Here is a 113,634-nt window from a genome sequence, read left to right on the forward strand (position 1 = left end):
CGAGGTGCTCGAGCACCAGGAAGACGATCGGGCGACGTTGGCGTCGTGGGCGCGCTGGGTGCGGCCGGGTGGCCACCTCATTCTCAGTGTCCCGGCGCATCCCCATCGTTTCGGGGCCGCCGACCGGGATGTGGGCCATTTTCGCCGATACACCCGCGCCGGCCTGCAAGCCCTCCTGATGTCGGTTGGCCTGACCGCGTCAAAGGTCGTCATCTACGGATTCCCACTGGGGTACGGGCTCGAGTGGGGACGAAACACAATCGCAGCGCGGCGAGCGACGAAGGTGCCCACGACAGCCGAGCAACGCACCGCCGCCAGTGGACGACGGCTGCAGCCGCACGACGGGTTGGCGCCGGTGATCTGGCTGGCGACCCTCCCGTTTCTGTTCATGCAGCGTCCCTTCGGCTCGAGCGAACTCGGCACCGGTTTCGTGGTGTGCGCTCAGGCGCCGGCGACGGGGCGCTGACCGGGCGGCTACGGGCGCGCCTGACGCTTCGCGTGATACCTTGCGAAGCGCTCCGCGGTCAGGCGGCGTTCCCTGGCCTTGCGAACGCTCAGCGGAACGAGCCGGTTCCACGCATAGCGGGCGACGAGCGGAGGCAGGCACTGCAGCGCGGAGAGCGCTCGCTTGAGCGCGTTCGGCTCGTAACTCAGCAGGTAGTTGGAACGCGTGTGCCGCTCGACGCGCATGCCTCGCCTGAACGCGAATAGCAGGACGTCGAGCGTTCCCGTTCTGCGTTGACGATCGCCGAACCACGCGATCTCGGTCAGGAATGTCGTGTGGCCAGACTCGATGTGCTTGGTCGCGCCCTTGAGCACCCGAAGCTCGGCGCCCTCGACGTCGATCTTGACCAGGGTCGGCACGCCCGGCCGATAGTAGTCGTCCAGCGTGACGAGCGGCACTGCCGTGGGCCGGTAGTCATCCGACCTCTCGGGAACGGCGAACAGGCCCCCCGAGATCTGCGATCCGGTGACGTAGAACGACGCTGATTCGGCTTGCCTGCGGTCGGCCTCATCGCTGGCCGCGGCGTGGACGCAAGCGATCGCGTTGGTGGACGTGCCCGACCACTGCTGGACGTTGTCCTTCAAGAGCGCGAAGCGGCTCGGATCGGCCTCGATGGCCACGATGGCCGCGTCCTGAATCAGCCGATTGACATGGAATGTGTAAACGCCGTGCGAGGCTCCCACATCAATGAACAACCTGGTCGAGTGCAGCAGCGACCGAAGCCGGGTGAACTCCCGCTGGTCATAGGCGTCCTCGCTGAAATAGGTCCACGCCAAATACTCCTCGTGTTCCTTCATCGCCTTCTCACTCATCAGAAGCCCCGGTAGAGCCGCCCGGTTGGCGGCGGATATGGAGGAACGCCACGTGCGCTGCTGGTGCGGAGCATCACGTCCTGGGCGACCTCTGATCGAAACGACACCACCCCGGCGCCGAGTTCCACCGTCGCACCAGGCTGGTGAAGCGCGTTGCCGACGGCGACGGGAGCGCGGCTATGGAGCTGATAAAGCCCCGCAATGAGTACCTCCCACGTAACCTCGCTACCAGGCTGAAGGTGCATGGCGGTACCCGCGACATGAATCGGTCCCCAGTACGGCACGAAGTGCGCGCGAAGCACGGCCGCGTCCTCGCCGAGCAGCACGTCGGTGCGCCCGCGACCGACCAGGGAGGGATCTGCCAGGGCAGCCGAGAGCGCAGGCACGTTCACCAACAGGAACTTCGGTCCGCGCGCCCGCAACAGGCTGGCGAACACCGGCCGGCCCTCTTCCCGATAGCGCTCGATTCCCCAGCTGCTCATGAAGAACCCGACCCTGGGAAATGACGCGATCATGCCATTGCGGTCGATGTAGGGAACGGGTTCGGGAAAGATCTCATGCACCGCACCAACGACCGCACGCTGTGCGGCGGTGTCGTCCCGCGGGGCTGTGGCAACGAAGGACCGCACGGACACCGCGAGTGCGAGCGTTGCGGCGATCGTGACGGCGACGCTGCGGTAGCCACTCATCCACCGACTACGTGCCAGTTGGTCGAAAGTCCAGGCGCACAGGACGAGCGCCGGGGCCATGACCACGACGTAGAAGTATGGAAAGGCGTTCCGATAGACGACCACCGAGAGCAGCGGCACCACCAGGACGAGCAGAGCCATGGACTCGGGTACTTGTCGTCGGGTCAGGATCCGAACAGCGAGCAGGACCACGGCGGAAGTCAGCGCCGTCCACTGGACCAGGTTGGCGATGACGGTCTCCCGGAACTCCCAGTACCTCGGGAACAGGACATCGGGTCGAATCGCCCGGCCCGCGGTCGATTGGAGAGAGGTGACCGCCGCCGATACGCTGGCGTTGACGACGCCTGACTGGTGCCAGAGGTACAGCCCTACGGCGGTTGCGACCGTCGCGCCCACGAAGAGCGCCGCCTCGCGACGGGCGTCAGCGCCGCGCCAGTCCCGCGAGTGATGGGTGAGCAGGACGAGGGCGAAGACCGGCAGGAACAACGCACTCTTGATGGTAACGAGCAGAGCGACGCCGACGAGGACGGCGGCGGCGCCGGCCGCCATCATCCGCCGAGCCTCGCTCTGCACGAGGACGAGTGCGGTCATGAGCAAGAATACGCTCAAGCCGTCGGTTCTGAACGAGGTGCCGTGGGCCAGGACGTTCGAGTAACCAGCGTAGCAAAGGACGGCGAAGAGCGCCCCGTTGACCGAGGCGACCCGGCGCCCGAGGGTGTAGACGCAGGTGCAGGTCCCGACGAGAAGGATCAGGTAGGCGGCGCGCGCGGCGACGACCTGGTCGACTTCGTGCGCCGCAATGCCGGTGAGCCAGCCGAACAAGTGCACGTGGAAGCTTTGACGGGTCGCCGACAGCGTGCCGCGCGCGTGGTCGTGGACAAACGAGAGAAACCAGAACTCGTCCCAGTTCACGTTCTGGTGCGGCAGCAGATAGGCGTGGGCCCCCAGCACCAGTCCGAGGGTGGCCACGATCAGGGCCCGGGTGGCGTGGTTACCGGTCATCCGCCGACGCGCCGCGCTCCGCGTCGAGTCGCGTCGCGCGTTCGAGTTCGCGCACTTTCTGAAGCGTGATCTCGATCAGCTGCCGGTTGAAGTTGATCAAGTCCGCCACCAGGCCAATGAGCAGCGTCACGCTGCCCAGGATCACCAGCACACCGCCGAGCACGAGCGACTGAATGTGTCCTCGCCCACTGCCATCCAGCCAGAAGTAGAGGAAGCGAAGAATGGGGATCGCGCCAATCGCAAACAGCACCGCACCGATCGACAGGAAGGTGGCGAGCGGCTTGTACATCGCGTACATGCGCACCATCGTGGCCAGGGAGCGCGCGATGAAATGCGGTATTCCCTTGAACAGCCGCGAGGGCCGCGTCGGCGCATTCGTGCGGACCGGGACCGAGGTGATCGCCAGGTTCTTGCGGCCCGCCTGGATCAGCATCTCGATCGTGTAGCTGAACGGCGACACGATATTGAGGTGCAGTGCGGCATGGGCCGAGATGGCCCGGAAGCCGCTCACGGTGTCGGGCACGTCGGTGCCCGACAGCGCCCGCACGACCTGGCTGCCCAGGTGCTGGAGCCGGCGCTTGAGTGGTGAGAAGTGGCCGACATCCTGGGTCCGCCGATCGCCGACCACGATGTCCGCCGTGCCATCCAGGATCGGTCGAATGAGGCGGGCGATGTCCTGGGCGTCGTACTGATTGTCGCCGTCGGTGTTGACAATGATGTCTGCGCCGAGCGACAGGCAGGCATCGATGCCGGTGCGGAACGCCCGCGCCAGCCCCTTGTTGTTCGTGTGCCTGACGATGTGGTCGACGCCGAGTTGCTGCGCGACCCCGACGGTGTTGTCGCTCGAACCGTCATCGATGACGAGAATCTCGACGCGATCCACGCCGTCGATATGGCGGGGAATGCCGCGGATGACCGCCGGGAGGGTGCCTTCCTCGTTGTAGCAGGGTACCTGAACGATCAACCTGACCGGCCGGCGCGGCGCCGGCGCGGTTGGGACCTGGCGCGAGTCAGGGCTGGTCCCGGCAGGTCGTTCGCGTTCTATCACGGCATTTCACTTATCGAACTGTGCGTCGCCCCCCATTAGCTGCTGCACATGACTGCACACGGACCCGTTCCGCGATCACAGCCTTTGACGCCGCGTGGCGCAGCGACTACTGTCGCCGGATGCGATCACTCTCCCTGCTGCTTTTCACACTGGCACTGGTCTCCGGCCAGCTGGCGGCTCAACCAGGCAACCTCCAGTCACTGCTCGAGACGGAACTGGCGGGGATCCCGGCGACCACCGGGGTCTACGTCAAGCACCTGGCGACGGGCGAGGCGGCGGGGGTCCGCGCGGATCAGGACTTCTCCACCGCCAGCGTGATCAAGGTGACCTTCATGGTGCGGGCCTACCAGATGGCCGATCGCAAGCAGCTCGATCTCGACCAACGCGTGACGCTGACCCGGGCGCACCTGCGCCATGGCACCGGCGTGTTCCAGTACCAGGACGCCGGTCTGCAGCCGACGCTGCGCGACGCCATCACCCAGATGATCATCACGAGCGACAACACGGCAACCGACCTCGTGTTGATGAAGATCGGCGGACCGGCCGCGGTCACCAAATGGCTGGCCGACACCGGCTACCCGCGGCTGGCTGCCTACGGGCGCCCGCACGACTACCGGCGCGACCTGCTGGCGATGCTCGACCCGGCCTTTGCGCGCCTGACGGCGGAGGAGACCTCGGGCTTGATGTACGCCTCGGACCGCAACCCGCTGTTTGGCCGCTACGGCGACCTGTTCACGGGACCGCGCGCCAAGTGGGTCGAGACGGTTCGTGCCCCCGCGAATCGGCAGCGGCTGGCACGGGAGCGCGAAGAGCGGACGTCCACGGATCGCAAGTTCTGGCTCGGCAGCATGACACCGCAGGAGACGGCGCGACTGCTCGAGAGCATCGAGCGCGGCACCGCCGCTTCACGCGAGAGCTGCGATGCCATGCTGCTCGCCTTGCGGCGGCAGCAGCTGGGGACCCGCCGGCTCCCGCATTTCCTGGACGTCCCAGTGGCGCACAAGACCGGCGACGGCGGCACGATCGCCAACGACGTGGGCATTGTCTACGCGCGGTCGGGGCCGGTCGTGGTGGCGTTCTTCGCGAACAGCGTGACCGGCTCGTACGCCGAGGCCGAGGATCGGATCGGCCGGCTGGCGCAGAAACTGGTCGACTACTTCGATCGGCGCTAGGGAATGCCGGGCGGCTACGCGCCCGCGGGGGTGGCCTGGCTGTTCAGCACCATGGCCAGCAAGGCGTAGTAGCCGCAGATGCCGATGGCGTCGAGCACGCCCTGCTCGCTGACGGCCTGGACGGCGCGGACGCGGACCGCCGCGGGCGGCTTGGTACGGTCGTGAATGGCTCGGCAGAGGTCATAAAGGGCGGTCTCGTCCTCGGCGAGGCCTTCCGGCCGCCTGCCGAGCGCCAGGGCGTCGAGCACGCCTTGCGGCACGCCCGCCTCGAGCGCGATCGGCGCGTGCAGGTCCCATTCGTATTGTTGCTGCCAGTGGGCGGCCGTGATCAGGATGACCAACTCGCTGAGGCGCGGCGGCAGGGCGCTGCGGTAGCGCAAGTACTCGCCCATGGCGCTGGCCCGGGTCAGCAGCTCGGGACTTCCGAGCAGGGTCACGAACGGACCGAACAGGTCGGTCCCCCGCAGCCGCCGGAACTCCTCGACCGCCTGCCGTTGCGCGGGTGTCACGCCGACGGCACGCCGTTCTTCAGCAGGTCTTCCATCGCCGCGGTAAAGGTGTCGATCTCCTCGAGCGGGGTGTAGATGTTCGGCGTCACGCGCACGCCGTTGTACTCGGGCCGGGAGATCGCCGCGGTGATGATGCGGTACTTGCCCCACAGGAAGTCGTAGATCTTCGCGGCGGGCACGTCCTTCACGCCGACGCAGGCCACTCCGTACACCTGGTCGAGGTCGGTGTGCATGATGATGCGAGGGTTGGTCTTGAGCTTGTTCGCCCAGCGCAAGGTCAGGTAGCGGAGGCGCGCGCCGACCCGTTCGGTGCCGATCGCCTGGTGGAACGCCAGCGCCTCGTTGATGGCCGCCTTGGTCGCCGCCGGCGAGGTGCCGATCTCCTCGAACTTGCGGATGTCGTTCTCGTTGCGCTCGGGCGCAGCCTGCAGCGGCCAGGTCTTCGCAATGCGATCCCGGCGGACGTAGAGGAAGCCGGTGCCGGTCGGCGCCAGCAGCCACTTGTGCAGGCTGGTGCCGTAGTAGTCCATCTCGAGGTCGCGCAGCTTGAACGGGAAGTGCGCCACCGCGTGGGCGCCGTCGACGATGGTGATGATGCCGCGGGCGCGCGCCATGCGCGCGATGTTCTGCACCGGGAAGATCTGGCCGGTCAGGTTGGTGATGTGGCAGAAGTGCAGCACCCTGGTGCGCGGCGTGATCGCGCCCTCGAGCATCGCGTACAGGCTCTCCCCCGTGGTCGGCACCGGGAAATTCACCTTCTTGATCGTGATCTTCTCGCGCCGCGCCCGCTGGTCCCATGTCGTCAGCATGCGGCCGTAGTCCTGTTCGGTAGTGAGGACCTCGTCGCCCGGCATCAGGTCCAGGCCGTTCTGCGCGATCTGCAGCGACTCGCTGGAGTTGCGCGTGATCGCCATCTCTTCAGGATCGCAGCCGAACTCCGCGGCCAGCCGGCGGCGCACCACCTCGATGTTCCGCTCGATCAGCCCACGGTGATAGACCGGCGCCTGGTTCGAGTAATCGAGGTACCGCTTGTAGGCCTCGTGCACGACGGTCGGGCTCGGGCAGCTGTTGCCGTTGTTCAGGTTGATCAGCGAGCGGTCCAGGGTGAACGCGTTCTGGATGTCGCGCCAATACCCTTCATCCGCGGCCACATCGTCGGGCGTCCGGTTGCCAAGCGCGCGAGACGCCTGTGCCACCAATTCGATGCTGTTGGAGCCAAGCGTCACGGCGGCAGCGCCGGCGGCGCCTGACAGGCGAAGAAAAGAGCGGCGGTCGGTCTTCATGGCGGGATTATAGCGGGTGCACGCACGGCCCAGCGCAACTTCGCCGACGAAGCCCGGCGATTGGCGAAGGTTTCCTCCTTTGTCGAACGCACGACCTCGCCGGCGATCCCGGCGTAGACCCCCGAGCGGTGACCGGCCTGGAAGGCCTTCTTGACGCGGCGATCTTCGCCGGAGTGGAAGGTGAGGATCGCGACCCGGCCGCCGGGGGCCAGGCACTGCGGCAGCGTCGCCAGCAGCGCGTCGAGCGCCGCGAACTCGTCGTTCACGGCAATGCGCAGCGCCTGCAGGGTCCGGCGGACCGACATTTTGACCTCGGCCTTCGACAGGTCCGGCAGCGCGTCGTGGAGCCCCAGCCGAACCAGGCGCGTGAGGGCATGCGTGGTGGCGGGGAGTTCTTGTTTCAGGATGCCGGCGATCACAGGCGCCTGCGGCTCGTCGGCATTGGTCGCGAGCAGGGCCGCGAGGTCGCCTTCGTTCAATCGCGCGATCAACTGCGCGGCCGTCTCGCCGCGAGATGGATCCATTCGCATGTCGAGCGGCCCGACACTCCTGAAACTGAAGCCTCGCTCGCCGCTGTCGTGCTGCATGGACGACACGCCAAGGTCCAACAGGATCACGTTCGCGGCGGCGACGCCGTGCGTTGCGAGCACCGCCGGCAGTTCCGAAAAGTTGGCGTGGTGGGCGACGAACGCGTCGACGCCGTACCCGGCCGCTCGAATGCGAGCCTCGGCACGTGGCAGCTCAATTGGGTCGACGTCGATGCCAATCAGCCGGCCGGCCGGCTGCACTCGTCCCAGGATCGCCAGCGCGTGTCCCCCGCCGCCGAGCGTGCAGTCGACCGCCACCTCGCCGGGGGCCGGTCCGAGGTGCCGTAAGACCTCGGCGACCATGATCGGCCGGTGGGGGGTCGGTGGCGTGATCATCGCCCTCGCGCGGGCTAGTGACAGACGTTGAGGCCGCGATCGAGCACGCTGCCCCTCGGGTCCATGAACTCCCACTCGTAGAGTGCCGGCTCCAGCTTGAGCCGCAGCAGGCCGTGCGATGAGATCAGCCGCTCTGAATGCTGCGCCGCCCGCGCGCGCGCGTACTCCGGGGCGCCGCCGGTGCCGGCAATGAACAGCCGGATGCCGCGGGCCGGATCGGATCGGCCACTGGCGTCCTGCGGCGCGTGCCGTTCGTACAGGTGATCGTGGCCCGCCACCACGACGTCGACGCCCTGCTCGTGCATCACACTCCAGAGGTCGCGCAATTGCGGATTCGGGCCGTTCGGTCCTGAACTGTCGAAGGGATAGTGCATCACCGCCATGGTGCACCGCGCCGGGTTGGCCACCAGTTCCGCGCGAACCCATTCGAGCTGCGGCGAGTTGCGACCAACCGGGATCTGCGAATTGAGCATCAACACCCGCCACGTCGACGAGCGCACTGAGTAATAGCCGCGGCGAACCGGGCCGGCGCGATCGGCGAAATACGTGAAGTAGCCATCCGCGCCCGCGGTCTGGTAGTCGTGATTACCGGGCGCCGCCCAGAAGCGCGAGCGGAAGCGGCCGAAGTCAGGATCGAAGCAGCGCTGGAACTCGTTTAGCGTGCCATCGGGATAGGCGAGGTCCCCGGCCAGGAAAATGTCGCCGCCGAGCGTGGCCATCAGCCGCGACAACAGGGGCATGGCGGGCGCGCCGCACCAGCCGGTATCGCCGACGACGTTGACCCAATTGGTGACAGGCGTCGCGGGCACAGTCGGCGTGGTCGGGACGGCCGGTGACTCGTTGACGGGAACCTCGATCGGGGTGTTGGGAGCGCCGGCCACCGGCGTGACCGCCGTGGGCGAAGCGGGTGTGCCGGCCGATCCGCCACACGCACCAATAGCGATGGCGCACCCCAGGAAAAGGGTGAGCCCGAAGGTCCGGGGCGTGGAGGGCCTCATCGTGATGTTTGACCTCAGACGGGGAAAACCCCGCCCTCCGTCCGTCTTACACATTGTGTCCCGTGTGTAAACACATCGCAACACTCGTCGTCCTCGCGATTCTGGCGGTCTCGCCGGCACAGGCTCAATCCGCCGACGAGCTTTTTGCCAGCGAAACCATCCAGCGGGTCGATCTGTTGCTGCATTCGGCCGACTGGGCCAAGCTCAAGGCCGACTTCAGCACCAACACGTATTACCCGGCCGACCTCGCGTGGAACGGCCAGACCGTGCGCAACGCCGGCATCCGCTCGCGCGGCCGCGGCTCTCGCAGCGGCACCAAGCCGGGGCTGCGCGTCGACTTCGACCGCTACGCGAGTGGCCAGACGTTCCTGGGCCTGAAGTCGTTCATCCTCGACAACCTGACGCAGGACCCATCGGGCATTCACGAGACGGTCGCCGCCGCCTTCTACGCGCGGCTCGGAGTTCCGGTGTCGCGCGAGATTCACACGCGCCTTTACGTCAACAACCAGTACGTCGGCGTCTACGCGATCGTCGAGTCGGTCGACAAGGACATGCTGGCGCGGATCTACGGCTCGATCGACGGCAACGTGCAGAACGACGGCTACTTGTTCGAGTTCAAGTACCAGGAGGACTGGCGGTTCAGCTATCCCGGCAGCAGCCTTGAACCCTACAAGTTGCTGTTCGATGCAAAAACCAACGAGACCAAGAGTGATGAGGACAAGTACCGCGCCATCGAAACCCTGGTGCGGCTGACCAACGAGACGCCGCCGGACCGAATCACGGATGCGATTGGCGGGTTGCTCGACATTCCGGCCTTCATCCGGTTTGTCGCCGGCCAGAGCTTTCTCGCCGAAACCGACGGGTTTGTGGGCGCCTACGGCATCAACAATTTCTATCTCTATCGTCTCGAAGACCAGAACGTGCATGCGCTGATTTCGTGGGACTCCGATCACACGTTCTGGGGCGCGGAGTTCTCGCTCGATCTGGCGTGGGCGGGCAACACGCTGATCGACAAGCTGATGGCGGTGCCCGAGTACCAGGCCCTTTACCTGAGCGAGGTGACGCGCGCCGTCGAGCTCGCCGAGGCCGACGGATGGCTCGACACCGAAATCATCAGACAAGTGCAGCGCATCGACGCGGCCATGAGGGAAGACCCTGCGAAGCCCTGGTCGAACGCCACCTACGAGGGGTCGGCCGGTGTGATGCTGAGCTTTGCGCGGGCGCGCCTGACGTTCGTGAAGTGCGAGCTCGAGCGAGGAGCCGGCAACAGCAGTTGCCGGACGCAATGATGCGGAGGGGTCAGACCCCTCCGCATTCATGTCTATCCGGCTAAAGCCGGATTCTACTTAGAGACGGTGACGACGACGTCCTTGGGCGTGTTGAGCGCGCCGTCTGACGCCAGGCAACGAATCGTGTAGGTGCCGGGGTCCTCGAAGGTCACCGACACGGTGTACTTGCCATCGGGCGGAATGGCCGGCGCCATCCAGCGCGGCGCCCACGGCGAGTTGGCACCGGCGCGCGTGTCTTCCCACACCTTGGCCTGTCGCGGCGTGAATGTCACTCGACCCGCGCCACGATACACGAAGCACGAGTGTCGCAGTCCGGTCTGGCTGCCGACGGTGATGGCGGTCGGCGGGCGCTGCGTCGCCGGGTCAAAGGCGACGGTGCCGCGCGGCGTTGGCGCCGGCGGCGTGCCGTTAGTGGCGCGGGCGCGGGCCTGGGCGATCAGGCGTGCCTCGCGCGAGTCGGGGCCGAAACGCGGCGCGGGCACGCCGTCATCCTGGGCAATGGCGACGAGCGTGAGGGGCTGGCCGACCTGGGCGCGGCGATCGCCGCCGTCCATCGACAGGGTGGGCGGCTGGTTGGCGCGAATCTCGGGGCTGCTGATGCCGGCGCCGATCGCGCCCTGCTCCGAGGCCTGGACCAGGTTATCGACCAGCGAGTCCTCGCGCAGGGTGCCGTACGCGCGCTCGGTCTTGCCCTTGGTGGTCAGCGTCCAGATCAGTTCTTTCTTACCCCAGTCGGCCGGCACGCGCACCTTGAAGACAAAGCGGTTACGCCGCGGCAGGAAACGCGTGGGCTGGCCCTGGTCAGGGACGCCGGGCGAGAAGCCGTTCTCCGGGCCCACCGGCACGTTCACTTCCTCTTCCCAGTTCCGGTTCATGTAACCAAACATCATGCTGAACGAGCCGTCGTCGTTCTTCTCCCAGCCTTCGAAGGCGGGCGACACGGTCTGCCCGCTCGAGTACGAGAGGCTCTGGGAACTGGCGGTCTGACAAGCGAGGACAATCGTGGCGGCGCCAAGAAGGAGGCGCGCGCTTCGTGAGCGAATCATTGGAGATCCCTACTACTGCTGCGCCGTCGGCTTGGCCGGCGGCGGAATCACGTTGCACAGCGGACAGCCGATGATCACGTCCGGCCGGTTGGGGCCGAGCTTGCGGCGCCGTTCGGCCATTTCTTCCTGGAACTGCTCGTCGGTCAGCGGCACCGACTGGCCGAGGTCGATGAACATGTTCGCGATCGAGCGGTTGCCCGAGCCCTGCCAGTTGCGGGGGTCGGGGATGTTCTTGTTGTTCGGCGTGTTGTCCATGTAGCCGATGATGTGCAGGATGGTGCCGCGCGGCAGCAGCGGCGCGTGGTCATCGTCGTATTCGTACTGGCGGACCCAGTTGTGGTCGTAGCCGGCGCAGGTCAGCGTCTGGATGTTGATGCCCCAGATGGCTTCGAGGCACATGCGCTGGCCGGGCGCGTGCAGGTGCGGTTCGAAGGTCGCGATCTTGGTCGGCTGCTGCAGCACCATGTAGGCGTGGAGTTGCTGGTTGGCTTCGTTCGGCTTGATGTCGATGTCGAGGCCGTTGCCGAGGCTGCGCAACGTGCTGCGGCGCGCCGGCTTGTAGCCCTTGGGGTGGAACTTGAAGCCGAACAGCAGCTTCGACTTCACGTCGGCGCCGCCGGCGTGCAGGTGGGCGGACTGGTAAATGATGCTGGAGTTGGCCTTCAGCAGGCGGCCGGCGTTGGGCTCGAACACGTCGGCGTTGCGGCCGACCTCGTGGACCGGCCAGCCGACCGCGCCCTCGCCGATCGACGCATCAATCGGATCGCCGTCGCCGGTGAGTTCGGCGGTCGCCCAAATCAGGTGGTGCCACACGTAACGCTGGCCTACGGTATCGCGGCCCGACGCGTCTTTGGCAAAGTCGTTGACCTCGCGGATTTCCACCGACGCGACGTAACGGTCTTCGGTCAGCGGGATCTTGGTCGGCTCGAACTCACCCCACCAGTCGGGCGTGTTGGCCTTGACGGTGATTTCGGGGCTCTCGACAATCAGGTCGGGTTCGCCGGCGTGCCACGAGGCGCCGTCGGGGAACGAGATGGGCGGCGGCATGTCGGCCGGGTTGCCCCGCGGGGCGCCGGTGTCGGCCCACTTGGCGACCTTGGCAATTTCCTCATCGCTCAGTGAAGGGTCGTGCTTGTAGTGCTGAATGCCGATGTTCTTCTCGATGTACCACGGCGGCATCACGCCGGCCTTGTCGCGCAAGCCGGTGCGCTGCTTCATCGACCGGGCCCAGGGCCGCGCTTCCTCGTAGGTGATGAGCGACATGGGCGCCACCTGGCCGGGCCGGTGGCAGTTCTGACAGCTGCGCTGCAGGATGGGCGCGATGTCCTTGGTGAAGGTCACCTCGGGTGCCGGCGCCGCCTGCTCGGCCCTCACGGCAAGAGGCGTCACGACGCCTGCGATCGCCGCTCCGAAGAGCAGGGTGCCAAGGGTCAGGCTCCAGCCAGCTTTCGTTCCAACCGCCATCTCGTACTCTCCTTCAAGTGAGTCCCAGGGTCGATTCCGAGGTCTCCGATTGTATCCCTTCGGGCCGTCCCCGACTACACCCCACCCATCTGGCAGGGAATCCTAGCGCCGTTCGTCATGCTTCGGATACGATTGGCCTTTTCCAAGGCGGACTCTTCAAGGCGGACCTGTGCATCCTGATCTCCAAGACGCGATTACCTTCCACGAGGCCATCCTTGCGGAAGGCGGCAAGGCCCTCGTCGGTTACCAGCAGCCCAAGATCCTGGCCAACCTCGTCTTGTTGTCGGAGATTCCGACGACCTACGACAAGAAGGAGCAGCGCCAGGTCAACTCGGGCAACCTGCTCTTGCGAGGCGTGCCGGGCGTCGGCAAGACGTTCTTCGGCGTCATCCTGGCGGCGATCAGCAATGCCAAGTTCGCCCGCATCCAGGGCCGCGCCGACCTGCAGCCGACCGAAGTGGTCGGCTTCCAGATGATCAATCCGGCCACCGGCGAGCTGACCACCGAAATGGGCCCGCTGGCCGAGGCCGAGGTCATCCTGCTGGATGAAATCAACCGCATCCCGCTGAAGTCGCAAAGCGCCTTCCTCGAAGGCCTCCAGGACCGCACCGTCACGGTGGGTAAGACGACGTACGAGCTGCCGGCGTTCAACTTCGCCATTGCCACCATGAACCCGGTGGAGCTTGGCCAGGGCACCTTCCCGCTGTCGGAAGCCGCCACCGATCGCTTCGCGATCATGGTGAACATCGGCTACCTGCCGCCCGAGGAAGAGCGCAAGCTGGTGCACTTCGACTTCAAGCAGGTGCGCCTCAACCCGCTGATGCGCAAGGAACGCATCATCGAGCTGCGCGCCGCGATCACCGAGCACGTCTACCTGCACGAACGGCTCGGCGACTACATCCAGCGGCTGGTCGCCAACACCCGTCCCTATAACGCCGACACCGACTGGCTGAAGCACTCGCCGTCGGAGCTGGTCGAAAGCGGCGTCGACCTCGGCGCCTCGCCGCGCGCGATCATCGTGTGGGGCCGCCTCGCCAAGGTGTGGGCGCTGCTCGTCCGGCGTCGCGACGAGGTCTACCCGGAAGACATCCAGGACCTGGCGACGTACGTGCTGGGGCATCGGCTCTGGCTGGGCCCGCACGCCGCGAGCCATGGCTTGACCACCGATGCGGTGATCAAGGATGTGATCGAGAAGACGCCGATCCCATGAGCACCCTTCGACTCGTATGCGACCGGCTTCGCCGGCCGCACCCTCGCTCAGGGTTGTTCACTCGTCCCCCAGGAAAGGCCCTGTGAGGACTCGCGAACAGGAGGTCGAGCCGCTCATCAACCTGTCGGAGATTACCGAGGTCGAGCTGCTCATCCTCAAGCGGATGCGCGAGTTCACGATCGGCGAACACTCCAGCATGTTCCATGGCACGGGGTTCGACTTCGTCGGGCTGCGCGACTGGCAGGCGGGCGATCGCTTCGAGGCGATCGACTGGGCGCAGTCGTCGCTCACCAACTTCAGCCCGCTGATCGTCCGCGAGTTTGAGCAGCCCACCACCTCGGGGGTGATCCTCGTCGCCGACCGCTCGGCCTCGACCCGCTGCGGCGCCGACCCGTCCGCCAAAGGCGATCGCCGCGGCCTGCAGATCGCCACGCTGATTGCGCGCTCGATCGCCACCATCGGCATGTCGGCGGTGTTCTTCCAGGACTCGATCGGGTTGGTGACGTTCGACGAGGGCCTTCACACCCTGGGCGCCGTGCGCCCGCGAATTGGCAAAGGCCAGGTGATTCACTGCCTCGAGGCCTACCAGGATGGCCACGGCCTGCAGGACCTGAAGAACTCGGGAAGCCTCAGCGCGACCCTCACCGGCTTCTCGCGCAAGACCTCGATGATGCCGGTGATCTCCGACTTTCTGTTCGACGACGCGCCGGCGTTCTTGACGGAATTGTCGCAGGTGGACAACGTCCACGACGTGTTCATCATGATGGTTGACGCATCGTTCGCCTTTGAGCTGCCGCGCGTCTCGGCCGGCTGGGTCGAAGTCTACGACGTCGAAACGGGCAATACTCGCATGATGTCGCGCCGCGAGCTCGGCCGGCAGAGCGAGCGGATCAAGCTGTGGCAGGACGACATCACCCGCCAGGCCAAGGCCCTGGACCTCGATGTCATTCGCCTCGGCGCCGACCAGGTGAAGTTCGACGTGGCACTGATTGAATGGGTAGCTGAGCGGCGGCTGCGCCGCCGGAAGTAGCAAGTGAGAAGTCACAAGTGAGATGTAGCCTCCGGCTTTAGCCGGAGCTCAGAGACGACATGAACAAACACATTCTTCGCGCGGCCCTGTTGCTCCTGGTTTCGGTCCCGGCGTTTGCCCAAACCGGTACCGACCTCGTCGAGGTCGAACCCATCAAGTGCTGGTGGCGGACTTCCACGAGCGCGGTGCGCACCGGCGAGTTCTTCGACCTGCGGCTGACCTGCGCGGTGGTCGAGACCGAGGCCGCCCGGGTGGTGCCCGACCTGTCGAAGCTCGACCCGACCGTCGTGCAGCTGCCGCCGTTTGAAGTCACGGGTGGTACGCACGCCGGCGATTTGGTCACGATCGGCAAGCGCTTCATTCAGTACGACTACCGCATGCGGCTGATCGCCGAAGACGCTTTCGGCGCCGACGTCGCGATTCCGCCCCTCGAGGTGACCTACACCATCGAGAGCAAGGTGACCGGCGGCGAGTCGGTGATGGGGCGCGAACAAAGCTACGCCCTGCCGCGCGCCTCGGTAAAGCTGATCTCGGTGGTGCCGGACGACACCTCGGACATCCGCGAGGCGCCGGCGGCGGCGTTCTCGGACATTGAGGCCCGCAGCTCGCGCGCCGACCTGTTCCAGACCGCCGCCACGGTGCTGTTCGCGCTGGCCGGCGTCATGCTGGCGGTGATCCTGATTGGCATGCTGCGTAGCAAGACCAAGACCACCACCGCGACCCGCGCGCACCTGGCGCCGCGGGCGATTCTGCGCCACGTCGCTGGCGAACTGGGCGAGGTGCAGCGGGCGGGCCGCGGCGGCTGGACGCCAGAGCTGGCCGGCCGCGCGCTGTCGGCGGCGCGCATTTCCGGCAGCTACGCCTCGGGACGCGCCGTGGGCCAGCGCCCCGTGCTAGCCAATGACCCGCTCGTCGACGGCGCGCTCCTGGTCGGTCGCGGCATGGGCCGCACGCCGATGTACGTGTCAGGTTCGGTAACCGCGGAATCGGCAACCGACTCGTCGCTGGTTGACGCGCTCAAGACAATGACGATCGCGCGCTACGGCCGCGATGGCCAGAAGGTCGACATGGACGACGCGGTCAGCACGGCGATTCGCATCACGAAGCAGCAGCAGTCGGCACACTCGCTGATCTCAGAATGGTCGGGCAACTTCGTCCGCTCGCTGGTCGACATGCGTAAGAAGGTCTGGGCGTAGCAGCACCCTTAGGCACCCCAGGCACCTTAGGCACTTTAGGCACCAGAGAATGCAAGTCTTTCGAGACATCTCCCAACTCGTTCAGGCTACATGGGCCGAGTGGGGAGACCTGTATCTCGAGCGGCTGATCTTCTCAGAGAGCTCGACGGCGCGCCAAGTGGTGCTGGCCATGATTGGCCTCGCCGCGGTGTTCATGGTGATCCGGTCGTTTGGCAGCCGCAATCCCGGCAAGAGCCGCATGGCGCTGCCGGCGATTGTCACCAGCCCGGGCTGGTCGCGCGCGTCACTGTCGCGGCACGGGGCACTGATCCTGGCGCTGGCCGGCCTGCCCTTCTTCATCCTGGCGCTCGCCGATCCGCGCACGACGCTCACCCGTTCGGAAACCACCTACCCGGGCCGCCGCATCAGCCTGCTGATCGACGCGTCGTCCAGCATGCTGTCGGCGCTGCCGTCCACCACGCTGGCCAAGGGCGCGCCCAATAACGCCGCATTCTTCACCACCGTCGGCGCGGCCCGCTACTTCATCGAGCGCCGCATGGCCGGCAAGTACCGCGACCTCATGGCGCTGGTCGAGTTCGGCGACGATGCGTATGTCATTACGCCGTTCACGACCGACTACGAGAACATCCTGTTGAGCACGGCGCTAATCGGCGACTGGAACGAGTTCATGGCGTTCCCCGATCAGGGCACGGTCGTGGCGCGGGCGGTCGAGCAAAGCGTGGGGCTGTTCAACGCCTTCGATTTCCTCGACGCCTCCGGCAACCTGATGGTGATCTTCACCGACGGCGCCGACGCCGACGTACTGGAGAACGGCAAGACCGTGGACGACGTGCTGGGCGAAGCGACCCGGGCGAAGATCCCGGTGTACCTGATCAAGATCGGCGGCAACATCCAGAACAAGCGGAGCGTCGCCGACGAACTCTGGATTGGCGCGGTCAAGCGGACCGGCGGGCAGTTCTTCTCCGGCGGCGACGAGGCGACGATTATCCAGGCCATCCAGGCGATCGATCGCGCGTCGGCCGGCACCATCGAGATGAAGCAGTACAGCACCGAGCGGCCGCGCTACGCGCCGTTTGCGCTGACCGCGCTCGCCTTCTGGTGCGCGGCGCTGCTGTTGCGGTTCACGATTCCGGCGTTTCAGACGTTTCCGTAGCTTGACGGGAGTCGGGAGTCGGCAGTCGGGAGTCAGAACGTAGAGGCGGGTCTTGAGACCCGCCTAGAGTAGGGAGCAAAGCAATGAGATCGTCTTCATGGTTCGGTCAGGCCCTGATCGTCATCGTCCTCGTCGCCGCGGGCGCCATCCTGTGGCGCACGGCGGAATCGGAGCAGCGCCTGGCCGCGGCCGAGCGTGACCTGGTGACGCTGCGCTACCAGGAGGCGGCCGACCTGGCACAGGGCCCCGGCCGGATTGCCCGCCTGCTGCCCGGCAGCGACCGTCTGACCGCCTCCGCCAACGCGCTCGACACCTCGGCGGCGTACTGGCAGGGGGACTACGACGCCGTGGCGACCAATGTGGACGCCAAGTTGATGGCGGCCAACGCGGCCTATCGCAAGTTGCGCCAGGAGGGCGGCACCTGGCAGACCGTGGTCGGGCGGCTCGACAACGTGGTGAAGAGCTACGCCGAGATCCTCCGGGAGCAGCCCGACAACGCCGAGGCCGCATTCAACTACGAGTACGCCGCGCGCCTGCGCGCGGTGCTCACGGCCCGCAAGCAGCCGGTCGCGCCGTTCGATGCGACCGCCACGCTCACGCTGCACGGCGTCGAGGGCGCCCCGCCCGAAGCGTCGGACATGAAGAAATTCAAGATGATTGTCCCGATGCGTCCCGACGAACGGCTCGAGGCCGAAAAAGCGGGCAAAGGCACGACTAAGGTGCGAAAGGGCTGAGCGGATTTTGCGTTCTGGCACCTGGTGATTTGGTGATTTCGCTCGCAGATTTGGTGAGTTACTGAATGAAGTTCGGCGCGCCCGGATTCTTGCCGCTGCTGGCGATTCCCGCCCTGCTGCTCATCCTGTGGGTGTGGCAGGTCTGGCGGCGACGTGCCGATGTGCACGCGTTCATGCGGCATCGGCAGGTGCCGGTCGAAGAGCGCGTGCCGTTCTTTGGCGAGCTGCTGTTCTGGTTGTGCCTGCTGCTGGCGGCGATCGCCGGCACCCTCGCCCTGGCCAAGCCGCAGGCGGTGACCTCGCTCGTGCGCAACGCCGGCGTCGACCTGGTGATCCTGCAGGACGGTTCGGCGTCGATGCACGTCCAGGACGTCAAGGGCAACCGCTGGCAGCGGTCGATGCGCTTTCTCCGCACCCTGGGCGAGTCGCTGCGCTGGGACAACGACCGCGTGGCGATGGCGCTGTTCGCGCACATGGCGACGCCGCAGATTCGCCTCACCAAGGATCCCAACACCTACTTCTTCTTTCTCGATCATCTCGAGGACACCTCGCCGTTCCGGCTTGAAGACGACGGCACATGGGACACCAACATCGAGCGCGGCATCTATTGGGGCCTGCGGCTGATCGAGAAGGACGAGGAGATACGCCGTGAGTCGGGTCTCGACGACAAGCTCGGCGCGAACACCAATCCGAAGGCGTTCCTGCTGATCTCTGACGGCCAGTCGTGGAGCGGCGAGGTCGCCAAGTCGTTGGCGATGGCGCTGGAGCGCGGCGTGCCGTTGAACGTGGTCGGGGTCGGGACCACCGCGGGCGGGTTGATTCCGGATCCCAAGCGGCAGCCCAACCAGCCGCTGATCCGGTCCACGCTCAATCGCGCGGAGCTCACCCGCATTGCCACCGCGGGCGGCGGCCGCTACTTCGAGATCGATCGCGACAGCGACCGTGACATTGCCAACGCCGTGATCGAGCAGACGCGCCGGCGCGCCGGCACCACCGGGGTGCAGGAAGGCGTGCAGGAGTTGTACTGGAACTTCCTGTTCGGCGCCGCAGTGCTGATCGCCCTGGGCGTGCTGTTCCTGCGCGACCGAATGGCGCTGGCGCTGCAGCTGACCGCGGCGGCCGCGGTGTTCGTGTTCGTCTCGTCGGTGTTCTGATGTGGCGTCCGGCTTTCTTGTCCCGCCGTAGCCTTGGCGGAGGTGGAAGCCGGACCTACACGTGCGGAAACTTCGGGTTCCACGCCACTTCCCACAAGAACCCGTCGGGATCCGAGAAGTAGCCGGAGTAGCCGCCCCAGAAGGTGTGGTGGCCGGGCTTCACCAGCTTGCCGCCACCCTGGGCGGCGTAGCTCAGCAGCGAATCCACTTCTTCAATCGACCGCACGTTGTGGGCAAGCGCGAAGCCCGGAAATCCCGACCCGGCCGCCGGCACGCCGGCGTCCGCCGCGAGCGCCTCGCGCGGGTAAAGCGACAGCCATGTCTTCCCCATTTCGAAGAACGCGACGGTGGGCGGCGTCGGCTTCTGCGGCAGGCCGAGCACGTCGCGATAGAAACGAGAGGCGCGCTCGAGGTCGCTCACGCCGAGGGTGATGAACGAGACGCGTGGTTCCATCTGGGTAGACTAGCCTGACCGCATCCGGTTGAACAGGAGGCGAAGAGTTCAGGAGGCTATCTTGCCGCATCCTGACGGCCCTATCAGCGCGACTGCCCTGAGGAGCGGCGAGGGCTCAAGCCCTCGCCCTCAAAACGCGCTAGAAGTTCAGCTTCAACCCGATGCGCGCCAGCCGCGGCGGGACGATGCTCAACGGACGGTCGAACGCCGTGCCCGAACTCCACTGCAGGTTCTGCGCCGGGTTCTCGTTGGCCAGGTTGTAAAGATCGAAGAATACCGAGATATCGCGGCCGCTGAACCGGTGCGTTTTCTCGACGCGCAGGTCAACGATCGAAATGGGGTCCTGGCGTCGCGTGCCCAGTGGCTCGGCGAGGAATCGAACGCTGCCGTAGCTGAGGGTCGAGGCAAAGGTGCGACCGAACGGGATGCCCTGCTGGTAGCGGAACATTGGCGAGAACGAGACGTCCCACCACGGCGAGTTCCAGGTGCCGCTGACCTTGACCGTCTGCCGGGTGTAGACGAACCGGCCGTTCTCGGTGTTGATCTCGTCGTTGGGATTCCTGACCAGTGCGTTGCCGCGGATGGCGTTGCCCTGGATGGTGGCGGCCTGGTCGAAGCTCTTGGTCCAGCCGTACGAGGCCAGCAGGCTCCAGCGGTTGCTCATGCGCTTGGTGCCGGTGATCTCGAAGGTGTGATAGTCCGAGTCGCCGCGCTCGACGTTGATGGTCCGGTTGATCGGCGTCAAGCCGCGGAACTGTGGCGCCAAATCCATGGCCGCGATCGGCGCACCGTCGTCCGCCGTGCCGACGCGTCCGTCCGGGCCTGGATCGGGCACCGACACCGGCACGGTGAAGGCTTCATACGGGATAGCGATGTTGTAGCGCCCGTACTGATCGCGCTGCCCGCGCCAAACGTAACCGGCACGGACGCCGAAATTCGCCATCAGCTCGCGTTCCACGAACGTCGCGAACTCCTTTGTCTGGCTGTTTTTCAGGTTCGGGTCGAGCGACTCGGTGGCCGCGCCACCGCGCGTCGAGCTTGGCACGGCGGCCTCTTCACCCGGCTGCCACCGGTTGTCGTTGTTCAAATCGGTCCAGCGATGGCGCCGCCACCACGCCGAGGCGTTCGGGCTAATGTTGAAGACGAGATCGGCGCCCGGGTTCCACCAGTAGGTGCCGTAGTTGGCCTTGAGCACGGTGCGGCCGTCACCCAGGAGGTCGTAGGTCATGCCAAGGCGCGGGGCCGGGTTCTTCCACGAAAAATAGCTGTCGACCGCCGCGAATGTCTGGGCAGTTGGGTTGAACCGGCTGGCGGGATGTTCCTGCTCGGGCGAGTAGGCGCGGTACGCGTCGATGCGCGCGCCGAGGTTGAGCGTGAGCTTGTCGCCGACGCGCCAGGTGTCGTGGATGAACGCGCCGTAGGTCCGCAACCCGCCGATCGATTCACCCGGCTGGAACAGGATGACGTCCAGCTTCGCGCCGTTCTGCAGGACGTGGAGAATGTCGTCTTCGAAGCCGTCGATGAAGACGTCCTTGACGCTCTCGTCGAAGATCTCGCCGCCGATCTTGAAGTTGTGGTCGCCGGCCATGTTCTTGAAATAGCTCAGGGTGCCGAGGACCTGATCGCGGCGGCGCTCGCGGGCCCAGTTGCGGTTGCGGCCGGTGATGATGTTGTTGCCGATGTCTTCATAGCGCAGGCCGGTGCCGTTGACGCCGTTGGTCCAGTCGTAGCCGTACTGGCCGCCGCGGATCTCGGCGAACGCGTTGTCGCTGAGCACGCTGTTCCACTCCGCCTTGTGGACCCACGCCCAGAAATTCTGGCTCCACGTCGTCGATTCGGTCGAGTTGATGCCGGTGTCGACGCCGAGCAGCCACGAATCGAAGCGCTGCGGCTGCTTCTTCTGCGATGGCTGCGTGTAGGCGATCAGCTTGTTGTTGGTCGACAGGTTGTAGGTGACCTTGCCGCTGTAGTTGTTCAGGATCGTGGTTTGCGGCTTGACCGGGAAATTCACGTAGCTGGCCTTGATGTCCTGGTGCCGGTAGGAACCGTACCACCACAGGCGGTCCTTGATCAGGTAGCCACCAAAACCGGCGTTCATGTCCTGGTAGCTGTTGAGACGATTGACGTCCTCGGGGGCGAGGTTGCCGCCGCCACGCAGGCCGCGCGCAATCTGATCGGCGTCGATGTTGAAGGCCTGCCACTTCTCGGGCGAGTAACCGCCGTAGAACGTGCCGCGGAACTGGTTGCCGCCGGACTTGCTGATGAACTGCGACTGCACACCGGGGGTGGACGCTTCGGCGGAGTGCGCCGCGGTGTTGATCTGCACTTCCTCCATGCCGCCGATGTCAGGGTAATTGCCGAAAGCGCCGGTGGCTTCGGTCGCGTTCAGGCCCTCGAAGATCACGCGGACCTGGCCGCTGGTGCCGTACACCACGAAGCCCTGCTGCGTGCCGTTGGTGCTGCCGCCCACGTCGATGCGCGACATCTGCACCGCCGGTGAACCGGCCAGCAGCGAGAAGTAGTCGCGCGACGTCGGCAACGCCGAGAGTGCCTTGGCGTCGAACGAGTTGCCGATCTGCGTGGCCGAGGTGTCGACCACCGGCGACTGGCCGGTCACGGTGACCGACTCCTCGAGCGAGGCCACCGTCAGTGCGCCATTCACGGTGGCCGTGAATCCCAGGCTGACTCGGATGCCTTCGTTACGGACGATCGAGAAGCCGGCCAGCTCGAAGACGATCACGTATTCACCGGGCGTGACCGCGGTGAAGCGATACGCGCCGTCGGCGTCGGTGACCGCGGTGCGAACGCCCATCTGCGATGGGCTGGTCAGCGTGACGGTCACACCCGGCATCAGCGCGTCTGATGCGTCCGTGACCCGTCCGTTGATGGCGCCGGTTCCTGAGGTGACAGCTTGAGCGAACGTGAGGGAGGCCGAGACCAGGAGCAACGACACGGCAAGCGAAAACGTGCGACGCATGGGTACCCTCCGGGAAATGAGGCTACGACCGATGGACGAACGGCGAGAGCGACCTGACGACGAGTGAGAAAGTGCCGTATCGTATGCCGAAATCCCGGCGCCGTAACATTGTTTTTCCGCGGACCGCGACACGGCCGACCGCAATGCAGCTTTCAGCCCTTGTGCGCGCAGCAACACCAGCGAGCGGCGCTCAACGCGTGAGCCGTTGGAGCCGCCGCCGCGCTTCCGCCAGCCGCCCGAGCAGCACCGGCGTTGGCGTGTCGCCGTACGCCTGCCGGACGCGCTGCTCGGCGATGTCGAGTGCGGTGAGCAGCTCTTTCCCGGCGCGGGCCGCGGCATCTGGATCGGTGCTGCCGCGCGAGCCGATCCAGAGCGGCGCGGTGTGTGCGAACGGATAGCTGTCCATGCCGGGCCACTCCATCCCGCCGCCGTGGACGCGCGCGGCAATCCAGCCGCCTGCCGGTACGGTGACGCTGCCGCGGTGAGCGATCGTGCCCGCCTGCGCGATGCCGGCGCCCGTCCATACGACCTCGCCGTTGACGAGGACCTCGGCCCGCTCGAACGGCAGGGCGGACGCGACCGACAGCTCGAACCGGGCGTCGCCGATCTGCTTTAGCACATCACCGGGCCCGGCGCTCGCGACGGTGAACCGGATGAGCGGCCCATTGGTCACGAAGCTCCGACCGGCGCGCAGCCCGTCGAGATACCGGTCCATCGTCAACCCACCCGGCACGTGTACGTAGACGCGCGTCGTGCCGATCGCCATCGTGCGAAAGAAGTCCACCATCGCGTCGGTGCCGGCCGAGGGCGTCACCGTCGCGCCGACGCTCAGCAGGCGATACCAGGCGTCGGCCGTGCCCAGTTCGTCGCTCCAGAGACACGCCAGCTCGATCGTGTCCACGTCGCCCAGGACCGCGTCCGAGACGAGTTCCAGCGGAATGCCCCGCGGTGCGTCTCCCCCGAACGGGTCTCGGCTCGATACCGGATGCACGTATGAATTCACGCCCCCCTGCTCGCGGGTGTGACGCAGTGCCGAGACGTTCGACCGATCGTCGCGGCCGTAGACGGGGTAGTTCGGACCCCAGTACCACGGCCAGAAGAGCGCCTTCACGCCAATGTGCCCGGTGTGGCCGAGGAAGTGCGAGCGGACCTCCTGTCCGAACTGGATGAGGGGCGGTTCGGCGCGCGTCCACGCGAAGTAGTTCTCGTCGATCCGACGGGTGTGCAGGTTGGCCGAGAGCGGCGTCGCGACGTCGAGGTCCTCCCCGCGCATCATGGGCACAAGCACCTCAGGCGACAGGCGGACCGGCCCACCGTAGTTCAGGTGGAAGTGATGATCGCCGGAATACCAGCCCTCCATCGACGGGCCGCCGAGCGGCGTGAACTCGAGGACCATACCCGATGGCACGTCTGGCGCCGCACGTCCCTCCTGGCGTGCCGGCCGGTACTCGAACCCGTGCGTCGCCACTGCACGATAGGAGCCCACGGGGATTTCGAATTCCAGCGTCCCGGGCGAATGGCTGAAGATCAACCCCGACTGGCCGTCGAGCCACACCTGTCGCCCGGAGGGAAACGCCGGGTGGCCGTCGCGGTCGACGATGTGGACGCGCGCGGGCACTTGGTCGCCTCCCGCGACCTGAGTGCGGACGATGACGCGGGTGGTGGGCTCGCCCCAATCCCAGGACAAAGGCGTGACCGCGCGTGGAATGCCGCCACCGTTGTCGATTCGCCAGAGGCCGAAGACACCACTGGCATCGGCTCGCGCGAACAGGATGCTGCCGTCAGGGCCCCAGGCCGGCATGATCGCGAAGGCGCCGCCGGAGGTGATCGCGGTCATGGGGCCGCCGCCCACGTCCATAAGCTGAAGCGCCCAGTCGGTGCCCGACAACACCGGCAGCGGCACGGCGAGGCGCCGTCCGTCCGGTGACACCGCGGGCCGCGCAAGCGACGCCACCGCGGCGATCGCCAGCACGCGGCGTGTCCCCGTCGGATCGATCACCGCGACTTCGTCGCCGCTGCCGCGCTTCGAGATGTGCATGACGCTGCCGTCAGCGAGCGGCTGAGGACGAAGATCCAGTCCGAGGGCGTTGGTGATGCGCGACGGTGCGCGCGTCGCGAGATCCATTCGATAGAGCTCGAGGTCCCCGGTCTCGGCCGACGCATAGTAGAGCGCCCCGCCGTCAGGCGAGTACGCGGGATCCAGTGCCGCCGCAGGACCGTCCACCAGGACGGTCTCGACGCCCGTAGCGAGGTGTACTTCGAGGATGTCGGTGGTGCGCGTATCGTCGCGGACGAACGCGATGCGCCCTCCACCGGGATGCCACGCCGGCCGCGAGTCGAGGCCCGCGCCCCTCGTCATCCGCCTCGCTGTCCCACCCTCAGCGCCCATGGTCCAGATCCACCCGCGCGCCGAGAAGGCAATGGTGCGCCCGTCGGGCGACACCGCGGGATAGGTGGGGCCAACGGAGTAAGTGGGAAAGTCGTAGCCCTCGACGTAGACGTGGTGCCCTTGACCGATCCGCTGGTATCGGTTGGTCCACTGAGCCGAGAGGGGCAGGGTCAGCACGACAAGCGCGAGGGTGACCAGGAGTCGGCGCATTGGGGAAGCTTAATCGACCTGCCGACCGTCGAGCACGGGACCCGCGGGCCGGCAGGAGGCGGCAAGCGGACAGGCCGCCGACGGAGCGCACGATTACGGCGTCAGCCGCCCGCCCTCATACCCCGGGCCGCGGACGACGCGGCCGGGCGTGGCGCCGGTGTGTTCGCCAGCACGCAGCACCGGCGTCCCGTTGACCAGCACGTGCACGACCCCGGTGGCGTACTGGTGCGGGCGCTCGAACGTCGCATGATCCTGGATGCGTGCGGGATCGAACACGACGACATCCGCGAAGTACCCCTCGGCGAGCCGCCCGCGCTCCTTGATCGACAGATGTTCCGCCGGCATCGTCGTCATTCGGCGGATGGCCTCTTCGAGCGGCACCAGCTCCTCGTCGCGCACGTAGCGTCCGAGCCAGCGCGCGAAGTTACCGTAGGCGCGCGGGTGCGGGTTCGACCGCAGGAACACGCCTTCTGGCGCCATCGACCCCGAGTCCGAACCGAAGCTCACCCACGGCAGTCGCAGCTTCTTGCGCAGGTTGTCCTCGGACATCAGGAAGTACACCGCTTCGACGCGGCTCCCGTCTTCGATGACCAGATTGATCGCCGTTTCCTCCGGCGACGTACCGCGGGCCTTTGCGACCTGCGCCAGCGTCTGTCCGGTCAGCGGCTTCAACGCCTCCGTCTTGAAGCCTGACAGCAGGATGCCCTCGGGGCCGGCGCCGACGAAGAAGTTCTCCCACTCGGTCGTTGGCGTCGTCATCTCTGTCATGACGCGTGCGCGAGTGGCGGGATCCCTCAGCCGCGAAACCCAGCGGTCGTGGCCGCCCTCCTGCACCCACGGCGGCATCGTCGCGTTGAGCCCGGTTGCACCGGCAGGATAGGTGTAGACGTCGGCGGTGATGCGCAGCCCCTCGCGGCGTGCCGCCTCGATCCGGGCGATGGCCGCGTCGGTCTTGTCCCAGTTCTCCCGCCCCGCGGCCTTCAGGTGATAAATCTCTGCGGGCACGCCGGCGTCGCGCGCGATCTGAATCAACTCGTCGATTGCCTCGAGCAGGCGCGAGCCCTCACTGCGCATGTGCGAGATGTACATCCCGCCGGACTCGCCGGCGGCGCGCGCCAGCGCGACGAGCTCTGGCGTCTTCGCGTAAAACGCGGGCGCGTAGATGAGCGACGAGCCGACGCCAAGCGCGCCCTCGCGCATCGCCCGGCGGACCAGCTCCTTCATCCGCTCGAGCTCCTCTGCCGTCGGATCGCGATCCTCGTAGCCGATCTCATGGATGCGCAGCGTGGTCGCGCCGACAAACGACGCGACGTTGGTGGATACGCCCTTGCGGATCAGCCCGTCGAGATACTCGCCGAGCGTTGTCCAGTCGATTGGAAACTTGAGGTCGCCCTGGCCGGCGAGCTGCTCGGTCTTCATCCGCTCGTTGAGCGGCCCCATCGACCAGCCTTCGCCGAAGACTTCGAGCGTCACGCCCTGGCGGACGTTGCCTTGCGACCGCCCGTCCACGAGCAGCGGCTCGTCCGCCCAGCTGAGCATGTTGATGAAGCCGGGGGCGACGACCAGCCCCGTCGCGTCGAGCGTCTCGCGCGCCGTGGCGTCGGCCAGCGGCCCGATGGCGACGACGCGGTCGCCGCGGATGGCGAGGGATGCGTCCACTCCCGGCGCGCCCGTGCCGTCGATGACACGGCCGTTGCGGATGAGGATGTCGTACTGCGGCTCGGGCGTGGCACACGCCGCCAGGGCCAGGATTGCGATTGCGGAGCAGAGGAGGCTGAGCAGGCGGGACACGGCGGGAATTATGTGCCGCCTCCGGCGACAAGGTCAAAACAGGTAACCGCCACGTTCAGAACCCGTGGCCGGTCTCCTGACCTCTTTATCTCCTGTTCACGCGCCTACACGTTGAACTTGAACAGCGTTAGGCACCGGTGGCGTTCTCGCCTGGGGGCTTGACAATCTACTAATCGACTAGTACTAATATTGACGTAGACGACTGAGGGGAGGTTTCATGGCGGCGCCGCATCCTACTGAAGGCGAACTGGCGATCCTGCGCGTGCTCTGGAGCCGCAAAGGACCGACGACCGTTCGCGAAGTGCACGACGAGTTGCGTCGCACCAAGGACACCGCCTACACCACGGTGTTGAAGATGCTGACGATCATGTCCGACAAGGGCCTGGTACGACGCGATGAATCCGAACGCACCCACACGTACGTCCCGGTACATGCCGAGCGGGTGGTGCAGACATCTCTCTTGAAGGACCTGATGCGTCGCGCGTTTTCTGGCTCGGCCTTGAAGCTGGTGCAGCGCGCGCTCGATGACGACACCGCCAGCGCCGAAGAGCTCGACGCCATCTCGAAGCTGATCGCACAAGCCAAGGCCAAGCGGAAGCGCTGATGGACATGCTGTGGAACGTGCAGTTCGGATTCGCGCCGGCACTGGCCCAGGCGCTGCTGCATTCGCTGTGGCAGGGAGCGCTGTTGGCGGCGATGGCGGGGCTCGCACTGAAGTTGCTGGGCCGCCACGGTGCGGCATTGCGCCACTCGGCCGGGATGGCGTTCCTGCTGGCGATGATTGCGGTTCCCACATTGACCTTCTCGCGTTTCTGGTCGCAGCCCTCCGCCGAAGTGAACGCCGGAATACTGCCAGCGATGACGGCACCCGCGATCGGCGTCACGCCGGGCGTGTTCGTGCAGCAATCCAGCGGATTGGCCGCGGCACTGAGCCTGCTGTGGCTGCTTGGCGTGGCGGTGATGCTGCTGCGGCACTTGGGCGGTTGGCGCCTGATTGGCGCGTTGGAGCGCCGCCCGTTCCACCCCTTGCCGCCGGAATGGCAGCAGCGGGTGGACGCGCTGCAGCGGGCACTGCGGATTTCGCGCACGGTAGTCGTGCGCCTTGCCGACGATGTCGGGTCGCCCTTCACCGCGCGTGTCCTTCGGCCGGTGATCTGGTTGCCGCTGTCGTTGTTGACCCGGCTACCGCATGAGCAAGTCGAGGCGCTGCTCGCGCATGAGTTGGCACACATCCGTCGCCTGGACTGGCTCTGGAATGGCTTGCAGTGCGTGGCCGAATCCCTGTTGTTCTTCCACCCGTGCGCGTGGTGGTTGAGCCGGCGCATCCGGCAGGAACGCGAACACGCTTGTGATGATCTGGCGGTCGCGGCCGGCGGGGACGCCATCGCCTTGGCGGAGGCGCTGGCCGATCTCGAGCGCCACCGCTCTTTCGTCCCCCACTTGTTGCTCGCAGCCCAAGGAGGCTCACTCATGAATCGCATCAGCCGTCTTCTGTCCCGTCCGCCAACTCGCAGGAGTTGGTGGGTGCCGCTCGGCCTTGTTGTTGTGTTGGCTTCTGGCTTCGCGATCGCCACATGGCTGGATCCTTCCAAGCACCAACTGCCTCTACTGCGCATCGAATCGTCCACCGAAGGCACCCTGCGTCCCGGCGATTACCGCGAAATCACGGCCCGCGGCCTCGACAAGCAGCGCTACTACCGCGCCAGCGTCGACGCACGCGGCCGCATTGCCGAGGTCTACAAGGAGGATGGCACGCCGCAGGTGATCGACCCGGCGGTGCGCTCGTGGATCGATGAAGTGGCGCGCCTGAGCGTTCCGGCACCTCCGCCGCCGCCACCACCGCCATCGCCAACCGAGGCAGGTGGTCCGTCAGCACCACCCGCACCGCCAGTGCCACCCCCGCCCCCCTCGGTCGCGGACTCGGCCGACTTCAAGGCGATACTCCGCCTGGTCGCTGCGAGTTCGTCAGTGGGCAAGAGGATCGGCAACCCGATTGCAGTGATGCCGGACTCCATCGACGGTGAAATGCGCCTATCCGGCAATAACGACGAACACGGCAATGCGAGTCTTTCGTTCATGCTCAGTGGCCCCCATGGCCTGGCGCAGATCGTCGTGTTCGCAACGCGTGCGCATGGGACCTGGGCCATCACCACCTTGGATGTGCAGCCACTGGCCGGCTGAGGTTTTTTGCGTTTATGTACTAACCAACTAGTAGACGCCCGCGCGACTTGTCGCTTTTGAATAGGTGATTCCCGTGATCAAGACCCGGTTTCCTGCTACTAACCTCTGGACCTGCGTGCTGGCTTGCTCGCTGGCACTTTCCGCCGATTCGCTTGCAGTAGCGGCACAAGAAAGCAACCCGGTCCACGCGAATTCCGTACAGCAATTCCTGTTTTCGGCGGATACATCTGCGGGAGTCCAAGCGGAGTTCGCCAACATGGGCGTGCTTCTCACTGATGCGCTGGCAGCGCCAGCGCAGGGCCGAACAGTCTGGGTCACCGGGACCGGTCCGAGCGGGTTTCCCGCGCCTTACCGGATCGACCATGTCGGTGGTCGTTTTCATGTCTATGCCGAGCGACGCCGACCCCAGCATCCCGTCGCGCCGTTCCCGTACGTGAGCCAGGAGGTCAGGTTCAAGACGCCCGATCCCGGGGTGGCGCCGGTGGGCACGCTCACCTACCCGAAATCGAGCGGCTCTTTTCCGGCCGTCGTGCTGGTCGCCGGAACCGGAGCTCACAATCGCGATGCCGGCATGTCACTGCACAAGACGCTGCTGGTGCTGGCCGATCACCTGACCCGACAGGGGTTCGCGGTGTTGCGCTATGACAAGCGCGGGGTCGGCCTGACGGGAGGTGAGCGCCATCCAGGCCCCACCACCGATGACTACGCCGCCGATGCCTTGGCCGCGGTGCGGTTCCTGAAAATGCAACCGAACATCGACCCTCGGCGAATCGGAATCGCCGGCCACAGTGAAGGCGGCATCATCGCTGCCATGGTCGCGGCCGAAGCGCCGGAGGACGTGGGATTCATCGTGATGCTTGCGGGAACCGGTCTGCCCGGCCAGGAGAACCAGAGCCTGCAGGGTGCCGCATTCGCGCGTGCCGACGGAGTGCCGGAAGCGCTGATCCTCCTCAACCAGAAGCTGGAGCGGGGACAGCTCGAGATCGCGGCCAGCAAGCTGGGGCGTCAGGAAGCGCTGGATGCGATGCGCACGGCGACAAGAGTACTGCCGGCGGAGGACAAGGAAACACTGGAAATTCCGGCCGAAGGACTTCCTGCCGAGGCGTTCGAGGCTCTGCTTTCGCCATGGTTTCGTCGCTTCCTGGCGCTGGACCCGCGCTCGTACCTTGAAAAGGTGAAATGCCCGGTCCTTGCGATTGTGGGCGAGAAAGACCTGCAGGTGCCGCCTGCCGAAAATCTTCAGGGGATCGAGCGGGCGCTCGAGCGTGGCGCCAACCGACGCGCAACCGTGCGTCAACTCGCGGGTGTCAACCACAACCTCCAGACCGCCAGAACGGGCAAGTTGAGCGAGTACTTCCTGATCGAGGAAACCGTCGCCCCGTCAGTGCTGGAATTGCTGTCGAGCTGGATGAAGGACGTGACGCACCACAAAGACTGAGGGATCCGGGCCGAGGTCGCCTTCGGTTGTACCTACCGGTGTATGAGCACGACCGTTCGCGAACTGGCGCTCGCCGGTGTACGCACCCGATTCCCGAATGCCGGCGCTCGAGAGCAGTTCTTGAAACTAGCGGTGGTGACGTTGGGGCTTGAGTTGGCGAGAGCAGTCTACTCGGAGATCGCTTCCCTGGATCCGCTCTAACCGGTTGGTCTCCTGACCTCTTGATCTCCTGTTCAAGCGCTTACACGTTGAACTTGAACAGCAGCACATCGCCGTCCTTGACGATGTAGTCCTTGCCTTCCATCCGGTAGAGGCCTTTGTCGCGCGCCGCGGCGACTGAACCGCACGCGACGAGGTCGGCATAGGCGACGGTTTCGGCCTTGATGAATCCCGGTTCGAAGTCGGAGTGCAACGCCATCACGACCGACTTCCGGCAGAACCTCGACGCGGCCTCCGCAGGGAGTCGTGGGATATGTTCGGGAAGACGGGGACGCAAAGGGGCAGGCGGTCCAGATCAACCACCGGTCACACGGTTCGGCCTGGTGCCGCATTCGACGCATCCTGGTTGGCGCGGCCTGCAGCCGGGGCTATAATCCGCGGCACGGAGGGATTCGTGAGGATGAGTCACGTCGCCTTGCTGGTGCTCCTGTCGGCGGCCGTTGCTGACGCACATCACAATTTCCGGTCTGAGTTCGACATCAACGCCCCGTTCACGGTCGCGGGCACGGTCACGAAAGTTGAGTGGACCAACCCTCACACCTGGTTTTATCTCGACGTCAAAGACGAGAAAGGAGCGGTCGTCAATTGGGCGATGGAGATGGGCAGCCCCAACGCGCTGATGCGTGCCGGGTGGAAGCGAACCTCCCTGAACGCCGGCGACGTTGTCAGCGTCGACGGATATCGGGAGTGGGATCGGAAACACACCGGCAACGCGCGGAGCGTGATTCTCACCAAGACCGGCCAGCGATTGTTCGCGGCATCGAGCAGCGGCAAGTAATGGCCCGCCTCGCACACGTCATCGTGGCAGTCTTGCTGCTAGCGGCCGCGGCGCAGGCGCAGTGGCTCGGCTACCCAGCGAAGCACCTGCCGCGCAATGCCGACGGCACTGCGAACCTCTCGGCCCCGGCACCACGGACCGCGGATGGCAAGATTGATCTGTCCGGGGTGTGGGAAGCCGCCAAGGGCGACGATCCGCCCGGTGGCATCGAAGCCGTCGGCTCGCCACGGTATCTCATTAACGTAATGCGCGACTTCAAGGGTGGCGCGCCGTTTCAACCATGGGCCGCCGAGATTTTCCGGCAGCGGCAAGCGAACAAGCTGCGCGACAACCCGAGGATTCGTTGCCTGCCGACTGGCGTGCCGGGCTTGGTCGCGTACACCCACCCGTACAAAATCGTTCAGACCGCCGATCTGATTGTAATCATGTATGAGTCGCAGACGCTGTTCCGGCAGATCTTCATGGATGGGCGGTCGCACCCGGTGGACCCCGAGCCCACCTGGTTGGGATATTCGATCGGCAAGTGGGAGGGCGATACCCTGGTTGTCGACACCTTGGGCTTCAACGACAAGACCTGGCTGGATGGCATTGGCCATCCCCATAGTGAAGCGATGAGAGTGACGGAGCGGATGCGCCGGCGCGACGTCGGCCACATGGACATCGAGGTTGTCATCGACGACCCTAAGGCCTATACCCAGCAGATCCGCTACGTTCAGCCGCAACAGCTGGTGCCGGATGGCGATTTGATTGAATACATCTGCAACGAGAACGCTAAGCCAGTGGGTCAGTAGAGCCGATCATGGCTGGCCGCGGCGCGAGAGCCGACTTGAACGCTTTCTCAGGCATACCACTCGAGGCACGTTCCGGGCGGTTCGCCACCTCGCGTCAGCGCCGCAACCGATTCGCCTCCTGACCTCTTGATCTCCTGTTCAAGCGCTTACACGTTGAACTTGAACAGCAGCACATCGCCGTCCTTGACGATGTATTCCTTGCCTTCCATCCGGTAGAGGCCTTTGTCGCGCGCCGCGGCAACTGAACCGCACGCGACGAGGTCGGCGTAGGCCACGGTCTCGGCCTTGATGAAGCCGCGCTCGAAGTCGGAGTGGATCACACCGGCCGCCTTCGGCGCGGTGTCGCCCTGGTGAATGGTCCAGGCGCGCACTTCCTTCTCACCGGCGGTGAAATAGGTCTGCAGGCCCAGCAGGTGGTAGGTCGCGCGAATCAGCGCGCCCATGCCGCTTTCGTCGACGCCGAGCTCCTTGAGGAAGTCCTGCGCCTCGGCTGGCTCCAGGTCCACCAGGTCGCTCTCGATCTGCGCACTGATCACCACCGCTTCGCATGACAGGTGGGTGCTGACGTACTCGCGCACCTTCACAACGTACGGATTGGAATCCGCCGTCGCGAGGTCCCCTTCCTTCACGTTGCAGGCGAAAATCGTCGGCTTGTCGCTCAGCAGGAAGAACTGCGTTGCCAGCACCTTCTCCTCCGGCGTCAGCGTCACGGTGAGGGCCGGCTTGCCGGCATCGAGCGCGGTTTCGATCTTGGCCAGCACCGCATCTTCCGCGGCGGCCGTCTTGTCGCCGCGTTTCACTTCCTTGGCGACCCGCTCGCGTTTCTTGCGGACGGTCTCGAGGTCGGCCAGCATCAGCTCGGTGTTGATCACCTCGATGTCGCGGACCGGGTCCACCGAGCCCGATACATGCAGCACATCTTCATCGTCAAAGCACCTTACCACCTGGACAATGGCGTCGACCTCGCGGATGTGGGTCAGGAACTTGTTGCCCAGGCCTTCGCCGTCGCTGGCGCCCTTCACCAGGCCGGCAATGTCGACGAACTCGACGGCCGCCGGGATGACCACGTTGGTCTTGGCAATGCCCTGCAGCACGGCCAGCCGGGCATCCGGGACGGTGACAATGCCGACGTTGGGGTCGATGGTGCAGAAGGGATAGTTGGCAGCCTCGGCCTTGCGGGTGCGGGTCACCGCGTTGAACAAGGTGGACTTGCCGACATTGGGTAGACCGACGATTCCGGCTCGCAACATAGCCTTTCAGGATACCTCACGGTCAGCGATTGGTTATAGTTGGCATGTGAGGCGCGGAGTTCGAAGGGCAGTAGTAGCTGTGGTGGCGGTTGCGGCCGTGGCGGTCGGGGCGGCGTGCGGCCAACCCGAAGACTACTCGTCGACGATTGCGGCACAGCGCGCGGCCAAGGACGAAGCCTTCAAGGCCCAGCCCGGCAACCCCGTGCCGGCCGACAAGATGGCGGCGCTCGTCCCCCTGGCGTACTTCCCCATCGACGAAATGTATGCGGTGCCGGCATCGCTCGACCCGGCGGCCGAGCGCACCCGGCTGAAGGTGCCGACCTCCACCGGCAAGATTCGCGACATCGAGCGGATCGGCACGCTGAGGTTCATGGTCAAGGGCCAGAAGATGAGCCTGACCGCGTTCCACGAGCTGGACCAGCCGCGAGTCACGCGCCTGTTCGTGCCGTTCTCGGACCCGACCAACGGCGTCGAGACCTACTCGGCAGGCCGCTACATGGAGCTCGACCCGACCCCAACCGGCATCTACGTCGTCGACTTCAACGTCGCCTACCACCCCTACTGCTACTACAACGAAGAGTTCGACTGTCCGTATCCGCCCAAAGAGAACCGGCTCGAGGTGCCGATCCGTGCCGGCGAGAAGCTGGCCAAGGGCGAATCGAGCATTCCATGACTGATTCAGCCGGGAGTCGGGAGTCGGGAGTCGGGAGTCGGACGGGGGCACTCCAGGCGATCGTGTTCGATTTCGACGGCGTGATTGCCGACAGCGAGCGGCTGCACCTCAAGTCGTACCAGGACATTCTCGCGCCCGAAGGCCTCACCATCTCGAACGAGGACTACTACGCGAAGTACCTCGGCTACGACGATGTCGGGGTGTTCAAGGCACTGGGGAAAGACCAGGGCGTGCCGATGGATGACGGCCGCGTGCGGTCGCTGATCGAGCGCAAGGGCGAACGCTACGAGACGCTGGCGGCAGCCGGGGAAATGCTGTTTCCCGGCGCGGCAGACTTTATTCGCGCGGCTGCCGCAGTGGTGCCCATCGCCGTGGCCTCGGGAGCGCTGACCCACGAAATCGACCACGTGCTCGAGCGGGCGGGGCTGCGGTCGCTGTTTGCGGTCGTGGTCGGTGCCGATCAGACCGAACGCAGCAAGCCCAACCCCGAGCCGTACCTCACCGCGTTCGCCCAACTGCGCCAGCGCTCGGGCCTGGACCTGGTGCCGTGGCGATCGGTGGCCATTGAAGACTCGAAGTGGGGCCTGGTCTCGGCCCGCGGCGCCGATCTCCGCTGCGTGGCGGTGACCAACACCTACTCCGAGGCGGAACTGCGGGGTGATGCTGAGCTCGTTGTGCCCGGCCTGCATGCGCTGACCATTGCCGACCTGGATGCGCTTTGTGCCGACTGAATCCCAGACTTCGCTCGCTGATCTCATTACCGAAGCGGCTGACCGGCCGGGCCAGGATCTGGCGGGGCCGGCGTTCCTGGTCGCGCGCATCGAGTATCCGAAGCTCGATGCCGGTCCGTATCTCGATCGCCTGAACGTCATGGGCGATGCCGCGTTTCACTTCGTGGCCAAGGATCCGGGACACGATGCGCCGATTGCCGCCCGCATCGACGCGGTCAACCGCTATCTCTTCGGCGAACTCGGCTTCACCGGCAACCGCGAGCAGTACGACGACCCGCGCAACAGCTGCCTGAACGAAGTAATGGATCGGAAGAAGGGCATTCCGATCACCATGGCCCTGGTCTACATCGAAGTGGCACGGCGAGCCGGGCTGCGCGCCGAGGGCATCAACTTCCCGGGCCACTTCCTGGTGCGCGTGTTGCACGACCTGCACAGTGGCAATCCCGGCGACGGCCTGATCGTCGATCCGTTCCACGGCGGCGCCATCCTGAACGAGGCCGATTGCCGCCGGTTGCTGAGCCGCGTCGGCGAAGGCTCGGCGTTCGAGCCGTCGCTATTGGCCCGTGCCACGCGCCGCCAGGTGCTGGTGCGGATGCTGAATAACTTGAAGCGGCTCTATGTGAAGATGCACTCGTTCCCGCAGGCGCGGGCGACCACCGACGTGCTGCTGGCGCTGCAGCCCTCGTCACTGGCGGACCTCAAGGACCGGGGACTGCTTGCCTACAACATGAACGACTTCTCGCACGCGTTGCGCGATTTCGAGGAATACCTCAAGCTGGCGCGCCTGTCGGAGCAGGACGACAGCGACGACCGCAAGGAAACCGAGCAGGTCTGGGAGCACGTCAAGACGCTGCGCCGCCGCGTCGCCCAGCTGAATTGAAACCACGATGGACGCGAAGGCCACGAAGACCAATTGGTTTTCGTGAGCTTCGTGTCTTCGTGGTTGCGTTTAGACTTTCAGCGCCCCGATCTCTTGGTAGAGGTAAGCCGACGCGATCACGCCGTTGTGGAAGTTTCCCAGGTCGAGCTTCTCGTCGGGGGCGTGGGCGTTTTCGTCGGGCAAGCCGATCCCGAACAGCACGCACGGCACGCCAAGCTCCTCCTGGAAGGTCGATACCACCGGGATTGATCCGCCCTCGCGGTTGAACACCGGCCGCTGGCCGAAGCCCTGCTCGATGGCGCGGCCGGCCGCCTGCACGAACGGGTTGTCGAACGCCGTCATCCAGGGTTTGCCGCCGTGCATGCGGGTGATCTTCAGCTCCACCGTCTTCGGCGCGACCTTCTTCACGTACTCCTCGAACAGGTCGCCAATTTTCTGGGGATCCTGGTTCGGCACCAGCCGCATGCTGACCTTGGCCATGGCCACGGCCGGCAGCACGGTCTTGGCGCCTTCGCCGGTGAAGCCCGACAGCAGGCCATTCACTTCAAACGTGGGCCGCGCCCACGTGCGTTCGAGCGTGGTGAAGCCGGTTTCGCCGAACAGCTTCGGCGCCCCCAGGTCCTGCTTGTACTTCTTCTCGTTGAACGGCAGCCGCGCCCACTCGTCGCGCTCCTCCTGCCTCAACTCGACCACATCGTCGTAGAAGCCGTCGATCTTGATGCGGCCGCCCTTGTCCTTCATCTGCGCCAGCATTTGCGCCAGCACCATGGCGGGGTTGGCGACCGCGCCGCCGAAGGAGCCCGAGTGCAGGTCCGACTTGCTGCCGCGCAGGTCGATCTGGAAGTACGACAGGCCACGCAGGCCGTAACAGATCGAGGGAATACCGCGGTCGAACATCGGCGAGTCCGAGATCACCACGACGTCGGCTTTCAGCAGGTCCTTGTGCGCGCGGATGAAGTTGTCGAGGTTGGCGCTGCCGACTTCCTCTTCGCCCTCGATCAGGAACTTCATGTTCACGGGCAGGCTGCCGTGTTGCTTCAGGTGCGCCTCGACGGCCTTGAAGTGCATGAACACCTGGCCCTTGTCGTCGGCGGAGCCGCGCGCGTAGATCTCGCCGTCGCGGATGGTGGCCTCGAAGGGCGGCGACGTCCACAGGTTGACCGGGTCCACCGGCTGGACGTCGTAATGGCCGTAGAACAGGATGGTGGGCGCCCCGGGTGCGCCGAGCCACTCGCCGTAGACGCACGGGTGGCCGGGCGTCTCTTCGAGGCGCACGTTCTGGAGGCCGATCCGCCGCATCTCGTCGGCGGTCCACTCGGCGCAGGCGCGCACGTCGCCCTTGTGCTCGGGCAGGGCGCTGATGCTGGGGATGGCGAGGTACCGCTTCAGCTCGTCGATGTAACGGTCGCGGTTCACGTTGATGAAGTCGACAATCTTGTCCATGTCTTTGCCTAGCCGATGGTATCCGGAGTCCGGGCGCCTGTCAGCATGTCCACCGCAGCCGTCAGGCGGTCGAGGTTGAAGGGCTTCATGAAGTAGCTGCAGCGTGACTGGTCGAGGAACTCGCGCGTGTCTTCGCCGTCGATATCGCCGGTGATGAAGACAAATCGCCGCGCCATTTCGGGACGAATCTGGCAGACCCGGCCGTACAGCTCCTGGCCGCTCAACTCGGGCATCTTGACGTCGCAGATCACCGCGTCGTATGCGGTCCGCTCGATCATCACCAGCGCCCGGCGCGACAGGGTCGTGCTTTCGACATCGTAGCCGGCGCCGGCGAGCACGCGTCGTACCAGCGCCGCGTTCGATTCCTCGTCATCGACCACCAGCGCCTTGCGCTTCCTGGTCTCGCGACCTAGGTCGTCAACAGGCGGCTGCACCAAGGCGAACGACGGCGACGGCACCACCGATCGCGGGTTGGCGGCCATCGCGGGTACGGCGGCGGCGGCGGTGGCCGACGCCAGCGACTCGGCCATGACCGGCAAGTCGATCGTGAAGACGGCGCCGCCCACCTCGGCGTTGCGCACCGTGATCTGGCCGCCATGCTCGCGGACGATGCCGTAGCACACCGACAAGCCGAGGCCGGTGCCCTGCCCCACTTCGCGGGTCGTGAAGAACGGGTCGAAGACCCGCGGCAGGTCCTCCTCGCGCAGGCCGCTGCCGTTGTCGGCCACGTCCACCAGGATCCTGTCGGGCTCACCCTGCCAGCGTGTCTGAATCACAATCTCGCCTGGCGTCTGCCGCGGCACGCCCGAGGCCGGCACCGTGCCGTCGCGCCGCGACGCGATCGCCGCCTCGGCGTTCTGGATCAGGTTGACCAGCACGTCCTCGAGGCGGGCGTGGTCCACGTAGACGAGCGGCAGCCGATCGGCCACTTCGAGCCGCAGCTCGATGCCGCTGGTCTGGAGGTGGGGTTCGCGGACGGCGACGGCATCCCTGACCACCCGGTTGATCTGCTGCCAGCCGCGCGCGGACGAGGTGCGGCCGGCAAAGGTCATCAGGTTGCGAACAATGCCGGCCGCCCGATTGGCGTTGTCGCGAATGGCAGTCAGCTCTTCCGTGTCGCGGGATGAAGGCCGTGCCGCCAGCATCAGCTCGGCGTAGCCCAGCACGCCCTGCAGCGGGTTGTTCAGTTCGTGGGCCACGCCCGAAACGAGCTGCCCCACCGCGGCGAGCTTCTCCTTCTGCACCAGCTGCTCGCGGGTGGACACCAGTTCCTGGCCGGCGCGCAGCAAGGCGCGCCGCGACAGAAACTCGCGAACCACGACGACCAGGCCGAAGGGGATCATCATCGACAGCGCCAGCCGCGTCCGCAACGTGCCGGTCGCCGGCGACACGTCGAGCAGGCGGCGGGCGATCTCGTCGATCGCGGGAATGGCGACAAGCAGCGTGATGGCGATCAACGACACCACCGGCAGCCGGGCCAGAGGCGGCGCTTCCTCCTGGGGCTCGAACAGCTTCTCGTCGTAGGCCACCGCCGCGGCCAGGCCCATGAACACGAACGGCAGGATCCAGGACAGGTCCCACAGCGCGCCGGGCACGTACACGCCGGCCTGATCGACGACGTCGTAGACAATGCCGCCCGCGAACGACAAGGTGAGTCCGATGGCATAGACACCGAACATGCGGCGCCACGCCGGCGTCGGCGCCGTGCGCCAGAGCCAGATGCCCCAGATCGCCAGCGCCAGGTTGCGGGCGTTCAGCAGCTGCGTGAGGTTGGTGTGGTAGAGCGCCTCGTTGCCGTCGGTGATCGCGATCGAGACGACGAAGTAGAGGTAGACAAACGCCGAGAACAGCGCGATCAGCACCAGGTCGAGCAGCACGATGTCGAACAGCCAGCGCGGGCGATCGCGTTCGGGACGGCCGTAGAGAGCGGCGGCCAGCGGGATGCTCGACACGAAGAACAGCGGGTCGGTCGGCGAGATCACCGGCACCCCGCCGTGCACGAGGTCGTAGTACGTCCACACCGTCTGGCCGATCGCCCACGCCACGCCGTGAATCGCGTTCAGGTTCCAGAAAATACGCACCTGTCCGCGGCAGCGGCGGGCGAGTTGGAAGGTGAAGGCGGCGAACGCGAGCGGAGGAATCAGCTGGGCCAGGTCGCCAAGGGCCACGACCCGCTGGCCGGTCAGGACCGCCAGGACGCCGTAGAGGAGGACATAGCCCGCCCCGGCGAGGCCCACGGTTCGAATCATTGGGGAACCAGTATATCGTCCGGCTAGCGGATCGGGAGACTCGCGCGGCGCTGCCGCAGCACTTCATAGGCGGCAATCGCCACGCTGTTCGACAGGTTCAGCGAGCGGACCCGGGTCGACAGAATTGGCATCGCGACAAAGCGATCGCGATACTTCTCGTGGAGTTCGGCCGGCAGGCCGGCGGTCTCGCTGCCAAACACGAGCACGACGCCTTCCGGTGCGCCCAGCGGCGCGTCCCAGAACGAGCGCGTCGCCTTGGTCGAGAAGAAATACGGCTCGCCGAGCGCCGGCAACTGCGCCTCGAAGGCCTCCCAGTCCGGCCACACGCGCAGGTCCACGTGCTCCCAGTAGTCGAGACCGGCCCGCTTGACGCGGCTGTCGTCGAGGGAGAAGCCCAGTGGCTCAATCAGGTGCAGGCTCGCGCCCGCCGCCAGGCAGGTGCGGCCGGCGTTGCCGGTGTTCCAGTGGATGTCGGGATACACGAGAACGACGTGCGTCACCTCGTCAGGCCTCGACACTGACGACGCTCATCACGTCCTCGACCGTGGCCAACCCCGTGGTCAGCAGCAGCGTGGCGTAGCGTTTCAAGTCGATCATGCCCTGCTCGACCGCGGCGGCATGAAGCTCCTCGGCGCGAGCGCCCGCGCCCACCATCGACCTGAGCTGCGCGTTCATTCGCATCACTTCGTAGATGCCGATCCGGCCCTTGACGCCCTTGCCGCCGCAGATCGCGCACCCGACCGCCCGATACAGCGTCGTGTTCGGCGGCAGGTCGAAGTAGCGGATGGCGTTGGCGTCGGCCGGCACGGGCTCCCTGCACTGCTGACACAGACGGCGGGCCAGCCGCTGCGCGATCACGCCGATGGTCGACGATGACACCAGGAAGGGCTCAATCCCCATTTCGTGCAGCCGGGTGAATGCCACGGCGGCGCTGTTGGTGTGGAGCGTCGTGAACACCAGGTGCCCGGTCAGGGCGGCTTCGACGGCGGTGTGCGCCGTCTCTTTGTCGCGGGTTTCGCCGACGAGCAGCACGTCGGGATCCTGCCGCAGAAACGCACGCAGGACGGCCGCGAACGTCAGGCCGATGTCGGGGGCCGCCTGGATCTGGGTCACGCCAGGCAGGTCGTACTCCACGGGATCTTCGGCGGTTGAAATATTGACGCCGGGATCGTTGATTTCCGCCAACGCCGAATAGAGCGTGGTCGTCTTACCCGAGCCGGTGGGCCCGGTCACATAGATGATGCCGTAGGGCTGCTGGATCATCTCCCGCACTAGCGCCAGCACCGGAGCGTGGGTGATCAGCGTGTCGAGACCTAGCGCCGTGTTCGATTTGTCGAGCAGGCGCATGCACACCTTCTCGCCCCATTTGCCAGGCACCGTCGAGACGCGAAAGTCGATCGGCTTGCCCTCCATCGTCACGCTGATGCGGCCGTCCTGGGGCAGCCGTTTTTCGGCGATGTCGAGCCGGCTCAGGATCTTGAATCGCGAGATCACGCCCATCTGCACGCGCTTGGGAAGCTTCTGCACCACTTGCAGAACCCCGTCGATCCGGAAACGCACGGTGACGTCGCCTTCCATCGGCTCGACGTGGATGTCGCTGGCGCCTTGTTTGATGGCGAGCCCGAGAATCGAGTTGACGAGCCGGATGATCGGGGCGTCCTCCGACGCGCTCATCAGGTCCTGCTTGGTGTCGGCGGCCACGACCTCGGCGTCGGCCGCCAGCTGCAGCTCGCGGATGAGATCCGCCTGCAACAGGTCAACCGACGCGGCCGGCGACGGCGGCGCAGTTGTGGCCGGTCGCGGGGCGGCGGCCTCGGTCTTCGCCACCAGCTGAGGATAGGTACTCGCCATGAAGCGCTTGAAATCGTCTTCGGTGACGATGGCCGGCTCGATCATCACGCCCTTGATGGCGCGCCGGACATCGTCGAACGCCACCAGGTTGTTCGGGTTGGTCATCGCGAGCGTGAGCCGGTTGTTCGCGAAGGCGATCGGCACGACCTTGTGGGCGTTGATCATCGCCTGCGGCAGCAGCGTCACCACGCGTGGGTCGACCTGCATCTTGGCCAGGTTGACGAAGTCCACCCCGGCGTGCCGGTTGGCGTCGATGAGACGTTCGGCGAGCATCCGCATCATCGCCGCGGCCAGTTCGGGATGGGCCGCCAGGGCCTGCTCGAAGTCGGCATGCTCGAGCACGGCACACGTCGTCTCGTCGATGGCCAGCACGGAGGCAGTGCGGGGCTGGCCGGTGAGCAGGGCCATTTCGCCAAACATCTGTCCGGGCCCAAGCTCGGCGAGCACGAAGTCGACGCCGGTGTCCGGGTCGCGCCGCCGGACCACGACCCGGCCCGACAGGACAAAGTAGGCCGCGCCATCGGCGCTGCCCTCGCGAACGATGGTCGACTGCGGCAGGAAGTCGCGCCGCCGCGTGCGGCGTTCGAGGAGTGCACACGCCTCGGCGGACAGGGCGCTGAAGAACGGCACCTGGTGGAGGAACGACGGGCTGGCTGGGTTCATCGGGTTGGGGGCATCATAGCCGTTAAGGCACGATGGTCGCGCCGCGAGCGAGCATGGTGACCAGGTCCGCGATCTTCTTCGCGCGGCCGGCCGGGGTCTTCATGTTGTTGGTACGGAAGGTCAACGCGAACAGGTTCATCTTGCCCAGGGAGTGGAACGTCTTGCGCGCCCGCGGGTTCGCCTCGATGGCGGCGCGCAGGTCGGCCGGCACGGTGTCCTTCGACGCACTGCGAATGGGCGCGTAAGCCGCCGCCCATCGGCCATCGGCCTTGGCGGCGTCCACCTGCGCCTGCCCGGGCGGCTGCATCAAGCCGGCCTTGGTCAGGCGAACGATGTGGTCGCGATTGATCTGGCTCCACATGCTCTTCTTGCCTCGCGGGGTGTAGCGCTGCAGGAACGCTTCCGCGTCGAGTCCTTTGCGAATGGCGTCGATCCAGCCCCAGCAGAGCGCGACGTCGAGCGCTTCAGGGCACGTCACCGACGGCACGCCGGAATCCTTCTTGTAGACCTTGATCCAGATCTCAGTTTCGCGCGCGTGGTTCTTCGCCAGCCACGCGGCAAACGCCGCCTGGTTCTTGAACGGCTTGATCTTCTTGGGGTCGGGAATGATCGGTGCCATGGGGAAGGTCTTCAGACTTACAGGGAGCCATCATATGCCGGCCACAATGGCGATGCGTCCCTTGTCGCGCCTCAGCGGGCGAGAGCACGCTCCTCTGCTCGTTCCACCGGAGTGCTATTGATTCGTATGACTCAAGGTTGGTCGATGACATCAAGAGGTTGAGGTTCATCAAAGAGTGTCACGCCGGGGGCCCCATGACGAAGATGGTGTTGTCGAATGGGTCGATGACGCTGAATGTGCGCCGCACCCCAGTCTTCGTTGCGCGGCGGTCGCGGCACACTCACGCGTTGCCGCCACTCGTCATAGTAGCGGTCCGCGCGCTCCACCTCGAGCGACACGCAGGCCTTTCGGCCGTGTCCGTCCATCGGGCTGTCGAGGGTAATCGCAATCGAACCTCGTCGCACGCCAAGCAGGCCGGACTTGCCGTCGGCGGTGGACTCGAATGAAACCTCGAATCCGAGCCCATTGACATAGAACTGCTTCGCCGTGGCGAGATCGTCGACGGGTAGAACGGGAACCGCGCGCTCCATTTTGCTCTCCTCTAGGTGGAAGCGGGCCCAGGCTGGGGCGGGTGTGATCCTGAGTCCAGCATCGCACCGCTGTCGGCCCTACGCATTCGGACCAGGAGCAACGCCGCGATCACTAATGAGACGCCAACAGTCGCCCAGGCCACCAGTGAGCCCTCGAGCGACATGGGGTTAGCTGCATCTGGCACGGCCGCCGGCACGATGCCGGTCGTGTTGTTCACCGAGGCGTGCATCACCATCACGAGCAGCAGACTGCCCTGGGCCCTCCAGTAGAGCCAGGCCATCGCCACCGACAGCGCCGTCACGTGCAACAGGTAGATCGGGAACGACTGGCCGTCACTTCCGCTGCCCTGCAGGAAGAACAGCGGCAGGTGCCAAAGCGCCCAGACGACGCCGAGCAGAACGCTGGCGCCGCCGAGGCCCAGATGCGTGGCGAGACGCGGCAGTGCATATCCCCGCCATCCCAGTTCCTCGCCGGCTTGCGTCCAGGTCGACAGCAGTATCCCACCGAGCATCAGGGGCAATGGTGTATCGCCGAAGGCGGGCCACGCGCCCACGGCCATTCGATGGATCAGGGCGGCGAGGAGCTTGGTAGCCGCCAGATAGCCGATCGCGAACAGATACAAGTGCGCGCCCACTTGCCACCTGCCGATGCGCGCCAGCAGGCGGGCCACGCCGGCGCGACCTTCGTAGTACGCGGTGAAGGCGAGCGCCACGAACCCTGGAGCGAAGACACCCAGCAGGAACACCGGACCGCCAAGGCCGAAGAACCAGGCATTGCCCGGCGTCAGGAACGCCGCAGGAACGATCCAGGCCGTCCAGGTCAGGGCAAACGTGAGCAGAAGGAATATGACCAGGGTGATGCGCGCTACCTTTCTGCCGTCGGTCTGCCTTGGGCCACGCGCGTTGGGCCCCCGTTGACTCTACCTCTGTCGTTCACCAGGAATTGGGAGCCTGAAGGCATGCAAGACGGCGGCAAACCCGACCAGACCCACGGCGAAACGGACTCTGTCAAAAAGAATCCACTGGTTTACCAGCGCCCGGATCTCATCGGCGCTTTGAGCGCCCCCGGCCTGTTCAAACAGCACCGCGTTGATTGGATACACATACGCGACCGTGAAGATTGCCCCGAACACGGTAAAGCAGGCCGTTGCGATGAGCAACGCTCGCCGATGTCGCGGCAGGTGCCATCCCGCTATCAAAGCCGCTAATACCGGCACATTGCGCGCGACGATAAAGGGTGGCCCAAAAAAGTTGAAGATGGTCCGATTCCAGTCCGTCCCCTGGAAAAACGCGCGGACTGATTCCGGGGGTGACGCGTTCCACAAGGGAACGATCACCACCATTTGGTAGAGCGTGCCACCGACCCAGGTGGTCAACGCAACCACTGAGAGCCACAGGGAGACCAGAAGTATCCGATCGCGAGCAGTCACGTTCTACCAGGACGAAGTGAGCACGGTCGTGTGCTCGACTTTGTTACCCCTATGTGTATCGAAGATTCGTCGATGCGCCTGGTACGACCACTGGTCGCTGCGGTGGTAATAGCCGGTGACCCAGGCCTGCAGGTTGGCGAGCATAGCGTTCTGAGCTTCAGACGAGGAGTACTTGTGCGGCTCCCACGGCCGCTGGCGATTGTTGGCCAGACAGGCGTCGAGGCCAGGATTGAGGAACACCAGCTCCGTGGCGTGCCTTGCTGAGGCTTCGACCAGTTCGCCATAGCAGCCTTCGATCACCCAGGTGTCATGCGCCGCGAGAAAATCCGCCAGCGACTGCTGGATAGCGGCGGCCGGGCGCAACACTGCGACCTGGTTCGGTTCCCACACGATCGAGTCGAGGTCCAGATGCGGAATGCCCTCGCGAGCCGCCAACGCTTGCGCGTGGGTGCTCTTGCCCGAGCCGGAGTTGCCGAAGATCAGGACTCTCATCGTGCGTGACTGGCGTACAACAAGTAGTCGGCGGACCCGGGTAGCGCTCCGCCAATCATGACGAAGGGAGTCTAGTGCCGGGGCAAGTCGGCGTCAAACATCGGCGGGTGTCGTTGTTTCAACTACTTCCACCGTGTCAGGCCCCGCGCTTCGGGACTAGACCGCTCCGAGGGTCTCTCGCGCTCCGTGATGAACGGTCAGCACGTGAATCTCGCTGGGGTCATGCGTCGAGTCTGCTTCGATGAACGCGTGGATGGCTGCCACGTCATCCTGGGCGCGCTCGGTCCAGTAGATAGTCACGCCAGAAGGCGCTTCTTGACCTCGTCGTGACTCACCACCTGCCCGGCACGAGACTGCTGAAGCCCCTCCTCGATCTTGGCGATAAAGCACAGCCGTCCGATCGCGTCCTCAATAGTGGCGCTATCGGGTAACGAACGGATGGCGTCCAAGGCGCGTTGTTTATCCGTTTCGGTGGGCATGAGGAAATCCTAGCATCGTCGCGTCAAGAATGCTCGTCAGTGCGCCCAACGCCTTGCCGCTCAGCCGCGAGCGGCAGTCGCAATCATGCGAAGGAGTCTAAACCATCTGCCGCTCGTCGGCTGCAGCGGCTGTTAGGCCGCGCCGCGCCACCCATGGAGCGCTTCGGCAACCGCGATCGGGTTCTTCGCCGCGACACGAAGGAGCGCCAATGCGGGTCCGTCTGGAACACGACGACCTTGCTCCCAGTTGCGCAACGTCGACACATTGACACCGATCATGAGCGCGAATTCGGTCTGCGAGGCGCGCAGCTTCTTTCGAACTGCCTTGATGTCTGCCGGCTTGAACGTGGTCACTCGAGACGCGCGCAGGGTGCCCCGACGAATGCGACCGGCCTGTCGAACGCTGGCGACCAACTCTTGAAACGCATCGGCTTTCACTTGAACTCCTTCCGGATGAGCGCCGCCAGAACTCGCGCCTGGTCGCGCGTCAGGTCGCCCTGCTCGTTCTTGGCGTAGGCGTAAAGCATGTAGAACGCCGCTTCACGCACCGCCCAGTAGTAGATCACTCGAATTCCGCCACGCTTCCCGGCACCCGGCCGGGCCCATCGCACCTTTCGGGCACCATGGGTGCCGCCGATGGTCGGCCCCTGCTCGGGTCGGCGCATGAGCGCGGACTGCAGGCTTCGATATGACTCGTCGTCGAGAAGCGCCGTGATTACCTTGGTAAAGATCGGCGTCTCGACAAACCGCATAAGCGATTATACGCCAATGGCGTATGAGAGCAAATTGGGAGAGGTGTGGCTTTGATGGCGGCCTAACGCTACGAATGAGCCGCGCGCACAAGCGACATCGCGCGTCGGCTCCATTCGTTGTTAGCCTGCGTCGTTCAGATCCCGCCCCTGTTCGCGTCGCCATGTTGAAAAGTCGCGTGCTCCGTGAAGAAATGCCCGGATCACGACGCGGTCCTCTCGAATTCGGTAGAGCAATCGGTATTCGTAAACGAACAATTCTCGAAGGGTCGACTCGCCGATTTCCGGGACCACACGCCCACGTTCCGCGAGAGTCGACAAACTGTCCGCGACTTCTATTGCACGCGTCATCACGCGAATCGCGCCATCGAGGGAACTCTCAGCAATGCCGCTGAGCGCTTCGTCGAGGGCGGCTTGGGCCGACTCGCCCCAAACTACCCGGCGCGTCCCAGCAGCCACTTGCGCCGAAGCTCCGTCGCCACTTGTTCATGTGGAATCACGCGATCCGCGTGCTCGTCAGCCTCGCCTTGGGCCACCGCCTGAACGACGTACAAGTGGTATTGCACCTCATCGAGGCTGCAATCGTCCGGCAAGCGATCGAGAAGCGCACGCACCGTGTCTTTGGCCGTCATTGGGAGCCTCACCCTAGGAACTCAAGCCAGAATACGCCCTGGTCAATGGAAACTCAAACAGGCAATTCTTGGGCCATGAAGGTGCTGGTTTAGCAGGCTAACGCTTCGGCCTGAGCCGCGGCGGAACAGTGCTGCGCCAACTGGCCAACGGTTGAACGCCGTCGGCTCCAGGCCGTGTTAGCCCTCGGACGGTGTGACCTTAAGACCCAGCCACGCGCATACGGACGTTTCAACCTGCGACAGTTGTGCGTCCGACAACTTACCGAGCCTTCGCAATAGCCGCACCGGCGGCACCGTGACTAGCCCCTGCGCGTCGAAGGCGCCAGCCTTGAGAAACCCAACGGTCAACGCAGTCTCGAAACCGGACTGGCGAACACTCGTGGTATGCGGCACCAGCGTGACTAACGCGCGGTCGGCATCGGTTGGTGGCACGCTGAGAACCAACGCGGGCCGCACCTTCGCGGTCATGCCCAAATCGACGAGCCATACCTCGCCGCGCGCCGCCATGTCACTGACCGGCTTCGCGTTTGTCGAGGTCGAGAAAGACCTGGTCAGCCAACCCGATGAGATCGTCGTCCGTCGGGAGGTCGTGATCCGATTGGGCCGCCCGCCGCAACAATTCGGCCAGCACTTCTTGCCGCTCAGCAGGTGCCAGCGCCTCGATGGTGTCGATCGCGCGTTTGGCTGCTTGCGTCATCGGTGAAGAGTGGCAGTACCTGTTCCGTTGGTCAAGCTCCGGTTCGGCTTTCGGAAGGGCTAACTGTATCTAGGCCGCGAGTCCGTCAGCCTACTTCTTCTCCTCCTTGGCTGCAATCCACGCAGCCAAGGAGCTGCCTGATCCCGACAGGACCTTCACCGTAAGCTCCAGACCGCGCGGATGATACCACCCAATGCTGGACAGCTATCCTCTGCTTCCTTTGCTGCGGGGCAGGCAGCTAGGGTGCGTCCCGAGGCACCTTTGCACTCTTGACTGGTAACCCGTCAGCCGGGCTCCTCACGCCCATTGCCCCACGGCTCAACACATGCGTGTAGATCATCGTCGTGCTGACATCCTTGTGCCCCAGCAGTTCCTGCACCGTCCGGATGTCAGACCCGCTCTCCAACAGGTGGGTCGCAAAGCTGTGACGAAACACGTGACACGATACCCGCTTGTCGATTTGAGCCAGCTTCGCCGCCCCCGACACCGCCCGCTGCACCGCGGACTCGTGCAAACGATACCGGCTCGGCGGTCCCCAGCGGCGGTCGCGGCAGATCCGCGCCGCTGGAAACACGAACTGCCATCGCCATTCGGCGGCCGCATTCGGGTACTTGCGCGCCAGCGCATCGGGCAGCACCACGCGACCATGACCCGCGGAGAGATCGCGCTGGTGTAATCGCCGGACATCGTCCAACTGCCGAACCAGCGCCTCCACGACCATCTCCGGCAACGGCACGGGCCGGTCCTTGGCCCCCTTGCCGTCCCGCACCGTAATCTGGCGGCGATCGAAGTCCACGTCCTTCACGCGAAGATCGAGACATTCGCTCAGGCGCAAACCCGCGCCGTACAGCAACACCGCGCTCACCCACATCACCCCTCGCAGATGCTTGAGGACCCGTGCCACTTCATCCCGCGAAAGAACCACCGGCACGGTGGTCCCCTTTTTCGCCCATGCCACGCCGGCCAGCGGGCCGAGTGGCCGATCGATGACGTGGCGATACAGGAATAACACCGCGCACAGAGCCTGGTTCTGCGTCGATGCCGATACGTTGGCTCGTTCCGCAAGGTGGCTGAGGAACATGGCCACCTCAGACGACCCCATGTCCAGGGGATGCCGCTTGCCGTGAAATACGATGTACCGGCGAATCCAGCCGGCGGAAATGTCGCCTGAATGGCTCGTCGAGGGCAACTGGGGTCGCAGAACCTGCGATCCGATCTGCGGGCCGATGTGGAAAGAACTGCTACCGCATGCTGGACCAGCGGCCCTCGCCGCGCAGGGCCCGGCCCTCGCCTTCGAGCTTCACGAGATGCGCCAGCACGCTTTCGCGCGCCATGGGCGTCAGGGCGGGTTTGAGGTCGGCGTAGATCCGAGCAGTGATTGCGTCGACCGTCTGCAGTCCCGCGGCGAGCGCCTCAAGCACCTGCTCTTCGCGCTGGCGGCGGTGATCCAGGTAGTAATTAATGAGCGCCAGCGGATCCTCGATCACCGGCCCATGCGCCGGCCAGGCGCGAACCGGCGCCAGCTGCAGCAAGCGGTTCAGTGACGCCAGGTAATCGACCAGGCTGCCGCCGGCGGAGGCCGGGATGAACACCGTGGTTCCCATCTGCAAGAGGTCGCCGACGAACACCGTCCGCGACTCCGCGTGCCAGAGCGCGAGGTGATCCGGAGAGTGCCCGGGCGTGTGCAGCACTTCCAAAGGGCCGGCGCCGGTCATCACGGTATCGCCGTCGCCCATCGGCGTCCACGCCACTTCGGCATCACGATCCGGCCAGGGCATTTTCGAGAGGCGCACGGAGGGCCATCGTACTTGGATGGCCGGCGCGCCGGCGGCGTGATCCGAATGACCGTGGGTGACCAGCACCTCGGCCAGTCCGCCCGCGGCCTCGGCGGCAATGGCAGCGAGATGCGCCGGCTCGCCAACACCGGCATCGATCAGCACCGGACGCGCGCCGGGAATCAGGTAGGTCCAGTTGCCGTCGCCGGTGTACGGACCGGGGTTACCCGCGTGCAATGGGAACAAAGACGCCGGGTTCATTTCCTGGAACCGGCGGCGGAAATTGAACCCGGCGTCATCGCCCGGAGTCCGACGAACGACACCACGAACGCGACGAACATCAATCCCGACGCGCTCACGTACGGGGTCGTCATGCCATAGGAATCGTAGAGGAACCCGCCCCAAGCCGGTCCGATCACGCGGCCGAGGCTGGCGAGGGATGACGCGAGGCCGAGAATGCCGCCCTGGTCGTCGGCGTCGGAGAGCCGCGACACCATCGACGTCAGCGACGGGTTGTTGAAACCCATGCCAACGGCCAGCACGCCAAGCGCCACGAGCAGCGTCGGCACGCTCCACGCGAACGGCACCATGCCAATGCCGAGCGCGATGCAGAAGATCGCCACCGGAACCAGGCGCGCCTCGCCCACGCGCTTGACCACCTTGTGCACCAACACGCCCTGGATGGTGGCCAGCACCAGGCCGATGAAGGCGAACAGGAAGCCGATCGACGTCGAGGTGAAGCCAAACCGCGCCGCACTGAACAACGCGAACGTGGCCTCGAAGCTCGAAAACGCCATGGTCACGATGAAGAACAGCGACAGCAGCAGCACCAGCGCCGGCTTGGTCAGGGCGTGCCTGAAGGCTTCCATGCGGCCCAGCGTCCGGGTGGCCGACGAGACCCGCCGCGACTCGGGCAGCAGGAACCAGGCGCCGATGAAGTTGGCCAGGCACAGCGCCGACGCAAACCACATCGGCGCTTCGGGGCCAAAGCGGCTCAGCAACCCGCCAATGGCCGGCCCGAAGATGAAGCCCAGCCCGAACGCCGCGCCGACCATGCCCATGCCCTTCGCCCGGTTCTCGGGCGTGGTCACGTCGGCAATGTAGGCCTGGGCCGTGGGGATGTTGGCGCCGGCAATGCCGCCGATGATGCGGGCGACGAAGATCAGCGTCAGCGAGGTCGCGAGCGCGAGGGTCAGGTACGACAGGCACGATCCCATCAACCCGAGCAGGATGATCGGCTTGCGGCCGATCTTGTCGGACCAGCGGCCCCAGATCGGCGAGAACACAAACTGCATCAGCGAGAAGCTGGTGCCGAGCAACCCGATGGTCAGCGCCGACGCCCCGTACGACTCGGCATAGAACGGCAGCAGCGGGATGATGATCCCAAAGCCAAGCAGGTCGATGAAAACGGTAACGAAGATGATTACAAGAGGCGACACAGCAGGTTCACGGGTTCACGGGTTCAAAGGTTCACGGGTTCGGCCGTGGAGCCAAAGCGAGAGCGCGACGTAGTACACCGGGAAGACTGCCGACAGCGCGAGCCAGGGGCCGTCAGTGGCCGGCAGGCGCCAGACCATCCAGGTGAAGATCATCGCCCAGAACGCGCCCAGCACCAGCGTCGGTACTTTCAACGTGGTCGTGCGTGAGGGATAGACGTAGCGGATCGGCACGAACACCAGCACCGCCAGCACCAGCAGGATCACCGCGTTGATCACGGGAGCCAGCTGCCACACGTAGAGATAGACGACGACGATGTTCCAGTAGGAGGGGAAGCCGGTGAAGAAGTGATCGGTGCTCTTGATCTTCGCATCGGCCTGGGCAAAGCCGTACGCACTCGACAGCAGCATGGCCGCGCACACCGGAAACGGCACCGGCACTAACTCTGCCTGCCACACGATCAGCACTGGCACGAAGACGTAGGTCAGGTAGTCGACGATGTCGTCGAGGCGGGCGCCGTCGTAGCGAGGCAGGCGCTCCTTGACCTTCAGCGCGCGCGCCAGCACGCCGTCGGTGGCATCGACGAAGGTCGCGATCGCCAGGTAGATGAAGGCAGCGCGGAAGTTGTGGGCGAAGGTCACGCCGGTGGCGAGCAGCGCGATCACCGCGCCCGAAGCGGTGTAGGCATGCGCGATCCAGGGCAGGATCTGCACGGCCTCAGAGGCGGCGTTCGGCGTTCGGGAACGAATTCCAGACCGGCACGCCGCAGAAATGAGAGCCCTCGGTGCACCGCGGCGACACGATCTTGTTGCGCAACACGCACGGCGGGCCCAGGTAGCGGCCCAGCTGCGGATGGATGGCCTTGACCTGGCTGATCTCGTCCATCGACGCGATGTAGATCTCCTCCTGCGCGTTGAAGCAGGTGCGCAGCGTCCACTTGTGCTGCAGGGCGATGAACGACCCCGACTCGACCAGCCGCAGCGCCTTGGCGTTGGGCACCACGTAGAGCGCGTACTCGAGCGGCACACCCAGCGCGAGCAGCTTGTTCTTGGCGGTCCACGCCTCGCTCATGGCCTGCTCGTAGACCGCCAGCGCCTCGGCGTTCTGGCGGATCAGCCGCGGGGTGATGTAGTCGGGCTGCGTGGTGTCAGCCAGCGTCATCATGGGCCGCGAAGCCGGCACCATGCGGTGGCGCTGGTCCTGCGAATCGGCGGTGTGACTCAGCTTCTTCTCGAACACGTAGTTGGCGTGGTTGAGCGTGCGCATCATCGGCGAGTGATACGCCACGTCGAGCATGTCGACCCGGTACGGGTTGCGGGCCGGGTTCATGACGCGGTCGATCGCCTCCTCGTCGCCCATCTCGACCGTGGTGATGCCGAAGGTGGCGCGCACGGCGTCGGCCACCACCCGCTCGGCGCCGGCCGACCAGTCGCGCAGCCGCGAGACCCGGCCCTGCAGGCGGCGGTCGAACTCGGCCGCAAAGGCATCGCCCGACGCGCGGGTGTTCGGGAACTGCAGTTCGGGCATCGACTCGCGCGCGAAAGTGTCGAGACCGATCTTCTCGAAGAACATCGGGTCGACCTCTTTCACGAGGTCGACCATGGCGCCAATCACCATCGCCGCTTCGTACGGCACGTCGCCGGCGTTCAGCATGCGGTGCAGCCGGTGCAAGACGATGCCCGACACGGTGTGGACCATCGAGGTAAAGGCGCCGATCGGAATCACGTAGCGCGCGGTTTCGATCGCCTTCTTCTCGGCCTCCCGCTCCACGGCCTTGAGCCGGGCCGGGGTGTTGGTCGGCCTGACGTAGCGCAGTTGTTTCAGGATGGCCCAGGCGTCATCCTTGAGCAGCGCCGACAGCTTCGCGTACGAGTCCCACGCCCGCAACACGGCCTGCTCGTACACCTCCAGCGCCTCGCCGCTGAGCGGCGGCACGAACGCGCGCGGCTCGTTGAGCTTCACGTAGCGCTGGCTGGACTGTTCCGAGTTGTAGAAGGGGTACGAGTGCAGGACGCTCCACACCAGCTGGCGCGAGATGTTCTCGAGGCCAAACTCGAAGTGGGCGTGCTGAAAGACCGTGTGGTGACCGCCCTCGAACGTGAGCGGACCGATCGAATCCCGCTGTTTATCGGTGATTTCGCTGCGTTCGATGACGCGCGGCGAATAGCACGTCCGCGCCGCGGCAATCGCGCCGTCGTACGGCACGGACGGCGACGACAGTAAGGTGACCTTCGGGGGAGCGGTACCGAGCGCCAGGGCAGGCATCAGAATTCACGCAATTATACGCGTTCGCCCGCGATTTCCAGTGGTCGAGCTAGTGCTATTATCCGCAGCTATCCGCCGGGATGCGCCCGGCGGGCACCAACAAGGACTCACCATGGCACGCCTGATCGGAACACTTGCTTTGGCGCTCGTGCTCTCACCACTCGTGGCTTCGGCGCAGCTCGCATCGGCCGACGCCGGCAACTACATGGGCAGCTGGACGCTGACCCTCGACGGTCCACAGGGAGCATTCGAACAATCGATGATCCTCAAGGACGAAGGCGGCAAGGCCGTCGCGGAACTCTCGAACGAGATGCAGCCCGAAGTGCAGAAAGTCACCGACGTCACGAAGGCGGCCGAAGACCTGGTGCTGAAGTTCGCGGGGAACTTCCAGGGCCAGCCGTTCGACGCCGTGATCACCCTGACGCCGGACGGCGCCGACAAGGTGAAGGTGGTGTTCGACATCAACGCCGGCCAGTTCTCGATGAGCGGGACCGGCGTCAAGAAGTAGCGCCTGCACTTCCCGACGGGAGACACATCCCGTCGGGAGGGCACTTCTTGTCGGGAGGAAGGTCCCAGTCGGGATTAATCCTTCGCCAGGTTCGACGCCAGGAGCGATCCGCGAGTGGCCGCGGAGGCCGCACGCGCGCGGTGCGCCGTGGCCGCCGCCCCCTGTGTCATCAGCGACGCGGCGAACTCCATTTCCGCCGTCGAACCACCCATCGCGATCGCCTTCTTCACGAATCCATAGCCATCCACGCGAAGGGTCTCGTCGGTGGCCGCCCACGCCGCGGCGTCGAACCGGCCGTTGGTACCCCGCAGGTGCACCGCCTGGCGATAAGCTTCGATCAAGTAGCCGGCATCAAACCAGGCGCGCGCGGTGGGCGTGGTGCTGAGCGCGCGCCCGATCAACGCCGACAGCAGGTGGTGCGCCGCCGCCGGGTCCTGCAACCCGTAGACGGTGGCGCGGCGCAGGTTCTCCATGCGGCTCAGAACGGCCGCGTCGGCATCCAATGCGCGAAGCGTTTCGGCGGTCAGCGTCTTCAGGTCGAACGATCGGTCGGGGGTGTTCCAACCCGAGCCGGATCCCCAAGTCAGCAGCTTGGTGGACCCGGTCTCGAAGGGAATGCAGACGAGCGCCGGACCGGCCAGCGCGGGGCTGGCCGAAACGAGGACGATTGCGAGCGCGAGAGCGTTGAGCAGGGTCTTGGGTGTCTTGAACATCAGTGCCTCCTGGCGGATGAGACGAGACTCATGGCCGCAAGGGTGGCGCGGCAAGTGACTGAATTGGAGCAAGTTACGGTTGCTGTAACGGTTACTTTGCTCCTCCCGGACGATAAGTCACCGATCGATTCGTTCATACTGGCCAGGTGCAGCCAGACCCGGACGCGGTACACGAGCAGCTCGATCGGATTCTCGCTAGCAAAGGCTTCGTCTCCGCCGGGCGGCTCAGTCGTTTGCTGCGCCACATCGTCGAGCGGACGCTCGCGGGCGAGACGGATCAGCTGAAGGAGTACTCGGTCGGCATGGAGGTGTTCGACCGCGACGACAAGTACGACCCCCGCATTGATTCGATCGTTCGCGTTGAGGCCGGCCGGCTGCGCAGCCGTCTCGAGGAGTACTACGGCACCGACGGCGCGGCCGACGCGGTGCGCATCTCGCTCCCCCGCGGCGCCTACGTGGCGCTGTTCGAGCCCCACCAGGCTGCGCCACCTGCCCCAGCGCAAGAGCCGGAAACGATCGAGTCGCCCAGGCGGGTGTGGGCGGCGTGGGCGCTCAGCACCGGCGTCGTCGCGCTCGTCGTCGCGGTCGTGACCTGGGTGGGCTGGTCCCGATCGGCCGAGGGGCCGCCATCAGTGGCCGTGCTTGCGTTCGAGCAGTATTCCGCCAGTGAAGAAGACGGCGCGACCGCGGCCCAGTTGACCGACCACGTGACGGCGGAACTGGCCCGCCTCGGCACCGTGAGCGTGGTGTCTCACACGAGCGCCATGCAGTTTGCCGGCGAGCGCAAGCCGCTGCGCGAGATCGCCCAGGCGTTGAACGCCGCGTTCGTGGTGGAAGCGTCGATCGAGAACGTCAGCGGCGGCATTCGCGTGATGGCCCGCGTCGTCAACGCCGCAACCGACCGCAAGATCTGGGTGGAAGACTACGGCGGCCGCCCCGGCGACTTAGCTGGGCTCAGCCGGCAGATCGCGGCCGGCGTCAGCGCCGCGGTCTTACGAGCACCCCGAGCACCTTAGGCACCCTAGGCACCTTAGGCACCTTAGGCACCCTATTCTTCCTCTTCGTCGTCCTTCTCTCGACGTGCGTGATAGCGCGAGTACTCCTCGAGATAGGTGAGGGTCTCGAGCGACTTCATGCGGTCGAAGAACAGCACGCCGTCGAGGTGGTCGGTCTCGTGTTGGACGACCCGCGCCGGAAAATCCTTGAGGTCGAGTTCGAAGCGCTTGGCGTTGCGGTCGAGCGCTGACACCTTGATGTGCTGGGCGCGAGGCACGCGGCCGCGAATTTCGGGAATGCTCAGGCAGCCTTCCCAGCCCTCGACCGTCGCATCGCCGATCACCGTGATCTCGGGATTGATCAGCACCACCGCATCGCCGTCGCCCTGGTCATCGGAATCGAGCATGGCCACAAACAGGCGCAGGCTCTCGTGCACCTGCGGCGCCGCCAGGCCGACCCCTGAATACTCGTACATGGTGTCAATCATGCTGTCGATAAAATCCTGGATCGACGGGTTCTTGATCTCGGCCTTGTCGACGGTCCGGGCCACGGCACGCAGGACGGGATGGCCCATTCGGGCCACTTTAAGGATCGACATGTAAGAATTCTATACTGAGGGACTTGGGGCACTCGCACGACCTGAACCCGCCGTACAAGTTCTGCCCGGTCTGTGGCAGCCCGCTCGAGCCTCGCGTGCTGAAGGTGACCGAGCCGAAGCGGCTGGTCTGCACCAACCAGGCCTGCGGGTTCGTGTTCTACCTGGATCCCAAGATCGCCGTGGGCACGATCATCCGCGTCAACGAGGGCCGGCAGATCGTGCTGGTCAGGCGCGCCATCGAACCGGGCTACGGCAAGTGGGTGTTTCCGGGCGGCTATGTGGACCGGGGGGAGGAGATCACCCTGGCCGCCATCCGCGAGGCGCGCGAAGAGGTCGGGCTCGACGTGCGGCTCGACCACCTCGTCAACATCTACTCGTACGCCGGCCGGGCGCCGGTGATCATCGTCTATGCCGCCACGAAGATGTCGGGCGAGCTCGCCGTGGATGACGAGGGGATTGAAGCGAGGGAGTTTGACCTCGACGCGATTCCATGGGACGACCTCGCCTTCCGCAGCACCAACGAAGCGCTCAGGGATTACCTCGCACGGCCGAAATCGGATCCACGCCAAGGGCCTGGCACGCCGGACTGAGCGACGGCCATCGAGACACCGTCGGGCTGGGGTACTACCAGACGCTCGCGGGGTCTTTGATTCGCCCCGCAAGAATGGCTTTCCGCACTTCATCGTCGGTCGCCAAGCCGCCCGGCGCCGTGCCGCCCCACTCGAACCGGGTCGCGTCCGGTGTCCAGTGAAACAGCGCGACATGCCAGGTGGGGTTATCGCCGAGGCGCTGGTAGTAGACGAGGCAGTAGTTGGTCGAGCACCCGGCCGCAACCAACCGCCGGGTTGGCGGCACGTGGGTCACACCCGTCGGCTGGAGCTCGGCCCCGGGATCGGCGATATCCAGGGTTTGGCTGCCGAATAATTCCTGCAACCCATCGCGGACGCCGAGCGGCAAGCCCCTGATGGCGGTGACCATTTGAAACCGCTCGTTCTGCAAGTCAGCCCGCAGCGGCGCCGGCAGCGCGCCGGCGTCAGTCGCCTGGCTCCCTGTAGCCGTGCACGCGGACAGGGTCACGCCGATGACGCAGAGAAGTAGTGCGTGCCGCATCCAGGGTCAACCTCTCACGTCGTAGCGTAGCGCCACCATGCCGCTCTCGTATCCCTTCACCTCGACCAGGTGCAGCGCCACGTCCTGGTCGAGCCGGTCGAAGAACGAGACGCCGTCGCCAATCAGGATGGGCAGGATCGAATAGCGGACTTCGTCGGCCAGTCCGCGGCGAAGGCATTCGCCGCACACAGCGCCACCGCCAACGAACCAGATGCTGCGGAAGTTCGGCTTCAGCCGCTCGTTCACCAGTTTCGCGAGATCGCCCGAGTAGAACTCGACGGTCTCCCGGGTCCGTGGCAGCTTGCGACTGGTGAGGACGAAGGTGGGCTTGTCGCCGTAGGCCCAGCCATGGCCCCTGGCCTCGAAATCAAGCGCGGTCTCGTAGGTGCGCGAGCCCATGACGTAGCAGTCGATGGTCGCGAGAAACTCCGCGACCAACTCCGGTGACATGTTGTCGCCGCCCTCGAACTCGTCCGAGGTCTCCATCCAGTCGACGCGGCCGTCTTTCCGGGCGATGAAGCCGTCGAGGCTGGCCGCCATGTGGATCGTGACGCGAGAATCCATGTGAATCGTGCCGTCGGCTACTCTAACCCAACGTCTCGGCGACGGGCGTATCTCTCCTGGGGCGAAATCTGCAGAACGCGGCCCTGGGGCGTCTCGAGCATCGGGATCACCTGCAGCCCGTCGAGTTCGATCGCTCGCGGCAGCCAGGGCGCCGAGTGGCCAACCGGAAAGTCCTTGAAGACATCCACGATCAGCACGCGATCGGGCAAGGTGCCGTCGGCATTCGGCGTGAACAGGTCGCCGGGACGGAACACGGCCGGTGCACCAGTGTAGACACCGGCTGACGTGCCATCCGGCCGCGTAACCAGGAAGCGATCGCGGACGAAGTCGTCGAGCGCGAGCCACCGGTCAATTCGGCCGACCAGCATGAGACACGCCAGTTCGTCGGTGCAGGCGACGCGATCCGCCGGCAGCAGGCCGGCGCGCACTTCGTCCATGCCGGGAATGTCGATGGTGGGTCGCGCGGCTTCGAGGCGATCGTCAATGGAACCCGAGCCACGCCATTGATCCAGCCCCAGGGCCAACGCGACGAGGGCGACCACGGCGAAGGCGACACGGCGTGGGAGCAAGCGCCCGACGATGGCATCAACGTCGATGGCAATAGCTGCCAGCATCAGCACGACCGGCAGCAGCAGGTAATTGGTGGTGATGCCGGAATCGATCACCCCAAACCAGAGGACCCAGAACAGCCACAACAGGTGCGCGCCGCGCTCGTGCAGCCGCCACTCGCCACCGGCGCCCAGGAGGCGCGCGCCGAGCGACGCCAGCGCCAGCATCGTCAGCACCGGGTGCGCTGCGGCGAGGTGACGGAACATGTCCAGCGGGTACACGGCGCCGTCGGAGGCCACTCGCGCCACCGTGGCCACGTCCAGGGGACCCAGATTCGACGCGCGCGCGATCGAGAACGAGAGCACCATGGCCGCGAAAGATAATCCGGCGACGGTGGCAAGTCCGGCGCGGGCGGGCACCAGCAGCCACGCCACCACCATCGCGGCCAGCGTGTGGCCGTACTGGCCGCTGGGCGGCACCTCGAACAGGTTCAACACCTGCCACAGGAAGAATCGCCTCACCATGGTCTCGCCGCTGGACGGTTCGAGCGCATGCAGCAAGAACAGGAGCCCCTGAGCCGCCACGAGACCGGTGACGATGGCGGCGGCGGCGGCCAGCCACGCCCGTCGCTTGGCGCGCACACCCAGTAGCGCGCACACGAGGGGGATGGCCGGCAGCGTGAATGCGAGTTCGTGGGTTAAACGCGAAACGAACGCGATGGTGCCTAGGGTGCCTAGAGTGCCTAAGGTGCGCTGGCCTCGGGTGCTCAGCAGCCACAACACCGCCAGATACGAGGCGAGGAACGGCGCGTAGAAGCGGCCGGTGGTGGCGGTGGCCCAGAAGGGCAGCGACATCGATACCAACGTCGCGGCGAGCACCGCGGCGCGATCGGTTGCGTGCCGGCCGACGATGGCGAAGACCAGGAGCACCGACACCAGCGCGCTCAGCAGGCTCAGTGCACGATAGGCTGGAAGTTGCGAACCGGTGAGCCAGCCGGCCATCCAACTGGCGTAGGAGTAGGCGAGGCCGCGGTCGTAGAGAAGCGCTGACGGCAGGTGCGGCAGGCCGCCGAGCTCGATGCCGCGGACGGCGAAGAGGGTGAACTCCTCGTCAACGGAGTAGCCGGCGCGCGTCAGTTGCGACGCGCCGGCCAATAGGACTATTGCAGCAAGGACCGCGACCCAGGTCGAGGGCCGCGTCACGCGATGGTGATGCCCTTGTTGAGATAGACGTCCTGGATCGCGTTCAGTAAGGCGGCGCCTTCCTTCATCGGGCGCTGGAACGCCTTGCGGCCCGAGATCAGGCCCATGCCGCCGGCGCGCTTGTTGATCACCGACGTCTTGATCGCTTCCTTGAGGTCGCTCTCCCCCGCCGAAGCGCCGCCCGAGTTGATCAGGCCGGCGCGGCCCATGTAACAGTTGGCGAGCTGGTAGCGCGTGAGGTCGATCGGATGATCGCTGCTCAGGTCCGAGTAGACCTTCTTGTGGGTCTTGCCGAAGTTGACCGCGTTGTAGCCGCCGTTATTCTCGGGCAGCTTCTGCTTGATGATGTCGGCCTCGATCGTCACGCCGAGGTGGTTGGCCTGGCCGGAGAGGTCGGCGGAGAGGTGGTAGTCCACCTCCTTGGTCTTGAACGCCGAGTTGCGCAGGTAACACCACAACACGGTGAACATGCCCAACTCGTGCGCGTGCTGGAACATCTCGGTCACTTCCTGGATCTGCCGCTTCGACTCTTCCGAACCGAAGTAGATGGTCGCGCCGACGCCGGCCGCGCCCATGTCGAAGCCCTGCTTCACGCTGGCGAACTTGATCTGATCGTAGGCGTTCGGATACGAGAGGAACTCGTTGTGGTTCAGCTTGAGGATGAACGGAATCCTGTGCGCGTACTTGCGCGCGGTCATGCCGAGCACGCCGAGCGTCGAGGCCACGCCGTTGCAACCGCCCTCGATCGCCAGCTTCACGATGTTCTCGGGATCGAAATACTGCGGGTTGGGCGCAAACGACGCGCCGGCGGAATGCTCAATGCCCTGGTCAACGGGCAGGATCGAAACGTAGCCCGTGCCACCCAGCCGCCCATGATCGAGCAGCGATTGCAGGCGGCCCAGGACCGGCACCGGCCGGTTCGACGACAGGTGGATGCGCTCCACGAAGTCGGGGCCGGGCAGGTGCAGCGTCTCTTTCGGGATCTTGCACTGGTGCGTCAGGAGGGCGCTGGCGTCGGCTCCGAGGATGTCTTCGACGGTAGGCATGCCGAATTACTTTATCACCGGCAACACAGATGACGCAGATCCCGCGGTCCGGCTAAAGCCGGACGCTACATCGATGTGGCGTCCGCCTTCAGGCGGACCATTGCCGGCCGCGGGTGCACCAGGTCTTCCACCACGGCCTGGGCGGCCGCGGCCTTGACCATCTCGGCAATGGGCAGCCCGGCCTCGACCTCGTCAATCTGGTGCCGGCGGGCATGGGTCTCTGGATGGCGAGGCGTAAACAGGGTGCAGGTGTCCTGGTCGGGCTCGATCGAGATTTCGAAGGTGCCCAGCCGCTGCGCCTGGCTCATGATCTCCTCCTTGTCCATGCCGACCAGCGGCCGCAGGATCGGCAACCGGGTCGCGCTGTCGGCGGCGGCGAGGTTGTCGAGGGTCTGCGACGCGACCTGGCCAATCACGTCACCCGTCACCAGCGCCTTCGCCCTGGCGTCGCGGGCGATGCGCTCGGCGATGCGCAGCATGAAGCGCCGGTAGATGATCACCCGCAGGGCGCCGGGCACGCCGAGCGTCACCTCACGCTGCAGCTCGCCAAACGGCACCAGGAACAGCCGCGACCGCAACTGGTAGCGCGTCAGGACCTCGGCCAGCCGGCGGGCCTTTCCCTGCGAAATGTTCGACAGGAACGGCGCGCTATGAAAATGCACCAGCGTCACGTGGCAACCGCGCTTCATCATGCGCCACGCCGCCACGGGCGAATCGATGCCGCCCGACAGCAGCGCCGTCACGCGGCCGGCCGTACCGGTCGGCAATCCGCCGGGCCCCGCCTCCTTCTGCATGTAGAGGTACGCCTGCCCCGGCACGATCTCGACGCTGATCACCAGGTCGGCATGATCCAGGTCCACCTTCCAGCCGCGCGCGCGCCAGACCTTCGAGCCCAGGTCGCGTGCCAGGTCGGGCGAGGGCGTCGCGAACTGCTGATCGGCGCGGCGCACGTACACCCGAAAACTCGACGCACTTTCGCGCGGCGGCAGCCGCGAGACAATCGCCTCGGCCATGCCGTCGAAGTCGAGCGGCACGCGGGTCGCCACCGAGTAGTTGGCAATGCCGAACACGCGCGACATGCGATCGCGAATCTCGCCGGCCGTCGCCTCGCGGCCGAGCACGATCTCGATCCGGCCCATCGGCGTCCGGATCTCCTTCACGCTCAATCCGGCCAGCGCCATGTGCAGATGGCGCACCAGCCGGCCAATGAACCACGGGCGGTTCTTGCCCTTGAGCGCGACCTCCGAATAGTGGGCAAGTATTGATGTCATTTCCAAAAGGCAACCACGAGGGACACGGAGATCCACACGAAGGACACGAAGAATCTAATTTTAATAGTGGTTGGCGTGCTTCGTGGCTTCGGTCTTCGCGTGCTTCGTGGTTTCTGTCTTCGTGTGCTTCGTGGTTGAGACAAGGGCTGCCGCGCGGTGGCCCGACACCGCCGCCGATTCAATCGTCGCCGGGAGGCCGGTATCGATCCAGTCGCCCGCCAGCAGGAACCCGGCAATGGCAGTCTCGGTCTGCGGCCGGGGCGGCGCGTCCGGCGCCAGCGAAAAGGTCGACCGCTTCTCGCGCACGGCCAGGCCCTTGCGCAGCACCGCGCTGCGAGCTGCCGGCAGCGCCGCTCGCACGTCGGCCAGCGCCAGCGCGATCAGTTCGTCGTTGCCCATCGCGACGATCGTCTCGGCGCCGCTCGAGATCATCGACAGGTGGGAACTGGCGCCGCCGACAATGGCGCGGCGATCGAACACCCACTGAAACGCGCGCCCGGGCAATCCGATCAGCGCTTCATGCATCACCGGACGATCGAACCACAGGTTCACCGTCACGATCGGCAGGCTGCCCAGTGCCGACGCATTGGCGATGGTGCCGGCCAACGCAGCGGGGGGCTCCTCGAACACGGCGCCGAGCGCATGCCACGGCACGGTGGAGATCACGACCGGCGCTGAAATGTGCTCGCCGCGCACGCGCACGCCGGTCACGCGATCGCCCTCGACCACCACCCTGGCCGGCGCGTTGACCCGCACCTCGTGGCCGCGCGCCTCGAGCCACGCCCGCGCCGGTTCGGCATACAGTTCGTCGAGCGGCACCACTGGCATTACCAACGCGGCCGACGAAGGATCGGGGCCGAACATCCGCTCGAGAATGCCGACAAAGTACGACGCCGCCGCCTGGTCGATCGACTGGTTGAGCGCGGCCAGCGCCAGGGGTTCCCAGAACAGCTCGCAGAGGCGCGGCGCCTGGCCGAGTCGGGTGAGCCATTCGCGGACGGTTTCGCGGGACGGTTCGGTGGGGATGTAGCGTCCGCCTTCTTGACCGCCGTAGCCTTGGCGAAGGTGGTTAGGCGGACCAAGGGCTGCGCCCACGCGAAGAATCGATAGGCGCTCGGCCCAGCTGAGCGCGTCCCACGCGAGCACACCGCCGAGCAGGTGCAGCGGCGACGGCAGGGGCGGCAACTTCAGCACCGACTCGCGGCCCTGCTGGTCGACCATGGTCAGCGCAAGACCCGCCTGCCACCGCACGCGGTCGAGCGCGTTGATGCGCGCCAGCAGCGCCAACGTGTCAACGTAACAGCCCATCAGGATGTGCTGGCCGTTGTCGACGCGTTCGCCGGTTTCCGGATCGGTAAAGGCCGTGGCGCGGCCGCCCAGCCCTGGACGGGCTTCGAGCAGCAACACCCGCGCGCCGGCTTCTGCCAGCGCGGTGGCGGCACTGAAGCCGGCCACGCCGCCGCCAATGACTACGGCGTCGGCGGTCACGCGCGTGAAAACAGGCGATAGCCGAGCGCCGACAGCTGCCCACGCGCCCAGATCGCGAGCGCAATTCGCGCCCGCACGGCCTTGGGTACGCGAATCAACTCGGCGAACACGTCGTAGTGGCGGCGCTCGATGCGCTGGAGGATCTCGAAGTAGATGCCGCCCATGATCTCGGCCGCAACCAGCTTGTGCGCATCGGCGTGGGGCATGGCCTGCGCGGCGGCGGTGTAGAACTGGCGCGCGCGCTGGCACTGGTGCGCCAGCAGGTTGCGCATGGCCGGGGTGACGACACCGGCGCGCAAGTCGGCTTCGCATACGCCGAAGCGCGCGAGGTCTTCTTGCGGCAGGTAGACGCGGCCATTCTTGAGGTCAACGGCCACGTCGCGAATGATGTTGGTGAGCTGCAGGGCCAGGCCCAGGTTGAAGGCGTAGTCGCGCGAGCGCGAGTCGCGCGCGCCGAAGATTTCGATGCACATCAGGCCGACCGCCGAGGCGACGCGGCGGCAATAGCCGGACAGCTCGTCGAAGGTCTGGTACGTCTTGTGACGAAGGTCCATCTCGACGCCGTCGACCAGGTCGTCAAACGGCTGCCGCGACAACGAAAAGGCCGCCACTACCGGTGCCAGGTTCTGCCCCTGCGGCGTGAGCGGGGCTTCGCCGCCGAACAGTCGGCCCACCTCTTCGCGCCACCGGCCAATCTCGCGTGCCGCGGTCACCTCATCCGGCGCCTCATCCACCGCATCGTCCACGGCGCGGCAGAAGTCCCAGACCAGGCCAATAGCCTGACGCTGCTCGTCTGGCAGGACTAGGAACGAGTACGAGAATGATGTGTCTCTTGCCACGGGTGCCTAAGGTGCCTAGCGTGCCTAATGGTGCCTAAGGGGTTGGTGCCACGGTGCCAGCGTGCCGGCGCCAAAGGGCTGTGCCAAACGCTATCACTAATGCATCGCTGGTGCCGAGCGCCGGACGCGACGTGAAGACGTCGTAGTGGCCGGCTTCGAGGCGATCGAGAATGCGGGAACCGCCGAGCCAGGTGGCGCGCAGCTCGTAGCGAAGGCGGCCGCCGACCCCGTCGCAGACCGGGCGGCCGGCGGCGAACAGTTGCCGCGTGCGTGCGCCGCAGGCGCGCATGGCCGCCGCCCACTCCGGCGTCAGGCGGCCGCGATCGAGGGCTGTCGGGTCGGCGCCGGCGGCCCGCCAGGTTTCTTCGGGCACGTAGAGCCGGCCGCGCGGCCAGTCGATGGCCAGGTCCTGCCAGAAATTGGTGAGCTGCAATGCCGTGCATACGGCATCGCTGGCGCGGTCGAGCGCCCCATCGCGATAGCCACTCAGCCGCAGGACCAGGCGGCCCACCGGGTTTGCAGATCGCCGGCAGTAGTCCAGGACGTCGTTCCACGACGCATACCGAGTCGTTACGACATCCTGCTTGAATGCACTCAACAGGTCGTGGAACAACTCCGCCGGGAGGTCGAAGCGTTCGCGCGTGTTCGCCAGCGCGCTGAAGATCATGTCGGGAGGGCACTGCTGGTCGGGAGGGCGCTTTGCGTCGGGAAAGTGCTCGCCATCAAGCCGCCTCCCCCACTCATCCAGTAGTCGCAAACGCTCGTCCGGCTCGCGGCCGGGCTCATCCGCGAAATCGTCGGCGGTGCGGGCAAAGGCATAGATGGCGGCGACGTGTGGACGCAGCCGCGCGGGCATCAGGCGCGAGGCGACCGGAAAGTTCTCGTAGTGGGATTCAGCCAGCCGCTGACAAGCCGCGTAGGCTTGCTCGAGGTTCACCACTGAGTTTCTTGGACACCGGCTCGATGGTTTGCCGCCCTGGCGATCGTGAACAGCAAATCCGACAGCCGGTTCAGGTAGACGATCACCACCGGTTCGACGGCGTCGGCGCCGAGCAGCAGCACCGACCGCTCCGCGCGGCGGCACACGGTGCGCGCGTAGTGGAGCGCCGCGCCGGCCGGGCAACCGTCAGACAGGATGAAGTGGCGCAGTGGCGCGATTTGCTCATCCAGTTTGTCGATCCAACCTTCGAGGCGACTGATGCTCTCGTCGTTGATCACGATCTTCTCGACCCGCCTCGCGATCTTGTGCGACGGGTCGGCGAGCCGCGCGCCCAGCGCGAACAGGTCGCGCTGGAGAGACACGCACATCTCATCCAGGTCCGGTGGCAGGCCGGCGGCGCGCACCATGCCGAGGCACGCCTGCACCTCGTCCACGTCGCCGTACGCGATCACCCGCGGGTGGGTCTTCGAGACCCGGGTGCCGTCGAACAAGCTGGTATCGCCGGTGTCGCCGGTTTTTGTGTAGATGGACACTGGTAGGATTATAGGGCGTCGCAGCCGCTCCGGCTAAAGCCGGAGGCTACATTGCGGCTTACTGATCACCACACTTGCCGCCTAAACCACGCACCCCACCCCTGCCGGCGCCGGCCTTGCGGCAGCGCTTTCGCCGAAACCTGCTGGCCTGGTACCGCAAGAACGGCCGCGATCTGCCGTGGCGCAACACCAGCGACCCGTACCACATCCTCGTGTCGGAGATCATGCTGCAGCAGACGCAGGTCGATCGCGTGCTGCCGAAGTACCTTGAGTGGCTCGGTAAGTACCCGAGCTTCGCCGTGCTCGCCGAGGCGCCACCGGCCGAGGTCACCAAGACGTGGTATCCGCTGGGCTACAACATCCGCCCGAGGCGGCTGCAGTCGATCGCCCAGCAGGCGGTCGAAAAGTACGACGGCCAGCTGCCGTCGGACCGCGAGACGCTGCTGTCGTTCAAGGGCATTGGCGAGTACACCGCCGGCGCGGTCCGCAGCTTTGCCTTTCGTGAGCGCGCCGCTATTCTCGACACCAACGTGGCGCGGGTGCTGTTTCGCATCTTCATCGGCAAGGGCGATCCGAAGAGCCACGCCATGAAGAAACGTCTGTGGGCGCACAGCGAAGCCGTGCTGCCGCACAAGCACGTGTTCGACTTCAACCAGGCGTTGATGGATTTTGGCGCCACGCACTGCAGCGCCCGCAAGCCGAAGTGCTCGTCCTGCCCCATGATCCGCCTCTGCCGGTCCCGCACGGGGCTAGCAGCCGTCATGAACCGAGCGCGGTCTTGAGCCGCTCGGCAATCTCGGCAGGCACCGGTTCAGGTTCGCGGAGCCGCGCCCGCACGGCGTCGACCATGCCGCCAAAGGCCTGGCCGAATGCGGCGCAGGCCTGACACTCGGAAACATGTGCCTCGATATTGCCGCGCCGGTCAGGCGCCAGCTCACCATCCAGGTACGGCGACAGGTCCGCCAGGACTTCAGAGCAAGTCAGCCCGGCCACTGTGCGCTCACTTGGTCGCATGCATCGTCCCTCCCCTCACGGCCTCGGCCAGGCGTAAGCGCGCCCGGTGCAGCCGGCTCTTCATGGCCGCCGTAGTCAGGCCCAGCATGGCGGCCACGTCCTCGCCGCTCAGTCCCTCGAGGTCGCGCAGCGTGAGGACTTCCCGTTCGTCCGGGGCAAGGCCAGCGAGCGCGGCAACCAAGCGACCGTGCTGTTCCGCCGCCACCGCCAGTTGTTCAGGATTCGGCCCACCCCAGCCGGCGCGGATGCCGAGGTCGTCGAGCGGCGTCGCGTCAATCGGTTCGCGCGCCGCGCGGACGCGGCGGGTCACCGCCGCGTTGCGGGCAATGGTCAGCAACCAGGTCCGCACGCTCGATTCCCCGCGGAACCGAGACACGCCCTGCCAGGCCGACAGGAATGTCTGCTGCAGCACGTCTTCGGCTTCGTCACGCGTCCCGGCCACGTGCCGCGCCAGCCGGTAGACGCTCGCCTGGTGCCGCGTGACCAGCGCGGAAAACGCCTCGCGGTCGCCGCCGCCAGCTCGGCGCGCCAACTCGAGATCGATCAGGCCTTCGTCTTGGGCATCGGACACGTGGAAATACCAAAGACACTATAAAGGGGGCAGGTGCCGGCGAGGCCGGTGACGATCGGCACCAGGCCGATGTAACCCCACACCCCGATCGTGCCCATGGCCGCCATGGCCACCAGCGTCACGCCCAGTGCGACCCGAATCACGCGCTCCGCCGGATGTTCGTTGGTTTTCAGGAATCCAGTCATCACGTCCTCCTCAATTGCGGTCTGAGGATATAGAGTTGGGCGCTTCAGAAAGGATTCTAATGAGGTCCCGATCGGCGTCGGGAAACGGCAGGCCGGCCAGCTCGCCGCGCGGCACCCACCGCATCCCCTGTCCCATCATCGGCTTCGGCTCGCCCTCGAACCCGCAGCGATAGAAGTGCAGCTCGACGGTCTTCTCCGGGTACGCATGGGTGACGGTATGAACGGCCTCACCCACGGTGGCGACGATGTCGAGTTCTTCGAACAGCTCGCGACGAAGGGCCTCGACGTGAGTCTCGCTGACGTGGACCTTCCCGCCAGGGAACTCCCAATGATCCGCCAGGTGCGTACCCGCCTGCCGCAGCGTCAGCAGAAACGCATCGTCACGTTCGATGACGGCAGCCACGACCACCACGGGCGGGCATAAGCCCGCCCCTACGGGGTCACTCACCTGGGGCCAGCGGCACCGACCGGCACCGGTTGAATCCACGCGGCCTTGCCATTGGATTCCATGACCTTCGCGCGCACGTAGCCCTCGTCGCCCTTGAAGGTGTAGGTCGCCGTGGGCGTGGTCACTTCGCTCAGCACGCGGCCCTGCCGGCCGATGAACTGGATGCGGTACTTGCTCGCCGGCTCAGTCCTCACCGACAGCGACAGAGAGGATGCGCTGGCATCCACAGCCTGCATCTGGACGCCGGTGGACGAGTAGAAGTCGCCGCGCTCGAGCGCCTCGACCAGCGCGCGCGGCTCCAGCCGCGCCGCGCGCACATGGACCCAGCCCTTGCCCGGCCGCGGCGCCGCCGGATCCTCAGGCCGCTTGAAGTAATGCGCATCGTCCACGGCAATGCCGTACAGCAGCTTGCCGCTCGACAGGATGCGATCCCACGTTTCCTCGAGACTTGGCACGCCACCACCACCGAGGTTGTTCACCGTGGGATGGCCGTTGAACACCTCGAACAGCTTCGTGCGCTGCACCTGTCCCAGTTCGTCGGGCGAGATCGCCCATCCGAAATTCGGGTGGTTGATGCTCGGCACGCCGCGGGCCGCGCGGATGCCGTCGACCATCTGCTGCAGGACATCCAATACCGAACTGCCACCCTCGGGCGGCGGCACGAAGCGCTCGATCTCGAGCCCGTTGACGTGCAGCGGCTTGTCACCGAACCGGCTGGTGACCTCTTCACCCTTGACGACCAGGAACTTGTCGTCGGCGCCATGGAGGGCGTTCAAGCCCTCGACGCTGGTCAGGTAGTTGTGATCGGTCAGCACCAGGAACTGGTAATTCCGCTCCCGATACCACGTCACGACATCGTCCGGCGTCGAGTCGCCGTCGCTGTTCACGGTGTGGGTGTGCAGGTTGCCTTTGAACCACAGGGCTTGGGGCTTGGTGGTCGGGGCTTGCTTGCCAGCCGGAGCCTTGGCGAAGGTTGGAGCAAGAGGCACAGCAACTACTGCCGCTGCCAAGAACGCCGAACCCAGCAGGACGAGCCGTTGCCTCGAAATCATTCGATGGTCACCTTCGACCGGGAATCATTCCATACGACTGTGACTTCCGTACCCGCGGCGACGAAATCCCGATGCACATAGCCCAGCCCGACCACGGCCTCGCGCGCCGGCGAGAATGCGGCGCTCGTGACGCGACCGATGTCCTTCTCTCCCTCTCCGGCAAAGATGCGGGAGCCGGGAAGCGGCACGACGGCGGCTGACGGATCCGCCTTCCAGCGCACCAGTTTCTTCGCCACGCGCCCGCCGCCGCGGTGCGTGACCCGGACGATCACCTCCTGGCCGACGTAGCACCCCTTAGTGAACGAGATGGCGCGGTCTTCGATGCCGGCCTCGAGGGGGATGGTTTCGTTGTCCATGTCGACCAGGAACCGCGGGATGCCGCGCTCAATACGCACCACCTCGAAGGTGTCGAGGCTGATCTCCGGATACGGCAAACCGTGTGGCTGGCCAGCATCCACGATGGCATCGACCAACGCGCCGCGTTCGCCGGGGAGGATCGCCGTCCACAGCTCGAGGGCGTCGCCCTGCTCGCTCACCTGGGCGTCTTCGGCGAAGATCAAGCCGTCGAGCCGCTCGCAGAGCGCCGCGGCGAGCGGCGCCGGAACGTCCAGCAGCAGCCGGTCGGGCCGGGCCGTCACCGTCAGGTCGGTGATCATCCGGCCCTGGGGCGTCAGATACGTCGCATACCGGCTGTCGCCGGGCGCAAGCGAAGCCACGTCGTTGGTCACCAGACCCTGCAGCCAGGCCGCCCGATCGGAGCCGGTAATCGCCAAAACGGCACGGTCAGTTCGCCTGGCCACGCCGCCGTCCGTCCGGAGGGCCCGGTAGCCGTCGAGGGAAAACATGTTTTAAGCTGTTGTGTGACTCTCTTCCATCTTACCGGCGTTGCCCTCACGGTTCTCCTGATGGTCTCGGGCGCCGCCGCCCAGGCGCCGCGGCCGGCGGCCGACGCAGCCGACACCCAGTTCCTCGTGTTCTTCCGCTCCCAGCCGATCGGCCGCGAGGAAGTGGTGGTGGTGCGCAGCGGCGACGAGTGGGTCGTGCGCGGCTCGAGCCGCCTGGGTCCGCCGATCGACATCACGTCGCGGACCGCCGAGGTGGTGTACGACGCGCAGTGGCAGCCCAAATCGCTGCTCGTTGACGGCGTCGTCCGCGGACAGGACGTGACCGTGAAAACCATCTTCGCCAAGGGCCAGGCCTCGAACGTAATCTCGGTACAGGGCGCGCCGCAGACGAAAGTCGATCCGGTGTCCGCCGATGCCGTGGTGCTGCCCAATGCGTTTCTCGGTTCGTACGCGGCGCTGGCCATGCGCCTGCAGGGCTTGAAGCCCGGCGTCGAGCTGAAGGCCTACGTGGCGCCGCAAGCCGAGGTGACGATCAGGCTGCTGGCGACGGCGGCCGAACGCATCGACACGCCTCGCGTGACCATCAATGCCACGAAATACTCGCTGCTCTTCATCAATCCGGCCCCGGCGGGCGAGTTGCCGTTCGAACTGTGGACGGGTCCGGCCGGCAACCTGCTGCGCCTGAGCATTCCATCGCAGACGCTGGAAATGGCGCGCGAAGACATTGCCTCTTCGGCATCGCGCACCGCCGCGTTCTCGCTGCCAGGCGACGAGGCTGTGACCATCCCGGCCACCGGCTTCAACCTCGCCGGCTCCATCACCAAGCCGGCCAACGCCACGGCGCCGCTGCCGGCGCTAATACTGATCGGCGGCTCGGGGCCGACCGATCGTGACGAGACGGTCGCGGGGATCCCGGTGTTCGGCCAGCTCGCCCGCGACCTCGTCGCCGCCGGCTTCATCGTGGTGCGGTACGACAAGCGCGGGGTTGGCCAGAGCGGCGGCCGCTCCGAGTCGGTGACCATTGCCGACTACGCCGAAGATGCGCGGTCGGTGCTGGTGTGGCTCGAGAAGCGCAAGGACGTGGACAAGGAGCGCATTGGTCTGGTCGGTCACAGCGAGGGCGCGCTCGTGGCCATGCTGCTGGCGGGCCGCGAACGCGGCAAGGTCGGCGCCATGGCCCTGCTCGCCGGTCCATCGGCCAGCGGCGCCACCATCGTGCTCGAGCAGCAGAAACATTTGCTCGATCAGATGAAGATCGACGATGGCCAGCGGGCCGAGAAGGTGGCGCTGCAGGAGAAGATCAACGCGGCGGTCGTCTCGGGCCGCGGCTGGCAGGACCTGCCCGAAGAGGCCCGCAAGGTGGCCGACACGCCGTGGTTCTACAGCTTCCTGACCTTCGATCCGGAGCGGGCCATGCGCGACACGCGCCAGCCGGTGCTGATCGTGCAGGGTGAACTCGACACGCAGGTGAAGCCGCACCACGCCGACCAGCTCGCCGAGTACGCGAGGGCGCGCCGAACCAAGACGGAAACGGAAGTGGTGAAGGTGCCGGGCGTCAATCACCTGCTGGTCGCGGCGAAGACCGGCGAGGTGGCCGAGTATGCGTCCCTCGGTCCAACTGCCAAGATCGCGCCCGAGGTGGGCGCCGCGATTGCCGCCTTCATGACCAGGGCGCTGCGGGATTGACCGCGCCAAGCGCCCTGCTGATCCGGGTGACCGGTCACGACCGGCCCGGGCTGACGCACGCCCTCACCTCCATTCTCGCGCGCTACGACGTGCGCGTGCTCGACATCGGCCAGGCGGTGATCCACGACGGTCTCGCCTTCGGCATCCTGATCGAGCTGCGCGAAGAACTGCGCTCGTCGGCCCTGCTCACCGACCTGCTGCTTGAATCGCATGCCCTGGGTGTCGAAGTGAAGTTCTCGGCCTCGACCGCCGAGGAATACGCCGCCTGGGTCAACGCGCAAGCTCGCCGGCGATTCATCGTCACGCTGCTTGGTCCCGCCATCGGCGCGTCGCACATCGCCCAGGTTTCGGGCGTGCTGGCGCAGGCCGGGCTCAACATCGACCGCATCGACCGCCTGTCGTCGCGGGTGCCGTTGCAACTGGACGAGGCGCAGCCTCGGTTTTGCGTGGAGTTCACGGCGACCGCGCCGAGCGCGGCGACGCTGGTCGATGAAGATGCCGTGCGCACGGGCTTAGCGACGCTGACGGAGTCGGGCGACGTGGACGTTGCGTTCCAGCACGACTCTATTTTTCGCCGCAACCGGCGACTGGTGGCGTTCGACATGGACTCGACGCTGATTCAGGGCGAAGTGATCGACGAACTGGCTGTGCTGGCCGGCGCCGGCGACCAGGTACGCGCGATCACCGAGGCGGCCATGCGCGGCGAACTCGACTTCCAGCAGTCGTTCCGCAGGCGAGTGGCGCTACTGAAGGGCCTGCCGGAAGCGGCGCTGCAGCAGGTGATCGCGCGCATACCGCTTACCGACGGCGCCGAGCGCCTCGTCGCGACGCTGCAGCGGCTCGGCTACAAGACGGCCATCCTGTCTGGCGGTTTCACGTTCTTCGGCAGCGTGCTGCAGCAGCGGCTCGGCATCGACCACCTGCACGCCAACACGCTGGAGATTCGCGACGGCGTGGTCACCGGCGAGGTAGTGCTGCCGATCGTGGACGGCGCACGCAAGGCCGAGATGCTGCAGGTGATTGCCGCGAGCGAGGGCCTGAGCCTCGAGCAGTGCATTGCCGTCGGCGACGGCGCCAACGACCTGCCGATGCTACGGTTGGCCGGACTAGGGATCGCCTTCCGGGCCAAGCCGCTGGTGCGCTCGAGCGCGAAGCAGTCGATTTCGTCGATGGGCCTCGACGGGATTCTCTACCTGATTGGCGTCCGCGATCGCGATATCGGGGTCTGAATGGTCCGGCTAAAGCCGGACGCTACATCCTAATGTGGTGTCCGGCTTTAGCCGGACATTCCCCACATCTCGACCACGCGCTCGCGGAGCTGCGCGGTACTGTCGGCGTAGCTGGCCTTTTCGTCAAACCTCATCGGCTCGCCGAACGCCACCGTCACGCGGTGGCCGCTGAACGGCAGCAGCCGCCGCCAGTTCAAGGGACGGTTGCGCGGCCAGATTTCGTAGACGCCCTTGATCGCCACGGGAACGATCGGCACGCCGAGGTGCTGTGCCAGGATTGGCGCGCCCTTCTTGAACTTCTTGACCGTGCCGTCGATGGAGCGCTCCCCTTCGGGGAACAGCACCAGCACCTTGCCGTGCGACAGGCCGAACGCGCCGGCCTTCATGGCCGGCACCAGGTTTGAGTCGGCGTCCACCGGCACCAGGTTGACGGTGCGCGCGAACCACCGGGTGAACGGCGTCTCGAAGTACTCAACCGCGCCCACGTAGAACAGCTGGCGCCACACGCGGTACGGCAGCACGCCGCTGACAAAGAGCGGATCGAGGTAGCTCTGGTGATTCGGGCTGATGATGAACGCGCCGCGTGCCGGCAGCTGGTCGAGCCCGGTCACCCTGACACGGCCCAACGCCACGCGCGCGACCTTCGACAGCACGAACGTGAGTGGCGTCACGATGGGCTTCCGTTCGAGCAAGCCCCCGAGCACCGGGTCGGTTACCGGCGGCAGGTCGCGCAGCAAGACCGACCACGACTCGTCGCTCGTCGACAGCCCTTTGGTGTGGGGGTCGTTCTCGAGGCCTGGCCGCACCGCCTCCACCAGTTGCGCCACGGTGAAGATCTCGTGGGTCGCGGCCTGCGGCACCCTGACATTGAAGCGCTGCTCCAACTCGGTCAGCAGTTCCACCCGCTCCATCGAGTCGAGCCCGAGGTCCAGCTCGAGGTTCGCGTCGGGACGCAGCCTCACGCCGTCGCGCAGGCGCGCCTGGATCACCGCGGCCGCGTCCCCCACATGCGCGTCGTCCAGCCACGCCTGGTGCTGATCCGACAACGGCGCCGCGGCGTCCGCGGTCGCCGCCAGCTGGCGCTCGCACACCCGCCGCTCGACCTCGTGCCGCTTGATCTTCTGGGTGGTGGTACGCGGCAACGGCTCGAACCAGATGTCGTAGCCGAGCACGCGCTTGTGCGCCGGCAGGCCGACCGCGAGGCCTTCGAGCTCGAAGCGCAGGATGTCGCCGGCGTTGACGATCTTCCGCTCGCGCATCAGGTCCATGTCCGGCACCACCGCGGCAAACAGCCGCTCGGTACTCGGCCGGCCCGGCTCGGCCAGGCCCATCACGCAGATCTCCTTCACGAAGGGCGACTGCCGGTAATGCGCTTCGATCTCTTCGGGATAGATGTTCTTGCCCGAGGCCAGGACGATCATTTCCTTCTTGCGGCCGGTGATCTGCAGCCGGCCCTCGGCGTCCATGCGGCCCAGGTCGCCGGTCAGGAACCAGCCATCCTGCATGACCTGCGCGGTCACGTCGGGCCGGTTGTAGTAGCCCGCCATCACGATCGGGCCCTGCACCGCGATCTCACCATCGGCCGCTCCGGCCTCGGGCGGCAGGATCTTGATCGCCATGCCCGGCAGCGGCTTGCCCACGGTGTCGATGTGGGCCTCGTCCGGCGTGTTGATGCTGGCGCAGGCGCTCGTCTCGGTCAGGCCATAGGCCTGCAGGATGGTGAAGCCCAGCGAGTAGAGGTCGCGCCCAATCGCCGGGTCGAACTTGGAGCCGCCGGTGACCAGCAGCCGCATCTTCCGGCCCATCACGTCGTGCACCTTGCCGAAAAACACCGGCCCCAGGTTGAGACCCATGCGGCGCAGGCGAAAGTTCAGGGCGAGCAGTGCTCGGAAGACCACGCGCGTCACCAGGCCCGACTTCTGCACCTGCTGCATCACCCGCTGGTGGATCAGGTAGAAGAACTGCGGCACGCAGCAGAAGATCGTGATCTGCCGCTCCTTGAGCGCGCGCACCAGGTCGGCGGAGTTGACAGTCTCCAGGTAGACGACGCGGGCGCCGGCGGCGAATGGCAGCAGGAGGTTGGCCAGCTGCGCCAGCGAGTGGAACAGCGGCAACACGCCCAGCAGCGCGTCCTGGTCGGTGACCGTCACCACCTTGAAGGCGGCATCGCGCTCGGCCAGCAGGTTGGCGTGCGTCAACACCACGCCCTTCGGGTCCGACGTGGTCCCCGAGGTGTACAGGATCACCGCGGGTGCCGTAGGTGGGTACTGCGCCTCGGGTGACAGAGCCGTCGCCGTGCCCGGAGACGAGTGGACGTCGGCGATGTCGATCTGGGGATCGATCAGTCCGGCATTGAGCGCTTCAGCCACGACCGGCCGGAGTCGCTCGCTGACGAACAGCAGGCGCGCGCCCGAGTCCTTGACGATGGTCGCGACCTGTTTGGCCGAGTAGTTGGTGTCGAGCGGTACCGCGGTGGCACCGGCCCGCAGGATCCCCAGGTAGACCGCGCACCAGTGCGCGTCGTTGTGGGCGAGGATGGCGCAGCGGTCGCCCGGCTGCACGCCGCCAGCGGCCAGCCACACGCCGTGGGCGACCGCCAGGTCGTAGAGCTGCTGGTAGGTGAAGCGATCGACGCGGTCGGGGCGCTGCACTTCGATCGCCACGCGCTTGCCGAACCGGGCGACCGTGGCAGCAAAGACTGTCCAGACAGTTTGAGGGGCCAAGGGTTCGAGTTATATCATCCCCTCGGCAAGGGCCAGCCGGATGTCACTTCGCCTGACCATCGCGCTCGTCATCCTCGCCTTGTCCGCGGACGGCGAGGCCGGGCAGTCTGCTGCCGGGCCCCCGGGGTTCAAACCCCTGCCGCCCGGCACCGGCTCCATCTCGGGGCGCGTCGCTGACGCGCAATCCGGAGAACCCTTCGCAAACGTTGCTATAAGTCTGGCAGCGCTGAGGACTGTTGGCGGGAGCCAACAAACCACGACCGACGCAACGGGCTTCTACCAGTTCATGAACCTGGCCGAGCACGAATACCACGTCCTCGCCATGGACTCGTTGTATCTGCGAACTTGTTACGGCGCGACAGATGCGACCCAAGCCGTCTGCGGCCCGGTCGTCGTCGGGCACGATCAGCATCGAACGGGGATCGACTTCCGGTTGAGTCTCGCTGCCGTGCTTCGTGGCCGCGTCATTGACGCAGAGGGCCGGCCGGTGGGCGGAGCGACGGTCAGTGCCGCCCTTGGACCTTCGGTGTCGCCGTCAATCTTCCTCGGGTCAACGGCTCAGACCAAGGCTGACGGTACGTTCGAGCTCCTTCGGCTGCCGAGCGGTGACACCGTGTTGTCGCTGGACCTGCCGGTGACCGCCGACCGGCCACGGGCGCCAACCGTCTTCTATCCCGGAGTCGCCGCCACTGAGTCGGCCGAAACCATCCGTGTGAGCGGCGGCCTCGTAACCTCGGGCATCACCTTCAGGTACCCAAAGATTACGGCCCGTTCGCTCACCGCCCGCATCTCGGTTCCCGCAAGCGGTGCGACGGGCATCAAGGCCTGGCTCTACCGCGTCGAGCCGCGCATGGTCCGGGCGATCGCGCTCGACGCCGACGGTGCGGGCACGGTTCCCGGGCTGCTCGAGGGCCGCTATTTCATCGCGGCACACGCGCAAGGCGACAGCGAGCCGTTGGTGGCGTTCGAGGTGGCCAACGTCCTCGACGACACCGTGGAGCTGGGGCTGCTGCTACAGGAACCGGGGCGAATCACCGGCCGGATCGTGGCAGAGAAAGACGGCTTGCCCCCTCTAACCGACCTGCGTGTGGCGGCGGAGTGGATCGACGATGGCGAAGAGATCAATCCGCTGGCTGCGGACGATGTGGAGGTTAGTGCCGATGGCGCGTTCCGCATCGACGGCCTGTTTGGGTTGCGTCGCGTGCAGTTGCTCGGCCTGTCACCGGAGTGGCGGGTTCAATCCATTCGGCAGGGCCGCAACGAGGTACCCGCGACTGGCATCACCGTCGCCTCGGGAGCAACGCTCGACGTCGTGATCACCGTCGGCCGGCGATAGGGTTGGCCCTTTCCAACAACGGTATGATGGATTCCGCCGATGTCAGCACCCCTCCGCATCGCCTTCCTGGGCTGTGGCTTCATCACCCGGGTGCACAGCCGCAACCTGCGGCGCTTCAGGAGCGAGATCGTCTGCGGCTACGCCAGCCGCGACAAGGCCAAGGCCGCCGAGTTTTGCGGCAAGTTCCGCGGCAGCGGGAGCTACGGCGACTACGCCGAGGCCATCAACGACCCCAACATCGACGCCGTCGTCATTGCCGTGCCGCCGAGCTTCCACTTGAACCTCACGCTGCAGGCCCTCGCGGCCGGCAAGCACGTGCTGGTCGAGAAGCCGGCCTTCCCCACCATGGGCGATTACGAGGTAGTGAAGGAAGCGCGAGACCGGGCTGGCAAGGTGGTGCTGATCGGCGAGAACGATCACTACAAGCCGCTGGCGATCAAACTGCGACAGCTCCTCGCGGACGGCGTGATCGGCGAGATGGTCTTCGGCCACTTCAGCACCATCGTCAGGCGATTGAAGGCGGCCGACGATTGGCGTAACGACGAGTCGATGGCGGGTGGTGACGCCTTCTTTGAGGAAGGCATCCACTGGCTGCACATCGCCGGGAGCCTGGGACCGAAGATCACGAGCATCAGCGGCTTCCAGCCGACGCCGTCGCGCGAGGGACCTGATCGACGCGCCAAGAGCATGATGGTGGCCTTCCACTACGACAACGGCGCGGTTGGCTCGCTGTACTACTCGCGCGAGATTCCGTCGTTGCTGAAAGGCTTGCGCCTGTCCAAACTGTTCGGCCGCAAGGGTGTCATCACGTTTGAATCGAACGGCATCGTCCTGCTCGCGCGCGGCCAGGGATTTCCCCGCATCATCTTCCCCGGCTTCCGCGACATTCGCGGCTACCAGGCGATGTATCGCGACTTCCGCCAGTCGATCTGCAACGGCACCACACCCGAGATGAGCCTCGAGCGAGCGATGGAAGATCAGCGGCTCATGGACCAGATCTACGCGAAGTGACGACGACGTTCGACATCGTCATCATTGGCAGTGGCGCCGGCGGCGGCACCATGGCGCGCGAGCTCGCCGACACCGGCGCAAGGATCCTCGTGCTCGAACGCGGCGGCTTCGTTGCGCAAGAGGAGCAGAACTGGAGCGCCGACTCGGTGTGGCGGCAGTTACGCTACCGCACCTCCGAAACGTGGCTCGACGAGAGCGGCACGCCGTTCCGGCCGTACACGCATTACTGCGTCGGCGGGAACACCAAGTTCTGGGGCACGGTGATGTATCGCCTGCGGCCGGAAGACTTCGGCGAGGTCCAGCACGTCGATGGCGTTTCGCCGGCGTGGCCGATCGACTACGCGACGCTGGCGCCGTACTACGAACGCGCGGAGCAACTGTACGGTGTGCACGGCGAAGCGGGCGCGGATCCCACTGAGGGGCCGCGCGGGCCCTATCCGCATCCGCCGGTTCCACACGCGCGGATGGTCGGCGAAATCGTCGATCGGCTGAAGCTGCAGGGACTGCACCCGTCGGCGCTGCCGCTCGGGCTGCAGCCAAACTGCATTCTCTGCAACACGTGCAACTCGTTCCCGTGCAAGATTCACGCAAAGAGCGACGCCGAGGTGTGTGGCATCAGCCCGGCGATCAAGCAGTCGAACGTCACGCTGTGGACCACCGCCCTGGCCCGCCGGTTGATTACCGACGCGACCGGCAAGCGGGTTGAGGCGGTGGAGGTCGAGCGAGCCGGGGAAACGATCCGGGTATCGGCGCCGCTCGTGATCGTCTCGTGCGGCGCGGTGAACTCGGCCGCGCTGCTGCTGCGGTCGGCCAACGACAAACATCCCGGAGGCCTGGCCAACTCGTCGGGTCTGGTCGGCAAGCGCTACATGGCGCACCTGGCGACCATGATGCAGGGGTTTCATCCCTTCCGGGTGAACGACACCGTCTTCCAGAAGACCGTTGCGATCAACGACTTCTACTTCAAGGGACCGAACCGCCCCTTTCCGCTAGGCCAGATCCAGTCGCAGGGCCGAACGCACGGCGTGATGGCGCAGACCGTGGTACGCCAGGTCCCGGTGTGGGCCTACGACATGTGGGTGGCCCGGGGCGTGGACTGGCTGGCGATGACCGAAGATCTGCCCCGCGCCGAGAACCGGGTGACGCTGGCGCCGGACGGAACGATCCGGCTGCACTACCGGCCCAACAACCTGCGCGCCCATGAGCAGTTGGTGCGCGAAACCAAGCGGATGCTACGCAGGCTTGGCGCCTGGATCGTCGTGGCGCACTCGCACAAATCCAAGAACACCACCCACCAATGCGGCACGCTGGTGTTCGGCACCGACCCCCGCGAATCGGTGCTCGACACCTATTGCCGCGCCCACGACGTCGAGAACCTGTTCGTCGTGGACGCGTCGTTCTTCCCGTCATCCGCGGCGGTCAATCCGGGGCTGACGATCGTGGCGCAGGCATTGCGCTCGGCCGAACACATCCGCGCGTCCCATCTTTAGAGCAACGCCCCACCTTAGCCAGTCCCGAGTTTGACTGAATCGAATCGACGATGGCATCGTCGTCAGCATGTTCTGCCTGAGCCGTCATGCCTGAAATCTCCCGCTTTCTCGGCATCGTGATCGGCATGTTCTACCGCGAGCATGGTCGCGCCCATTTCCATGCCGTCTATGGCGATTTCGAGGCCTCCATTGAAGTCGTCCCCGTGGTTGTTCACGGCGAGCTGCCGCCGACGGTTCTGCGGCTGGTCCTTGAATGGGCGAGCCTCCACGAGGCAGAATTGCTGGAGAATTGGCAGCTTGCCCGTGGAGGGCAGCCGCTCAAGAAGATCAAGCCGTTGGAGTAAACGAGATGAACTATCACATCGTTGAAGCGCGGCATGTTCGGGCGCACACACTGTGGCTAAGGTTTCGGGATGGGACGGCTGGCGAGATTGATTTGGCTCCTGAGCTGCTCGGGCCAGTTATGGAGCCGCTCAAGGACGTCGCGTTCTTCGCTACCTTCGCGATTCATCCCGAGTTTCACACGCTGACCTGGTCGAACGGAGCAGACTTCGCGCCCGAGTTCCTGCACGACAACGTCCAGGTGGTCGCCTAGTCACTGCGCTGACGCCGGCGAAGCCGGCATGAATCCGGCGACCACGCTCGCGACCAGGGTGTTGCGCATGTTCAGTCCCTTTCGATCAGTTCCAGATCGCCGCCGACTTCGAGCGCGAAGCGGCCGCGGCCCCTCGGTACCAGGCGAATGTCGCCCGCCTTCTCATCAAGCCGCCGGCGCAACAGCAGCAGTCGCGTCTCGAGGTTGTCCTTGAAGGCCGGCAGGCCCAGCGACTTGTCGAGGCGCAGTTCGCGGTTGGTGAACTCGGCCCGGCCTTCCTGCCGGTGCGCCTGCAACAGCTTCCAGAGAATGCGCGCCGGCAGGCTGCGGATCAGGTACTCGCCGTCGAGCATCACGACTTCCTCGCCGCGATAGTAGGTGAGCTCGCGCCGGGACGCACTAGCGGGCCGGCTAAAGCCGGCCCCTGCTCTGCCGACGTCGTCCCGATCATCGTCTTCGTCCTGTTGCAGCTGCATGTTCTGGATCGCCACCGCCAGGTAGGAACCGAGCAGCTCGATCGCGGTCTTGTCTTCCTCGTGAAAGCGATACGGCGTCTCGCTCTCGATGCACAGCACGCCGACCAGCTCGCCGCGCACCATCAGCGGCACGCCCAGCTGGCTCGACGGGTTCTCGAGTCCCGGCAGCGGCACACGACGGTCGTCGGAACACCAGCCCTTCTCCTCGGCGCGCCGCTTGGCCGCGTAGGCGTGCAGCATGCCGCGCAGCAGGCCCGAGATGCGGATCGGCTTCTTGGCTTCAGCGACGAGGCCCATGATGCCCTCGCCGAACTGAATCTCGGCGCCGGCGCCGCTCTGCTCGTAGCCGCGGCTGGCGATCATCACGAGCGTGTCGGGCTTCTCGGTCGCCAGCGCGATCATCGAATGGCTGAAGTTGAAGTGACGCTTCAGCCCGACCACGATCGAGTCCAGCAGGTGCTCCAGGCTGTCGGCGGTGTTGATCTGCATCGACAGGTCCTGCAGCGCCTTCATGGTGAAGACCGGATCGGGCGGCTTGGCGCGCAGCGGCGGCGCCGAGCGATCGACCTGACCCTCCTCTTCGGGGACCTTCTCGACCGACTCCACCGTGTAGATGTCGGCGGCGAGCAGCTTGAAAATGCCCTTCATGCCGGTGTACGAGGCAATCGCCTCGATGCGCCAGAACATGCGCTCGAAGATCGGGCCGGAGGTCTCCGACCGCTCGAACCGCAGCCGCAGCGCCCACCCCTGCGCGGTGTCGGGATCGGTGACGTGCACCACCGCCTGCGGGTTCTCGGCAATGTTGCGGCGGCTCTTGTTGAAGAACTGGAACGACAGCGCGACGTGCGTCGGATCCACGTACTCCACCTGGCTCAGGTACGCGGCGTTGGGCGTGCCGTCCTTCGCGCACGTGTAGAGCAGCGCCGGGACAATCCCCTGGAAGCATGACGCGAGCTTCTCCAGTCCCAGGCTCATGACAACGCCGCTCCCGCGTCCGGGCCCGGCGTCTGGTTGAAGAGCGCCGTCACCTTGAGCCGGACCGCGACGCACGGGAAAACCCGCCACGAACTGGTCGCGACGCCGGGCAGGCCAATGCCGTCGAGCTGGCCCAGGAAGCCGCCCCATTGCACGCGCGCAAAGGCCTCTTCGTCGGGCTTCGCGTCCCAGGAGAACAGCATCAGGCCTTTCACCTGCACCGCCCGCTCGTCGGCCGGTCGTGACATGGAAACGGCCACCTGTCCGTTGGTCCGCAGGTTCTCGAAGATCTGCGGGGACGCATGCCTCGGCACGAACACCACGACATGCTTGCCATCCGCTTCCACCTTCACGGCGGTGGCGCGGCAGCCGCATGGTTCGAGCTGCTCGTTGCGGGTTCCCAGGTGGATGCCGAGGCCAGATTGAAGGAATTCGGCCAGAATTTCGTCGATCATGGGGCGAAGGCAGTCAGTAAGAAAAACTGAGTATAGCCGGTTAGCATTTTCTTAAGAATTTACTAATGAGGGGTTAGGGTTCGGCCGCCGTTCTGCTCCGTCCAACCAATCACGGAGACAGAACAATCATGAAAAAGACCGACCTTCTCATAACGGCCATCCTCATTGCCGCCGCCGCCATCCTGACCAGCGTGCTCGCCACCGCCACCGTCCGGGCAACCGCCGCCGAACCATCGGCCAGCGCGCCCGGCACGATCGCTCGCGGCAAGTATCTCGTCGACATCATGGGCTGCCACGACTGCCACACGCCGTGGAAGATGGGCCCCAAAGGTCCTGAGATGGACATGACGCGCGCGCTCAGCGGCCATCCTGAAGATCTGAAGATGCCGCCCGCGCCAGTGATCCCGCCAGGGCCGTGGATGGCAACCGCCGCCGCCACCATGACCGCGTGGGCCGGCCCCTGGGGTGTGAGCTACACCATGAACCTCACGCCCGACAAGGAAACCGGGCTCGGCGACTGGACGCTCGAGCAGTTCGTCGCGACGATGAAGACGGGCAAGGACCGCGGCAAGGGCCGCGCGCTGCTGCCGCCCATGCCGTACTTCAACCTGGCGAAACTGACCGATGAAGACATCGCGAGCGTGTTCGCGTACTTGCAGTCGCTGCCGCCGATCAAGAACCGTGTGCCGCAGCCGATTGACCCATCGGAGAGTTGAAAGTTGAAGAGTTAATAGTTGGTAGTTGTCGAGACACTGGCCAATGAAGGTGAACTGGCTCATCGCAGGCGCGCTCGTGGCGCTCATGGGAGCAACCGGTCTCTCGAAGATTCCGGAGCAGGCGCAGGCGCCGGTGGCGCCGCGGCTGCTCTCGGAGACCGGTTTGTATGCGGGCGAAGGCACGCGCGTTCTGGACGTTCGCAACCGCCCCTTCGCTCCGCAGTACCCGCTGTGGAGTGACGGCGCCGGCAAGCGGCGCTGGGTGCGCTTGCCCGAGGGCACGACCATCGATGTCACGAACGCCGACCGCTGGGACTTTCCGGTCGGCACCAGATTCTGGAAGGAGTTCGATTTTGACGGACATAAAGTGGAAACGCGGTTCCTGTGGAAAGTAAGCAAGACCAACTGGGTGTTCGCGTCGTACGCGTGGAACGCCGAACAGACGGAGGCGATGCGGGTGCCGGAATCCGGACAGCCGGATGCGGCACTCATCGCCCCAGGCAAGCGCCACGGCATTCCATCGGTGATGGAATGCCGGGCGTGCCACGATTCGTCGCGCACGGAGATCCTCGGCTTTAACGCCCTGCAGTTGTCGGACGATCGCGACCCGAACGCGTTGCACGCCGACCCGCTGACGGCCGACATGATCACGTTGCGGACGCTGGTGGACGAAAGCCTGATCTCACCCAGGCGCACCCACTTCACGACCAACCCGCCGCGCATCACGGCGGCCACGCCCGAGGCGCGAGCCGCGCTTGGTTACCTCTCGACCAACTGCGGCAGCTGCCACAATCGCGAAAGCTCGATCGCCTCGCTCGGTCTACTGCTTAAACACGATCTCGGTGGAGGCAACCCTTCGTTGTCCGCCGAAGCGCGCAGCGCGAAGGTGGAAGTCCCTCCTGTCACCGAATGCACACCTGCACTCGCAACCACCGTCGGCCGCAGGGGCCACTGGCTGGTGCCCGCCAACCCGGACGAGTCGCGCGTGATTAATCCCGGCAAGCCCGAGCTGAGCTCGTTGATCGAGCGGGTCCGCTCGCGCCGCCCGTCATCGCAAATGCCGCCCATCGGCACCGTCGTCCGGGATCGCGCCGCCGTGGAGCTGCTGACGGCGTGGGTCACGGCCAGCCCGGACGAGTGGGCACGGCTGGCGGCGACGTGCGGACCAGGCAGGAGCTGAGCGACAATAGCGCTCATGAGAGCGCGCTCCTTCAGTCACGTCGGGATCACGGTCCGCGACTTCAACACCTTCGTCCGCTTCTACTGGGATGTGTTCGGCTGTCCGCTGGTCGGCGTGTCCGACACGCCTTCGGATCGGGTGCGGAGTTTCTTCGGCATCGACGCGCCAACGCCGCGCTGCAAGATTGGCTGGATCCGGGTGCCGGGTGGAGCTGTACTCGAAATCTTCGAGTTCCAACCGCAGACACCGCTGGTGCAAGGCCCGTGGAACCGCGTCGGCCTTACCCACTTCAGCCTCAACGTGCGCAACACCCAGAAGTGGTACGACTACCTGGTCAGCAAGGGTGTGGAGTGCGTGTCGAAGCCCGAGAAGTCACCACGCGGCCACACGTTCTTCTTCGCGAAAGACTGCGACGGCAACCTGATCGAGCTGATGGACCTCGGCTTCATGCACTACGTCCTCGATTGGGGAGGGCCACTGGGCGGCTTCCTGTTCCGGCGGGGAATGTACAAGAAGTACTACGAGCCAAAGAGTTCACAGGAGACCAAGAGTTAAAGAGTTACTCCTTATCTCTTGATCTCCTGTTAAGACTCCTGATCTGGGGGCGGCACCGACAGGAACTGGAACGCCACATTTGAAACCAGGCAGTATCCCGTGAAGTAGTAGAAGCCTGTCCCGATCACCGCATCGAGATTGTCGATGGCAATCGACGCCATGAAAGCAATGAACACGCCGACCGCGAACACGTCGGCCATCGCCCATTTGCTGATCGAGCGCGTGAACAGGTACATCTGGTACCTCGGCCCCGGCGCCTTGATCGTCAGGATCACCGCCAGCATCGCCATCTTGATGAACGGCACGATGATGCTGAACAGGAGAATGAGTCCGGCGACGAAGTAGTTTCCGGTTTCATTGAGGCTGCGCACCGCCTCGATCACGTTCTGCGTCTGGCGGAAGATCTCGGTGGGCTTGTTGAAGATCGGAATCGACGCGACGATGGTCAGGGCCGGCTGGGTCAGGCCGGGAATCAGGAGGACGAGGGACACCAGTGTCAACCCAACCGCCACCTTGTTTCGCATCGTCATCGGGGCAATCTAGCACATGCGCACGGGCGCTGGTCGTGCTGGCGTGGCTCATCGCCCTGTGGCTGCAGCCGTCGGCGCAGGCCCAGGTCACCACGCCCTACGCGGGGGTGACCTATATCGACCGCTGGATCGACACCCCCCGGCGCGTTCACATGCATGTCGCCCAAATCGATCTGCAGACACCGGGCTTGCGGTTCAAGGTGTCGCCACCGGCCAGCGACCGCGAGACGGTCCGCCAGTCGACGCTGGACTTCCTGAAACAGGAAGGCGCCCAGCTGGCCGTCAACGCTCACTTCTTCCTGCCCTTCCCGTCGACCGACGGCACCGCCTGGGTCATTGGCCTGGCCGCGTCCGAGGGGCACGTGTATTCGGCCTTCGAAACGCCTGAACAGCGCTATGCGCTGGTCTCCAACGCGCCCGCCCTCAACCTCGATCGCAATAACCGGGCGTCGATCGTCCACCACGATCCGTCACAGCCTGGTGGTCTGCGGGTCCGGGAACCGGTGACGTTGTGGAATGTCGTGGCCGGCTCGTCGCAAATCGTGACCAGCGGTGCGGCGACCGTGCCGCTCTACCGGGATGCCACCCACGTGACCGGCTTGCTGGAACCAGGCGGGCCGAATGCGTACTCGAACGCGAAGGCCTGGGCCGACGTGCACACGGCGAGAACCGCGATTGGGCTGTCGCGCGATCGCCGCATGCTGACGTTGTTCACGGTTGATGTGCGAGGCGGCAGTGAAGGCATGGCGCTAGCGGAAGTCGCTCGCGTCCTGATCGACGACTACGGTGTGTGGGACGCGCTCAATCTCGACGGCGGCGGCTCGACATCAATGGCGCTGGCCGATCCGCAAACCGGCCAGGCCACCCTCGTCAACTCATCGTCCGACAACCCGGCCGGCCGCGCCGTGGCGACCAGCCTGGCCGTGTTCGCACCCCGCCGGGCACCCTGATTCGCCATCTGTGGCTAATCGGTGTTCAATCTGCGGCTGGCCTGACTATCGGCGGCCCAGGTAGGTCTTCGTCTGCTGACTGACCAGGTCGAGCAGGTTACCCATCGCGATGTTCACGTCAACCAGGTGCAGGCCCCAGTCGGCCAGCGGCTTGGCTCGCATCCCCAGGTCGCCGACGATGTCGTCGGCGCGGGGGTCGGCGGGATCGCCGTGCACGGTCACTTCGAGGTAGGTAGCGTGTTCGTTCGACGCGCACTTGCCCGTCAGCAAGCCCGGCACGCTCACAAACGGCGTGTCAACGGTCTTGCCTTCCACCCACGGCTTCGCCGGCGTGGTGCCCGTGATGGTGCGTCCCGCCGTCGACAGGTACGCCTTCAGCGGGGCGCTGCCGTCAGCAAGGGTCGCAGGGTTGGTGCAGGATCCTGAGTTGCCGGCGTTGGCAGCCTTGCCGAAGCGGGTGTTGGCTGGCGGCAGCACGTCGGACCGGAACGCCGAGTAATTCACCACGCATCCGATCTGGCCGGGCTTGCGGCAGAGCGGGATCACCTTGAGGTCGCCGCCCACGTCCTTGCCGGCGGGCACTTCGAGGGTCGCGCCGAGGATCAGCGCCGATATCAGTTGCTTCTGGACGGGCTTGCCCTCGATCTCGTTGCGCAGCAGCGACGTCAGGATGAAGGACCCCTGCGAGTGGCTGACGAGCACCACGCCGCGCCCCTGGTTGTCGCGCTTTAAATACGATTGCCACGCATCGCGGACATCGTCGTACTGCACGCCCTTGTCGAAGGCAAAGCGCGGCCCCGCCAACTGCTTGCGCAGGCCCGACAGCGTCAGTTGGCGATACATTGGCGCGAACGGCCGGCACTTCGACGCGAAGCGCGCGAACTGCTGCGCGATCACGTTCAGTTCCGCCGGATCCGGGTTCATGTCGCTGTTGTCGGTGGGGTCGGTGGAAATCGTCGGGTAGACGTAGAAACAGTCGATCGGCGCCTTGGGATCGGCGGCCCACGTTTCGCGGGTCATCGTGCCATCCGCCGCCACTACCGTCGTGGTGAGGTCGATGTCGCAAGCATCTCCCTTGCGGCCCGGACGGCACAGCCACGCCTTGACGTCGGAATAATCGTTGGGGGTCGCGGCTGCGGGCGCAGCTGGCACCGCTGCCGGCGCTTGCGCACCAAGGGAACTGGAAAGAGCCAGGCTGCCGAACACGATGAGGGCGAAAATCGACCGTCGAATCACGTGAGCCTCCGCTTCAAGCCGGATGTTAATGCATTAGACTTCCGCCGCATGAAGACTTTTGCCCTCGTCTTCCTGGCCGGCGCGGCAGTCATGGCACAGACAGCGGCGCCAGCCACGCCAAAACAACCCGCGCCCGAGCGGCCGCCCACGCGCAACGTGGGGAGCATGAGCGACCTGATGGTCAAGATCATCTACCCCGCGTCCGACGCGCTGTTCTACATCGAATCGCGGACCCCGAAGACCGACGCCGAGTGGACCACCCTCGAGGGCCAGGCCTTGATGGTGGCCGAATCCGCCAACCTCCTGATGCTTCCCGGGCGCGCCCGCGACCAGAAGCAGTGGATGGCCGACTCCATCCTGATGCTCGAGGCTGGCGCCGCCGCCGTAAAGGCCGCCAAGGCGAAGGACGTGGAGGGCATTGCCGCCCTGAGCGATCAGCTCATGGAGTCGTGCACCTCGTGCCACAAGAACTACCGTCCTGACTACGGCCGCAAGCCCGGGGGCTAGTGTGGCGTCCGCCAGGAGGCGGACCAATAGCGAACTCCCCGGCGCAGTCGCCGATAGGCGCCCCACATGGTGGTCGCGCTCAACGCGATACCGCCAAGGCTCAGGGCGATCACCACCACATCCCACAACGGGCGCCTGTTGTACAGCCACGGAAAGTCGAGGCTGTGCAGCCCGTGATAGAGCCACCGGTTGATGCGGCTCAGGCGTTCTTCCTTCCGGACGATGGCGCCGCGCCGGGGATCAAGATACAGCCAGGTCTGCTGCGGATCGCCAAAGCGGACGCGCAGGACAGGCAGGTTCAACGTGCCGCCACGGCGGTAGTAGTAGGCGTCGTAAGCGGTCATCCAGTACACGCCTTCGATCGGCACGCCGGGCATGGCATCGCGGGCCGCGCCGATCATGTCGTCGGCATGTAACAAGTCGGCTGGGCCCTGGGTCGGCTGGTCGAGCGCCACCAGGCCGGCGCTGGCGCGAAGGTAGTGCCGGCCGCGAAAACGAATAAGGTCGATCTCCTTGGGCGTCGCGACGCCGTACGCGGCGAGCCCCCGATGAAGCGACGCCAGTGGCACATCAGCCGGGTGCAGCGGCCCGCGCGACACCGCGGCCCGTTGGGCCGGCGTCGGCGCGGTGCTCGGACTCCAGGCCCAGGGATCCATCGAGAGCAGGCCGCTGAAGATCCACGTGATCGTGGTGGCGCCGAAGATCAGCCCAGCGTAGTGAGGCCATTTCATCAGGCCGGCATACGGCGTCCGGGACTGTGCCTGCTTGAGGCGGTAGCGCTCGAACGGCGAGAGCCGCCACAGGCCCCACGCAAACCCGGCCACGGCCAGAACGGTGCCGGCGATCGATACCCATACGATCAGGTTGTTCCACAGGGCTGACTGGCGCCGGAGTGGCGTGAAGTAGACCCAGTGCACGACAGCGCCGAGATAGCCCCATCGGCGGCCGCTCGCAGTTGTCTTCATCACGACCTCGCCGCTGCGCTCGGCGACATAGAGGCGCGTGCCCTCCGGATCAGCGACCGCTATGCGATGCAGGGGCATCTGGCCCCGCACGCTGAACGTCCACTGGTCGGCATCCTCGAGGCGACCGTCGTGCCGGACGGCCGCAGGGCCGGCAAAGGTCCGGGCAATCTCGAGCGCGCGACCGGCGGTCAACGGTTCGAGCACCGCCCCGGTATCGGCGAAGGTGGTCTGCTGGGCGCCGCCGGTGGTCACGCGATAAACGGGGCGGCCGTCCAGTGTCGAAATGGTGAAGCGCGAGGCGTCGGCCGCCACCGCGCCCGGCGCCGTGCGGATCGCAGTGAAGGTGATCGGCGCGAGCCGCGCCAGCCGCTCGGCCGGGTCGAGCTCCGGCATTCGCGCGTAGATCATGACGATGCCCGAGGCGAACCAGAGGAGGAACAACCCGCCAAGGCCAATCCCGAGCCAGCGGTGCGTGTAAACGAGGGTGCGCACGACCCGGTGATGACGCACGTTGGATCGAAGACTCAATGGGCGTGCTTGTACCACAACTGGCCCGGTGTCGTTTACACTGATGCCACTGCCGTATGTGGACGCTTCAATCAATTGATCCTGCCGATGCCGGCCTGGTGTTTCGTCTCCTGCCGGGAACCCTGAAGACCGTTGGCCGCGCACCCGGCGTCGACTTCGTCGTCGATGCGGCGCTCGTGTCGCGCGTGCATTGCCGCCTGACCCTGAGCGACGCCAACGAACTGCTGCTCGAGGATCTCGGCAGCACCAATGGGACCTTCTTGAATGGTCAGAAGGTCGGCCGGGCCGTGCTGAGCGACGGCGACAAGCTGACCGTGGGGCGGGTTGAGTTCGTGGTCAACGCCGAGTCGAACGACAAGCGCGCGGGGAATCCGAAGACGACCTGGTCGGTCTAGAGGCTTGGGGCTTGAAGAAAGCTCACCCTCCAGGCCCCCTGCGACTCAGATACTCCAATACGAACGGGTTGGTCCGACGCTCGCGGCCAATGGTGGTTTCCGGCCCGTGGCCCGAGTAGACGACCGACTCGTCTGGAAACGCGAACAGCACCTCGGTGATCGCCTTCATCAGCACCTCGTAGTCGCCACCGGGCAGGTCGGTCCGTCCAATCGAGCCGGCGAACAGGGTGTCGCCTACAAACAGGCCTGGGGCGGCCCCCGCACCCGGCTTCGACACGGCCAGGCAAACTCCGCCTGGCGCGTGGCCCGGCGTGTGGTGCACGTGGACGACGAGGTCTCCGAAGGTGATGGGGCCCAGGCCCTCGTAGTAGCGGTCGACCGGCGGCGGCTGCTCCACCTGGATCCCGAACATGGCGCCTTGCCGCGCCGCGTGGTCATAGAGCGGCTGATCGGCCGGGTGCAGGTAGATGGGCGACTTGAGGCGGCGCTTGGCCTCGGCCACTCCCGACACGTGATCCACATGAGCGTGTGTCAGCAGGATGCTGCTGACCGTGAGCCCCTGCTCGGCGACAAACGCCAGCAACTGCTCCACTTCGTCGCCAGGGTCGATGTAGACCGCGTCTTTCGTGCGCTCGCACCCCAGGACGTAACCGTTTTTCTGAAATGGCCCATCGGCGGCGGCCTTGAGGATCATTGAACTAGGATACTAGGGTGATCCGCGATCTGCCGACCGTTCTCGACATCTACGACGCGAAGCAGCGGCTCGCGCCGCACTTGCCGGCCACGCCACTCTTGCCGTCGCCCTGGCTGTCGTCGATCGCCGACGGCAACGTCCTCCTCAAGCTCGAATCGCTCAACCTGACCAGCTCGTTCAAGATTCGTGGCGCATTGCACGCGGCGTTGCGGCTGCTGGAGACCGGCGACGCCGGCGCGGCGCCGCAACTGGTGACCGCGTCGGCGGGTAATCACGGGCGGGCGCTGGCACTCGCCGCCGAGCGCCTGGGCCTCGCGTGCATCGTCTTTACGCCGGCGAGCGCGCCCGAAGCCAAGAAGAACGCCATCCGCCGTCATGGCGCCGTCCTGCACGGCGAATGCGACGACTACGACGCGGCTGAGAAACAGGCCCGGGAGTACGCCGCGGCCGAAGGCGGCGTCTACATCTCGCCTTACAACCACCCGGATGTCATTGCCGGCGCGGGCACGATCGGCCTCGAGATTGTCGAAACGATGCCGGCCTTCGACGTAATCGTGATCCCGCTCGGCGGCGGGGGCCTGGCCAGCGGCGTAGGGCTCGCCATCAAGGCCGCCGCGGCGCACGTGACGGTCGTCGGCGTCGAAGTGGAAGCGTCGTCGCCATTCACGCTCAGCCTCGAGGCGGGCCGCATCACCGAGATCACGCCTCGCCAGTCGCTGGCCGACGGCCTCACGGGCAACCTCGAGCCCGGCTCGATCACCTTTCCACTGGTGAAGCAGGTGGTCGACTACGTGGTCACCGTGAGCGAGGACGACCTGGGCCGGGCCATGAAGGGGCTGGCGACCGAAGAGCGGCTGATTGTCGAGGGCGCGGGCGTGGCGGCGACAGCGGCGATCATGGCCGGCAAGGCGTCGGCGCCGGGTCAGCGGGTGATCGCGATGGTCACCGGCGGCAACGTTGACCTGCCGAAGTGGCTGTTCACGATCAGCTGAGCCACCGATTCACACCGGCCGCAGATTCACACCGGCCACAGATTCGCACCGATTGACACCGATTGGGACCACTCACAGAGATCGCAGGCGGGCGGCGAGCACCGCCGCCGAACCGGCGGTGTCCAGCTCGGGGTGCCGGTGCCCCACGAGCGCCGCGAAGAGCGCGCGCAGTTGCTCGACGTCCAAGGCTTCGTCCGACTCGGCGGCGTGCACGAGATCCAGTTTCGCTTTCCCCTTGGCGGTGAGCAGCACGGTATCGACGGTGATGGCGCCGTGGAAAATGCCGCGCGCGTGCAGTTCCGCCACCGCGTCGGCGACCTCCCCCACAATCTCTGAGGCGCGGCGCGCATTGAACACCTGGCCGCCCATGATCAACCGCAGGCTGCGGCCCTGGACGAACTCGCACGCGGCATAGGTGGCCTTGCCGTCGCGGGCGAAGTCGAAGATCGCCACGAGCGCGGGGTGAAACAGTCCGCACACGCGCTCGTCAACGTGCGTGATCGGCCGCAGCATCACGGTCTGCGCCGTTTGCATGTCGCGGGCTTTCACGGGGGCGCCCGCCGGCGCCACTTCGAGGGGATCGTACCGGTTCGCGATCATCTAGTGGAGCGTATCAACGAATGCGAAAGTCCGATCAACTCGGCTCATCGCAGCCACTGGGGTCGTTCCGTAGGAACGACCCGCTCTCGATTTCGAACGGACACTCCATTAAGTTTTCTGCGGGCGGGACGGACGAATCTCCACGCGGCTCGGCAGGCTGCGCGGCGGGTGGTTGAGCACGTCGACAATGGCCTGGGCGACGTCCTCAGCCTGCAGCTTCCAGTTGGAGCCCGCAGTACTTTCGCGTCCTGAGAAGCCGGTGGCGACCGAACCCGGGAGGATGTAGGTGACGCGGATGTTGTCGGCGCGCAGCTCCTGCATCAGCGCCTCGCTGAACGCGTTGAGGCCCGCCTTCGACGCGCAGTAGGCCGCACCGCCGATGAAGGGGTTCGTGCTGGCGAGGCTGCTGACGTTCACGATCCAGCCCGAGCCGCGCTGCTTCAGCACGGGAATGGCGGCCTTGCAGCAATTGAAGACGCCGGTCAGGTTGGTGCCGATGATGCGATCCCACTCGTCGTGGGGCATCTCCGAAATCGGCACGCCAACGCCGACACCGGCGTTGTTGACCAGCACGTCGAGCCCGCCGAAGCGGGCGGCGGCGGTCCGCACGGCCAGTTCGGCGGAGGCGGGGTCGCGCACGTCGCACACGATGCCGGCGACGCGACCGGGATCTCCGCACGCGGTGGCCAGGGCATGCTCGGCGCGCACCACGCTGTCGGTGGCGGTGCCGGTCACGGCCACCTGGCCGCCGGCCCCGAGCAGCGCCTCGGCCAGCGCATAACCGATGCCTCGTGTCCCGCCCGTAATCAGAGTGACTCGTGCCATGCCTATAGAATAGTCCCGTGTCGACCGTCGTCATTCTGGGGGCCGGGGAAATTGGCGGCGCGCTGGCCCGCCAGCTGGCCGCGACCGATCTCGTATCGCGCATCGTCCTGGTTGACGAGCTGGGTAGCGTGGCCGCCGGCAAGGCGCTCGACGTGGCGCAGTCGGGTCCGGTGGACCGCTACCACACGCTGCTGACGGGCACGAACGACCTTGCGGCGGTGGTCGGCGCCGCGGTGATCGTCGTGGCAGACCGCGCCGGCCAGCCCGGCGGCGAGTGGCAAGACGAGGCCGGCCTGGCAATGCTGAAACGGGTGGCGGGGCTGAATCAGGTGGCCCCGCTGTTGTGTGCCGGGGCGGCGCAGGGCGGGTTGATCGAGCGGGGGGTGAACGAGGCCGGCATTGCGCGCGTCCGGCTGTTCGGCACCGCGGGCGAGGCGCTGCGGTCGGCGGTGACGGCGATTACCGCGCTCGAGGCCCAGGCCTCGGCCTCGGATATCTCGCTGATGGTGCTGGGGCGACCGCCGCAACAGGTGATCGTGCCCTGGGACCAAGGGGCGATTGGCGGCCGGTCGATTCCGCAGGTGTTGTCGGCAGCACAGTTGGCGCGCCTCGACGCGCGCGCCGCGCGGCTGTGGCCGCCTGGTCCCTACGCGCTGGCATCGGCGGCCGCGCGGATCATCCGCACGGCCTTGACGCGCGGGCCGCGGCTGCACATGGCCATGGTCGCGGTGACGCGCGACGAGGGCACGCCGGGCCGTTCGGCGATCATGCCGGTGCTGCTGCAACCGGCGGGCATCAAGTCGATCGTGACGCCCACGCTATCGTCACGCGACCGCGTGCGCTACGAGACGTCGATGTCCGGTTAACCGCCTTCGCCGAGGCTACGGCGGGTCAAGAAGCCGGACGTCACACCAGACGAGTTAGAACGCCTCGGCCGGGCGATGCAGCGACAGTCCGCCGGCAAAGTCAGCGAGCCGCGTGCGCAGCAACAGGCGCCCGCGGTGCAGCCGCGACTTCAGGGTCTGGTCCTTCACGCGCAGGCGCATGCTCGCCTCTTCAGTGGTCATGCCCTTCAGGTCGCGCAAGATCACGGGCTCGCGATAAATGGCCGGCAGTTCCTCAACCGCCTCAACGAGGCGAGCCCGCATCTGGCGGCGCAACATGGTCTCGTCGGCCAGGTTCGACCAGTCGGCGGGCTCGTAGACGCGCGGGGCGCCATCCCCGGCCGCTTCCAGCTGTTCAGGGACCTCGGCCAGGCGGGCGGCACGCGTGTGGCGCAGCCGCGACATCGCCGTATTGAACGTGATCCGGTAGATCCACGACGACAGCGCCGAGTCGCCCCGGAACGCCTCGATCTTGCGGAACACCTTCAGGAGCACGTCCTGGACCACCTCTTCCGCGTCTTCACGGTTCTTCAGGTAGCGGAAGGCCAGCTGGAAGATGCGGGCGCCGTACAGGGCCGACAGGTCCGCCAACGCCGTTTCGTCCTGCCGCCGGAGCCGGGCCACCAACTCGTTTTCAGTTTGATCTCGCATGTTGGCCAATAGAACCCCGGCCCACGCGCGCCTATTCCCGAAAAGTGGACCTGCTCCCCTTTTCTCCGAACACGTCAGAAAAAAGGCGCACAAACGCGTCTTCAACCTCAGCCATTGCGACGGGCCGGCCGAGTTCGGCGGCCAGCGACGTCACCGCCTTGTCGGCAATGCCGCAGGGGACGATCAGGTTGAAGAAATCGAGGTCGGTGGTGACGTTGAAGGCAAAGCCGTGGCTGGTGACCCAACGCGAGATGCGGACACCGACGGCACCGATCTTCGCGTCGCCAACCCACGCACCGCTCATCCCCTTCACGCGACCAGCGGTCAGGCCGTAGTCGGCGCAGACGCGGATCATCACCTCCTCCAAATCGCGGACGTACACGTGCACGTCACGACGGCCGGGATTGAGGTCGATGATCGGATAGCCGACGAGCTGGCCGGGACCGTGATACGTGACGTCGCCGCCGCGTCCGGTCTCGAAGACCTCGACGCCGCGGGCCGCGAGCAGGTCGGGCGCGGCGAGGATGTGCCGGCGCCCGTCCTTCTTGACGCCAATGGTCAGGACGTGGGGATGCTGCAACAGCAGCAGCGTGTCGGGAATGCGGCCGGCCTTGCGGTCGTCGACCAGCGCCCGTTGCAGCTCGAGCCCGTCTGCATACGAGACCAGCCCGAGCCGGCGAACCTGTAAAGACGCCGGGTTCATTTTCCCGTTCGACGTCGTGGAAAATGAACCCGGCGTCTTTTCATGCCTGCGCCGGATCGAAGTTCTCGATGCCCTTCTTCACGTCGGCCATGAACTGATCGGCGACGGCGCCGTCAACCAGCCGGTGGTCGTAGCCCAGGGTCAGGAACCCCATCAGCCTGATGGCAATGGCATCGTCAATCACCACGGGGCGCTTCTCGATGGCGCCGACGCCGAGAATGGCGACCTGCGGCTGGTTGATGATCGGCAGGCCGAACTGCGCGCCGAAGTTACCAGGATTGGTGATGGTGAAGGTGCCGCCATGTACCTCCTCAGGATTGAGCTTCTTGGCGCGCGCGCGATCGGCGATGTCCTGGATGGCCTTCGACAAGCCCAGGGTGTTCTTCTCGCCGGCCGCCTTCACCACCGGCACGATCAGGCCGTTGTCGAGCGCCACGGCGATGCCGAGGTTGATGTCGTTGCGGTAGATGACGTTGTCGCCGTCGATCGACGAATTGATCACCCGGTGCTTGCGCAGGCAGTCGACCACGACCTTGGCGATGAACGACGTGAACGTCAGCTTCGCGCCCGACCGTTCGTACTCTTCCTTCTTGGTCTTGCGAATCTGATCGACGCGCGAGTAGTTCACCTCGAAGATCGAATACACGTGCGCCGAGGTGCGCTTGCTGACCACCATGTGCTCGGCAATCTTCTTGCGCATCACGGACATAGGGACGACTTCGTCACCAGCCCCTCTGGTCACACGGGGCTGATCCTGAGCGAGCGGCGCGCTCGCGGGGCGAGCGGGCCGCGAGTCGAAGGACGGCGCGGCAGCGACGCCGCTGTCGATAAACGCAAGAATGTCCTGCTTGGTGACGCGGCCGCCGAGGCCGGTTCCGGCAATGCGGCCAATGTCGACGTGGTGTTCCTTGGCGATGCGACGAACCAAGGGGGACGATTTCTGACGCTCGTCGCCGTCCGAAGGGGCTGGTTGGGCGGGTGGGGCTGGTTGGGACGCAACCGGCGGAGCGTTGGTCGTCGACGGCGAGGCGGGCGCGCCTACGGCAGCACCGGGCGTGCCGGTGGCATCAGCCTTTTCTGAAGCCCTTTCCTCACCAGCCTTACCTGCCGCACCAGCCTTACCCGCCGGCTCAGGCGCCGCAGTCTTTTCGCCAGGGGCGCCGATCGTGGCGACGACGCTGTTGACCGGCACCGTCTCGCCTTCTTTCACGGCAATGTCCATCAGGACACCGGCGGCAGGCGACGGGATCTCGGCATCGACCTTGTCGGTGGAGATCTCGAACAGCGGCTCGTCGCGGTCCACTGAATCGCCGACCTTCTTGATCCAGCGGACGATGGTGCCTTCGGCGATCGACTCGCCCATCTGGGGCATGACTACGGGTGTGGACATGTCGTTCTCTCAGCCTTCCGACTACAGGTGGATTGCGGCGCCGTGCGCGGCGTGCGCGGCTTCGCCCACCGCTTCCGACATGGTCGGGTGCGCGTGAATGGTCTTGATCAGCTCTTCGACGGTCACTTCCATGCGCAGCGCCATCACCGCCTCGGCAATGAGCTCGGTCGAGCGCGGGCCGATGATGTGCACGCCGAGGATCTCGTCGTACTTCTTGTCGGCGACGATCTTCACGAAGCCGTCGGTCTCGCCGGCCATGCGGGCGCGCGCCAGGGCGCGGAATGGGAACGTGCCCACGCGAACGTCGTAGCCCTTCTCCCTGGCCTGTGCCTCGGTCAACCCGACACTGCCGATCTCCGGCTCGGTGTAGGTGCAGCGCGGCACATGGTCGTAGTTGATCGGCTGCACCGGCTGGCCGGCAATCCGCTCGGCGAGCACGAGCCCTTCCGCCGACGCCAGGTGCGCGAGCTGGTAGTGCGGGCCACCCATGGTGATCACGTCGCCGATCGCGGAAATGCCGGGGACGCTGGTCTTGAACAGGGGATCAACCACGACGTAACCGCGATCCATCTTGATGCCGAGCGCTTCCGCACCAAGACCCTCGGTCACCGGACCGCGGCCGGTCGCCACGAGCAGCAGCTCGAAGCCCAGCTTCTGCGACTTCCCTTGGGTCTCGACGTCGATGTCGACGCCCTTGGCGCCCGCCTTCGCGGCGGTGACCTTCGAGCCGGTCAACACCTTGATGCCGCGCTTCTTGAAAGTGCGCTCGAGTTCGGCCGACACGGCCTCGTCTTCGCCAGGCACCAGCCGCGGCAGCAGCTCGATGATCGTGACTTCGCTGCCATAGCTCTTGAAGATCGACGCGAACTCGACCCCCACCGCGCCGCTGCCCATGATCGCAATCGACTTCGGCACGGACGAGAGGTGAATGGCTTCGTCGCTGAAGATGATCTTCTTGCGATCGACCTCAATGCCGGGGACGCTGCGCGGCGCCGAGCCGGTGGCGACGATAATCTCCTTGCCGGCGGAGAGGTTTTGCTTCGTTCCATCGTGCAGGGTCACTTCGACGCCCTGCTTGCCCGTGAGACGGGCGGTGCCCTTGAGCCACTCGATCTTGTTCTTCTTGAAGAGCATCTCGATGCCGCCGGTCAGCCCGGTGATCATCTTGTCCTTGCGGGCGTGCACGGCGACCATGTCGATGCCGACCGCGGCGCCATCGACGCCGGTCAGGCCCCACTCTTTCGCGCTCTGCGCAACTTTAAGCGCGTGCGCGTGTTCGAGCAGCGCCTTGGTGGGGATGCAGCCCCAGATCAGGCAGGTGCCGCCCAGCGACTTCTGCTTCTCGACCACCGCCACCTTGAGGCCGAGCTGCGCGGCGCGAATGGCCGCCACGTAGCCGCCCGTTCCCGCTCCGATCACTACAACGTCGTATTCATTTGCCATAAGACCCTTGCCCACCGCAGCCATCAGGGCGAAGGTGGGAACCCCTCAATGTCGCTCGAAATTGAACGGAAGGTCAAGCAACTCAGCGTTTCAACTGGGTCAGCGGGATGAACGTTTCCTGCGGCTTCGGCGCGACCGGCGCGGCCGGATCCACCTTGGCCTTCAGCTCGCCATGGTCGAACTTGAGCTGCCAATACATCTCGGTGATCTGCGCCAGTTGACGGGCGGTCCGTCGCGACTGCACGTACGCCACGACGGCCAGCACCAACGCCACGATCGCAACGGTCCAAACCCCAGTCATACCAGTGAACTTGGAACTTTCAGCCGAATCTGTCAACTGAAACTACCAACTACCAACTTTCAACTTTCAACTCCAAGGTCCTATACTCGACCCGATGTCGGCGCGCCGAAAAACCGTGCTCGTGATCGACGCCCAGGACGAGGCGCGCGAGCGCCTGTCGCAGACGCTGCGGCGCGACTACCGGGTGATTCGCGCTTCGTCCGCCGAAGCCGGGCTGGCACTGATGGACCGCGAGGAAGTCGACGTACTGGTCACCGACATTCACCTGCCGGCGCTTGGCGGCCTCCACTTGCTGCAGGTCGTGCGCGAGAACTTCCCGCTGGTCGAGGTGATCATGACGTCGGCCGGTCCCGACGTCGACTCGGCGGTCAGCGCCATCAAGCTCGGCGCGTATCACTTCCTCACCAAGGACGCCGACCCCGACGTGTTCCGGGCGCTCGTCCGGCACGCCGGCGAACGCCAGGACCTGAACCGCCACGTGCTGACGCTGCAGGATGCGGCGGGCGACGCCGCCGCCCGCGACTTCATCACCGGCCCCAGCACGGCGCTCAAGGACGTGCTCGAGACGGTGCACAAGGTCGCCAAGCTGTCGGCCACGGTGCTGGTGCTCGGCGAGAGCGGCACCGGCAAGGAAATGGTCGCGCGGCTGCTGCACCGCGAATCGGTCAACGCCGAGGCGCCCTTTGTGGCAGTCAACCTGGCCGCCATCCCACGCGAGCTGGTGGAGAGCACGCTGTTCGGCCACGAGAAGGGCGCGTTCACCGGCGCGATCCAGCAGCGCATCGGCAAGTTCGAACTGGCCAACGGCGGCACGCTGTTTCTTGATGAGATTGGCGACCTCAAGTCCGACCTGCAGGCCAAGCTGCTGCGGGCGATCCAGGAAGGCGAAGTGGAGCGGGTGGGTGGCACGCGCGCGGTGCGCACGTCGTTCAGGCTGATCGCCGCCACTCATGTCGACCTCGAGCGCGCGGTCAAGGACGGGACGTTCCGCGAGGACCTGTTCTATCGCATCAACGTCATCCCGGTGCGGTTGCCGCCGCTGCGCGAGCGCATTGAAGACCTGCCGGTGCTGGTGGACTTCTTCATCCGCCGCTACAGCGCGCGCTTCCACAAGCCGGTGCGCGGCATCGCCGAGTCAACGTTGCGCATGCTGTCGCATTACTGGTGGCCGGGGAACATCCGCGAGCTCGAGAACCTGGTCGAGCGGCTGGTCGCGGTGTCGGATCACGAGTGGATTACCGACGAAGACCTGCCCTTCGAGTTCCACGTCGTCGAGCTCGACCGCACCAAGTCGGACACCAGCCTGCTGGACCGGGCGCTCGGCACGTTCGAACGCAACTTCCTGGTGCGCGCGCTCGAGCGCAACGCCTGGAACGTCACGCAGACAGCGCGCTACCTGGGCGTGCCGCTGAGCACGTTGAAGTTCAAGATTGAACGACTGGAAATTCGGGAGCTGGCGAGGAAGATCAAGAAGTAGGTTCCCCGCCAGTCCGACGCTTGGTCTTGTCCGCCCGCCGGGCGGACGGCCGCGTTACTTCGGCTTCTTCGGAAGAATCGCGTCCTTCAGCTGCTTGACGATCCGCGCCTTGACGACGGTCTTCGGCGCGATCTCGATTGGCTGGCCGGTCGCCGGGTTGCGCCCGGTGCGCGCCTTGCGGTGCTGCACGACGAGCTTCACCATGCCGGGGATGACGAACTCTCCGGTGCGCTTCAGTTCCTTCTCGCAAAGAATCGCCAGTTCGTCAAAGAACTCACGCGACTGCGTGCGCTTGACGTCAAACCGTTCGGCGAAGTGCGAAAAGAGCTCCGACTTGCCCATCCTTCGGGCTTCGTCCATCGTGTCCCCCAGGGTCAGTGTTAAGCGGCGTGTATGCTAACCCCGACCTTGGGGGCTGTCAATCGCCGCCGGTCCGCTGCGCAACCGCCGGTGGCTCCTTGGCCACCGACTGCATTCTTTTGCCGTAGACTGATCACCATGTCTACCGCGTCGACCATCGAGACGTTTCCCAACCCGCGGCCCGAGCGCGAATTCGAGATCGCGATCGACTGCCCCGAGTTTACGTCGATGTGCCCCAAGACGGGCCTCCCCGACTTTGGCGTCATCCGCATCCGCTACGTGCCGGCGGCGCGCTGCCTCGAGCTCAAGTCTCTCAAATACTATCTGCTGGAGTTCCGGAACAAGGGAATTTTCTACGAGGCCGCCACTAACCAGATTTTGGACGACCTGGTGGGGGCGTGTGCCCCGGTCCGGATGACCGTGATCGGCGACTTCACGGCGCGCGGCGGGATTACGACCAAGGTGACGGCCGAGTTCGCCAGGCCGGTTTAGAGCTGGTGCCGGGCTTCGACCCCGGCCTCGTCGTCTTCGGCGGCATCGCTGTCGGCCGGCCGTCGGCGGCCGGCGGGCGCCCCGCACAGCGCGCGGGCAATCGCGTCCAGTTGCTGATGCAGCTCCGCCGACCCGCGCAGCGCCGACACCGGGACGCCGGAGTTCACGGCGGAAGCGACAGTGCGGTAGTCGCTGGTGACGCTGTAGTCGATGCCCAGCCCGAGCACGCGCTCGATCTGGCTGGTGGACAGCACTCCGAATTCCGAGGCGCGGTTGAGGACAATCTTCAGCCGGTCGCCGCCGACGCCCGTGAGCTTCACCGCATCGATCAGCCGCTGCAGGTTGCGCAGGCACGGCACGTCGGGATTGGCCACCAGCATCACGGTCTCCGACAACTGCAGCGCCGTGGCGCCGCACGTGCTCAGGGTGCTGCCGACGTCGACGATCACGAAGTCGTAGAGGGCGTTGAGACACCGCAACATCTGCTCAATGCCCTCGACATCGCGCGGCGCGGGCCGGCCGAAGTCGTCGCCGGCCGCCAGCACGTGCAGCCCGCACTCATGATGGGCGACATACTTCGACACTGCGCCGGGATCCATCCACGACAGGTGATCGATCGCCTGCAGCACCGAGTGGCGCGGCCGCAGGCCCAGAAACAGCGCGACGTCGCCCGGGCCGGTCTTGAGATCGACGATGACCGTAGGCTTGCGGGTCAACCGGCGGATGTCGGCGGCGCCGTTCACGGCCAGCGTCGTGGTGCCGGTGCCGCCCTTGGTGCCCAGATAGCTGACGATCATGACCGGGTAGAGGCAACCCGTGTGCCAGACCGGGAAATCACGGCCGCCCTCGGAAGAACCGCCGGCGCGCCTCCGCACGGGGGCTTGCGCATTGCACATCTGTAAGTGGTGGCACGTGATTGGTGGGTTCGCGGCTGGGCTGGCGCGGCGCCGCCATCGCTCGAATGCCGACGTAACTCCTGCCAACGGGGTGAGTTGCGCAGAACGGGCCGCGTCGCCTCTGGCCCGGCACATGGCTTGCTCTATGGAAGCCGCAACCTCCAAGCAAGGACCATGGCCATCATCAATACTCAACCACCCGCGCGCCCCGCAATGGACGAATGGGGCGTCTACGACCCACAGCAGGCCGGCCTCGCGGCGCTCTTCGCGCGACTGGATCTGCCCGTCAAGCCGGTAGTCGACGACCGTCCGAAGGCCATCGAGAATTCCGCCGCGCCCGAGCGGCCATCGCTAAGCGATGCGAAGTAAGCCGACCGACCCTTTCCTCACGTCCCTCTCGGGGTGCCGCGGCGGCACCCCGCTTTTTTTCGTCGAGTAAGATCGCGCGTCATGCGCGCACGCATTGCCGCCCTTCTGTTCGTCCTGAGCTTCGGGGGCCCCCTTGACGCCCAGGCGCCGGTCACCACGGCGGTCCAGAGTCCGGAAGCGGTGTTCGGCTTCCGAATGGGCGCCGACCGGGAACTGGTGGACTGGGCGGGGCTGGAGAAATACTTCACGACGGTCGCGGCCGCATCGGATCGGGTCGAGATCGTGGATGCGGGTCCCTCCACCGAAGGACGCCGGCTGATCGCGGCCGTGATCTCGGCGCCCGAGAACATTGCCCGGCTCGAAGAGATTCGCACCAACGCCCGCCGGCTCGCCGATCCGCGCACGATCGACGAACCGGCGGCCATGGCGCTGGCCGCGCGCCAGCCCGTGATCGTGGCGCTCGGCATGAGCATTCATGCCACCGAGATCGGCGCCACGCAGGCCGCGCCCGAACTGCTCCACACGCTGGCGACCTCGCAGGATCCGGAAGTGCTCCGGTCGCTGCGCGACGTCGTGCTGATCCTGTTTCCTTCGCTCAACCCCGACGGCCACGTCATCACGGTTGACTGGTATCGCAAGTGGAAGGGCACCGAGTTCGAGGGCTCGGGCATGCCCTGGCTGTATCACCGCTACGTCGGCCACGACCTCAACCGCGACTCGTTCATGATGAACATGGCCGAGAACCGCACCCTCGCGGACTTCTTCTATCGGCGCTGGCATCCGCAGGTGTTCCTGAGCATGCACCAGATGGGACCGCGCGGCGCGCGCTACTTCGTGCCGCCCAACGCCGACCCGATCGATCGCAACTACGACCCGCTGATGTGGCGCACCGCGGGCCTGCTCGGTCACGCCATGGCGCTGGCGCTCGAGGAAGACGGACACCGCGGCGTCCTGCAGAACGCCCTCTACGATTACTACTGGCCCGGGTACGAAGACTCGGCGCCGCTTGGCCACAACACGGTGACGCTGCTCACCGAAGCCGCCAGCGTCCGCGTCGCCACGCCGATCACGGTCGCCGCGGATCAGCTGACCGGCGGCCGCGGCTTTCCCGATCACTCGGCCACCACCACCTTCCCCAATCCCTGGCCAGGCGGCCCCTGGCGGCTGCGCGACATCGTCGACTACAACCTCTCGGCAACGCGCGGCCTGCTGGGCGCGGCGGCGCGCTACCGCGAGGAGTTGGTGCGCAACTTCTATCGCATGGGCCAGCGGCAGATCGAGCTGGGGCTGAAGGGCGGGCCGTTCGCGTTCATCATCCCGCCCGATCAGTTCGACCCGCACGCCGCGCGCAAGCTCGAGCAGTTGCTGATTGAGGGCGCGGTTGAGATCCGCCGAACAGTCGAACCGTTTCGCGTCGCCGAGACGGTGTACCCGCAGGGCACCGACATCATCCTGATGGCGCAGCCGTTTCGCGCGTACGCCAAGACCCTGCTCGAAACACAGCAGTATCCGGTGCGGCGGGCGGCACCCGGCGCGCCGGTTGACCGGCCGTACGACGTCGCCGGATGGACGCTGCCGCTGCAGATGAACGTGAAGGTCGATCGCATCGATCAGTATTTCGAGCCGCCGCCGACGACGCGCCTCGATCGGGCCGGCATCACGCCGGCGCGGGTGTGGGGCGAGACCCGCAAGCCGTCCTTCTATGTCGTGGACGGACGCGGCAACGGCGCCAGCCTCGCGATCAACCGCCTGCTCAAGTCAGGCGCGCAAGTCGGGTGGTCAGCTGCGGCAATCGCCCTTGAGGGTCACACCTATCAGCCTGGAGCGCTGGTGGTGAACGAAGGCAGGGACGTTCGCGAAGCGGTCGAGGCGATTGCGCGGGACCTTGGCCTGCGCGTCACCGCGTCGGCCGGCCGGCCGCCCCAGGGGTCGCGGCCGCTCCGCCACACCCGCATCGCGCTCTACAAACCGTGGGTCGAGAGCATCGACGAGGGCTGGACGCGGTGGCTGCTCGAACAGTACGAGTTCCCATTCGACAACATCACCGACGCCGACGTTCGTCGCGGCGGGCTGCGCGCGCGCTTCGACGCGATTGTGCTTCCCGACATGAACGCTGATCGCATGATCACCGGACATCCGGCCGGAACCATGCCGCCTGAGTACGTCGGTGGCCTCGGCACGGAGGGCACCGAGGCACTTCGCCAATTCGTCGTTGACGGCGGGACGCTGGTGGCGCTCGACTCGGCCAGTGAACTCGCGATTGACGTGCTCGGCGCGCCGGTGAAGGACGTGACACGGGGCCTGCCGCCCACTGATTACTTCTGCCCCGGCTCGGTGATCGGCCTCGAACTGGAGGAGGATCCGCTCACGTACGGCGTCCCGCGCCAGACGGCGGGGTTCTGCGCGTTCAACGGCGCCTACGATCTACTGCCGGCGGGAGCAGCCACCGCGCGCGTGATTGGCCGGTATGCGAAGAGCGGGGTGCTGCTCAGCGGCTGGCTCGAGGGCGAAGGCATTGTTGCCGGCAAGGGCGCCATGGTGGAGGTCAAGTCGGGACTCGGCCGCGCGATCCTGTTCGGGTTCCGCCCGCAACACCGCGCGCAATCTCACGCCACGTTCCGCCTGTTCTTCAACGCTCTCCACAGTTCGAAATAGGTGCCCAAGGTGCCAAGGTGCCAGGGTGCCAAGGTGCCAAGGTGCCAAGGTGCCAGGGTGCCAGGGTGCCAGGGTGCCAGGTGCTGGCGATCGAAGATTCTGCGGCGTCTGTCGATTCTGACCGTCGCAGAAACCGCGTCGCCTGAAATACCGGTCTGCGAATCCTCTCCGGAATTTCTCGATCTCAAGTGGCCTTCAGGTTGCACTGGGCAACGGCATGGCTGGAGTTCGAGACATCCGAGAGTTGGCGGCATGGCAGCTCGCGCGAGAGCTAAAGCTCTTGGCCGACGAGGTCAGCCTTCGTCCTGGCCCGAGTCGCGATTTCAAATACCGAGACCAGCTTCGAGACGCGGCTGCGTCAGCGCCCCGGAACATCGCTGAGGGCTTTGGCCGATTTGGGCACAAGGAGTTCGCCCGCTTCGTGCGGATTGCCAAGGGGTCCGAAGTCGAAGTCCTCAATCACTTCATCGATGGCGTGGACAAGCGCTACATCGCGCGCGATGAACTGCCGGAGCTCGAGCGCGCTGTCCGTAGGGCATTGGCCGCCGCAGCCGGCCTGATTCGACATTTGGAAACAACTCCAGATCCGCCGCGGCGCTAGCCCCGCGCACCCTGGCACCCTGGCACCCTGGCACCCCGGCACCCTTGGCACCCTGGCACCCTTGGCACCCTGGCACCCTTGGCACCCTGGCACCCTTGGCACCCATGGCACCTAAACCCCTTCAACCCGGCACTCTCGTGATGGTTCGAGATGAATCTTGGACCGTTGCTCGGGTTGAGGTCTTCGAGCATTGCACTGTAGTCACGCTGGAAGGCCGCGGCCCCGGCAACATGGGCCGTCGCTTCCGAGCCATCACGCCGTTCGACCGCGTCCGCGCGCTCGATAGCGACCGTCCCCGGCAGCGAAAGCGGCGCACCGTTCTGCGCGCCGCGCTCGCCGCCATTACCCACGAACGGCCGGCGCTCGGCCTGTGGACGGCGGCGGACGCCTCCCTCGACCTCCATGCGTATCAACTGGAACCGGCGCTGGCCGTGCTGCGCGGCGCCACGCGCGTGTTATTGGCCGACGCCGTGGGGCTCGGCAAGACGATCCAGGCGGGCCTGATCCTGGCCGAACTACGCGCCCGGGGATTGGTCGATCGCGCTCTCGTTCTTTGTCCCGCGGGACTGCGAGCGTCGTGGGCCGCAGAGTTGCGCGACCGGTTCGGCCTTCAGGCGATGGTGCTCGATCACAGCACGATCGCCGCCGGCGTGTCAGAACGCCCTCACGGCGTGAACCCGTGGGTCACGCATCCCCTGGTGATTGCCTCGATCGACTTCGTCAAGCGGCCGGAGGTGCTCGCGTCGGCCGAGGGCGCGGCGTTCGACCTGGTCGTCGCAGACGAGGCCCATCACCTCACGCCCGCGAGCGATCGTGGCCGCGCGGTCGAACGTCTCGGCGGCCAGGCGCCATGGCTCGTACTGATGTCGGCGACGCCCCATTCGGGAGATCAGGCAGCCTTCGACTACCTGGCGGGCCTCGGCGGGCACGGTGATCCACTGGTCGCATTTCGCCGCGGACGTAACGACGTCGGCCTGCCCGCCGATCGCCGTAGCCACCGGCTGCGGATTGTGGCGAGCGCCGATGAGGACCGCTTGCTGCGCGCGATGGCCGCGTACACCCGAGCCATCTGGCAGGCACGCGGGCACGAGAACCGCGCCGTGCAACTCGTGGCCATCACGCTGGCGCGCCGCACTGCGTCCAGTGCCGGGGCGGCCGGCCGCACGTTGACCCGCCGGCGGGCGCTGCTGGCCGGCGAGTTGCCTTCGGCGCCGGCGCAGGGCGCATTCGCCTGGGACGAGGTCGATGAGGCCGACGGCGATGAGGCCGACGCCGCATTGGCGTGTCCCGGCCTGGCCGATCAAGACGCCGAACGCCGCCACCTCACGCGGCTGATCGACCTGGCGCAGCGCGCGTCGGCGGACTCGTCGAAACTGCGCCGGCTGCGGCGCCTCCTGCTGCGTGCCGGCGAACCCGCGGTGGTGTTTACCGAGTACCGGGACACGCTGTTTGCGGCGGTCGACGCGTTGGCGGCGACCTTCCGGCTCGGCGCGATCCACGGCGGCGTACCGGCCGCCGTGCGGCAGGAGGCAGTGCAGCAGTTCCAGCGCGGCGATCTGGACGTGCTCGTCGCCACCGACACCGCCGGTGAGGGCCTCAACCTGCACCACCGCTGTCGCCTGGTCATCGATCTGGAAGTGCCGTGGAATCCGGTGCGCCTCGAACAACGCGTGGGGCGGGTCGATCGACTCGGCCAGCAACGGCGCGTCCATGCCGTGCACCTGCTGCACCGCGGCACCGTGGAGGACACGGTCTGGCAGCGCCTCGACGCGCGGCGCCGGCTGGCCGACCACGCGCTCGGTGCATGGGCACCGCCAACCGACGACGACATGGCGCGGGCGGTCTTCGACGATGCTCCCCTCGCGTCGCCGTGTGCCAGGCCGGTCGCCTCGATGCGCGTTGAGGAGGCTGCGTCCGAACTGGCGCGGGTCGCGAGCGAGCGAAGCCGGGCCGGTCGTGCCGCCATCGCGCCGGAGCGTCCGGTGGTCTCGCGGCCACGGGCGCGTGACGACCATGGCTCCGCGATCGCGGTGGTCGAATGGACGCAGATCGGACCGGCCGGCGGCATGCTGCAGCGGGTCGCGCGCGCGTTTCGCGTCTCATTGCGGCGTCGCGACACCGCCGAGGCGTGGCGGGATGGCCTCGCAGCTATTGGTGCCGCTGCGATCAGCCTGGCGCCGGCGCCGCCGCTGCTGCCCATGCGCGAGCCGATGCTGGCGCGGATTGCGGCGGCCCGATCGAGGCTGGCCTCGGCACCGGCGCTGCACCAGGCCTCGTTGTTCGATCGGCGCGCCGAAGTCTCGGCACGGTCACGACGTGACGTGGCCGAAGCGGTTGACGCATCGCTCGCGCGCCGGGCGACCTCGCTGGGGCAGGATGGCTCGCCCACCTCACACCCGCGGCTAATCGCGATCTGGCCGCCGCGCCGCCAACCATGATTCCCGGCGTGAGCGGACAACTGCTGTCGCACGCGTACCTCGAGCAGCAGGTGCTTCCCGGCGTGGATCCAGCCGCCGCCGCGTCTTTTGAACGGCAGGTCGTTCGGTGGTGGCGGTCGGTGTCGCGAGCGCTGGGGCCATCGGCGGGTGCGCGGCAGGTGTTCGACCTCGCCGTCGCGCCGCTGCTCGGGTCACTGGGGTATCCGCCTCCGGCGACGCGGCCACTGGGCGACAAGCTGGTCGGGCTCGCCACCACCGAGGGCGGCCCGACGCTGGTGATCGTGTTGCCGTGGGCGGCCCCGGCAGACGCGGCCTGGCGCGATGCCGTGCGCGGCGGCACCGGGGCCGATGCCGGGTGGGCTCTGGTGTCAAACGGGCAATCGCTCCAGGTCGTCGACTGTGCCCGGCCGTGGGCCCGCAACACGTTGCACTTCGACTTTGCACAGCTGCTTGGCGATCCGCGCGGCGCGCGGGTGTTGTGGGAGACCACCGGCGCGCCGGCGATCGTCGCGACCGCCGGGGTCAGTGCCTTGCGATCGCGCATCGAGGCATCGAGCCGCCATGGCGCCGGGGTCTGCCACGCACTGGGCGACGGCGTGCTCGCGGCGCTGCCGGCGCTGGCCGCGGCCCTGTCGACGGACCGCGGCCCAACCGCCCCGGCACGCCCCTACGACCAGGCCCTCACCGTCGTCTACCGCGTGCTGTTCCTGTTGTTCGCCGAGGCCCGCGGACTGGTGCCGGTGTGGCATCCGATCTACCGCGAGGCCTACAGCATCGACGCGCTCTACCTGCAGACCATCGCGCCCGGTTCGGGGCGCGGGCTCTGGCCGGCGCTGCAGGCGATTGCGCGCATCGCTCATGCCGGTTGCCGCGCTGGCGATCTTGACGTGACCGCGTTCAACGGGCGGCTGTTCGCCCCGCGGCATGCGCCATTGGCCGAACGGCGGCGCGTGCCGGAAGACGTGGTGCGGACGCTGGTGTTGGCGCTGGCCACGACCGCAACGGCGTCGGGACGCCGGCGGATCGCGTATCACGACCTCGGCGTGGAACAGCTCGGGGCCGTGTACGAACGCGTGCTCGAGCACGAACCGGTCGCGGTCGGGACCGGGATCGCGCTGCGGCGCACGTCGAGCGAACGCAAGGCCACCGGGAGCTTCTACACACCGCGATCGATCACCGAGTTCGTGGTCCGGCGCACGCTGCAGCCACTCGTGGCGCAGCAGACGGCGGCCGGAATCCTGGCGCTGCGCGTGGTGGATCCCGCCATGGGCAGCGGCGCGTTCCTGGTGGCGGCGTGTCACTACCTGGCCGACCAGTGCGAGCACGTGCTGGTCGCTGATGGCACGTGGGAAGCGGGCGCGGTGACGCCGGGGGATCGTGCCGACTTGCGGCGCCAGGTGGCCGAGCGCTGCCTGTACGGCGTGGACCTCAATCCGACGGCGGTGCAGTTGGCGCGCTTGTCGCTGTGGCTCACCACCCTCGCCACCGGCAAGCCGCTGACGTTTCTCGATCACCACCTGGCGGTCGGCAACAGCCTGCTCGGCGGATGGCTCGCCGACCTGTCGCGGTCGCCCGTACGCGCGCGCGCCACTCGTCCGGCAGCCCTGCCGCTGTTCGATGATGTCTCGGCCGTGGTGTCGCAGGTGCTACCGCAGCGCTTGCGCCTGGCGAGCGAACCGTCGGATTCGGTGCAGGCCGTTCGCGACAAGGAGCGGCTGTTCGAGTCGCTGTCGGTGACGGACGGCCCGTTCGCCGCCTGGTCGCGCGCGGCCGATGCCTGGTGCGCGGCGGCGTTGTGGCCGGGACCTGCCCCGTCACACGCGGTCGTCAAGGAATGGCTGTCGGCCGCGTTGGGCGGCGCCACCACGCTGCCTGCCGGCCAGTTGGCGCGCTGGCTGCGGCGCGCGGCCGAGGTCGCCGCCAGCCACGCCGTGTTCCACTGGGAGTTGGCGTTCCCGGAAGTGTTCTTCGATGCCGCGGGGCGGCGTCGCGATGACGGCGGGTTTGACGCGGTGCTGGGCAACCCGCCGTGGGACATGCTGCGCGCCGACAGCGGGCCGGCGGCCGCGCGTGACGCCGACCGCGCGCGGACCGCTCCAGTGCGCCGCTTCTTCGCTTCATCGGGGATCTACACCGCCCAGGGCCAGGGTCACGCCAACCGCTACCAGTTGTTTCTCGAGCGCAGCCTCCAGCTGACGCGGCCTGGCGGCCGGTTCGGGCTCATCCTGCCGTCGGGCATCGCCACTGATCACGGGAGCGCTGCCTTGCGCCGGCGGCTGTTCGATCGGTGCGCGCTCGACACCTGGATTGGGCTCGACAACCGGGCCGGCGTGTTTCCGATTCACCGCAGCGTGCGCTTCGTCCTGATGGCGGGCGCCACTGGCGGCCGTACTGAAGTCCTGCGGTTTCGTGCGGGTCTCCAGGACCCCGCCGCCCTCGACCGGTGCGCCAGCGACCCTCGGCACGACCATGGGGACGAGTGGCTCAGCGTGTCGCGCTCGCGGCTCGAGGCCTGGGACCCGGAGCAGCTCACCGTGCCGGCGGTAACGTCATCAACCGCCCTGGCGGTCCTGGTCGGCGCCTCGTCTTCGGCGCCGCCGCTTGGTTCCCCGCGCGGGTGGCATGCGCGCTTCGGCCGCGAGCTCAATGCCACCGACGACCGCGCGCATCTCGTCGAGCGCTCGGCGCGAGACCGGTCGGCGCTGCCGATTGTCGAAGGCAAGCACGTCGCACCATTCCAGGTGAACCTGGCGGCGACCACGCACGCGATCCCTCGAGGCGCGGCCGCGCGATTGATTGATCCCGCGGTGAGCTTCGATCGCGATCGCATCGGTTACCGCGACGTGGCCGGCGCCACCAACCGGCTGACGCTGATTGCCGGGCTGCTGCCGAAAGGCGCCTTGACCACCCACACCGTGTTCGTGCTGAAGACGCCGCTGGCGCCAGAGGCCCAGTGGTGCCTGCTGGGGCTGCTCAACAGCCTGGTGGTCAACTACCTGGTGCGGCTCAACGTCACGACGCACGTCACCACCGCGTTGATGGCGCGCCTGCCCGTGCCACGGCCGCCGGATGATTCGCCGGCGTTTCGCACGCTGGCCGCCCTCGCGCGCGGCCTGGAGGTGACGGGCATTGAGGCCGCGCCGGAGGCCTACGCCCGGCTGAACGCTATCGTGGCGAAGCTCTATGGGCTGTCGCCCGAACAGTACCGCCATGTCGTCGAGACGTTTCCGCTGCTCCCCGAAGCGCTACGACTCTGCTGTTGTGATCAGTACATGCCTCGCACGGAAACGCGGAATCACGGAAACCCAACATGATTTTTCTTGAGATCGGCAGTCGCTGTTCATCGCGCCCTGGGCCCGGGCTTGACCGAATACTCCTATCAGGCGTCCATGGAGCTGGAAATGGAGGCCGGGCAGTTGCGGTTCGTTCGAGAACAGGCAATTGCGATCGAGTTTCGCGGCGCGATCGTCGGCTGGCACCGGCCGGACTTTGTCGTCGAGCAATCAGTCGTCGTTGAGGTCAAGTCGGTGAGCCGGATTGAACCGGTCTTCATCAGGCAGGTCTTGACCTATCTGCGCGTCACTCACCTGCAAGTCGGGCTGTTGCTGAACTTCAACGTGCCGTCGATGGCCAACGAGGGCATCAAGCGAGTAGTGCTGTGAGGATTGCTGAGTCAGGTGAAATGCATCGCACGGAACCACGGAAACACCGAAAACGATGGACTCTTCTAAGGCACGAAGTGCGCCAGATCAGCGCACCCGTCAGGCGTTGGTTGCGCGAATATCGCCCTCTGTTCTCTGAAGTACGTCGTGGAGTTCCGACTTTGTGCTTCCGTGCTTCCGTGCTTCCGTGTTTCTGTGTGAAGCATCTACTTCACCGGGCCCGACTCCCAGGCCTTGAGGACAGCGTACAAAGTCGAGGTAATCGGCACCGGCACGCCCAGCTTCTGCGCCCGGCGGACAGCCGCTCCTTGCAGCGCCTCCACCTCAATCCGCTTACCCTGCTCCAGATCGATCAACAGCGACGAGCGGGTGGTGGGCGGGATGTTGTCCATATAGGTCTTGAGCGTGTCGAAGCGATCGGGAGAGATCGTCACGCCTTCCGCCTTCGCGATCGCCGCAATCTCGCGCGACGTGGCGTAGAACATCTCCTGCACATGGGGGTACTTCCAGATGTGGCCAATCGCCAGCCGCGCGGCGCCGGTGAAGCCCGAGAACGCGACGAGATACACGAATTTGTCCCAGATCGGCACGCGCGCATCGGCCACCGGCGTTACCTGGATATCTGCTGTGGCGAAGATCCCGGCAATCTCCTGCACGCGCGGCGAAATGCCGCTGCGGTCGCCGAACACCTCGCCGAAAATGATTGAGCGGTGCACGCCGGTCTGGACGATCAGTCCAGGTGCCTCGAGGGCCGTTGCGACATAGGTAGTGCCGCCGAGCACCGGGCCTTCGCCGACGACCGCGGCCACGTCGTTGACGCTATCGACTCCGTTCTGCAGCGTCAGGACCGCCGTGCCCGGTCCCATCATCGGCTTGAGCAGCGGCAGGGCGGTGGCATTGTCATAGGCCTTGACCGAGACAATCACGAGGTCAACCGGGCCCACTTTCGCCGTCTCGCTCTCAGCCGCCGCCGCGACGCTGAAATCGCCGAGCTTCGCGCTTCTGACCTCCAGGCCCTTGGCGCGAATGGCCTCCAGGTGGGCGCCCCGGGCAATGAATGTGACGTCCTGCCCCGCCCGCGCCAACTTGGCGCCAAAATAGCCTCCCACCGCGCCCGAGCCCAGAATCGCGATCTTCATTGAACCTCCGCAGACGTTTTAGCACAGTGTTAGAATTTGCCCATGGCGGCCCGCATCACGGCCTATCTCGTGGCCTGCATCGTAGGTGTCACGCTCATCGCGGGACTGATCGTCGGCGCGCAGCGTGCCGACGATGACGCGGCCGTGGACCTGATCGTCATCAATGGCAGGGTCTACGCCGGCGGCGCCGCTCCCGAAATGGCTGAGGCGGTGGCCGTTCGCGGCAACAAGGTCGTCCGCGTCGGCTCGAACCGCGAGATCCAGCGCCTGCAGCGCGCCCAAACCACCGTCATCGACGCCAAGGGCGGCGCGGTGGTGCCCGGCTTCAACGACGCCCACGCCCACTTCATCAGCGGCGGCCTCGCGCTCGATCAGATCAACCTGCTCGAAGCCACGACGCTCGACGACATCAAGGACACCATCCGCATCTGGTCCGAGGCGAATCCTGAGCGGACGTGGATCACCGGCCGTGGCTGGTATTACCAGCCGTTTGCCGGCACGCTGCCAACCCGGCAGTTGCTCGATACGCTGGTGCCCGACCGCCCCGCCTACCTGGTGGCGTACGACGGCCACACCGGCTGGGCCAACACCCGGGCCCTCAAGCTGGCCGGCATCACCCGCGACACCAGGAACCCGCCGAACGGCGTGATCGTGAAGGACCCGCGCACAGGCGAGCCGAGCGGGACGCTCAAGGAAGCCGCAATGGCGCTGATGACCGCGACGCCGCGGCCCACCACCGAGGACAAGGTTGCGGCCATCCGTGCCGGGATCGTGGAAGCGCACCGCGTGGGCATCACCAGCGTCCAGAACGCCGGCGGCTCGGCCGAAGACCTCGAACTCTACGACGGCCTCCGCAAGCGCGGGCAGCTGACACTGCGCGTCTATCAGGCGCTGTCGGTCAACGGCCCCGTGAACGAGGCCGAACTCGCGAAACTCGCCGCCGTGCGCGAGAAGTTTGCGGACGACCCGCTGCTCAAGACCGGCGCGGTGAAGCTGGTGGCCGACGGCGTGATCGAGTCGCACACCGCGGCCATGCTCGCCCCGTACAACAACCAGCCGGGCACGGCCGGCGACCCCCGCTACACCGCCGCGCAGCTCAACGAGGCCGTCACCCTGCTCGATCGCGAAGGCTGGCAGATCATGACGCACGCGATCGGCGACGCCGCGGTGCGCATGACGCTGGACGCGTATGAGGCCGCCGCCAAGGCCAACCCCGCGCCGGAGCGCGGCCGCCGCCATCGCGTCGAACACATCGAAACCATTGATCCCGCCGACGTCCCGCGATTCGGCAAGCTGGGCGTGGTGGCGTCGATGGAGCCGGTGCACGGCACACCCAGCCCCACACCGGGCGACGTCTGGAGCACCAACATCGGCGCCGAGCGCGCCGCGCACGGCTGGCTGTGGGCGAGCATCGCCAAGGCCGGCGGACGGCTGGTCTTCGGCAGCGACTGGCCGGTGATGACCCTGGATCCGCTGGCCGGCCTGCACGTCGCGGTGAACCGCACCACCGTGGACGGCCTGCCACTAGGCGGCTGGCTACCGGCCGAACGCCTGCCGATCCGCGCCGCGATCGACGCGTACACGAGTGACGCGGCGTGGACGTCGTATGACGAGCAGCGCAAAGGCATACTCGAACGCGACATGCTGGCCGACCTGGTCGTGCTCTCCGAGGATATTTTCGACCCCGCCACCCGGCTCACCGACACCCATGTAGTGGTGACCATCGTCGACGGCAAGGTCGTCTACCGCAGCGAGCCGCCCG

General features: G+C 66.2%; 114 protein-coding genes and 1 pseudogene (2 of these 115 cut by a window edge). 44 read left to right on the forward strand and 71 right to left on the reverse strand.

The annotated features are described in order from the left end of the window. On the forward strand, positions 1-466 hold the 3' portion of the coding sequence (locus Q8T13_09570) for a class I SAM-dependent methyltransferase (GenBank protein ID MDP3717997.1). It extends 311 nt beyond the left edge of the window; only the last 466 of its 777 coding nucleotides appear in the window; the start codon falls outside the window, past its left edge; its stop codon occupies positions 464-466. Between the two features lie 8 nt (positions 467-474). Here Q8T13_09570 and Q8T13_09575 read toward each other — a convergent pair whose 3' ends face one another. Genes Q8T13_09575 through Q8T13_09585 form a run of 3 tightly spaced genes read right to left on the reverse strand, consistent with a single transcriptional unit; the run spans position 475 to position 3,972 of the window. Next, the gene (locus Q8T13_09575; GenBank protein ID MDP3717998.1) at positions 475-1,317 is read right to left on the reverse strand and encodes an FkbM family methyltransferase; all 843 of its coding nucleotides are present in this window, start codon (positions 1,315-1,317) and stop codon (positions 475-477) included. Then, positions 1,317-3,008 (reverse strand): glycosyltransferase family 39 protein, encoded by a 1,692-nt coding sequence (locus Q8T13_09580; GenBank protein MDP3717999.1) that lies wholly within the window; start codon positions 3,006-3,008, stop codon positions 1,317-1,319. The genes Q8T13_09575 and Q8T13_09580 overlap by 1 nt, the downstream gene beginning before the upstream one ends. Beyond that, entirely contained in the window at positions 2,998-3,972 is a 975-nt protein-coding gene (locus Q8T13_09585) for a glycosyltransferase family 2 protein (protein MDP3718000.1), read from the reverse strand. The genes Q8T13_09580 and Q8T13_09585 overlap by 11 nt, the downstream gene beginning before the upstream one ends. A gap of 203 nt (positions 3,973-4,175) precedes the next feature. On the opposite strand from Q8T13_09585, the gene Q8T13_09590 reads away from it, so the two are divergent. Beyond that, positions 4,176-5,228 carry a serine hydrolase gene (locus Q8T13_09590; GenBank protein ID MDP3718001.1) on the forward strand — a complete coding sequence of 351 codons (1,053 nt, stop codon included), beginning with the start codon at positions 4,176-4,178 and terminating at the stop codon, positions 5,226-5,228. A gap of 14 nt (positions 5,229-5,242) precedes the next feature. Here Q8T13_09590 and Q8T13_09595 read toward each other — a convergent pair whose 3' ends face one another. From Q8T13_09595 to Q8T13_09610, 4 genes are read right to left on the reverse strand one after another with little or no spacing between them, the layout of a single operon-like run. Then, complete coding sequence (locus tag Q8T13_09595; GenBank protein MDP3718002.1) at positions 5,243-5,737, reverse strand: carboxymuconolactone decarboxylase family protein; 495 nt, start codon at positions 5,735-5,737, stop codon at positions 5,243-5,245. Continuing rightward, positions 5,734-7,020, reverse strand: a complete 1,287-nt coding sequence (locus Q8T13_09600) for an aminotransferase class V-fold PLP-dependent enzyme (protein MDP3718003.1) — start codon at positions 7,018-7,020, stop codon at positions 5,734-5,736. Before Q8T13_09600 ends, Q8T13_09595 begins: the two co-directional genes overlap by 4 nt. Further along, on the reverse strand, positions 7,017-7,943 hold the full coding sequence (rsmH, locus tag Q8T13_09605) for a 16S rRNA (cytosine(1402)-N(4))-methyltransferase RsmH (GenBank protein ID MDP3718004.1): 927 nt from the start codon (positions 7,941-7,943) through the stop codon (positions 7,017-7,019). The genes Q8T13_09600 and rsmH overlap by 4 nt, the downstream gene beginning before the upstream one ends. Positions 7,944-7,957: 14 nt before the next feature. After that, entirely contained in the window at positions 7,958-8,941 is a 984-nt protein-coding gene (locus tag Q8T13_09610; protein ID MDP3718005.1) for a metallophosphoesterase, read from the reverse strand. 62 nt (positions 8,942-9,003) lie between these two features. Between Q8T13_09610 and Q8T13_09615 the strand changes: the two genes are divergently transcribed. Then, positions 9,004-10,230 carry a CotH kinase family protein gene (locus tag Q8T13_09615; GenBank protein MDP3718006.1) on the forward strand — a complete coding sequence of 409 codons (1,227 nt, stop codon included), beginning with the start codon at positions 9,004-9,006 and terminating at the stop codon, positions 10,228-10,230. 53 nt (positions 10,231-10,283) lie between these two features. Here the strand turns inward: Q8T13_09615 and Q8T13_09620 are convergent, their stop codons facing one another. Both Q8T13_09620 and Q8T13_09625 read right to left on the reverse strand, forming a co-directional pair. Beyond that, positions 10,284-11,276 carry a hypothetical protein gene (locus tag Q8T13_09620; protein ID MDP3718007.1) on the reverse strand — a complete coding sequence of 331 codons (993 nt, stop codon included), beginning with the start codon at positions 11,274-11,276 and terminating at the stop codon, positions 10,284-10,286. A gap of 12 nt (positions 11,277-11,288) precedes the next feature. Further along, complete coding sequence (locus Q8T13_09625) at positions 11,289-12,740, reverse strand: cytochrome c (protein ID MDP3718008.1); 1,452 nt, start codon at positions 12,738-12,740, stop codon at positions 11,289-11,291. A 169-nt stretch (positions 12,741-12,909) separates the two neighbouring features. Between Q8T13_09625 and Q8T13_09630 the strand changes: the two genes are divergently transcribed. The 6 genes from Q8T13_09630 (at position 12,910) to Q8T13_09655 (ending at position 19,217) form a co-directional block, all read left to right on the forward strand. Next, the gene (locus tag Q8T13_09630; GenBank protein ID MDP3718009.1) at positions 12,910-13,950 is read left to right on the forward strand and encodes a MoxR family ATPase; all 1,041 of its coding nucleotides are present in this window, start codon (positions 12,910-12,912) and stop codon (positions 13,948-13,950) included. Positions 13,951-14,032: 82 nt separating this feature from the next. After that, a complete protein-coding gene (locus Q8T13_09635; protein ID MDP3718010.1) occupies positions 14,033-14,980 on the forward strand; it encodes a DUF58 domain-containing protein in 948 nt (315 codons plus the stop codon). A 59-nt stretch (positions 14,981-15,039) separates the two neighbouring features. Then, positions 15,040-16,176: a hypothetical protein gene (locus tag Q8T13_09640; GenBank protein MDP3718011.1), complete on the forward strand. Its 1,137-nt coding sequence runs from the start codon at positions 15,040-15,042 to the stop codon at positions 16,174-16,176. 49 nt (positions 16,177-16,225) lie between these two features. Then, a complete protein-coding gene (locus tag Q8T13_09645) occupies positions 16,226-17,329 on the forward strand; it encodes a vWA domain-containing protein (GenBank protein MDP3718012.1) in 1,104 nt (367 codons plus the stop codon). A gap of 83 nt (positions 17,330-17,412) precedes the next feature. Continuing rightward, positions 17,413-18,063 (forward strand): hypothetical protein, encoded by a 651-nt coding sequence (locus Q8T13_09650; GenBank protein MDP3718013.1) that lies wholly within the window; start codon positions 17,413-17,415, stop codon positions 18,061-18,063. 65 nt (positions 18,064-18,128) lie between these two features. Next, positions 18,129-19,217 (forward strand): VWA domain-containing protein, encoded by a 1,089-nt coding sequence (locus Q8T13_09655; GenBank protein ID MDP3718014.1) that lies wholly within the window; start codon positions 18,129-18,131, stop codon positions 19,215-19,217. A 55-nt stretch (positions 19,218-19,272) separates the two neighbouring features. Here the strand turns inward: Q8T13_09655 and Q8T13_09660 are convergent, their stop codons facing one another. The 4 genes from Q8T13_09660 to Q8T13_09675 form a co-directional block, all read right to left on the reverse strand. Next, entirely contained in the window at positions 19,273-19,671 is a 399-nt protein-coding gene (locus tag Q8T13_09660) for a VOC family protein (protein ID MDP3718015.1), read from the reverse strand. 139 nt (positions 19,672-19,810) lie between these two features. Continuing rightward, positions 19,811-22,648, reverse strand: coding sequence for a TonB-dependent receptor (locus Q8T13_09665; GenBank protein MDP3718016.1), 2,838 nt, complete (start codon positions 22,646-22,648; stop codon positions 19,811-19,813). A 190-nt stretch (positions 22,649-22,838) separates the two neighbouring features. After that, a complete protein-coding gene (locus Q8T13_09670; protein MDP3718017.1) occupies positions 22,839-25,247 on the reverse strand; it encodes a CehA/McbA family metallohydrolase in 2,409 nt (802 codons plus the stop codon). A 93-nt stretch (positions 25,248-25,340) separates the two neighbouring features. Beyond that, positions 25,341-27,038: a D-aminoacylase gene (locus Q8T13_09675; GenBank protein ID MDP3718018.1), complete on the reverse strand. Its 1,698-nt coding sequence runs from the start codon at positions 27,036-27,038 to the stop codon at positions 25,341-25,343. A 217-nt stretch (positions 27,039-27,255) separates the two neighbouring features. Between Q8T13_09675 and Q8T13_09680 the strand changes: the two genes are divergently transcribed. From Q8T13_09680 to Q8T13_09690, 3 genes are all read left to right on the forward strand, one after another. Further along, complete coding sequence (locus Q8T13_09680; protein MDP3718019.1) at positions 27,256-27,642, forward strand: BlaI/MecI/CopY family transcriptional regulator; 387 nt, start codon at positions 27,256-27,258, stop codon at positions 27,640-27,642. Further along, positions 27,642-29,219: a M56 family metallopeptidase gene (locus Q8T13_09685; protein ID MDP3718020.1), complete on the forward strand. Its 1,578-nt coding sequence runs from the start codon at positions 27,642-27,644 to the stop codon at positions 29,217-29,219. Before Q8T13_09680 ends, Q8T13_09685 begins: the two co-directional genes overlap by 1 nt. Before the next feature lie 64 nt (positions 29,220-29,283). Then, on the forward strand, positions 29,284-30,657 hold the full coding sequence (locus Q8T13_09690) for an alpha/beta fold hydrolase (protein ID MDP3718021.1): 1,374 nt from the start codon (positions 29,284-29,286) through the stop codon (positions 30,655-30,657). A gap of 241 nt (positions 30,658-30,898) precedes the next feature. Here Q8T13_09690 and Q8T13_09695 read toward each other — a convergent pair. Further along, positions 30,899-31,069 (reverse strand): annotated as a pseudogene (locus Q8T13_09695) (DUF933 domain-containing protein). Positions 31,070-31,276: 207 nt separating this feature from the next. On the opposite strand from Q8T13_09695, the gene Q8T13_09700 reads away from it, so the two are divergent. Then, positions 31,277-31,654 carry a DUF6152 family protein gene (locus Q8T13_09700; GenBank protein MDP3718022.1) on the forward strand — a complete coding sequence of 126 codons (378 nt, stop codon included), beginning with the start codon at positions 31,277-31,279 and terminating at the stop codon, positions 31,652-31,654. Then, positions 31,654-32,445 (forward strand): hypothetical protein, encoded by a 792-nt coding sequence (locus Q8T13_09705; GenBank protein MDP3718023.1) that lies wholly within the window; start codon positions 31,654-31,656, stop codon positions 32,443-32,445. The genes Q8T13_09700 and Q8T13_09705 overlap by 1 nt, the downstream gene beginning before the upstream one ends. A gap of 146 nt (positions 32,446-32,591) precedes the next feature. Here the strand turns inward: Q8T13_09705 and ychF are convergent, their stop codons facing one another. Continuing rightward, on the reverse strand, positions 32,592-33,695 hold the full coding sequence (gene ychF, locus Q8T13_09710; protein MDP3718024.1) for a redox-regulated ATPase YchF: 1,104 nt from the start codon (positions 33,693-33,695) through the stop codon (positions 32,592-32,594). An 82-nt stretch (positions 33,696-33,777) separates the two neighbouring features. On the opposite strand from ychF, the gene Q8T13_09715 reads away from it, so the two are divergent. Genes Q8T13_09715 through Q8T13_09725 form a run of 3 tightly spaced genes read left to right on the forward strand, consistent with a single transcriptional unit; the run spans position 33,778 to position 35,979 of the window. Then, a complete protein-coding gene (locus Q8T13_09715; GenBank protein ID MDP3718025.1) occupies positions 33,778-34,368 on the forward strand; it encodes a DUF1684 domain-containing protein in 591 nt (196 codons plus the stop codon). Then, complete coding sequence (locus tag Q8T13_09720; protein MDP3718026.1) at positions 34,365-35,099, forward strand: HAD hydrolase-like protein; 735 nt, start codon at positions 34,365-34,367, stop codon at positions 35,097-35,099. Before Q8T13_09715 ends, Q8T13_09720 begins: the two co-directional genes overlap by 4 nt. After that, complete coding sequence (locus tag Q8T13_09725) at positions 35,089-35,979, forward strand: transglutaminase-like domain-containing protein (GenBank protein MDP3718027.1); 891 nt, start codon at positions 35,089-35,091, stop codon at positions 35,977-35,979. Before Q8T13_09720 ends, Q8T13_09725 begins: the two co-directional genes overlap by 11 nt. Before the next feature lie 69 nt (positions 35,980-36,048). Here Q8T13_09725 and Q8T13_09730 read toward each other — a convergent pair whose 3' ends face one another. The 21 genes from Q8T13_09730 to Q8T13_09830 form a co-directional block, all read right to left on the reverse strand. Further along, positions 36,049-37,422 carry a dipeptidase gene (locus Q8T13_09730; GenBank protein ID MDP3718028.1) on the reverse strand — a complete coding sequence of 458 codons (1,374 nt, stop codon included), beginning with the start codon at positions 37,420-37,422 and terminating at the stop codon, positions 36,049-36,051. Positions 37,423-37,430: 8 nt separating this feature from the next. Next, on the reverse strand, positions 37,431-39,671 hold the full coding sequence (locus Q8T13_09735) for an ATP-binding protein (GenBank protein ID MDP3718029.1): 2,241 nt from the start codon (positions 39,669-39,671) through the stop codon (positions 37,431-37,433). Positions 39,672-39,694: 23 nt separating this feature from the next. After that, positions 39,695-40,189 carry a tRNA (cytidine(34)-2'-O)-methyltransferase gene (locus Q8T13_09740; GenBank protein MDP3718030.1) on the reverse strand — a complete coding sequence of 165 codons (495 nt, stop codon included), beginning with the start codon at positions 40,187-40,189 and terminating at the stop codon, positions 39,695-39,697. Next, on the reverse strand, positions 40,176-42,185 hold the full coding sequence (locus tag Q8T13_09745; GenBank protein ID MDP3718031.1) for an ATPase, T2SS/T4P/T4SS family: 2,010 nt from the start codon (positions 42,183-42,185) through the stop codon (positions 40,176-40,178). The genes Q8T13_09740 and Q8T13_09745 overlap by 14 nt, the downstream gene beginning before the upstream one ends. A gap of 22 nt (positions 42,186-42,207) precedes the next feature. Beyond that, on the reverse strand, positions 42,208-42,804 hold the full coding sequence (locus tag Q8T13_09750; protein ID MDP3718032.1) for a YdeI/OmpD-associated family protein: 597 nt from the start codon (positions 42,802-42,804) through the stop codon (positions 42,208-42,210). A 131-nt stretch (positions 42,805-42,935) separates the two neighbouring features. Next, on the reverse strand, positions 42,936-43,334 hold the full coding sequence (locus Q8T13_09755) for a hypothetical protein (protein ID MDP3718033.1): 399 nt from the start codon (positions 43,332-43,334) through the stop codon (positions 42,936-42,938). 11 nt (positions 43,335-43,345) lie between these two features. Continuing rightward, on the reverse strand, positions 43,346-44,080 hold the full coding sequence (locus Q8T13_09760) for a CPBP family intramembrane metalloprotease (protein MDP3718034.1): 735 nt from the start codon (positions 44,078-44,080) through the stop codon (positions 43,346-43,348). 174 nt (positions 44,081-44,254) lie between these two features. Then, the gene (locus Q8T13_09765) at positions 44,255-44,710 is read right to left on the reverse strand and encodes a DUF1772 domain-containing protein (GenBank protein ID MDP3718035.1); all 456 of its coding nucleotides are present in this window, start codon (positions 44,708-44,710) and stop codon (positions 44,255-44,257) included. Positions 44,711-44,767: 57 nt separating this feature from the next. Further along, positions 44,768-45,256 (reverse strand): AAA family ATPase, encoded by a 489-nt coding sequence (locus Q8T13_09770; protein MDP3718036.1) that lies wholly within the window; start codon positions 45,254-45,256, stop codon positions 44,768-44,770. 156 nt (positions 45,257-45,412) lie between these two features. Further along, positions 45,413-45,556 (reverse strand): hypothetical protein, encoded by a 144-nt coding sequence (locus tag Q8T13_09775; GenBank protein ID MDP3718037.1) that lies wholly within the window; start codon positions 45,554-45,556, stop codon positions 45,413-45,415. Beyond that, a complete protein-coding gene (locus tag Q8T13_09780; protein MDP3718038.1) occupies positions 45,553-45,735 on the reverse strand; it encodes a hypothetical protein in 183 nt (60 codons plus the stop codon). Before Q8T13_09780 ends, Q8T13_09775 begins: the two co-directional genes overlap by 4 nt. Positions 45,736-45,867: 132 nt before the next feature. Continuing rightward, positions 45,868-46,173: a NadS family protein gene (gene nadS, locus Q8T13_09785; GenBank protein ID MDP3718039.1), complete on the reverse strand. Its 306-nt coding sequence runs from the start codon at positions 46,171-46,173 to the stop codon at positions 45,868-45,870. Beyond that, positions 46,170-46,487: a type II toxin-antitoxin system RelE/ParE family toxin gene (locus tag Q8T13_09790; protein ID MDP3718040.1), complete on the reverse strand. Its 318-nt coding sequence runs from the start codon at positions 46,485-46,487 to the stop codon at positions 46,170-46,172. The genes nadS and Q8T13_09790 overlap by 4 nt, the downstream gene beginning before the upstream one ends. A gap of 431 nt (positions 46,488-46,918) precedes the next feature. Beyond that, entirely contained in the window at positions 46,919-47,116 is a 198-nt protein-coding gene (locus Q8T13_09795) for a hypothetical protein (GenBank protein ID MDP3718041.1), read from the reverse strand. 177 nt (positions 47,117-47,293) lie between these two features. Beyond that, positions 47,294-47,623, reverse strand: a complete 330-nt coding sequence (locus Q8T13_09800) for a type II toxin-antitoxin system PemK/MazF family toxin (GenBank protein ID MDP3718042.1) — start codon at positions 47,621-47,623, stop codon at positions 47,294-47,296. 1 nt (position 47,624) lies between these two features. Continuing rightward, positions 47,625-47,813, reverse strand: coding sequence for a hypothetical protein (locus Q8T13_09805; protein ID MDP3718043.1), 189 nt, complete (start codon positions 47,811-47,813; stop codon positions 47,625-47,627). Positions 47,814-48,051: 238 nt separating this feature from the next. Continuing rightward, positions 48,052-48,975, reverse strand: a complete 924-nt coding sequence (locus Q8T13_09810; protein ID MDP3718044.1) for an integron integrase — start codon at positions 48,973-48,975, stop codon at positions 48,052-48,054. Between the two features lie 79 nt (positions 48,976-49,054). Beyond that, positions 49,055-49,849 (reverse strand): MBL fold metallo-hydrolase, encoded by a 795-nt coding sequence (locus Q8T13_09815; protein ID MDP3718045.1) that lies wholly within the window; start codon positions 49,847-49,849, stop codon positions 49,055-49,057. Beyond that, entirely contained in the window at positions 49,846-51,027 is a 1,182-nt protein-coding gene (locus Q8T13_09820) for an MFS transporter (GenBank protein MDP3718046.1), read from the reverse strand. Before Q8T13_09820 ends, Q8T13_09815 begins: the two co-directional genes overlap by 4 nt. A gap of 15 nt (positions 51,028-51,042) precedes the next feature. Beyond that, positions 51,043-51,738, reverse strand: a complete 696-nt coding sequence (locus Q8T13_09825; GenBank protein ID MDP3718047.1) for a CDP-alcohol phosphatidyltransferase family protein — start codon at positions 51,736-51,738, stop codon at positions 51,043-51,045. A 4-nt stretch (positions 51,739-51,742) separates the two neighbouring features. Further along, positions 51,743-53,290 carry an FAD-dependent thymidylate synthase gene (locus Q8T13_09830; protein MDP3718048.1) on the reverse strand — a complete coding sequence of 516 codons (1,548 nt, stop codon included), beginning with the start codon at positions 53,288-53,290 and terminating at the stop codon, positions 51,743-51,745. A gap of 112 nt (positions 53,291-53,402) precedes the next feature. On the opposite strand from Q8T13_09830, the gene Q8T13_09835 reads away from it, so the two are divergent. Then, positions 53,403-53,798 carry a hypothetical protein gene (locus Q8T13_09835; GenBank protein ID MDP3718049.1) on the forward strand — a complete coding sequence of 132 codons (396 nt, stop codon included), beginning with the start codon at positions 53,403-53,405 and terminating at the stop codon, positions 53,796-53,798. Between the two features lie 74 nt (positions 53,799-53,872). Here Q8T13_09835 and Q8T13_09840 read toward each other — a convergent pair whose 3' ends face one another. Beyond that, on the reverse strand, positions 53,873-54,511 hold the full coding sequence (locus tag Q8T13_09840; GenBank protein ID MDP3718050.1) for a hypothetical protein: 639 nt from the start codon (positions 54,509-54,511) through the stop codon (positions 53,873-53,875). A gap of 146 nt (positions 54,512-54,657) precedes the next feature. Between Q8T13_09840 and Q8T13_09845 the strand changes: the two genes are divergently transcribed. After that, on the forward strand, positions 54,658-55,527 hold the full coding sequence (locus Q8T13_09845; GenBank protein MDP3718051.1) for a hypothetical protein: 870 nt from the start codon (positions 54,658-54,660) through the stop codon (positions 55,525-55,527). Positions 55,528-55,559: 32 nt separating this feature from the next. Here the strand turns inward: Q8T13_09845 and def are convergent, their stop codons facing one another. Further along, a complete protein-coding gene (def, locus tag Q8T13_09850; GenBank protein MDP3718052.1) occupies positions 55,560-56,105 on the reverse strand; it encodes a peptide deformylase in 546 nt (181 codons plus the stop codon). Positions 56,106-56,128: 23 nt separating this feature from the next. On the opposite strand from def, the gene Q8T13_09855 reads away from it, so the two are divergent. Then, positions 56,129-56,695, forward strand: coding sequence for an NUDIX hydrolase (locus Q8T13_09855; GenBank protein MDP3718053.1), 567 nt, complete (start codon positions 56,129-56,131; stop codon positions 56,693-56,695). Positions 56,696-56,729: 34 nt separating this feature from the next. Here the strand turns inward: Q8T13_09855 and Q8T13_09860 are convergent, their stop codons facing one another. The 9 genes from Q8T13_09860 to Q8T13_09900 form a co-directional block, all read right to left on the reverse strand. Continuing rightward, entirely contained in the window at positions 56,730-57,182 is a 453-nt protein-coding gene (locus tag Q8T13_09860; protein ID MDP3718054.1) for a hypothetical protein, read from the reverse strand. 39 nt (positions 57,183-57,221) lie between these two features. Continuing rightward, entirely contained in the window at positions 57,222-57,779 is a 558-nt protein-coding gene (locus tag Q8T13_09865; GenBank protein MDP3718055.1) for a dihydrofolate reductase family protein, read from the reverse strand. A gap of 17 nt (positions 57,780-57,796) precedes the next feature. Then, entirely contained in the window at positions 57,797-59,482 is a 1,686-nt protein-coding gene (locus Q8T13_09870) for a hypothetical protein (protein MDP3718056.1), read from the reverse strand. Between the two features lie 44 nt (positions 59,483-59,526). Next, on the reverse strand, positions 59,527-60,576 hold the full coding sequence (locus Q8T13_09875; GenBank protein MDP3718057.1) for a class I fructose-bisphosphate aldolase: 1,050 nt from the start codon (positions 60,574-60,576) through the stop codon (positions 59,527-59,529). Between the two features lie 65 nt (positions 60,577-60,641). Beyond that, positions 60,642-61,847 (reverse strand): tRNA uracil 4-sulfurtransferase ThiI, encoded by a 1,206-nt coding sequence (gene thiI / locus Q8T13_09880; protein ID MDP3718058.1) that lies wholly within the window; start codon positions 61,845-61,847, stop codon positions 60,642-60,644. A 60-nt stretch (positions 61,848-61,907) separates the two neighbouring features. Beyond that, complete coding sequence (gene hpnE / locus Q8T13_09885; GenBank protein ID MDP3718059.1) at positions 61,908-63,335, reverse strand: hydroxysqualene dehydroxylase HpnE; 1,428 nt, start codon at positions 63,333-63,335, stop codon at positions 61,908-61,910. Next, the gene (gene hpnD, locus Q8T13_09890) at positions 63,332-64,174 is read right to left on the reverse strand and encodes a presqualene diphosphate synthase HpnD (protein ID MDP3718060.1); all 843 of its coding nucleotides are present in this window, start codon (positions 64,172-64,174) and stop codon (positions 63,332-63,334) included. Before hpnD ends, hpnE begins: the two co-directional genes overlap by 4 nt. A gap of 34 nt (positions 64,175-64,208) precedes the next feature. Then, entirely contained in the window at positions 64,209-65,111 is a 903-nt protein-coding gene (gene hpnC, locus Q8T13_09895) for a squalene synthase HpnC (GenBank protein ID MDP3718061.1), read from the reverse strand. After that, entirely contained in the window at positions 65,108-65,647 is a 540-nt protein-coding gene (locus Q8T13_09900) for a cob(I)yrinic acid a,c-diamide adenosyltransferase (GenBank protein ID MDP3718062.1), read from the reverse strand. The genes hpnC and Q8T13_09900 overlap by 4 nt, the downstream gene beginning before the upstream one ends. A gap of 74 nt (positions 65,648-65,721) precedes the next feature. Here Q8T13_09900 and Q8T13_09905 point away from each other — a divergent pair, with 74 nt between their 5' ends. Beyond that, entirely contained in the window at positions 65,722-66,429 is a 708-nt protein-coding gene (locus Q8T13_09905; GenBank protein MDP3718063.1) for an A/G-specific adenine glycosylase, read from the forward strand. Here the strand turns inward: Q8T13_09905 and Q8T13_09910 are convergent. Genes Q8T13_09910 through Q8T13_09935 form a run of 6 tightly spaced genes read right to left on the reverse strand, consistent with a single transcriptional unit; the run spans position 66,407 to position 69,762 of the window. Next, on the reverse strand, positions 66,407-66,661 hold the full coding sequence (locus Q8T13_09910) for a zf-HC2 domain-containing protein (GenBank protein ID MDP3718064.1): 255 nt from the start codon (positions 66,659-66,661) through the stop codon (positions 66,407-66,409). The genes Q8T13_09905 and Q8T13_09910 overlap by 23 nt on opposite strands. After that, a complete protein-coding gene (locus Q8T13_09915; protein ID MDP3718065.1) occupies positions 66,648-67,232 on the reverse strand; it encodes a sigma-70 family RNA polymerase sigma factor in 585 nt (194 codons plus the stop codon). Before Q8T13_09915 ends, Q8T13_09910 begins: the two co-directional genes overlap by 14 nt. Then, the gene (locus Q8T13_09920; protein MDP3718066.1) at positions 67,205-67,417 is read right to left on the reverse strand and encodes a DUF2892 domain-containing protein; all 213 of its coding nucleotides are present in this window, start codon (positions 67,415-67,417) and stop codon (positions 67,205-67,207) included. Before Q8T13_09920 ends, Q8T13_09915 begins: the two co-directional genes overlap by 28 nt. A gap of 10 nt (positions 67,418-67,427) precedes the next feature. Continuing rightward, a complete protein-coding gene (locus tag Q8T13_09925; GenBank protein MDP3718067.1) occupies positions 67,428-67,820 on the reverse strand; it encodes a (deoxy)nucleoside triphosphate pyrophosphohydrolase in 393 nt (130 codons plus the stop codon). A gap of 41 nt (positions 67,821-67,861) precedes the next feature. Further along, positions 67,862-68,854 (reverse strand): CehA/McbA family metallohydrolase, encoded by a 993-nt coding sequence (locus Q8T13_09930; protein ID MDP3718068.1) that lies wholly within the window; start codon positions 68,852-68,854, stop codon positions 67,862-67,864. 59 nt (positions 68,855-68,913) lie between these two features. Then, entirely contained in the window at positions 68,914-69,762 is an 849-nt protein-coding gene (locus tag Q8T13_09935) for a glycine cleavage T C-terminal barrel domain-containing protein (GenBank protein MDP3718069.1), read from the reverse strand. 15 nt (positions 69,763-69,777) lie between these two features. Between Q8T13_09935 and Q8T13_09940 the strand changes: the two genes are divergently transcribed. Both Q8T13_09940 and serB read left to right on the forward strand, forming a co-directional pair. After that, positions 69,778-71,448 carry an alpha/beta fold hydrolase gene (locus tag Q8T13_09940; GenBank protein ID MDP3718070.1) on the forward strand — a complete coding sequence of 557 codons (1,671 nt, stop codon included), beginning with the start codon at positions 69,778-69,780 and terminating at the stop codon, positions 71,446-71,448. Next, a complete protein-coding gene (gene serB, locus Q8T13_09945) occupies positions 71,445-72,677 on the forward strand; it encodes a phosphoserine phosphatase SerB (protein ID MDP3718071.1) in 1,233 nt (410 codons plus the stop codon). Before Q8T13_09940 ends, serB begins: the two co-directional genes overlap by 4 nt. Before the next feature lie 47 nt (positions 72,678-72,724). Here the strand turns inward: serB and Q8T13_09950 are convergent, their stop codons facing one another. Continuing rightward, the gene (locus Q8T13_09950; protein ID MDP3718072.1) at positions 72,725-75,400 is read right to left on the reverse strand and encodes an AMP-binding protein; all 2,676 of its coding nucleotides are present in this window, start codon (positions 75,398-75,400) and stop codon (positions 72,725-72,727) included. A gap of 40 nt (positions 75,401-75,440) precedes the next feature. Here Q8T13_09950 and Q8T13_09955 point away from each other — a divergent pair, with 40 nt between their 5' ends. The 5 genes from Q8T13_09955 (at position 75,441) to Q8T13_09975 (ending at position 79,832) form a co-directional block, all read left to right on the forward strand. Further along, positions 75,441-76,736, forward strand: coding sequence for a carboxypeptidase-like regulatory domain-containing protein (locus Q8T13_09955; GenBank protein MDP3718073.1), 1,296 nt, complete (start codon positions 75,441-75,443; stop codon positions 76,734-76,736). 39 nt (positions 76,737-76,775) lie between these two features. Then, on the forward strand, positions 76,776-77,747 hold the full coding sequence (locus tag Q8T13_09960; protein MDP3718074.1) for a Gfo/Idh/MocA family oxidoreductase: 972 nt from the start codon (positions 76,776-76,778) through the stop codon (positions 77,745-77,747). Then, positions 77,744-79,237, forward strand: coding sequence for a GMC family oxidoreductase (locus Q8T13_09965; GenBank protein ID MDP3718075.1), 1,494 nt, complete (start codon positions 77,744-77,746; stop codon positions 79,235-79,237). The genes Q8T13_09960 and Q8T13_09965 overlap by 4 nt, the downstream gene beginning before the upstream one ends. A gap of 86 nt (positions 79,238-79,323) precedes the next feature. Then, positions 79,324-79,581 carry a DUF4160 domain-containing protein gene (locus Q8T13_09970; GenBank protein MDP3718076.1) on the forward strand — a complete coding sequence of 86 codons (258 nt, stop codon included), beginning with the start codon at positions 79,324-79,326 and terminating at the stop codon, positions 79,579-79,581. Between the two features lie 5 nt (positions 79,582-79,586). Next, positions 79,587-79,832: a DUF2442 domain-containing protein gene (locus Q8T13_09975; protein ID MDP3718077.1), complete on the forward strand. Its 246-nt coding sequence runs from the start codon at positions 79,587-79,589 to the stop codon at positions 79,830-79,832. Positions 79,833-79,903: 71 nt separating this feature from the next. Here the strand turns inward: Q8T13_09975 and Q8T13_09980 are convergent, their stop codons facing one another. Continuing rightward, positions 79,904-81,283, reverse strand: a complete 1,380-nt coding sequence (locus tag Q8T13_09980) for a GAF domain-containing protein (protein ID MDP3718078.1) — start codon at positions 81,281-81,283, stop codon at positions 79,904-79,906. Then, a complete protein-coding gene (locus Q8T13_09985; GenBank protein MDP3718079.1) occupies positions 81,280-81,738 on the reverse strand; it encodes a hypothetical protein in 459 nt (152 codons plus the stop codon). Before Q8T13_09985 ends, Q8T13_09980 begins: the two co-directional genes overlap by 4 nt. Positions 81,739-81,866: 128 nt before the next feature. Between Q8T13_09985 and Q8T13_09990 the strand changes: the two genes are divergently transcribed. Genes Q8T13_09990 through Q8T13_10000 form a run of 3 tightly spaced genes read left to right on the forward strand, consistent with a single transcriptional unit; the run spans position 81,867 to position 84,189 of the window. Then, positions 81,867-82,454: a c-type cytochrome gene (locus Q8T13_09990; GenBank protein ID MDP3718080.1), complete on the forward strand. Its 588-nt coding sequence runs from the start codon at positions 81,867-81,869 to the stop codon at positions 82,452-82,454. Between the two features lie 43 nt (positions 82,455-82,497). After that, the gene (locus Q8T13_09995) at positions 82,498-83,634 is read left to right on the forward strand and encodes a c-type cytochrome domain-containing protein (GenBank protein MDP3718081.1); all 1,137 of its coding nucleotides are present in this window, start codon (positions 82,498-82,500) and stop codon (positions 83,632-83,634) included. Between the two features lie 15 nt (positions 83,635-83,649). Next, positions 83,650-84,189, forward strand: coding sequence for a VOC family protein (locus tag Q8T13_10000; protein MDP3718082.1), 540 nt, complete (start codon positions 83,650-83,652; stop codon positions 84,187-84,189). A 29-nt stretch (positions 84,190-84,218) separates the two neighbouring features. Here the strand turns inward: Q8T13_10000 and Q8T13_10005 are convergent, their stop codons facing one another. Further along, on the reverse strand, positions 84,219-84,719 hold the full coding sequence (locus Q8T13_10005; protein MDP3718083.1) for a paraquat-inducible protein A: 501 nt from the start codon (positions 84,717-84,719) through the stop codon (positions 84,219-84,221). Positions 84,720-84,754: 35 nt separating this feature from the next. Between Q8T13_10005 and Q8T13_10010 the strand changes: the two genes are divergently transcribed. Beyond that, entirely contained in the window at positions 84,755-85,669 is a 915-nt protein-coding gene (locus Q8T13_10010) for a phosphodiester glycosidase family protein (protein MDP3718084.1), read from the forward strand. Positions 85,670-85,714: 45 nt separating this feature from the next. Here Q8T13_10010 and Q8T13_10015 read toward each other — a convergent pair whose 3' ends face one another. Continuing rightward, positions 85,715-86,905: a DUF3089 domain-containing protein gene (locus Q8T13_10015; protein MDP3718085.1), complete on the reverse strand. Its 1,191-nt coding sequence runs from the start codon at positions 86,903-86,905 to the stop codon at positions 85,715-85,717. Between the two features lie 48 nt (positions 86,906-86,953). Here Q8T13_10015 and Q8T13_10020 point away from each other — a divergent pair, with 48 nt between their 5' ends. Beyond that, positions 86,954-87,412 (forward strand): hypothetical protein, encoded by a 459-nt coding sequence (locus tag Q8T13_10020; GenBank protein ID MDP3718086.1) that lies wholly within the window; start codon positions 86,954-86,956, stop codon positions 87,410-87,412. On the opposite strand, the gene Q8T13_10025 is transcribed toward Q8T13_10020, so the two are convergent. Continuing rightward, complete coding sequence (locus Q8T13_10025; protein MDP3718087.1) at positions 87,409-88,905, reverse strand: hypothetical protein; 1,497 nt, start codon at positions 88,903-88,905, stop codon at positions 87,409-87,411. The genes Q8T13_10020 and Q8T13_10025 overlap by 4 nt on opposite strands. Before the next feature lie 56 nt (positions 88,906-88,961). Here Q8T13_10025 and Q8T13_10030 point away from each other — a divergent pair, with 56 nt between their 5' ends. After that, on the forward strand, positions 88,962-89,300 hold the full coding sequence (locus Q8T13_10030; GenBank protein ID MDP3718088.1) for an FHA domain-containing protein: 339 nt from the start codon (positions 88,962-88,964) through the stop codon (positions 89,298-89,300). A gap of 22 nt (positions 89,301-89,322) precedes the next feature. Here Q8T13_10030 and Q8T13_10035 read toward each other — a convergent pair whose 3' ends face one another. Further along, positions 89,323-89,994, reverse strand: a complete 672-nt coding sequence (locus Q8T13_10035; protein MDP3718089.1) for an MBL fold metallo-hydrolase — start codon at positions 89,992-89,994, stop codon at positions 89,323-89,325. A 17-nt stretch (positions 89,995-90,011) separates the two neighbouring features. Between Q8T13_10035 and Q8T13_10040 the strand changes: the two genes are divergently transcribed. Further along, on the forward strand, positions 90,012-90,986 hold the full coding sequence (locus tag Q8T13_10040; protein ID MDP3718090.1) for a threonine/serine dehydratase: 975 nt from the start codon (positions 90,012-90,014) through the stop codon (positions 90,984-90,986). A 72-nt stretch (positions 90,987-91,058) separates the two neighbouring features. On the opposite strand, the gene Q8T13_10045 is transcribed toward Q8T13_10040, so the two are convergent. Together Q8T13_10045 and Q8T13_10050 are read right to left on the reverse strand one after the other, a co-directional pair. Then, positions 91,059-91,586 (reverse strand): hypothetical protein, encoded by a 528-nt coding sequence (locus Q8T13_10045; GenBank protein MDP3718091.1) that lies wholly within the window; start codon positions 91,584-91,586, stop codon positions 91,059-91,061. A 108-nt stretch (positions 91,587-91,694) separates the two neighbouring features. After that, entirely contained in the window at positions 91,695-92,411 is a 717-nt protein-coding gene (locus Q8T13_10050; protein ID MDP3718092.1) for an SDR family oxidoreductase, read from the reverse strand. A gap of 17 nt (positions 92,412-92,428) precedes the next feature. On the opposite strand from Q8T13_10050, the gene Q8T13_10055 reads away from it, so the two are divergent. Beyond that, on the forward strand, positions 92,429-93,277 hold the full coding sequence (locus Q8T13_10055; protein ID MDP3718093.1) for a hypothetical protein: 849 nt from the start codon (positions 92,429-92,431) through the stop codon (positions 93,275-93,277). 54 nt (positions 93,278-93,331) lie between these two features. On the opposite strand, the gene Q8T13_10060 is transcribed toward Q8T13_10055, so the two are convergent. From Q8T13_10060 to Q8T13_10080, 5 genes are all read right to left on the reverse strand, one after another. Further along, positions 93,332-93,946: a sigma-70 family RNA polymerase sigma factor gene (locus Q8T13_10060; protein MDP3718094.1), complete on the reverse strand. Its 615-nt coding sequence runs from the start codon at positions 93,944-93,946 to the stop codon at positions 93,332-93,334. A gap of 31 nt (positions 93,947-93,977) precedes the next feature. Continuing rightward, on the reverse strand, positions 93,978-94,649 hold the full coding sequence (gene lipB, locus Q8T13_10065) for a lipoyl(octanoyl) transferase LipB (protein MDP3718095.1): 672 nt from the start codon (positions 94,647-94,649) through the stop codon (positions 93,978-93,980). Positions 94,650-94,689: 40 nt separating this feature from the next. Further along, on the reverse strand, positions 94,690-96,039 hold the full coding sequence (locus Q8T13_10070) for a dihydrolipoamide acetyltransferase family protein (protein MDP3718096.1): 1,350 nt from the start codon (positions 96,037-96,039) through the stop codon (positions 94,690-94,692). Positions 96,040-96,060: 21 nt separating this feature from the next. Beyond that, positions 96,061-97,482, reverse strand: coding sequence for a dihydrolipoyl dehydrogenase (lpdA, locus tag Q8T13_10075; GenBank protein ID MDP3718097.1), 1,422 nt, complete (start codon positions 97,480-97,482; stop codon positions 96,061-96,063). An 82-nt stretch (positions 97,483-97,564) separates the two neighbouring features. Then, positions 97,565-97,783 carry a hypothetical protein gene (locus Q8T13_10080; GenBank protein MDP3718098.1) on the reverse strand — a complete coding sequence of 73 codons (219 nt, stop codon included), beginning with the start codon at positions 97,781-97,783 and terminating at the stop codon, positions 97,565-97,567. Between the two features lie 94 nt (positions 97,784-97,877). Here Q8T13_10080 and Q8T13_10085 point away from each other — a divergent pair, with 94 nt between their 5' ends. Next, positions 97,878-99,260: a sigma-54 dependent transcriptional regulator gene (locus Q8T13_10085; GenBank protein MDP3718099.1), complete on the forward strand. Its 1,383-nt coding sequence runs from the start codon at positions 97,878-97,880 to the stop codon at positions 99,258-99,260. Positions 99,261-99,314: 54 nt separating this feature from the next. Here the strand turns inward: Q8T13_10085 and Q8T13_10090 are convergent, their stop codons facing one another. After that, positions 99,315-99,620: an HU family DNA-binding protein gene (locus Q8T13_10090; protein MDP3718100.1), complete on the reverse strand. Its 306-nt coding sequence runs from the start codon at positions 99,618-99,620 to the stop codon at positions 99,315-99,317. A gap of 138 nt (positions 99,621-99,758) precedes the next feature. On the opposite strand from Q8T13_10090, the gene queF reads away from it, so the two are divergent. After that, complete coding sequence (gene queF / locus Q8T13_10095; GenBank protein MDP3718101.1) at positions 99,759-100,112, forward strand: preQ(1) synthase; 354 nt, start codon at positions 99,759-99,761, stop codon at positions 100,110-100,112. Here the strand turns inward: queF and Q8T13_10100 are convergent. Continuing rightward, entirely contained in the window at positions 100,109-100,909 is an 801-nt protein-coding gene (locus Q8T13_10100) for a hypothetical protein (GenBank protein ID MDP3718102.1), read from the reverse strand. The genes queF and Q8T13_10100 overlap by 4 nt on opposite strands. A 273-nt stretch (positions 100,910-101,182) precedes the next feature. On the opposite strand from Q8T13_10100, the gene Q8T13_10105 reads away from it, so the two are divergent. Next, positions 101,183-101,377: a hypothetical protein gene (locus tag Q8T13_10105; protein MDP3718103.1), complete on the forward strand. Its 195-nt coding sequence runs from the start codon at positions 101,183-101,185 to the stop codon at positions 101,375-101,377. A gap of 81 nt (positions 101,378-101,458) precedes the next feature. Next, positions 101,459-104,032, forward strand: coding sequence for a M14 family metallopeptidase (locus tag Q8T13_10110; GenBank protein ID MDP3718104.1), 2,574 nt, complete (start codon positions 101,459-101,461; stop codon positions 104,030-104,032). Positions 104,033-104,390: 358 nt separating this feature from the next. Here Q8T13_10110 and Q8T13_10115 read toward each other — a convergent pair whose 3' ends face one another. Then, complete coding sequence (locus tag Q8T13_10115; GenBank protein ID MDP3718105.1) at positions 104,391-104,600, reverse strand: hypothetical protein; 210 nt, start codon at positions 104,598-104,600, stop codon at positions 104,391-104,393. A 263-nt stretch (positions 104,601-104,863) separates the two neighbouring features. Between Q8T13_10115 and Q8T13_10120 the strand changes: the two genes are divergently transcribed. From Q8T13_10120 to Q8T13_10130, 3 genes are read left to right on the forward strand one after another with little or no spacing between them, the layout of a single operon-like run. After that, positions 104,864-107,071 (forward strand): helicase-related protein, encoded by a 2,208-nt coding sequence (locus Q8T13_10120; protein MDP3718106.1) that lies wholly within the window; start codon positions 104,864-104,866, stop codon positions 107,069-107,071. An 8-nt stretch (positions 107,072-107,079) separates the two neighbouring features. Then, positions 107,080-110,385 (forward strand): N-6 DNA methylase, encoded by a 3,306-nt coding sequence (locus Q8T13_10125; protein MDP3718107.1) that lies wholly within the window; start codon positions 107,080-107,082, stop codon positions 110,383-110,385. Positions 110,386-110,391: 6 nt separating this feature from the next. Next, positions 110,392-110,733, forward strand: a complete 342-nt coding sequence (locus Q8T13_10130) for a GxxExxY protein (GenBank protein ID MDP3718108.1) — start codon at positions 110,392-110,394, stop codon at positions 110,731-110,733. A gap of 206 nt (positions 110,734-110,939) precedes the next feature. On the opposite strand, the gene Q8T13_10135 is transcribed toward Q8T13_10130, so the two are convergent. Further along, complete coding sequence (locus tag Q8T13_10135; protein MDP3718109.1) at positions 110,940-111,872, reverse strand: 2-dehydropantoate 2-reductase; 933 nt, start codon at positions 111,870-111,872, stop codon at positions 110,940-110,942. Positions 111,873-111,914: 42 nt separating this feature from the next. On the opposite strand from Q8T13_10135, the gene Q8T13_10140 reads away from it, so the two are divergent. Continuing rightward, positions 111,915-113,634 carry the 5' portion of an amidohydrolase gene (locus Q8T13_10140; GenBank protein ID MDP3718110.1) on the forward strand. The gene runs 20 nt beyond the window's last position, so the window shows 1,720 of its 1,740 coding nt (coding positions 1-1,720); its start codon is at positions 111,915-111,917; its stop codon lies off the right edge, out of view.

It is taken from the genome of Acidobacteriota bacterium, from assembly GCA_030697165.1.
Taxonomy (GTDB): Bacteria; Acidobacteriota; Vicinamibacteria; order Vicinamibacterales; family UBA2999; genus 12-FULL-67-14b.

Excerpts from the sequence above, each read along its gene's own strand:
- Q8T13_09575 (MDP3717998.1), bottom strand. The coding sequence starts at position 1,317 with ATGAGTGAGAAGGCGATGAAGGAACACGAGGAGTATTTGGCGTGGACC.
- Q8T13_09580 (MDP3717999.1), bottom strand. The coding sequence starts at position 3,008 with ATGACCGGTAACCACGCCACCCGGGCCCTGATCGTGGCCACCCTCGGA.
- Q8T13_09590 (MDP3718001.1), top strand. The coding sequence starts at position 4,176 with ATGCGATCACTCTCCCTGCTGCTTTTCACACTGGCACTGGTCTCCGGC.
- Q8T13_09600 (MDP3718003.1), bottom strand. The coding sequence starts at position 7,020 with ATGAAGACCGACCGCCGCTCTTTTCTTCGCCTGTCAGGCGCCGCCGGC.
- rsmH (MDP3718004.1), bottom strand. The coding sequence starts at position 7,943 with ATGATCACGCCACCGACCCCCCACCGGCCGATCATGGTCGCCGAGGTC.
- Q8T13_09610 (MDP3718005.1), bottom strand. The coding sequence starts at position 8,941 with ATGAGGCCCTCCACGCCCCGGACCTTCGGGCTCACCCTTTTCCTGGGG.
- Q8T13_09620 (MDP3718007.1), bottom strand. The coding sequence starts at position 11,276 with ATGATTCGCTCACGAAGCGCGCGCCTCCTTCTTGGCGCCGCCACGATT.
- Q8T13_09625 (MDP3718008.1), bottom strand. The coding sequence starts at position 12,740 with ATGGCGGTTGGAACGAAAGCTGGCTGGAGCCTGACCCTTGGCACCCTG.
- Q8T13_09640 (MDP3718011.1), top strand. The coding sequence starts at position 15,040 with ATGAACAAACACATTCTTCGCGCGGCCCTGTTGCTCCTGGTTTCGGTC.
- Q8T13_09645 (MDP3718012.1), top strand. The coding sequence starts at position 16,226 with ATGCAAGTCTTTCGAGACATCTCCCAACTCGTTCAGGCTACATGGGCC.
- Q8T13_09650 (MDP3718013.1), top strand. The coding sequence starts at position 17,413 with ATGAGATCGTCTTCATGGTTCGGTCAGGCCCTGATCGTCATCGTCCTC.
- Q8T13_09655 (MDP3718014.1), top strand. The coding sequence starts at position 18,129 with ATGAAGTTCGGCGCGCCCGGATTCTTGCCGCTGCTGGCGATTCCCGCC.
- Q8T13_09660 (MDP3718015.1), bottom strand. The coding sequence starts at position 19,671 with ATGGAACCACGCGTCTCGTTCATCACCCTCGGCGTGAGCGACCTCGAG.
- Q8T13_09665 (MDP3718016.1), bottom strand. The coding sequence starts at position 22,648 with ATGCGTCGCACGTTTTCGCTTGCCGTGTCGTTGCTCCTGGTCTCGGCC.
- Q8T13_09670 (MDP3718017.1), bottom strand. The coding sequence starts at position 25,247 with ATGCGCCGACTCCTGGTCACCCTCGCGCTTGTCGTGCTGACCCTGCCC.
- Q8T13_09680 (MDP3718019.1), top strand. The coding sequence starts at position 27,256 with ATGGCGGCGCCGCATCCTACTGAAGGCGAACTGGCGATCCTGCGCGTG.
- Q8T13_09685 (MDP3718020.1), top strand. The coding sequence starts at position 27,642 with ATGGACATGCTGTGGAACGTGCAGTTCGGATTCGCGCCGGCACTGGCC.
- Q8T13_09700 (MDP3718022.1), top strand. The coding sequence starts at position 31,277 with ATGAGTCACGTCGCCTTGCTGGTGCTCCTGTCGGCGGCCGTTGCTGAC.
- Q8T13_09705 (MDP3718023.1), top strand. The coding sequence starts at position 31,654 with ATGGCCCGCCTCGCACACGTCATCGTGGCAGTCTTGCTGCTAGCGGCC.
- ychF (MDP3718024.1), bottom strand. The coding sequence starts at position 33,695 with ATGTTGCGAGCCGGAATCGTCGGTCTACCCAATGTCGGCAAGTCCACC.
- Q8T13_09720 (MDP3718026.1), top strand. The coding sequence starts at position 34,365 with ATGACTGATTCAGCCGGGAGTCGGGAGTCGGGAGTCGGGAGTCGGACG.
- Q8T13_09730 (MDP3718028.1), bottom strand. The coding sequence starts at position 37,422 with ATGGACAAGATTGTCGACTTCATCAACGTGAACCGCGACCGTTACATC.
- Q8T13_09735 (MDP3718029.1), bottom strand. The coding sequence starts at position 39,671 with ATGATTCGAACCGTGGGCCTCGCCGGGGCGGGCTATGTCCTCCTCTAC.
- Q8T13_09745 (MDP3718031.1), bottom strand. The coding sequence starts at position 42,185 with ATGAACCCAGCCAGCCCGTCGTTCCTCCACCAGGTGCCGTTCTTCAGC.
- Q8T13_09750 (MDP3718032.1), bottom strand. The coding sequence starts at position 42,804 with ATGGCACCGATCATTCCCGACCCCAAGAAGATCAAGCCGTTCAAGAAC.
- Q8T13_09755 (MDP3718033.1), bottom strand. The coding sequence starts at position 43,334 with ATGGAGCGCGCGGTTCCCGTTCTACCCGTCGACGATCTCGCCACGGCG.
- Q8T13_09770 (MDP3718036.1), bottom strand. The coding sequence starts at position 45,256 with ATGAGAGTCCTGATCTTCGGCAACTCCGGCTCGGGCAAGAGCACCCAC.
- Q8T13_09780 (MDP3718038.1), bottom strand. The coding sequence starts at position 45,735 with ATGCCCACCGAAACGGATAAACAACGCGCCTTGGACGCCATCCGTTCG.
- Q8T13_09790 (MDP3718040.1), bottom strand. The coding sequence starts at position 46,487 with ATGCGGTTTGTCGAGACGCCGATCTTTACCAAGGTAATCACGGCGCTT.
- Q8T13_09795 (MDP3718041.1), bottom strand. The coding sequence starts at position 47,116 with ATGACGGCCAAAGACACGGTGCGTGCGCTTCTCGATCGCTTGCCGGAC.
- Q8T13_09800 (MDP3718042.1), bottom strand. The coding sequence starts at position 47,623 with ATGGCGGCGCGCGGCGAGGTATGGCTCGTCGATTTGGGCATGACCGCG.
- Q8T13_09805 (MDP3718043.1), bottom strand. The coding sequence starts at position 47,813 with ATGACGCAAGCAGCCAAACGCGCGATCGACACCATCGAGGCGCTGGCA.
- Q8T13_09815 (MDP3718045.1), bottom strand. The coding sequence starts at position 49,849 with ATGAACCCGGCGTCTTTGTTCCCATTGCACGCGGGTAACCCCGGTCCG.
- Q8T13_09830 (MDP3718048.1), bottom strand. The coding sequence starts at position 53,290 with ATGCCTGCCCTGGCGCTCGGTACCGCTCCCCCGAAGGTCACCTTACTG.
- Q8T13_09835 (MDP3718049.1), top strand. The coding sequence starts at position 53,403 with ATGGCACGCCTGATCGGAACACTTGCTTTGGCGCTCGTGCTCTCACCA.
- Q8T13_09840 (MDP3718050.1), bottom strand. The coding sequence starts at position 54,511 with ATGTTCAAGACACCCAAGACCCTGCTCAACGCTCTCGCGCTCGCAATC.
- def (MDP3718052.1), bottom strand. The coding sequence starts at position 56,105 with ATGTCGATCCTTAAAGTGGCCCGAATGGGCCATCCCGTCCTGCGTGCC.
- Q8T13_09865 (MDP3718055.1), bottom strand. The coding sequence starts at position 57,779 with ATGGATTCTCGCGTCACGATCCACATGGCGGCCAGCCTCGACGGCTTC.
- Q8T13_09875 (MDP3718057.1), bottom strand. The coding sequence starts at position 60,576 with ATGCCTACCGTCGAAGACATCCTCGGAGCCGACGCCAGCGCCCTCCTG.
- thiI (MDP3718058.1), bottom strand. The coding sequence starts at position 61,847 with ATGACATCAATACTTGCCCACTATTCGGAGGTCGCGCTCAAGGGCAAG.
- Q8T13_09910 (MDP3718064.1), bottom strand. The coding sequence starts at position 66,661 with ATGCGACCAAGTGAGCGCACAGTGGCCGGGCTGACTTGCTCTGAAGTC.
- Q8T13_09920 (MDP3718066.1), bottom strand. The coding sequence starts at position 67,417 with ATGACTGGATTCCTGAAAACCAACGAACATCCGGCGGAGCGCGTGATT.
- Q8T13_09935 (MDP3718069.1), bottom strand. The coding sequence starts at position 69,762 with ATGTTTTCCCTCGACGGCTACCGGGCCCTCCGGACGGACGGCGGCGTG.
- Q8T13_09955 (MDP3718073.1), top strand. The coding sequence starts at position 75,441 with ATGTCACTTCGCCTGACCATCGCGCTCGTCATCCTCGCCTTGTCCGCG.
- Q8T13_09960 (MDP3718074.1), top strand. The coding sequence starts at position 76,776 with ATGTCAGCACCCCTCCGCATCGCCTTCCTGGGCTGTGGCTTCATCACC.
- Q8T13_09970 (MDP3718076.1), top strand. The coding sequence starts at position 79,324 with ATGCCTGAAATCTCCCGCTTTCTCGGCATCGTGATCGGCATGTTCTAC.
- Q8T13_09975 (MDP3718077.1), top strand. The coding sequence starts at position 79,587 with ATGAACTATCACATCGTTGAAGCGCGGCATGTTCGGGCGCACACACTG.
- Q8T13_09980 (MDP3718078.1), bottom strand. The coding sequence starts at position 81,283 with ATGAGCCTGGGACTGGAGAAGCTCGCGTCATGCTTCCAGGGGATTGTC.
- Q8T13_09985 (MDP3718079.1), bottom strand. The coding sequence starts at position 81,738 with ATGATCGACGAAATTCTGGCCGAATTCCTTCAATCTGGCCTCGGCATC.
- Q8T13_09990 (MDP3718080.1), top strand. The coding sequence starts at position 81,867 with ATGAAAAAGACCGACCTTCTCATAACGGCCATCCTCATTGCCGCCGCC.
- Q8T13_09995 (MDP3718081.1), top strand. The coding sequence starts at position 82,498 with ATGAAGGTGAACTGGCTCATCGCAGGCGCGCTCGTGGCGCTCATGGGA.
- Q8T13_10000 (MDP3718082.1), top strand. The coding sequence starts at position 83,650 with ATGAGAGCGCGCTCCTTCAGTCACGTCGGGATCACGGTCCGCGACTTC.
- Q8T13_10005 (MDP3718083.1), bottom strand. The coding sequence starts at position 84,719 with ATGACGATGCGAAACAAGGTGGCGGTTGGGTTGACACTGGTGTCCCTC.
- Q8T13_10020 (MDP3718086.1), top strand. The coding sequence starts at position 86,954 with ATGAAGACTTTTGCCCTCGTCTTCCTGGCCGGCGCGGCAGTCATGGCA.
- Q8T13_10030 (MDP3718088.1), top strand. The coding sequence starts at position 88,962 with ATGTGGACGCTTCAATCAATTGATCCTGCCGATGCCGGCCTGGTGTTT.
- Q8T13_10035 (MDP3718089.1), bottom strand. The coding sequence starts at position 89,994 with ATGATCCTCAAGGCCGCCGCCGATGGGCCATTTCAGAAAAACGGTTAC.
- Q8T13_10045 (MDP3718091.1), bottom strand. The coding sequence starts at position 91,586 with ATGATCGCGAACCGGTACGATCCCCTCGAAGTGGCGCCGGCGGGCGCC.
- Q8T13_10050 (MDP3718092.1), bottom strand. The coding sequence starts at position 92,411 with ATGGCACGAGTCACTCTGATTACGGGCGGGACACGAGGCATCGGTTAT.
- Q8T13_10060 (MDP3718094.1), bottom strand. The coding sequence starts at position 93,946 with ATGCGAGATCAAACTGAAAACGAGTTGGTGGCCCGGCTCCGGCGGCAG.
- lipB (MDP3718095.1), bottom strand. The coding sequence starts at position 94,649 with ATGAACCCGGCGTCTTTACAGGTTCGCCGGCTCGGGCTGGTCTCGTAT.
- Q8T13_10070 (MDP3718096.1), bottom strand. The coding sequence starts at position 96,039 with ATGTCCACACCCGTAGTCATGCCCCAGATGGGCGAGTCGATCGCCGAA.
- lpdA (MDP3718097.1), bottom strand. The coding sequence starts at position 97,482 with ATGGCAAATGAATACGACGTTGTAGTGATCGGAGCGGGAACGGGCGGC.
- Q8T13_10080 (MDP3718098.1), bottom strand. The coding sequence starts at position 97,783 with ATGACTGGGGTTTGGACCGTTGCGATCGTGGCGTTGGTGCTGGCCGTC.
- Q8T13_10085 (MDP3718099.1), top strand. The coding sequence starts at position 97,878 with ATGTCGGCGCGCCGAAAAACCGTGCTCGTGATCGACGCCCAGGACGAG.
- Q8T13_10090 (MDP3718100.1), bottom strand. The coding sequence starts at position 99,620 with ATGGACGAAGCCCGAAGGATGGGCAAGTCGGAGCTCTTTTCGCACTTC.
- queF (MDP3718101.1), top strand. The coding sequence starts at position 99,759 with ATGTCTACCGCGTCGACCATCGAGACGTTTCCCAACCCGCGGCCCGAG.
- Q8T13_10100 (MDP3718102.1), bottom strand. The coding sequence starts at position 100,909 with ATGATCGTCAGCTATCTGGGCACCAAGGGCGGCACCGGCACCACGACG.
- Q8T13_10105 (MDP3718103.1), top strand. The coding sequence starts at position 101,183 with ATGGCCATCATCAATACTCAACCACCCGCGCGCCCCGCAATGGACGAA.
- Q8T13_10110 (MDP3718104.1), top strand. The coding sequence starts at position 101,459 with ATGCGCGCACGCATTGCCGCCCTTCTGTTCGTCCTGAGCTTCGGGGGC.
- Q8T13_10115 (MDP3718105.1), bottom strand. The coding sequence starts at position 104,600 with ATGTCGAATCAGGCCGGCTGCGGCGGCCAATGCCCTACGGACAGCGCG.
- Q8T13_10120 (MDP3718106.1), top strand. The coding sequence starts at position 104,864 with ATGGGCCGTCGCTTCCGAGCCATCACGCCGTTCGACCGCGTCCGCGCG.
- Q8T13_10135 (MDP3718109.1), bottom strand. The coding sequence starts at position 111,872 with ATGAAGATCGCGATTCTGGGCTCGGGCGCGGTGGGAGGCTATTTTGGC.